The 111,189-nt window shown below is 71.5% G+C and carries 102 protein-coding genes, 4 tRNA genes and 3 pseudogenes (2 of these 109 running past the window's edge); 50 read left to right on the top strand and 59 right to left on the bottom strand.

Annotated features, from left to right (window positions below):
• The 3 genes from ACIGO6_RS01265 to ACIGO6_RS01255 form a co-directional block, all read left to right on the top strand.
• Positions 1-637, top strand: the 3' portion of a protein-coding gene (locus tag ACIGO6_RS01265; protein ID WP_399869787.1) for a helix-turn-helix domain-containing protein. It extends 557 nt beyond the left edge of the window; 637 of the gene's 1,194 nt are visible here — the last part of the coding sequence; the start codon falls outside the window, past its left edge; the stop codon is at positions 635-637.
• Positions 638-788: 151 nt separating this feature from the next.
• Entirely contained in the window at positions 789-1,391 is a 603-nt protein-coding gene (gene orn, locus ACIGO6_RS01260) for an oligoribonuclease (protein ID WP_399869785.1), read from the top strand.
• 89 nt (positions 1,392-1,480) lie between these two features.
• A tRNA-His gene (locus ACIGO6_RS01255) sits at positions 1,481-1,553 on the top strand.
• Positions 1,554-1,636: 83 nt separating this feature from the next.
• Here ACIGO6_RS01255 and ACIGO6_RS01250 read toward each other — a convergent pair.
• Genes ACIGO6_RS01250 through ACIGO6_RS01240 form a run of 3 tightly spaced genes read right to left on the bottom strand, consistent with a single transcriptional unit; the run spans position 1,637 to position 4,490 of the window.
• The gene (locus ACIGO6_RS01250; RefSeq protein WP_399869783.1) at positions 1,637-2,671 is read right to left on the bottom strand and encodes a FecCD family ABC transporter permease; all 1,035 of its coding nucleotides are present in this window, start codon (positions 2,669-2,671) and stop codon (positions 1,637-1,639) included.
• Positions 2,668-3,717, bottom strand: a complete 1,050-nt coding sequence (locus tag ACIGO6_RS01245) for an iron chelate uptake ABC transporter family permease subunit (protein WP_399869781.1) — start codon at positions 3,715-3,717, stop codon at positions 2,668-2,670. The genes ACIGO6_RS01250 and ACIGO6_RS01245 overlap by 4 nt, the downstream gene beginning before the upstream one ends.
• Positions 3,718-3,743: 26 nt before the next feature.
• Entirely contained in the window at positions 3,744-4,490 is a 747-nt protein-coding gene (locus ACIGO6_RS01240; protein WP_399869779.1) for a helix-turn-helix domain-containing protein, read from the bottom strand.
• Positions 4,491-4,628: 138 nt separating this feature from the next.
• Here ACIGO6_RS01240 and ACIGO6_RS01235 point away from each other — a divergent pair, with 138 nt between their 5' ends.
• Positions 4,629-5,624, top strand: coding sequence for an ABC transporter substrate-binding protein (locus tag ACIGO6_RS01235; RefSeq protein ID WP_399869777.1), 996 nt, complete (start codon positions 4,629-4,631; stop codon positions 5,622-5,624).
• Positions 5,624-7,384 (top strand): siderophore-interacting protein, encoded by a 1,761-nt coding sequence (locus ACIGO6_RS01230; RefSeq protein ID WP_399869775.1) that lies wholly within the window; start codon positions 5,624-5,626, stop codon positions 7,382-7,384. Before ACIGO6_RS01235 ends, ACIGO6_RS01230 begins: the two co-directional genes overlap by 1 nt.
• 225 nt (positions 7,385-7,609) lie before the next feature.
• On the opposite strand, the gene ACIGO6_RS01225 is transcribed toward ACIGO6_RS01230, so the two are convergent.
• The 5 genes from ACIGO6_RS01225 to ACIGO6_RS01205 all read right to left on the bottom strand — a co-directional run bounded on the left by ACIGO6_RS01225 (position 7,610) and on the right by ACIGO6_RS01205 (position 13,858).
• The gene (locus ACIGO6_RS01225; protein ID WP_399869773.1) at positions 7,610-8,659 is read right to left on the bottom strand and encodes a LacI family DNA-binding transcriptional regulator; all 1,050 of its coding nucleotides are present in this window, start codon (positions 8,657-8,659) and stop codon (positions 7,610-7,612) included.
• A 148-nt stretch (positions 8,660-8,807) separates the two neighbouring features.
• Positions 8,808-10,265 (bottom strand): GH1 family beta-glucosidase, encoded by a 1,458-nt coding sequence (locus ACIGO6_RS01220; RefSeq protein ID WP_399869771.1) that lies wholly within the window; start codon positions 10,263-10,265, stop codon positions 8,808-8,810.
• Between the two features lie 139 nt (positions 10,266-10,404).
• On the bottom strand, positions 10,405-11,325 hold the full coding sequence (locus ACIGO6_RS01215) for a carbohydrate ABC transporter permease (protein WP_399869769.1): 921 nt from the start codon (positions 11,323-11,325) through the stop codon (positions 10,405-10,407).
• A gap of 14 nt (positions 11,326-11,339) precedes the next feature.
• A complete protein-coding gene (locus tag ACIGO6_RS01210; RefSeq protein WP_399869768.1) occupies positions 11,340-12,332 on the bottom strand; it encodes a carbohydrate ABC transporter permease in 993 nt (330 codons plus the stop codon).
• Between the two features lie 206 nt (positions 12,333-12,538).
• The gene (locus ACIGO6_RS01205; protein ID WP_399869766.1) at positions 12,539-13,858 is read right to left on the bottom strand and encodes an ABC transporter substrate-binding protein; all 1,320 of its coding nucleotides are present in this window, start codon (positions 13,856-13,858) and stop codon (positions 12,539-12,541) included.
• Between the two features lie 493 nt (positions 13,859-14,351).
• On the opposite strand from ACIGO6_RS01205, the gene ACIGO6_RS01200 reads away from it, so the two are divergent.
• Complete coding sequence (locus ACIGO6_RS01200) at positions 14,352-15,395, top strand: LacI family DNA-binding transcriptional regulator (RefSeq protein WP_399869765.1); 1,044 nt, start codon at positions 14,352-14,354, stop codon at positions 15,393-15,395.
• Positions 15,396-15,573: 178 nt separating this feature from the next.
• Positions 15,574-17,001: a GH1 family beta-glucosidase gene (locus tag ACIGO6_RS01195; protein WP_399869763.1), complete on the top strand. Its 1,428-nt coding sequence runs from the start codon at positions 15,574-15,576 to the stop codon at positions 16,999-17,001.
• Between the two features lie 60 nt (positions 17,002-17,061).
• On the opposite strand, the gene ACIGO6_RS01190 is transcribed toward ACIGO6_RS01195, so the two are convergent.
• Positions 17,062-18,462 carry a sensor histidine kinase gene (locus ACIGO6_RS01190; RefSeq protein WP_399869761.1) on the bottom strand — a complete coding sequence of 467 codons (1,401 nt, stop codon included), beginning with the start codon at positions 18,460-18,462 and terminating at the stop codon, positions 17,062-17,064.
• On the bottom strand, positions 18,459-19,178 hold the full coding sequence (locus ACIGO6_RS01185) for a response regulator transcription factor (RefSeq protein ID WP_399869760.1): 720 nt from the start codon (positions 19,176-19,178) through the stop codon (positions 18,459-18,461). The genes ACIGO6_RS01190 and ACIGO6_RS01185 overlap by 4 nt, the downstream gene beginning before the upstream one ends.
• Before the next feature lie 141 nt (positions 19,179-19,319).
• On the opposite strand from ACIGO6_RS01185, the gene ACIGO6_RS01180 reads away from it, so the two are divergent.
• On the top strand, positions 19,320-19,886 hold the full coding sequence (locus ACIGO6_RS01180) for a hypothetical protein (protein ID WP_399869759.1): 567 nt from the start codon (positions 19,320-19,322) through the stop codon (positions 19,884-19,886).
• 22 nt (positions 19,887-19,908) lie between these two features.
• Here the strand turns inward: ACIGO6_RS01180 and ACIGO6_RS01175 are convergent, their stop codons facing one another.
• Both ACIGO6_RS01175 and ACIGO6_RS01170 read right to left on the bottom strand, forming a co-directional pair.
• Positions 19,909-20,778, bottom strand: coding sequence for a spermidine synthase (locus ACIGO6_RS01175; RefSeq protein WP_399869758.1), 870 nt, complete (start codon positions 20,776-20,778; stop codon positions 19,909-19,911).
• A 48-nt stretch (positions 20,779-20,826) separates the two neighbouring features.
• Positions 20,827-21,225 (bottom strand): hypothetical protein, encoded by a 399-nt coding sequence (locus tag ACIGO6_RS01170; RefSeq protein ID WP_399869756.1) that lies wholly within the window; start codon positions 21,223-21,225, stop codon positions 20,827-20,829.
• A 282-nt stretch (positions 21,226-21,507) separates the two neighbouring features.
• Between ACIGO6_RS01170 and ACIGO6_RS01165 the strand changes: the two genes are divergently transcribed.
• On the top strand, positions 21,508-22,956 hold the full coding sequence (locus ACIGO6_RS01165) for a hypothetical protein (protein ID WP_399869754.1): 1,449 nt from the start codon (positions 21,508-21,510) through the stop codon (positions 22,954-22,956).
• A 114-nt stretch (positions 22,957-23,070) separates the two neighbouring features.
• On the opposite strand, the gene ACIGO6_RS01160 is transcribed toward ACIGO6_RS01165, so the two are convergent.
• Complete coding sequence (locus ACIGO6_RS01160) at positions 23,071-23,667, bottom strand: histidine phosphatase family protein (protein ID WP_399869753.1); 597 nt, start codon at positions 23,665-23,667, stop codon at positions 23,071-23,073.
• A gap of 195 nt (positions 23,668-23,862) precedes the next feature.
• Between ACIGO6_RS01160 and ACIGO6_RS01155 the strand changes: the two genes are divergently transcribed.
• From ACIGO6_RS01155 to ACIGO6_RS01135, 5 genes are all read left to right on the top strand, one after another.
• Positions 23,863-24,819, top strand: a complete 957-nt coding sequence (locus ACIGO6_RS01155) for a phosphatase PAP2 family protein (RefSeq protein ID WP_399869751.1) — start codon at positions 23,863-23,865, stop codon at positions 24,817-24,819.
• Entirely contained in the window at positions 24,713-25,999 is a 1,287-nt protein-coding gene (locus ACIGO6_RS01150; protein WP_399869749.1) for a hypothetical protein, read from the top strand. The genes ACIGO6_RS01155 and ACIGO6_RS01150 overlap by 107 nt, the downstream gene beginning before the upstream one ends.
• On the top strand, positions 25,990-27,588 hold the full coding sequence (locus tag ACIGO6_RS01145; RefSeq protein WP_399869747.1) for a hypothetical protein: 1,599 nt from the start codon (positions 25,990-25,992) through the stop codon (positions 27,586-27,588). The genes ACIGO6_RS01150 and ACIGO6_RS01145 overlap by 10 nt, the downstream gene beginning before the upstream one ends.
• The gene (locus tag ACIGO6_RS01140) at positions 27,585-28,946 is read left to right on the top strand and encodes an AAA domain-containing protein (protein WP_399869745.1); all 1,362 of its coding nucleotides are present in this window, start codon (positions 27,585-27,587) and stop codon (positions 28,944-28,946) included. The genes ACIGO6_RS01145 and ACIGO6_RS01140 overlap by 4 nt, the downstream gene beginning before the upstream one ends.
• A 79-nt stretch (positions 28,947-29,025) precedes the next feature.
• Positions 29,026-29,574: a MarR family winged helix-turn-helix transcriptional regulator gene (locus ACIGO6_RS01135; protein WP_399869743.1), complete on the top strand. Its 549-nt coding sequence runs from the start codon at positions 29,026-29,028 to the stop codon at positions 29,572-29,574.
• On the opposite strand, the gene ACIGO6_RS01130 is transcribed toward ACIGO6_RS01135, so the two are convergent.
• Genes ACIGO6_RS01130 through ACIGO6_RS01080 form a run of 11 tightly spaced genes read right to left on the bottom strand, consistent with a single transcriptional unit; the run spans position 29,553 to position 39,640 of the window.
• Positions 29,553-30,581 carry a Rieske 2Fe-2S domain-containing protein gene (locus ACIGO6_RS01130; protein ID WP_399869742.1) on the bottom strand — a complete coding sequence of 343 codons (1,029 nt, stop codon included), beginning with the start codon at positions 30,579-30,581 and terminating at the stop codon, positions 29,553-29,555. The genes ACIGO6_RS01135 and ACIGO6_RS01130 overlap by 22 nt on opposite strands.
• A gap of 1 nt (position 30,582) precedes the next feature.
• The gene (locus ACIGO6_RS01125) at positions 30,583-30,810 is read right to left on the bottom strand and encodes a recombinase-like helix-turn-helix domain-containing protein (RefSeq protein WP_399869740.1); all 228 of its coding nucleotides are present in this window, start codon (positions 30,808-30,810) and stop codon (positions 30,583-30,585) included.
• Positions 30,811-30,828: 18 nt separating this feature from the next.
• Entirely contained in the window at positions 30,829-31,779 is a 951-nt protein-coding gene (locus ACIGO6_RS01120; RefSeq protein ID WP_399869738.1) for a PDR/VanB family oxidoreductase, read from the bottom strand.
• Positions 31,780-31,793: 14 nt separating this feature from the next.
• Positions 31,794-33,425 carry a thiamine pyrophosphate-binding protein gene (locus ACIGO6_RS01115; RefSeq protein WP_399869736.1) on the bottom strand — a complete coding sequence of 544 codons (1,632 nt, stop codon included), beginning with the start codon at positions 33,423-33,425 and terminating at the stop codon, positions 31,794-31,796.
• 9 nt (positions 33,426-33,434) lie between these two features.
• Positions 33,435-34,226, bottom strand: a complete 792-nt coding sequence (locus ACIGO6_RS01110; RefSeq protein ID WP_399869734.1) for an SDR family oxidoreductase — start codon at positions 34,224-34,226, stop codon at positions 33,435-33,437.
• Between the two features lie 43 nt (positions 34,227-34,269).
• Positions 34,270-35,022 carry an SDR family oxidoreductase gene (locus ACIGO6_RS01105; protein WP_399869733.1) on the bottom strand — a complete coding sequence of 251 codons (753 nt, stop codon included), beginning with the start codon at positions 35,020-35,022 and terminating at the stop codon, positions 34,270-34,272.
• A complete protein-coding gene (locus tag ACIGO6_RS01100; RefSeq protein ID WP_399869731.1) occupies positions 35,015-35,536 on the bottom strand; it encodes a cupin domain-containing protein in 522 nt (173 codons plus the stop codon). The genes ACIGO6_RS01105 and ACIGO6_RS01100 overlap by 8 nt, the downstream gene beginning before the upstream one ends.
• Before the next feature lie 5 nt (positions 35,537-35,541).
• Complete coding sequence (locus ACIGO6_RS01095; protein ID WP_399869729.1) at positions 35,542-36,345, bottom strand: alpha/beta fold hydrolase; 804 nt, start codon at positions 36,343-36,345, stop codon at positions 35,542-35,544.
• Positions 36,342-37,154 carry an aspartate dehydrogenase domain-containing protein gene (locus tag ACIGO6_RS01090; RefSeq protein ID WP_399869728.1) on the bottom strand — a complete coding sequence of 271 codons (813 nt, stop codon included), beginning with the start codon at positions 37,152-37,154 and terminating at the stop codon, positions 36,342-36,344. The genes ACIGO6_RS01095 and ACIGO6_RS01090 overlap by 4 nt, the downstream gene beginning before the upstream one ends.
• The gene (locus tag ACIGO6_RS01085) at positions 37,151-38,128 is read right to left on the bottom strand and encodes a VOC family protein (RefSeq protein WP_399869726.1); all 978 of its coding nucleotides are present in this window, start codon (positions 38,126-38,128) and stop codon (positions 37,151-37,153) included. The genes ACIGO6_RS01090 and ACIGO6_RS01085 overlap by 4 nt, the downstream gene beginning before the upstream one ends.
• A gap of 24 nt (positions 38,129-38,152) precedes the next feature.
• Complete coding sequence (locus tag ACIGO6_RS01080; protein WP_399869724.1) at positions 38,153-39,640, bottom strand: aldehyde dehydrogenase family protein; 1,488 nt, start codon at positions 39,638-39,640, stop codon at positions 38,153-38,155.
• Between the two features lie 344 nt (positions 39,641-39,984).
• Between ACIGO6_RS01080 and ACIGO6_RS01075 the strand changes: the two genes are divergently transcribed.
• Complete coding sequence (locus ACIGO6_RS01075; protein ID WP_399869722.1) at positions 39,985-41,385, top strand: MFS transporter; 1,401 nt, start codon at positions 39,985-39,987, stop codon at positions 41,383-41,385.
• Positions 41,386-41,496: 111 nt separating this feature from the next.
• On the opposite strand, the gene ACIGO6_RS01070 is transcribed toward ACIGO6_RS01075, so the two are convergent.
• The gene (locus ACIGO6_RS01070; protein WP_399869720.1) at positions 41,497-42,471 is read right to left on the bottom strand and encodes a helix-turn-helix transcriptional regulator; all 975 of its coding nucleotides are present in this window, start codon (positions 42,469-42,471) and stop codon (positions 41,497-41,499) included.
• A 114-nt stretch (positions 42,472-42,585) separates the two neighbouring features.
• Between ACIGO6_RS01070 and ACIGO6_RS01065 the strand changes: the two genes are divergently transcribed.
• Entirely contained in the window at positions 42,586-42,951 is a 366-nt protein-coding gene (locus ACIGO6_RS01065) for a VOC family protein (protein ID WP_399869718.1), read from the top strand.
• A gap of 148 nt (positions 42,952-43,099) precedes the next feature.
• Positions 43,100-44,215, top strand: coding sequence for an LLM class flavin-dependent oxidoreductase (locus ACIGO6_RS01060; RefSeq protein ID WP_399869716.1), 1,116 nt, complete (start codon positions 43,100-43,102; stop codon positions 44,213-44,215).
• On the opposite strand, the gene ACIGO6_RS01055 is transcribed toward ACIGO6_RS01060, so the two are convergent.
• A complete protein-coding gene (locus ACIGO6_RS01055) occupies positions 44,191-46,083 on the bottom strand; it encodes a putative bifunctional diguanylate cyclase/phosphodiesterase (RefSeq protein WP_399869714.1) in 1,893 nt (630 codons plus the stop codon). The two genes, ACIGO6_RS01060 and ACIGO6_RS01055, sit on opposite strands and share 25 nt — an antisense overlap.
• Before the next feature lie 284 nt (positions 46,084-46,367).
• On the opposite strand from ACIGO6_RS01055, the gene ACIGO6_RS01050 reads away from it, so the two are divergent.
• Positions 46,368-47,678 carry a M6 family metalloprotease domain-containing protein gene (locus ACIGO6_RS01050; protein ID WP_399869713.1) on the top strand — a complete coding sequence of 437 codons (1,311 nt, stop codon included), beginning with the start codon at positions 46,368-46,370 and terminating at the stop codon, positions 47,676-47,678.
• 135 nt (positions 47,679-47,813) lie between these two features.
• Here ACIGO6_RS01050 and ACIGO6_RS01045 read toward each other — a convergent pair.
• The 5 genes from ACIGO6_RS01045 to ACIGO6_RS01025 form a co-directional block, all read right to left on the bottom strand.
• Positions 47,814-47,887: transfer RNA gene (locus tag ACIGO6_RS01045), tRNA-Lys, on the bottom strand.
• Complete coding sequence (locus tag ACIGO6_RS01040; RefSeq protein WP_399869711.1) at positions 47,878-48,486, bottom strand: bifunctional DNA primase/polymerase; 609 nt, start codon at positions 48,484-48,486, stop codon at positions 47,878-47,880. Before ACIGO6_RS01040 ends, ACIGO6_RS01045 begins: the two co-directional genes overlap by 10 nt.
• Positions 48,487-48,597: 111 nt before the next feature.
• The gene (locus ACIGO6_RS01035; RefSeq protein ID WP_399869709.1) at positions 48,598-48,948 is read right to left on the bottom strand and encodes a hypothetical protein; all 351 of its coding nucleotides are present in this window, start codon (positions 48,946-48,948) and stop codon (positions 48,598-48,600) included.
• A gap of 144 nt (positions 48,949-49,092) precedes the next feature.
• Positions 49,093-49,824: a decarboxylase gene (locus ACIGO6_RS01030; protein WP_399869708.1), complete on the bottom strand. Its 732-nt coding sequence runs from the start codon at positions 49,822-49,824 to the stop codon at positions 49,093-49,095.
• Positions 49,821-50,657, bottom strand: a complete 837-nt coding sequence (locus ACIGO6_RS01025; protein WP_399869707.1) for a decarboxylase — start codon at positions 50,655-50,657, stop codon at positions 49,821-49,823. The genes ACIGO6_RS01030 and ACIGO6_RS01025 overlap by 4 nt, the downstream gene beginning before the upstream one ends.
• A 189-nt stretch (positions 50,658-50,846) precedes the next feature.
• Here ACIGO6_RS01025 and ACIGO6_RS01020 point away from each other — a divergent pair, with 189 nt between their 5' ends.
• Together ACIGO6_RS01020 and ACIGO6_RS01015 are read left to right on the top strand one after the other, a co-directional pair.
• On the top strand, positions 50,847-51,794 hold the full coding sequence (locus ACIGO6_RS01020) for a D-2-hydroxyacid dehydrogenase (RefSeq protein ID WP_399869705.1): 948 nt from the start codon (positions 50,847-50,849) through the stop codon (positions 51,792-51,794).
• A 23-nt stretch (positions 51,795-51,817) separates the two neighbouring features.
• Positions 51,818-53,227, top strand: coding sequence for an amidase (locus tag ACIGO6_RS01015; protein ID WP_399869704.1), 1,410 nt, complete (start codon positions 51,818-51,820; stop codon positions 53,225-53,227).
• Here ACIGO6_RS01015 and ACIGO6_RS01010 read toward each other — a convergent pair.
• Positions 53,208-53,702, bottom strand: coding sequence for a DUF3830 family protein (locus ACIGO6_RS01010; RefSeq protein ID WP_399869702.1), 495 nt, complete (start codon positions 53,700-53,702; stop codon positions 53,208-53,210). The two genes, ACIGO6_RS01015 and ACIGO6_RS01010, sit on opposite strands and share 20 nt — an antisense overlap.
• Positions 53,703-53,809: 107 nt before the next feature.
• Here ACIGO6_RS01010 and ehuB point away from each other — a divergent pair, with 107 nt between their 5' ends.
• The 6 genes from ehuB to ACIGO6_RS00980 all read left to right on the top strand — a co-directional run bounded on the left by ehuB (position 53,810) and on the right by ACIGO6_RS00980 (position 58,025).
• Positions 53,810-54,739, top strand: coding sequence for an ectoine/hydroxyectoine ABC transporter substrate-binding protein EhuB (gene ehuB / locus ACIGO6_RS01005; protein ID WP_399869700.1), 930 nt, complete (start codon positions 53,810-53,812; stop codon positions 54,737-54,739).
• Positions 54,736-55,449, top strand: coding sequence for an ectoine/hydroxyectoine ABC transporter permease subunit EhuC (gene ehuC / locus ACIGO6_RS01000; protein ID WP_399869699.1), 714 nt, complete (start codon positions 54,736-54,738; stop codon positions 55,447-55,449). Before ehuB ends, ehuC begins: the two co-directional genes overlap by 4 nt.
• The gene (ehuD, locus tag ACIGO6_RS00995; protein WP_399869697.1) at positions 55,449-56,099 is read left to right on the top strand and encodes an ectoine/hydroxyectoine ABC transporter permease subunit EhuD; all 651 of its coding nucleotides are present in this window, start codon (positions 55,449-55,451) and stop codon (positions 56,097-56,099) included. Before ehuC ends, ehuD begins: the two co-directional genes overlap by 1 nt.
• Positions 56,089-56,874, top strand: coding sequence for an ectoine/hydroxyectoine ABC transporter ATP-binding protein EhuA (gene ehuA, locus ACIGO6_RS00990; RefSeq protein ID WP_399869695.1), 786 nt, complete (start codon positions 56,089-56,091; stop codon positions 56,872-56,874). Before ehuD ends, ehuA begins: the two co-directional genes overlap by 11 nt.
• Before the next feature lie 220 nt (positions 56,875-57,094).
• Positions 57,095-57,871, top strand: coding sequence for an IclR family transcriptional regulator (locus ACIGO6_RS00985; RefSeq protein WP_399869693.1), 777 nt, complete (start codon positions 57,095-57,097; stop codon positions 57,869-57,871).
• A gap of 80 nt (positions 57,872-57,951) precedes the next feature.
• Positions 57,952-58,025: transfer RNA gene (locus tag ACIGO6_RS00980), tRNA-Lys, on the top strand.
• Positions 58,026-58,100: 75 nt separating this feature from the next.
• Here the strand turns inward: ACIGO6_RS00980 and ACIGO6_RS00975 are convergent.
• The 3 genes from ACIGO6_RS00975 to ACIGO6_RS00965 all read right to left on the bottom strand — a co-directional run bounded on the left by ACIGO6_RS00975 (position 58,101) and on the right by ACIGO6_RS00965 (position 61,451).
• Positions 58,101-58,706, bottom strand: coding sequence for a lytic polysaccharide monooxygenase (locus tag ACIGO6_RS00975; RefSeq protein WP_399869691.1), 606 nt, complete (start codon positions 58,704-58,706; stop codon positions 58,101-58,103).
• Between the two features lie 142 nt (positions 58,707-58,848).
• Positions 58,849-59,994 (bottom strand): SPFH domain-containing protein, encoded by a 1,146-nt coding sequence (locus ACIGO6_RS00970; protein WP_399869689.1) that lies wholly within the window; start codon positions 59,992-59,994, stop codon positions 58,849-58,851.
• Positions 59,995-60,071: 77 nt separating this feature from the next.
• Entirely contained in the window at positions 60,072-61,451 is a 1,380-nt protein-coding gene (locus ACIGO6_RS00965; RefSeq protein ID WP_399869687.1) for a peptidoglycan-binding protein, read from the bottom strand.
• A 231-nt stretch (positions 61,452-61,682) separates the two neighbouring features.
• On the opposite strand from ACIGO6_RS00965, the gene ACIGO6_RS00960 reads away from it, so the two are divergent.
• The 3 genes from ACIGO6_RS00960 to ACIGO6_RS00950 all read left to right on the top strand — a co-directional run bounded on the left by ACIGO6_RS00960 (position 61,683) and on the right by ACIGO6_RS00950 (position 65,945).
• Positions 61,683-61,756: transfer RNA gene (locus ACIGO6_RS00960), tRNA-Lys, on the top strand.
• Positions 61,757-62,037: 281 nt separating this feature from the next.
• Positions 62,038-64,011 carry a glycosyltransferase family 2 protein gene (locus ACIGO6_RS00955; protein ID WP_399869686.1) on the top strand — a complete coding sequence of 658 codons (1,974 nt, stop codon included), beginning with the start codon at positions 62,038-62,040 and terminating at the stop codon, positions 64,009-64,011.
• A complete protein-coding gene (locus ACIGO6_RS00950) occupies positions 64,008-65,945 on the top strand; it encodes a galactose oxidase-like domain-containing protein (protein WP_399869684.1) in 1,938 nt (645 codons plus the stop codon). The genes ACIGO6_RS00955 and ACIGO6_RS00950 overlap by 4 nt, the downstream gene beginning before the upstream one ends.
• A 97-nt stretch (positions 65,946-66,042) precedes the next feature.
• Here the strand turns inward: ACIGO6_RS00950 and ACIGO6_RS00945 are convergent, their stop codons facing one another.
• Positions 66,043-67,074 carry a glycoside hydrolase family 6 protein gene (locus ACIGO6_RS00945; protein ID WP_399869682.1) on the bottom strand — a complete coding sequence of 344 codons (1,032 nt, stop codon included), beginning with the start codon at positions 67,072-67,074 and terminating at the stop codon, positions 66,043-66,045.
• 334 nt (positions 67,075-67,408) lie between these two features.
• Here ACIGO6_RS00945 and ACIGO6_RS00940 point away from each other — a divergent pair.
• Positions 67,409-67,516, top strand: a pseudogene (locus tag ACIGO6_RS00940) (hydroxyacid dehydrogenase); the annotation flags it as partial.
• Between the two features lie 9 nt (positions 67,517-67,525).
• Here ACIGO6_RS00940 and ACIGO6_RS00935 read toward each other — a convergent pair.
• The 4 genes and pseudogenes from ACIGO6_RS00935 to ACIGO6_RS00920 all read right to left on the bottom strand — a co-directional run.
• Positions 67,526-68,227, bottom strand: coding sequence for a class F sortase (locus ACIGO6_RS00935; protein WP_399869680.1), 702 nt, complete (start codon positions 68,225-68,227; stop codon positions 67,526-67,528).
• Positions 68,228-68,229: 2 nt separating this feature from the next.
• Positions 68,230-68,784, bottom strand: coding sequence for a hypothetical protein (locus ACIGO6_RS00930; RefSeq protein ID WP_399869678.1), 555 nt, complete (start codon positions 68,782-68,784; stop codon positions 68,230-68,232).
• 103 nt (positions 68,785-68,887) lie between these two features.
• On the bottom strand, positions 68,888-69,667 hold the full coding sequence (locus ACIGO6_RS00925; RefSeq protein WP_399869676.1) for an HAD-IIA family hydrolase: 780 nt from the start codon (positions 69,665-69,667) through the stop codon (positions 68,888-68,890).
• Between the two features lie 254 nt (positions 69,668-69,921).
• Positions 69,922-70,325, bottom strand: a pseudogene (locus tag ACIGO6_RS00920) (extracellular solute-binding protein); the annotation flags it as partial.
• Between the two features lie 252 nt (positions 70,326-70,577).
• On the opposite strand from ACIGO6_RS00920, the gene ACIGO6_RS00915 reads away from it, so the two are divergent.
• Positions 70,578-71,798, top strand: a complete 1,221-nt coding sequence (locus ACIGO6_RS00915; RefSeq protein WP_399869675.1) for an RNA-guided endonuclease InsQ/TnpB family protein — start codon at positions 70,578-70,580, stop codon at positions 71,796-71,798.
• Between the two features lie 173 nt (positions 71,799-71,971).
• Here the strand turns inward: ACIGO6_RS00915 and ACIGO6_RS00910 are convergent, their stop codons facing one another.
• Positions 71,972-73,171 (bottom strand): ROK family protein, encoded by a 1,200-nt coding sequence (locus ACIGO6_RS00910; RefSeq protein WP_399871543.1) that lies wholly within the window; start codon positions 73,169-73,171, stop codon positions 71,972-71,974.
• A 279-nt stretch (positions 73,172-73,450) separates the two neighbouring features.
• A pseudogene (locus ACIGO6_RS00905) lies at positions 73,451-73,591 on the bottom strand (ROK family transcriptional regulator); the annotation flags it as partial.
• A 137-nt stretch (positions 73,592-73,728) separates the two neighbouring features.
• On the opposite strand from ACIGO6_RS00905, the gene ACIGO6_RS00900 reads away from it, so the two are divergent.
• The 5 genes from ACIGO6_RS00900 to ACIGO6_RS00880 all read left to right on the top strand — a co-directional run bounded on the left by ACIGO6_RS00900 (position 73,729) and on the right by ACIGO6_RS00880 (position 77,263).
• Positions 73,729-74,811: a Gfo/Idh/MocA family oxidoreductase gene (locus tag ACIGO6_RS00900; protein WP_399869674.1), complete on the top strand. Its 1,083-nt coding sequence runs from the start codon at positions 73,729-73,731 to the stop codon at positions 74,809-74,811.
• Positions 74,808-75,293 (top strand): heme-degrading domain-containing protein, encoded by a 486-nt coding sequence (locus tag ACIGO6_RS00895; RefSeq protein WP_399869672.1) that lies wholly within the window; start codon positions 74,808-74,810, stop codon positions 75,291-75,293. Before ACIGO6_RS00900 ends, ACIGO6_RS00895 begins: the two co-directional genes overlap by 4 nt.
• A 108-nt stretch (positions 75,294-75,401) precedes the next feature.
• Entirely contained in the window at positions 75,402-76,304 is a 903-nt protein-coding gene (locus tag ACIGO6_RS00890; RefSeq protein WP_399869670.1) for an LLM class F420-dependent oxidoreductase, read from the top strand.
• Between the two features lie 163 nt (positions 76,305-76,467).
• On the top strand, positions 76,468-76,677 hold the full coding sequence (locus ACIGO6_RS00885; protein WP_399869668.1) for a hypothetical protein: 210 nt from the start codon (positions 76,468-76,470) through the stop codon (positions 76,675-76,677).
• A gap of 28 nt (positions 76,678-76,705) precedes the next feature.
• Positions 76,706-77,263, top strand: coding sequence for a hypothetical protein (locus ACIGO6_RS00880; protein WP_399869667.1), 558 nt, complete (start codon positions 76,706-76,708; stop codon positions 77,261-77,263).
• A 72-nt stretch (positions 77,264-77,335) separates the two neighbouring features.
• Here the strand turns inward: ACIGO6_RS00880 and ACIGO6_RS00875 are convergent, their stop codons facing one another.
• The 3 genes from ACIGO6_RS00875 to ACIGO6_RS00865 form a co-directional block, all read right to left on the bottom strand.
• Positions 77,336-78,193, bottom strand: a complete 858-nt coding sequence (locus tag ACIGO6_RS00875) for a fumarylacetoacetate hydrolase family protein (RefSeq protein WP_399869666.1) — start codon at positions 78,191-78,193, stop codon at positions 77,336-77,338.
• Between the two features lie 162 nt (positions 78,194-78,355).
• Positions 78,356-79,069, bottom strand: a complete 714-nt coding sequence (locus ACIGO6_RS00870; protein ID WP_399869664.1) for a YidC/Oxa1 family membrane protein insertase — start codon at positions 79,067-79,069, stop codon at positions 78,356-78,358.
• 104 nt (positions 79,070-79,173) lie between these two features.
• Positions 79,174-79,485, bottom strand: coding sequence for a DUF6412 domain-containing protein (locus ACIGO6_RS00865; protein ID WP_399869662.1), 312 nt, complete (start codon positions 79,483-79,485; stop codon positions 79,174-79,176).
• 173 nt (positions 79,486-79,658) lie between these two features.
• On the opposite strand from ACIGO6_RS00865, the gene ACIGO6_RS00860 reads away from it, so the two are divergent.
• Positions 79,659-80,702 carry an SEC-C domain-containing protein gene (locus ACIGO6_RS00860; protein ID WP_399869660.1) on the top strand — a complete coding sequence of 348 codons (1,044 nt, stop codon included), beginning with the start codon at positions 79,659-79,661 and terminating at the stop codon, positions 80,700-80,702.
• A 70-nt stretch (positions 80,703-80,772) separates the two neighbouring features.
• Entirely contained in the window at positions 80,773-81,228 is a 456-nt protein-coding gene (locus ACIGO6_RS00855) for an SRPBCC domain-containing protein (RefSeq protein WP_399869658.1), read from the top strand.
• Between the two features lie 77 nt (positions 81,229-81,305).
• On the opposite strand, the gene ACIGO6_RS00850 is transcribed toward ACIGO6_RS00855, so the two are convergent.
• Both ACIGO6_RS00850 and ACIGO6_RS00845 read right to left on the bottom strand, forming a co-directional pair.
• A complete protein-coding gene (locus tag ACIGO6_RS00850; RefSeq protein WP_399869656.1) occupies positions 81,306-81,677 on the bottom strand; it encodes a MerR family transcriptional regulator in 372 nt (123 codons plus the stop codon).
• Positions 81,678-81,702: 25 nt separating this feature from the next.
• Positions 81,703-82,638: an aldo/keto reductase gene (locus tag ACIGO6_RS00845; protein WP_399869655.1), complete on the bottom strand. Its 936-nt coding sequence runs from the start codon at positions 82,636-82,638 to the stop codon at positions 81,703-81,705.
• A gap of 250 nt (positions 82,639-82,888) precedes the next feature.
• Between ACIGO6_RS00845 and ACIGO6_RS00840 the strand changes: the two genes are divergently transcribed.
• From ACIGO6_RS00840 to ACIGO6_RS00830, 3 genes are all read left to right on the top strand, one after another.
• Positions 82,889-83,272, top strand: a complete 384-nt coding sequence (locus tag ACIGO6_RS00840) for a very short patch repair endonuclease (RefSeq protein ID WP_399871540.1) — start codon at positions 82,889-82,891, stop codon at positions 83,270-83,272.
• A gap of 65 nt (positions 83,273-83,337) precedes the next feature.
• Positions 83,338-84,309, top strand: coding sequence for a DNA cytosine methyltransferase (locus tag ACIGO6_RS00835; RefSeq protein WP_399869653.1), 972 nt, complete (start codon positions 83,338-83,340; stop codon positions 84,307-84,309).
• Positions 84,310-84,390: 81 nt separating this feature from the next.
• Entirely contained in the window at positions 84,391-85,614 is a 1,224-nt protein-coding gene (locus tag ACIGO6_RS00830) for a DNA cytosine methyltransferase (protein WP_399869651.1), read from the top strand.
• 26 nt (positions 85,615-85,640) lie between these two features.
• Here the strand turns inward: ACIGO6_RS00830 and ACIGO6_RS00825 are convergent, their stop codons facing one another.
• Genes ACIGO6_RS00825 through ACIGO6_RS00815 form a run of 3 tightly spaced genes read right to left on the bottom strand, consistent with a single transcriptional unit; the run spans position 85,641 to position 89,637 of the window.
• On the bottom strand, positions 85,641-86,522 hold the full coding sequence (locus ACIGO6_RS00825; protein WP_399869650.1) for a DUF6339 family protein: 882 nt from the start codon (positions 86,520-86,522) through the stop codon (positions 85,641-85,643).
• Positions 86,519-87,511, bottom strand: coding sequence for a hypothetical protein (locus ACIGO6_RS00820; protein ID WP_399869649.1), 993 nt, complete (start codon positions 87,509-87,511; stop codon positions 86,519-86,521). The genes ACIGO6_RS00825 and ACIGO6_RS00820 overlap by 4 nt, the downstream gene beginning before the upstream one ends.
• On the bottom strand, positions 87,508-89,637 hold the full coding sequence (locus ACIGO6_RS00815; RefSeq protein WP_399871539.1) for a helix-turn-helix transcriptional regulator: 2,130 nt from the start codon (positions 89,635-89,637) through the stop codon (positions 87,508-87,510). The genes ACIGO6_RS00820 and ACIGO6_RS00815 overlap by 4 nt, the downstream gene beginning before the upstream one ends.
• A 556-nt stretch (positions 89,638-90,193) precedes the next feature.
• Here ACIGO6_RS00815 and ACIGO6_RS00810 point away from each other — a divergent pair.
• From ACIGO6_RS00810 to drmB, 4 genes are read left to right on the top strand one after another with little or no spacing between them, the layout of a single operon-like run.
• Positions 90,194-94,957: a DEAD/DEAH box helicase gene (locus ACIGO6_RS00810; RefSeq protein ID WP_399869647.1), complete on the top strand. Its 4,764-nt coding sequence runs from the start codon at positions 90,194-90,196 to the stop codon at positions 94,955-94,957.
• Entirely contained in the window at positions 94,954-96,867 is a 1,914-nt protein-coding gene (locus tag ACIGO6_RS00805; RefSeq protein WP_399869645.1) for a UvrD-helicase domain-containing protein, read from the top strand. The genes ACIGO6_RS00810 and ACIGO6_RS00805 overlap by 4 nt, the downstream gene beginning before the upstream one ends.
• Positions 96,864-100,112: a helicase-related protein gene (locus tag ACIGO6_RS00800; protein WP_399869644.1), complete on the top strand. Its 3,249-nt coding sequence runs from the start codon at positions 96,864-96,866 to the stop codon at positions 100,110-100,112. Before ACIGO6_RS00805 ends, ACIGO6_RS00800 begins: the two co-directional genes overlap by 4 nt.
• Positions 100,109-101,974 (top strand): DrmB family protein, encoded by a 1,866-nt coding sequence (gene drmB / locus ACIGO6_RS00795; protein WP_399869643.1) that lies wholly within the window; start codon positions 100,109-100,111, stop codon positions 101,972-101,974. Before ACIGO6_RS00800 ends, drmB begins: the two co-directional genes overlap by 4 nt.
• A 6-nt stretch (positions 101,975-101,980) precedes the next feature.
• Here the strand turns inward: drmB and ACIGO6_RS00790 are convergent, their stop codons facing one another.
• Positions 101,981-102,622, bottom strand: coding sequence for an ATP-binding protein (locus ACIGO6_RS00790; RefSeq protein WP_399869641.1), 642 nt, complete (start codon positions 102,620-102,622; stop codon positions 101,981-101,983).
• Positions 102,623-102,842: 220 nt separating this feature from the next.
• Between ACIGO6_RS00790 and ACIGO6_RS00785 the strand changes: the two genes are divergently transcribed.
• The 4 genes from ACIGO6_RS00785 to ACIGO6_RS00770 all read left to right on the top strand — a co-directional run bounded on the left by ACIGO6_RS00785 (position 102,843) and on the right by ACIGO6_RS00770 (position 104,573).
• Entirely contained in the window at positions 102,843-103,691 is an 849-nt protein-coding gene (locus ACIGO6_RS00785; RefSeq protein ID WP_399869639.1) for a helix-turn-helix domain-containing protein, read from the top strand.
• Positions 103,688-103,906: a DUF397 domain-containing protein gene (locus tag ACIGO6_RS00780; protein WP_399869637.1), complete on the top strand. Its 219-nt coding sequence runs from the start codon at positions 103,688-103,690 to the stop codon at positions 103,904-103,906. The genes ACIGO6_RS00785 and ACIGO6_RS00780 overlap by 4 nt, the downstream gene beginning before the upstream one ends.
• A 204-nt stretch (positions 103,907-104,110) precedes the next feature.
• Entirely contained in the window at positions 104,111-104,293 is a 183-nt protein-coding gene (locus ACIGO6_RS00775; RefSeq protein WP_399869635.1) for a hypothetical protein, read from the top strand.
• Between the two features lie 94 nt (positions 104,294-104,387).
• Positions 104,388-104,573, top strand: a complete 186-nt coding sequence (locus tag ACIGO6_RS00770) for a hypothetical protein (RefSeq protein WP_399869634.1) — start codon at positions 104,388-104,390, stop codon at positions 104,571-104,573.
• Positions 104,574-104,626: 53 nt separating this feature from the next.
• Here the strand turns inward: ACIGO6_RS00770 and ACIGO6_RS00765 are convergent, their stop codons facing one another.
• From ACIGO6_RS00765 to ACIGO6_RS00735, 7 genes are all read right to left on the bottom strand, one after another.
• A complete protein-coding gene (locus tag ACIGO6_RS00765; protein ID WP_399869632.1) occupies positions 104,627-104,929 on the bottom strand; it encodes a hypothetical protein in 303 nt (100 codons plus the stop codon).
• A 30-nt stretch (positions 104,930-104,959) separates the two neighbouring features.
• A complete protein-coding gene (locus tag ACIGO6_RS00760) occupies positions 104,960-105,112 on the bottom strand; it encodes a hypothetical protein (RefSeq protein ID WP_399869630.1) in 153 nt (50 codons plus the stop codon).
• 480 nt (positions 105,113-105,592) lie between these two features.
• Positions 105,593-106,195, bottom strand: coding sequence for a hypothetical protein (locus ACIGO6_RS00755; protein WP_399869628.1), 603 nt, complete (start codon positions 106,193-106,195; stop codon positions 105,593-105,595).
• Between the two features lie 435 nt (positions 106,196-106,630).
• Positions 106,631-107,128 (bottom strand): hypothetical protein, encoded by a 498-nt coding sequence (locus tag ACIGO6_RS00750; protein WP_399869626.1) that lies wholly within the window; start codon positions 107,126-107,128, stop codon positions 106,631-106,633.
• A gap of 553 nt (positions 107,129-107,681) precedes the next feature.
• The gene (locus ACIGO6_RS00745) at positions 107,682-108,032 is read right to left on the bottom strand and encodes a hypothetical protein (protein ID WP_399869625.1); all 351 of its coding nucleotides are present in this window, start codon (positions 108,030-108,032) and stop codon (positions 107,682-107,684) included.
• Positions 108,033-108,290: 258 nt separating this feature from the next.
• Positions 108,291-109,337: a peptidoglycan-binding protein gene (locus ACIGO6_RS00740; RefSeq protein ID WP_399869623.1), complete on the bottom strand. Its 1,047-nt coding sequence runs from the start codon at positions 109,335-109,337 to the stop codon at positions 108,291-108,293.
• Positions 109,338-109,766: 429 nt separating this feature from the next.
• The gene (locus tag ACIGO6_RS00735) at positions 109,767-110,588 is read right to left on the bottom strand and encodes an SAM-dependent methyltransferase (RefSeq protein ID WP_399869621.1); all 822 of its coding nucleotides are present in this window, start codon (positions 110,586-110,588) and stop codon (positions 109,767-109,769) included.
• A 98-nt stretch (positions 110,589-110,686) separates the two neighbouring features.
• On the opposite strand from ACIGO6_RS00735, the gene ACIGO6_RS00730 reads away from it, so the two are divergent.
• Entirely contained in the window at positions 110,687-110,893 is a 207-nt protein-coding gene (locus tag ACIGO6_RS00730) for an HAD hydrolase-like protein (protein ID WP_399869619.1), read from the top strand.
• A 199-nt stretch (positions 110,894-111,092) separates the two neighbouring features.
• Here the strand turns inward: ACIGO6_RS00730 and ACIGO6_RS00725 are convergent, their stop codons facing one another.
• Positions 111,093-111,189: the final stretch of an SDR family NAD(P)-dependent oxidoreductase gene (locus ACIGO6_RS00725; RefSeq protein WP_399869617.1), read on the bottom strand. 875 nt of this gene lie beyond the right edge of the window; 97 of the gene's 972 nt are visible here — the last part of the coding sequence; the start codon falls outside the window, past its right edge; its stop codon occupies positions 111,093-111,095.

Below are 111,189 nucleotides of genomic sequence, written 5' to 3'. Positions count from 1 at the left end.
GTGCCTGCACATCGTGCGCACGGACCACGGCAACGAGGCGGCCGGTGCGCTGGCCCGCCGCCTGGTGGTCCCGCCGCGCCGCTCGGGCGGCCAGGAGCGCTATCTCGACCGGTCTTTACCGGAGGAGATCGGCGCCGACCCGCTCGCCGAGGTCGTCGCCTGGGCGCTGGAGCACCTCCACGAGCAGTTCGACGTGGAGACGCTGGCGGCTCGCGCGTACATGAGCCGGCGTACCTTCGACCGCCGTTTCCGGTCGCTGACCGGTAGCGCGCCGCTGCAGTGGCTGATCACGCAGCGGGTGCTCCAGGCGCAGCGTCTGCTGGAGACGTCCGACTACTCGGTGGACGAGGTGGCGGGCCGCTGCGGCTTCCGCTCGCCGGTGGCCCTGCGCGGTCACTTCCGCCGCCAGCTCGGTTCCTCGCCGGCCGCCTACCGGGCGGCCTACCGGGCCCGCCGCCCCCAGGGCGAGCGTCCGGTGGACCCGGAGGCCGGGCTCGCGGGAGCCACCCGGGCTCCGGCCCCGCCCGAGGCCGCCGCACCGCCGGCGGAGAGCGCGGTCCCGTTCCAGACCCGCCGCACGGCGGCCCCGATGCCGGCGACGGCCGGAAGCCTGCCGGGGCAGCGCAGCGCGCCGTGAACCTGTGAACGCCGGACGGGCAGCTCAGCCCGTCCGGCGTTCGAGGACGAGGCCGTCCGGGCCGAAGCGGGGCCCGGGGGCGGCAGCCCCCGTGACGCCCGCACCGACGCCGGGGGACCATACGGGGGACGCCAGCCGTAGGGTGGGCCACATGAACGATCGCATGGTGTGGATCGACTGCGAGATGACCGGCCTCTCGCTGTCCGACGACGCGCTCATCGAGGTTGCCGCCCTCGTCACCGACTCCGAGCTGAACGTACTCGGCGCGGGCGTCGACATCGTCATCCGTCCGCCGGAGCATGCCCTGGAGACGATGCCGGAGGTGGTGCGTCAGATGCACACCGCGTCCGGCCTGCTCGCGGAGCTCGAAGGCGGCACGACGCTGGCGGACGCCGAGGCGCAGGTCCTGGCGTATGTGCGGGAGCACGTGAAGGAGCCGGGCAAGGCCCCGCTGTGCGGCAACTCGGTCGGCACCGACCGCGGCTTCCTGGCGCGGGACATGCCGGCGCTGGAGGACTACCTCCACTACCGGATCGTCGACGTCTCCTCGATCAAGGAGCTGGCTCGCCGCTGGTACCCGCGGGCGTACTTCAACAGTCCCGAGAAGAACGGCAACCACCGCGCGCTCGCCGACATCCGCGAGTCCATCGCCGAGCTGCGCTACTACCGGGAGGCCGTCTTCGTCCCGCAGCCGGGCCCCGACTCCGACACCGCGAAGACGATCGCCGCGAAGCACGTCCTGCCCGCCGGATAAAGGCGGGCGCGAGCACCCCTTCGGACCCTGTACACTTTTTCTCAGCCGGTCGGGGAACCCCGCCAAGCGGGATTCGACAGCCGGCCTTGGTGGGTGTAGCTCAGCTGGTAGAGCACCTGGTTGTGGTCCAGGATGCCGCGGGTTCAAGTCCCGTCACTCACCCTGATCCGTCAGCCGGTGGCCTCGCGAGAGGCCACCGGCTGACGGCGTTCCAGGGGCCGTACGGGCCGCCCGCCCCGCTCCCCCTAGAACCCGCGCCGACTCTCCCGCGCCAGCAGCACCAGCAGGTACGCGCCGCCGACGCACACGGTGACCGCGCCGGTGGGCAGCAGTACGCCGGGGATCGCGTGCTGGGCGGCGATGTCGGCGCCGAGCAGCAGGATCGCGCCGACGAGCGCCGAACCGGCGAGGTCGACGGAGGTTCCGTGCCCGGTGAGGCGGCGGGCGATCTGCGGGGCCGCCAGCGCGACGAACACGATCGGGCCCGCCGCGGCGGTCACCGCGGCCGTCGCGACCACGCCGAGGACGACCAGCAGCAGCTTCGTACGCTCGACCGGTACCCCGAGCATGGCCGCCGTGTCGTCGCCCAGTTCGAGCCGCCGCATCCGGCGCTGCGCCACCGGGGCCACCACCGCGACCCCTGCGAGCGCGACGGCGGCCATCGCGACGGCCGGCCAGTCCACGGCGCTCAGCGAGCCGGCCCCCCACACGGCGGCCTGCAGCGCGGTGTCGACGTCGACCTTCACCAGGAACCAGGTGTTGACCGAGGAGAGCAGCGCGCCGACCGCGATGCCCACGATGATCAGCCGGAAGCCCTGCACACCCCGCCGGAACGCGAGCAGGTACACGGCGAAGGCGGTAATCAGTCCCCCGGCGAGGGCGCCCGCCGCGAGCGCCGAGTAGCCGGTCGCCCCGGCCAGCAGGGTGAGGACGACGCCGGTGTAGGAGCCGGTGGTGAAGCCGATGACGTCGGGGCTGCCGAGCGGATTGCGGGTCAGGGACTGGAAGATCGCGCCGCCCACGGCGAGGGCGGCGCCGAACAGGACGGCGGCGACGATGCGCGGCGCCCGCCACTCCAGGACGACCGTGCGGACGCTGTTGCCGGCCGTGCCCGTCAGGACGGCGGTGAGGTCGCCGAGGGTCAGGGAGTAGCTGCCGAGGGTGAAGGCCCACAGGGCCAGCGCGATCAGCACCGCCCACAGCAGGGCGCACACCACGAGGGCGCGGCGCGTCACCCGCACGCTCAGGGGACCCGTCCTGAGGACGAACACCCCGCTCACAGCGCCCTCGCCCGGCTCGAACGCACCAGCAGGATCAGGACGGGCGCGCCGATGAGCGGCATCATCACGCCGACCGGCAGCTCGGCGGGGGTCACGATCAGCCGGCCCAGGACGTCGGCGACCAGCACGATCGCCGGGGCGAGGACGGCGCAGTAGGCGAGGATCCAGCGCCAGTCGGGCCCGGTGAGGCGGCGCACGGCGTGCGGGACCATGAGGCCGACGAAGATCAGTGGGCCCGCCGCGGCCGTCGCCGCTCCGCACAGCAGGGTCACCGCGATGACCACCCCGAACCGGGTCGCGCCGACCCGCAGTCCGACGGCGCGGGCCGCGTCGTCGCCGAGGGCGATCGCGTTGAGGGGGCGCGCGCAGCAGGCGGCGGCCAGCAGGCCGGCCAGGACGAAGGGCGCGACCGCGGCGGCGGTGCCCACCGGGCGGTCGGTGACGGTGCCCGCTTCCCAGAACCTCATGCGCTCGAAGGTGTCCTTGTCGATCAGTGCGAGGGTCTGGGAGATGCCGGACAGCACGGCCGTGAAGGCGACCCCGACGAGGGTGAGCCGCAGCGGCGAGGGCCCGCCCCGTCCACCGCTCGCGGCGAGGTAGACCACCGCCGAACCGGCGATCGCCCCGGCGAACGCGAAGGGCAGGTACTGCTCGATGCGGGTGACGCCGAAGACGGCCACGGCCACGGTGACGGCGAAGCCCGCGCCGGCGTTGACGCCGAGGACCCCCGGGTCGGCGAGCGGGTTGCGGGTGAGCGCCTGGATGAGCGCGCCCGCCACGCCCAGGGACACGCCGACGAGGATGCCGAGCAGGGTGCGGTCGACGCGGGCTCCGCTGACCGTGGCGTGGGACGCGGAGCCGTCGGGCGCGGTGAGGGCCTGCCACACCACGTCCAGGGGGAGCATCGCCGAGCCGATCGCGACGCTGAGCACCACCGCGACGAGGAGTACGCCGACGGCGGCGCCGAGGCCGAGGAGCCGGCGCGTCCTGGGGCGCGACGACCCGGCCGGCGGGGGCGCGGTCGTCGTCGCGAGCGCCTGTGCCATCCAACCTCCGTACCCGTACCGACGCCTCAGCGGCCGCCGAGCGCACCCACCGCGTCCGCCGTGAGCGCGCTCACCGGCAGCCCGGACTCGCGGCTCAGCGCGCGCAGCAGTCCGGCCCGGGTCGCGTAGCCCGCCGCCCTGGCCGCCGCCGTCAGTTCGCCCCCGCCGAGGAGGTGTTCGACGGCGGCGTTCATCCTGGCCCGGTTCCGCCAGCGTGTGAAGGGCAGTCCGGTCTCGTCGAGGAAGACGCGCTGCACCTGACGGGGGCTCATCCGGTGCTGTGCGGCGAGCCGCTCGAGCGTCGCGGAAGGGGCGCGCAGGGCCTCGCGGGCGAGGGCGCGCACCGCGGGATGAGTGGGCAGCACGACCGGGAAGTACTGCCGGGAGATGCCCCGCAGCACGCGGCCGAGCGCCCGGCGGAAGGGCTGGACCTCCTCCGACGTGCCCGGTGCCGCGCCGAGCGTGGTGGTCATGACCTCGACGATCGCGGGCACCACCCCGAGCGGCTGAACACGGCGTCGGGGCAGGTCATCGGGGGTGAGGGTGGGGCCAAGGGCCATGCCGCCGTCCTCGATCCGCAGCGCGTGCGGGACGCGGGGCGCGAGCCAGACGGACTCCTGGCGCCCGAGCCGCCACTCCTCGCCGTCGGCGAGCAGACAGGCGGTTCCGGTGACGACGTGGATGAGGTGGGGCTCGTCGTGCTGGTGCGTGTCGTGACCGATGAATCGGATGGCGTTCTCGGCGACCACGGTGCCGAGGGATGTCACCGGCAAGCGAGCCTCCCGTACCTGCGATGTGTCGTGTCCGTCACCGGCGATGTCGCACGCGGATCGACGCCTGGAAACCTGCGAGGTTAGCCTCACCTTACCAACAGCTCGAATCGTCGAGCCTGCCCAGTCACGTGAGGTCCCATGCTTGCTCCTGCCCGTCTGCTCGCCGTCGCGCTCGTCGCCGCGCTGGCCCTCACGGGCTGCGCGGCCTCCGACGACTCCTCCGGTTCCGCCGGGGGCGGGGACAAGGCGTCCGCGAAGTCCCGTACGGTCACGACCGACTACGGCGAGGTGAAGGTGCCCACCGAGCCGAAGCGGGTGGTCGTGCTGAACCACGCGCTCGCCGGCTACCTCTACGACCTCGACGTGCCGGTGACCGCCACGATCCCCGAGGACGCCGACGGCAAGGGCGAGTTCTCCCCGTACTGGGCCAAGGAGGCGAAGGAGGACGGTACGACGTTCCTGCCGTGGAGCGTCGACGGCTTCGACCTGGAGGCGATCCTCGAGCTCGAGCCCGACCTCATCGTGGGCGGCGGCATCGGCTTCCCGCTGTTCCAGGCCGAGAAGGTCTACAAGGACCTCTCGGACATCGCGCCGACGGTGCTGGTCGGCAAGAAGCTCGGTGACTGGCGCAGCCAGTTCTCCTTCCTCGCCGAGGACGTGTTCGGCAAGGCCGACGTCTACGACCAGCACGTGGCCGCCTACGACAAGCGGATCGCCGAGGTGAAGTCGGCGATCACTCCCCCGCCCGGCCCGGTGTCCTTCCTGGCCTTCACCGGGGACGGCACGGCGTACGGGCTGGTGGAGAGCGTGGGCCTGCCGGTGGAGTTCAAGAAGGTCGGCATCGAGCCGGCGCCGGTCTTCGCCCAGGGCGGCTTCAAGGTGTACGGCTCGGGCGGCGACATGTTCGAGCTGTCGACCGAGAAGGCCGGCCAGACCATCACCCAGCCGTCCGTGTTCGTGATGGGCTTCAACGCCGACACGACCGATGTCGCCACGCTCAAGAAGAACCCCGTCTACGGCGCGCTGCCCGCCTTCAGGTCGAACCACGCCTACGACCTGCCGTACTGGGTGCTGCGTGGCGACTACGACGAGTCGATGGCCCTGCTCGACGTCATCGAGAAGCAGTTCTCCTGATGGCGGCCCAGCGTGCGTTCACGACGCACCCCCTCGTTCTGCGCCGGGTCACGGTGCGCCGCGTCCACGAGGTGACCCCGCGGATGCGGCGCGTCGTCCTCGGCGGCGACCAGCTCGCGCCGTTCACCCGGGACGGGATCGAGCATCCCGCCTTCGCCGCGCCCGGGTTCGACGACCACGTCAAGGTGATCCTGGCCGCGGACGGGGACGTCCACGCGGCGCTCCCCGCCCAGTTGCCGCACGGCATCGAGTGGACACCGGCCGAGCACCGGCTGACCCGGGACTACACGCCCCGGCGGGTGGACGTCGGGGCCGGCGAGTTCGACCTCGACTTCGTGGTGCACGGCGACGGGCCGGCGGCGGCCTGGGCGGCGTCGGCGCGGGAGGGCGACGAGCTGTGGTTCGTCGGCCCCAAGTCGTCGCTGCGGCTGCCGGACGGGCTCGACTGGATCTTCCTCATCGGGGACGAGACCGCGCTGCCCGCGATCGGCCGCTTCCTCGACGAACGTCCCCTCGACGCCCCGGCGCACGTCCTGGTGACGGTCCCGGACGACTCCGCGCGCCAGGACCTGGCCCTGCGGGACGGCGACACGGTCACCTGGGTGGTCGCGGAGCCCGGTGACGCGGCGGCGCTGGAGGCCGCCGTGCGGGCGCTGCCGGCTCCGGCGGGCGAGGGGTACGCCTGGGCGGCGGCGGAGAGCCGGGCGCTGCTGCCGGTACGCCGGTATCTGCAGCGTGAGCGGAAGCTGCCCAAGGACCGCCTGAACATCACGGGGTACTGGCACCGCGAGGAGACCGCCGCGGCGGAAGCGGAGGACACGCGTGCCGAGGAGCACGCGCCCGTTCCGTCGCCGCTGCCGTGGCTGGTCGTGCGGGCCGCGGTGCAGCTCGGCGTCGTCGACGCGGTCGCCGAAGCGCCGGGCATCACGCTCGGGGCGCTGGCGTCCCGCGTGGGCGTGTCCGCGACGGGGATCGGCGTACTGCTTCCGCTGCTGGCCGCGCACGGGGTGGTCGTCGGCGACGAGGGCGGTCTGCGGCTCGGCGCCGCGGGTGAGGAACTGCTCGACGACCACGAGCGCGAGGAGTACGCCGGCCCGGAGGGCGAGTTGCTGCTCGCCCTCGCGCAGTTGGCGCCCGCGCTGCGGGACGGGGCGTCACCCTGGCGGCTCGCCTCGGGCGCCACGCTGCACGACACGGTGACCCACGACGCGGAGCGCTACGGCGAACTGGTCGAGGAGTGCGAGCAGTTGGCCTTCCTGCTGGGCGGTCTGACGGCCGACCCGCTCTGGGAGGGCGTCGAGACCTGCCTGCTGACCGGGCCGGGCAGCGCGTCCGTCGTCGCCGCGCTCGACGACGCGGGGCGCCGGTCCCGGCTGCGGCTGCGCGTCGCCGAGGACGACACGCCCGCCGCGGTCCTGCGCGGATCCGTACCGGCGCCGGAACGGATCGACTGGACGGCGGGCCCCGCCGACGTGGCCGTCGCCGCGAAGGCGCTCGCCCACCGCACCGACGACGAGGCCACGCTGCTGCTCACACGGCTCGCCGCCCAGGTCCCGACGGTGGTTCTGATCGAGGCCTCCCGCCCCGACGGCCTGAGTCCGCACGCGGCCGAGGCGGCCCTGCACGCGTACGCCGCGACCGGCAGCCCGCTCCGGGACTCCGCCGCGCTCGCCACCCTCGCGCGGCGCGCGGGCTGGCGCGTGGACCGGGTGATCCCCCTCGGCTGGGGCACGGAGGCGACGGTCCTGCGGCGCGCGTGAGGCCTGCGCCGTCGGCGTGCGTGAACGGGAACGGATGACCCGGCGGACCGGCGCGCGGGCAGCGCGTCGCCGGGCCCTTCGCTCCTCTCGGCGTCCTGCGACGCCCGCAGCATCGAAGGTGGGGCTGGTCGGCCGGCGGGCGGGACCGACCCGCCGTCCCGGGGCCAACGGCACGCGGGTTCCGCCCCGTCGTGACAGCCCGCTTTCGGCCCCGCGCCCGCCGTGTCAGGACGACGCGCGCTGTACCAGTTCCGTCGGCAGGACCACCTGGTGCCGTTCGCGGGTGCCCGCCGGGCGGCGGTCCGCGATCTCGGTGAGCAGCAGGTCGATCATCGCGCGGCCCATCTCCTCGATGGGCTGCCGCACGCTGGTCAGCGGCGGGTCGAGGTGGCGGGCGATGGCCGAGTCGTCGTAGCCGACCAGCGCCACCTCGTCCGGGATGCGCCGGCCCGCCTCGCGCAGCGCCTGGCGGGCACCGGCCGCGGTCACGTCCGAGGCGGCGAAGACCGCGTCCAGGTCGGGGCAGCGGCGCAGCAGCTCCGTCATCGCGCGCCGGCCGCCCTCCTCGGTGAAGTCCCCCGTCTCGATCAGCTGGTCCACATCGCCGAGCCCCGCGTCGCGCAGGGCGTCGCGGTAGCCGTCGACGCGCCGCTGGGCGCCGTAGACGTCGAGGCGGCCGGTGATGTGGGCTATGCGCCTGCGGCCCCGGGACATCAGGTGCTCGACGGCGGAGCGGGCGCCGCCGTAGTTGTCGGAGTCCACGGAGGCCAGGGTCTCCGCGGCCGAGCGCGGGCCGCTGATCACCGCGGGGATCTCCAGCTCGGCCAGCATGTCGGGCAACGGGTCGTCGGCGTGCACGGAGACCAGCAGGACGCCGTCCACCCGGTGCGCGGCCAGATACTGGGCGAGCCGCTGCCGTTCCCGGTCGCTGCCCGCGAAGATCAGCAGCAGTTGCATCTCGGTGTCGGTGATCTCCGCGCCGACGCCGCGCAGCATGTCCGAGAAGTACGGCTCGGCGAAGAACCGGGTCTCCGGCTCGGGGACGACCAGGGCGATCGCGTCGGTGCGGTTGGCGGCCAGCGCCCGGGCGGCGGTGTTCGGGACGTAGCCGAGTTCCGCGACGGCCGCCTCGACGGCGGCCCGGGTCGCGTCGCTGACCCGGGGCGAGCCGTTGATCACCCGGGAGACCGTGCCGCGGCCGACGCCGGCCCGGGCGGCGACCTCCTCGAGGGTCGGGCGTCTGACGCCCCGGCTCCGCCCACCGTTGACCGCCATGGTCGTCGCCCTTCCCTCGCAGCTGTCCGGCCAGGAATGTAACAGCCCCGGCCGCCCTTGCCCCCTGGTGCCCTTGTCCCCCATCGTCCCTCGCCGGCAGCGGAATTCCTGCCTCCGCGCCGGGGTCGGGACGTGGGGTCGGTGGGCCTCAGCCGTGTTCGCCGGTGGCGGGCAGCGCGTTGTGCCGGATCACGTCGGCGTACCAGTGGGCGCTCGCCTTGGGGATGCGGCGCTGGGTGGAGTAGTCGACGTAGACGGCACCGAAGCGCTTCGAGTAGCCGTAGGACCACTCGAAGTTGTCCAGCAGGGACCACAGGAAGTAGCCGCGTACGTCCGCGCCGTCGGCGACGGCCCGGCGGACGGCGTCCAGGTGGGACCGGAGATAGGCGATGCGCTGCGGGTCCTCGACCCGGCCCTCGGGGGAGACGTAGTCGTCGAAGGCGGCGCCGTTCTCGGTGACCATGAGGGCCAGGCCGGGGTGGGACTTCGCCAGGCCGGTCAGCAGGGTGTGCAGTCCGTCCGCGTCGATGGCCCAGTTCATCGCGGTGAGGTCGTCGTTGGCGAGGTGGAAGGCGACGTCCTCGGAGCCGGTCCACGGGGAGTGGTCGCTCGCGCCGTGGCCGTCGTTGCGGGTGGTGCCGGAGCCGTCGGCGGGCCGGGAGACCACGGTCGGCGAGTAGTAGTTGACGCCGAGCACGTCGATCGGCCGGGAGATCTCGGCCAGGTCGCCGTCCTTCACCAGTTCGTTCCAGTCGACGAGGTGCGCGGTGTCGGCGATCAGGTCCTCGGGGTAGGCGCCGTCGAGGAGGGGGCCGGTGAAGATCCGGTTGCCGACCGCGTCGATGCGGCGGGCCGCCTCGACGTCCTCGGGGGCGTCGGTGAGGGAGCGCACCTGGTGCAGGTTGAGGGTGATGGAGGTCTGGGCGGTCGACGGCAGGGCCGCGCGCAGGGCGCCGACCGCCTTGCCGTGGGCCAGGTTGAGGTGGTGGGCGGCGCGCAGGGTGGCGGCGGGGTCGGTGCGGCCGGGGGCGTGCACGCCGGATCCGTAGCCCAGGAAGGCGCTGCACCACGGTTCGTTGAGGGTGGTCCACACGCCGACGCGGTCGCCGAGGGCGCGGGCCATGATGCCGGCGTACTCGGCGAAGCGGTCGGCGGTGTCGCGGTGCGGCCAGCCGCCGGCGTCCTCCAGTTCCTGGGGCAGGTCCCAGTGGTAGAGGGTGGCGACGGGGGTGATGCCCGCTTCCAGGAGCTCGTCGGTGAGGCGGCGGTAGAAGTCCAGGCCGCGCTCGACGGCGGGGCCGCGGCCGGTGGGCTGGACCCGGGACCAGGAGACGGAGAAGCGGTACGCCTTCAGGCCGAGGTCCTTCATCAGCGCCACGTCGTCGCGGTACCGGTGGTAGTGGTCGGCGGCGATGTCACCGGTGTCGCCGTTGCGGACCTTGCCGGGGGTGTGGCTGAAGGTGTCCCAGATGGAGGGCGTGCGGCCGTCCTCGGCGGCGGCGCCCTCGACCTGGTAGGCGGCGGTGGCGGCGCCCCAGACGAAGCCGGTCGGGAAGGAGGCGGCGGAGGCCGACTGGGCGGGGGTCTCGGGTCGTACGGCGGTCATGGTGAGAACGCTCCCAAATACGTGAGGAAGGGCCGGCCCGTGAGGTCCGGCAGGTGGGGGAAGGCGGGGACGGGCGCCCGGCCCGGCAGGGCCCGCGTGCGAGCAGGCCCCGCCGGGCGGCGGAGAGGGTGCCCCGGGGTCAGCCCTTGACGGCGCCCGCCATGATGCCTCCGACGATCTGCTTGCCGAAGACCACGAAGACCACCAGCAGCGGCAGCGTGCTGATCAGCGCGCCCGCCATGACGATGCTCTGGTCGGGGGTGTAGGAGGCGCTGAGCTGGCCGAGCGCCACCTGGATGGTGGGGTTCTCCTGGCTCAGGGCGAGGAAGGGCCAGAAGAAGTCGTTCCACGCCTGGACGAAGGTGAGCATGCCGAGCACCATCATCGCGGGCCGCGCCGCGGGCAGGACGACGTTCCACACGATGCGGATGTTGCTCGCCCCGTCGACCTTGGCCGCCTCGATGAGTTCGTAGGGCAGGGCCTCGATCAGGTACTGGCGCATGAAGAAGACACCGAAGGCGCCGACCAGGGTCGGGAAGATCACCGACTCCAGTTTTCCGCCCCAGCCGATGTCCGACATCATCATGAACAGCGGCACGACGCTCAGCTGCGGCGGGATGGTGAGCGTGGCGATGACCGCGGTCATCAGCACGTTCCGGCCGCGGAAGCGCATCTTGGCGAAGGCGTAGCCGGCCAGCGTGCAGAAGAACAGCGTGGCCGCGGTGATGCTGCTGGCCACGATCACGCTGTTGACGATGGCCTCGCCCAGGTTGGCCTGTTCCCAGGCCGCTTCGAGGTTGCTGAACAGCCTGCCGCCCGGGATGAGCGGCGGCGGGCTGTCGAGGACCCGCTGCTGGTCGTGCGAGGCGGCGACCAGCGTCCAGTAGAGGGGGAAGAGGGACCCCAGGCCGACGACGATCAGCGCGAGGTAGGTGTACGGGCCGCCCTTGAGCTGCTGGCCGGCGCCGATCCGCAGGCGGCGGCCCTTGCCGGTGGGGCCGGGGAGGGGGCCCGGGGGCGGGCTCGACACGGTCTTGGTGGGCGTACTTGTCGTGGTCATCGTTGTCGCTCCCGTCAGGCCGCGCTCTTGCGCACGAACCGGCTGACGATCCAGTTGATCAGGGCGATGAGCAGCAGCAGGACGAGCATGGCCCACGCCACGGCGGCGGCCGGTCCCAGGTGGCCCAGCTTCCAGCCGTAGTTGTAGAGGTAGATGCTGAGCGTCTCGTACTGGTGCTCGCTGCCTCCGATGGCACCGAGGGTGCCGCCCTGGAGCAGCAGCGGCTCACCGAACAGCTGCATGGAGCCGATGGTCGAGATGACGATGGTGAACAGGATCGTCGGCCGCAGCGAGGGGATGGTCACCTTGCGGAACTGCTGCCAGCGCGACGCGCCGTCGATCGAGGCCGCCTCGTACAGATCGCTCGGCACGGCCTGCATGGCCGCCAGGTAGATCAGCGCGTTGTAGCCGGTCCAGCGCCAGATCACGATGATCGAAATGGCGATCTTGGACGTCCACTCGCCGTTGCCCCAGTCGATGTTGTCGACGCCGACGAAGCTCAGGACCCAGTTGAGGAGGCCGCCGTCGGCGCGGAACACCAGGGCGAAGACGAGGGCCGCGGTCGCCACCGAGGTGGCGTACGGGGTGAGGATCACGGTGCGCCAGAAGGTGCTGGCGCGCAGCTTGTAGTTGAGCAGGTGGGCCAGGCCCAGGGCGACCAGCAGCTGCGGCACGGTCGAGATGACGCCGATGATGAAGGTGTTGGAGACGGACGTCCAGAACTCGGAGTCCTGGAGGATCTTGGCGAAGTTCTCGAAGCCGACCCATTCGGACTGGTCGAGGCTCGTCATCTCCACCCGGTGCAGGGCGATCCAGCCGGTGTAGAGGAGCGGGTAGAGCCCGAAGGCGCCGAAGACGAGGAAGAAGGGGGCGATGTACGCGTACGGCGACGCCTTGTCGTCGAAGCGCCACAGGCGCGAACGCCATGTGCTGCGTCCGGCGGACGCGGCGCCGGAGCCGCCGGCCGGCGGAGTCTTGGCACCCCGTGTGGGGGTTGTCGTTGCCACGGAGGGAGTCCTTCCCTGGGAGGTCGGGCCGGGTGGAGGCGGACGTGCGGACCCGACGTCGCGCAGCAGACCCGCCGCGGACGGCCGGGTCTGCTGCGGACGTCCCCGCGCCTGCGGGCGGGGACCGTCGTTTCCTCAAGGTCCCCGCCGTGCGCACGGTGCGGGCGGTGCGGGGCGGCAGGATGTACCGCCCGCACCGGCGCGGGTCAGCCGATGGCCTTGTCGATCGTCTCGGTGGCGGCCTTCCAGGCGTCGTCGGGGTCGGTGCCGCGCTGCTCCATGTTGTTGATCTGCGTGGAGATCGTGTCCTTGATCACGCCGTCCTTCGGGCCGAGCACGGCCACCGGGATGGTCTTGGCCTCCTCGGCGTAGATCTGGCCGACGGGCGCGTTGTTGAAGTACGGGAGCTTGCCGTTCTTCACGTCGGCGATCTCATAGGCGCCCTGGTTGGACGGGAAGATGCCGACGGCCTTGAACACGGCGGCCTGCTGCTCGGGGGCGGTCAGCCACTTGACCAGCTCGGTGGCCTCCTTGACGTGCTTGCCGCTCTTGGGCACGGCCAGGAAGGAACCGCCCCAGTTGGCCGCGGTCGCACCGGGCGGACGCGCGATGTCCCACTTGCCCTCGAAGTCGGGGCCGGAGTAGTTCGCGATCTGGAGGGCCATCCAGGCCGGGCACACGACCGTGGCCACGCTGCCCTTGCGCAGCGCCGCCTTCCAGGGGTCCTGGAACTGCGCCAGGCCCTGGCTCAGCTTCTTGTCCGCGACCTCGGCGGCCAGGTCCCAGCCCTTCTGCACCGAGGGGCTCTCCTTGTAGATCGCCTCGCCCTCGGCGTCGTAGTACTGGCTCTCGGAGGAGCTGACGACACCGTTGAACATGGCGCTGGCGGAGTCCATGAAGTAGGTCCCGTCGGGGGCCTTCCCCTTGTACTGCTCGCCGAGCTCGATGTAGTCCTCCCAGCCGCCCGCGACCGCCTTGGCGACCTCCTCGCGGTCGGTCGGCAGCCCGGCCTTCTCGAAGAGGTCCCTGCGGTAGCAGAGCGACATCGGGCCGATGTCGGTGCCGGCGCCTATGACCTGGCCGTCCTTGGTGGTGGCCTGCTTGGCCTTCCAGTCCACCCACTGGTTGACGTCGATCGAGCCCTTGAGGTCGACGAACTTGTCCGACTGGGTGTCGACGATCTCCTTGATGCGGGCGACTTCGACGCCGACGACGTCTCCCAGGCCACTGCCCGAGTTCAGCTGCTGAAGGAGCTTCGGGTAGTAGTCCTGCTCGTTGGCGCTGGTCTCCTCCTTCACCTCGATGTTCGGGTGGAGCTCCTGGTACTTCTCGAACAGGCCGGCTTCCTTGTAGCCGAACTGTCCGTAGTCGGCCACCGTGAGGGTGATCTTCCCGTCGGAGTCCGAGGCGTCCGAGTCGCCGTCGCTGCTGCAGCCGGTCAGCAGCAGGGCCGAGGCCGTCAGGACCGACGTGGTCAGGGCCGCTGCTCTGCGGCCACGACCGCCGCCGGTTCGGGTGATGCGCATTCCACTACTCCTTGTTCCAGTGGGAACGGGGACCTCAGGAATCAGACCGCCGGGGTCGACGGTCCGGACCTGCCCTCTCGGTTCGAGCAGCGGCCAGCCCAGGGCAACGCGGTATGCGGTGCGAAGATGCTGGTCAACGGTGTGCCATGCGAGGTGGAGGGAAGGGCCGATAGTGCTTCGGTCCGTGCGGAAGGGAGCCCCGGTCTTCCGTGGGACCGCTCCCACGCGGCTTGCCCCGAAGACTCGTTGCTGCCGGGCCCAGGTGTCAAGACTTGAAAACGGCGTTGTTGCGCAAGCGTGTTCCGCGCGTCACGGGAATGTGTCGCACCGCAGCCCGTGATACGGCCCTCATCTTTCGCTTCGACGTCGAATTACCGCAGGTCACAGCCGAGTTGGCCGCCGGATGCCATCCCGGAGGGGCCCGTACGGAAGGCGGCCGGGGTTTCTGGGCCAGAATGAAACCGGTCCCCCACCGCACGCCGGAAGGTGAACGATGAGCCCTGCCGAACAGCCGCCGACGGCCGCGGAGTTCCGGCGCCCGACCCTGAACGCGGTGGCCGCCCGCGCCGGCGTCGGCCGCGGCACGGTCTCCCGGGTCATCAACGGCTCGCCCAAGGTCAGCGACCGTTCCCGCGCCGCCGTGGAACAGGCGATCGCGGAACTCGGCTACGTCCCCGACCCGGCCGCCCGCTCCCTGGTCACCCGGCGCACCGACTCCGTTGCCCTGGTCGTCCCGGACGCGGAGACCCGGCTGTTCTCGGAGCCGTACTTCTCGGGGATCATCCGGGGCGTGTCCGCCGGGCTCGCGAACGCCGGGATGCGGCTGCTGCTGGTCATGGTGCGCGACGAGAAGGAGTACGCGCGGCTCGCCCCGTACCTGTCCGGGCAGCGGGTGGACGGGGTGCTGATGGTCGCGGTCCACAGTGACGACACGCTGCCCGACCAGCTGGAGGCGCTCGCCATTCCGACCGTGCTGGCCGGCCGGCGCGGCGAACGGGAGCCGCTGGGGCACGTCCGCGCCGACAACCGCGGCGGCGCCGGGAACGCGGTCCGGCATCTACTGACGGGCGGCCGGCGGACCGTCGCCACCATCACCGGGCCACTGGACATGGAGGCCGCCCGGGAACGGCTCGACGGTTACCGCGAGGCGCTGCGGGACGCCGGGTGCGCCGTCGCCGAGGAGCTGATCGCGGACGGCGACTTCACCGAGGAGGGCGGGCGCGCGGCCATGCGGGAGCTGTTGCGCCGGCGCCCCGACCTGGACGCGGTCTTCGCCGGCTCGGACGTGATGGCCTCCGGCGCCGTGCTGGAGCTGCGCGCCGCGGGCCGGCGGGTGCCGGACGACGTGGCCGTCATCGGCTTCGACGACTCGATCGTGGCCCGGCACATCGATCCGCCGCTGACCAGCGTCCGGCAGCCGCTGGAGGAGATGGGCCACACCATGGCGAGGCTCCTCCTGGACGAGATCGCCGACCGCGGCTCGGGCCACCGAGGAGTGGTACTGCCGACGCGACTGGTGGTGCGGGAGTCGGCCTGAGGGGGCCGGCTTGGGGGCGGCGCGACTCGGGGCGGGTGCACGGCGCGACTTGGCGCGGGGGCCTCGGGCACGGGGCCGGGTCGGGGGTGGCTCGGCTCGGCTGAGGCCGTGGGGAGGGGGTTTTGTTGTGGGAGCGCTCCCATGCATAATGAGGCACCCGACCCGTGGGAGCGATTCCATGCCAGAGCCACAGCCCGTCTCCTTCCCTCCCGCGTTCCTGTGGGGCGCCGCCACCTCGGCGTACCAGATCGAGGGCGCGGTGCGGGAGGACGGCCGTACCCCGTCCATCTGGGACACCTTCAGCCATACGCCGGGGAAGATCGCCGGCGGGGACACCGGTGACATCGCCGTCGACCACTACCACCGCTACCGCGACGACGTGGCGCTGATGAAGGACCTCGGCCTCGGCGCCTACCGCTTCTCGATCTCCTGGCCCCGGGTGCAGCCGACCGGCCGCGGCCCCGCCGTCCAGCGCGGCCTGGACTTCTACCGCCGCCTGGTCGACGAGCTGCTGGCCGCCGGGATCAAGCCGGCCGTGACCCTCTACCACTGGGACCTGCCCCAGGAGCTGGAGGACGCGGGCGGCTGGCCCGAGCGGGACACGGCGTACCGGTTCGCCGAGTACGCGCAGATCGTCGGCGAGGCGCTCGGCGACCGGGTGGAGCAGTGGATCACGCTCAACGAGCCGTGGTGCAGCGCCTTCCTGGGGTACGCCTCCGGTGTGCACGCCCCCGGCCGCACCGACCCCGCGGCCGCGCTGCGCGCCGCGCACCACCTCAACCTGGCGCACGGCCTGGGCACGGTGGCCCTGCGTTCGGTGATGCCCGCCCGCAACTCGGTGGCGATCAGCCTCAACACCTCCGTCGTCCGGCCCCTGTCGCAGAGCCCGGAGGACCTGGCGGCGGCCCGGCGCATCGACGACCTGTCCGGCGGAATCTTCCACGGCCCGATCCTCCACGGCGCCTACCCGCAGTCCCTGCTGGAGGCGACGGCGTCGGTCACCGACTGGTCGCACGTCCAGGACGGCGACCTCGGCCTGATCCGCCAGCCGCTGGACGCGATCTGCCTCAACTACTACACGCCCACCGTGGTGTCGGCGGCCGACGCGGGCTCGCCCGCCCCGCGCGCCGACGGCCACGGCGCGAGCGACCACTCCCCGTGGCCGGCCTCGGACGACGTCGCGTTCCACCAGCCGCCGGGCGAGCGCACGGCGATGGGCTGGAGCGTCGACCCGACCGGTCTCCACGAGCTGATCATGCGTTACCACCGGGAGGCTCCCGGCCTGCCGCTGTACATCAGCGAGAACGGCGCAGCCTACGAGGACAAGCCCGGCTCCGACGGCACGGTGCACGACCCCGAGCGGCTGGCCTACCTGGACGGCCACCTCGGGGCGGTCCGCCGGGCCATCGCCGACGGCGCCGATGTCCGCGGCTACTACCTGTGGTCCCTGATGGACAACTTCGAGTGGGCCTACGGCTACGAGAAGCGCTTCGGTGCGGTGTACGTCGACTTCGCCACCCAGGAGCGCACCCCGAAGTCGAGCGCCCTGTGGTACGGGCGGGCGGCCCGCACGGGGACGCTCCCGCCGGTGGACTCGGCCGAGTAGACCACTGCCCGGGGGAACGGGGCGCGGGGCGTGGCATCCGACGGGGGTACCACGCCCCGCTCATCGGGACCGGCTGGAGGTCGCGCCGGGACGGGGGTGCCGTCGGCGGCGTACGGCTCCCCGGTGCCCGCGTCGCGCCGGTGCCGTCCGTCCGTCGAGCTGGATCCAGATCCGGACCTCGGTGCCGCCGAGCACGGAGGAGCCGATGCGCACGTCGCCGCCCGTCGACTCCGCCAGCCGGCGCACGATGTCCAGGCCGAGCCCGGTCGACCCGTCGTTGCCCGAGCCCCGGCCGCGGGCCATCGCCCCCTCGGGGTCGGGTATGCCGGGCCCCGCGTCCGAGACGAGGACGATCACCGCGTCCTCGCCGTTGTGCAGGTCGACCGCGAAGGCCGTGCCCTCGGCGGTGTGCCGGAAGACGTTGCCGAGCAGGGCGTCGAGGGCCGCGGCCAGATCGGCGCGGGCCACGGGTATGCGCACCGGTCGGTCGGCGCCGGCCACCCGCCACTTGCGGCCCTCGTCCTCGGCGAGCGCGGACCAGAACCCCATCCGTTCCCGGACCACTTCGGCCGCGTCGCACCCGGCGCCGGGGCCGGCCGCGGCGGTCTGCGGCTTGGCGTCCCGGGCGGTGCGGATGATCGTGTCGACCTCGCGCTCCAGTTGCTCGACGGCGGCCCGGGTCTGGTCGGCGGCCGGCCCGTCGCCGAGCGAGGCCGCGTTGAGCCGCAGCACGGTGAGCGGGGTGCGCAGACGGTGCGACAGGTCGGCGGCCAGTTCCCTCTCGTTGGCGAGGAGTTGCACGACCTGGTCGGCCATGGAGTTGAACGCGACCGCCGCGAGCCGCAGTTCGCTCGGCCCCTCCTCGGGCACCCGCGCGCCCAGCTTCCCCTCCCCCAACTCGTGCGCCCCCTCGACCAAACGCTGCGCCGGCTGCACCATCCGTACGCCGAGCCGGTCGGCGACCGCGACCGAGCCGACGATCAGGGCGGCACCGACTGCGGCGAGCACCGCCCAGGCCGTGCCGACGCCGTTGGTCACCTCGGACTCGGGCACGTACACCTCGACGACGGCGATCTCACCGGAGCTGAGCGCGACCGGCTGGAGCAGCGTCGAACCGCCGGACACCTCGGTGGTGGAGGCGCGTCCCATCGCACGTACGGCCGCGATGTCCTCGTCGGTGGCACGCTGCCGCCCGAGATCGGTCCCGCGGTCCTGGCCCCCGGACGACGGTATGTGCACGGCCATCCCGGCGTCCGAGCCGGCGGAGGCGACGACGCGCTCCAACTGGTCCCGGTCGGTGGTGATGGACAGCGCGGGGGCGACGGCGGCGGCCTCCCGCTCGGCGCCTGCGAAGGCACGGTCCCGGGCCATCTCGCGGATCACGAGGCCGAGGGGCACGGCGAAGGCGACCACGACCATCGCGGTGACCGCCAGCGACACCTTGACCAGGGCCCACCTCATCGCGGTGGCCCCGCTCCGTCGGACTCCGCGACCGGCGGCTCCAGCTTCACGCCGACGCCGCGCAGGGTGTGCAGATAGCGGGGCCGGGCCGCGGTCTCGCCGAGCTTGCGCCGCAGCCAGGAGAGATGGACGTCGATGGTCTGGTCGTCGCCGTAGGACTGCTGCCAGACCTCGGCCAGCAGTTCCTTGCGGGGGACGACGACTCCCGGCCGGCCGGCCAGGAAGGCGAGCAGGTCGAACTCGCGGCGCGTCAGGTCGAGCCGCACACCGTCCAGTTCGGCCTGGCGGCGCAGGGGGTCGACGGTGAGGCCACCGACCCGGACGACGGTCGACGGCGCCGCCTGAGCGGATCCGCTCCGGGCCCGGCGCAGTACGGCCGCCATCCGGGCCGACAGGTGCTCGACGGAGAACGGCTTGGTGAGGTAGTCGTCCGCGCCCGCGTTGAGCAGTCGGACGATCTCCGACTCGTCGTCCCGGGCGGTGGCGACGATGACCGGTACCTCGGTGATGCCGCGCAGCATCTTCAGCGCCTCGGAGCCGTCCAGGTCGGGCAGGCCGAGGTCGAGGATTACCACGTCGAACCGGACATGGGCGACCTCGCGCAGCGCCTCCAGGGCCGTACCGACGCTGCGCACGGTGTGCGAGGCGTCGGTCAGATGCCGGATGAGCGCCGAGCGTACGAACTGGTCGTCCTCGACGACGAGCACACTTGCCATGGGCGGCACCGTACGCCATGCGGGTGAGCCCGGTGCGGGCCTGTGGACAACTCCGGTTCTGTGCGGATCCGGCTCGCTCCGACGGTGGATCCGACGCCGATGCGGCGACACGGGTGGGACGCGTGGGGCAGTATGGCCGCGATGCGCAGAGGACTCGTACACGTACTCGCCTGGCTGCTCGCCACCGGCGCGGCGGTCACGCTGTCGTGGTGGGGCGTCCACACGGTGATGTCGGGCACGGCCTACGACGCCCCCCGAGCGCTGCCCATCACGGCGGCCGACGCGGACGCGGAGGACGCCGGGGACACCGAGGACGCCGGGGCCGGGGACTCGGATTCGTCGGCGTCGTCCACGAGTCGGCCCTCGCCGCCGGGGAGTCCGTCACCCAGGCCGAGCGGCACCCCGCGCGAGCCGGCTGCCTCCCCGTCGCGGACCGCGCCGACCACCGCCCCCGCGGCTCCGCCGGACACTTCCCCCACCACGTCCGGCCGGGTGCGGAGTTACGACACCGACGGCGGCCGTGCGGTGTTCGACCTCGGTACGTCGTCCGCGTCGCTGGTGTCGGCGACGCCGGGCGCCGGCTGGTCGATGCAGGTGTGGAAGACGGAGTCGTGGATCCGGGTGGAGTTCACCTCGGGCGCGGACAGCGTGTCGGTGTTCTGCACCTGGCACGACGGGCCGCCTCGGGTGGAGATCGGCAGCTACTGAGCCGCCTGCCTCCCTCACCGGGTCACTGGAACACGGAGGCCGGCGGTGCGGGCGAGTCCACCGCCGCCGCGTCCGTCACGGGTACCGCGCCGCCGGTGAAGTCGGTCAGCGCGCGGCCGTGTTCCACGCGCGCGGGGTGCGGGTCGGAGGCCGCACGACGGGTGAGTTCGGCGACCGGCAGCGGGTGGTCGCACGCGACGAGGACCGCGTTGCCGAAGCGCTTGCCGCGCAGCACGGCCGGGTCGGCGACGAGGGCGAGCTCCGGGAAGCGGGCGGCGGCGGTGGCGATCTGGCCGCGCAGATGGACGAGCGGCGGGCCGTCGGCGAGGTTGGCGGCGTAGACCCCGCCGGGCGCGAGTGCGCGCCGGACCTCGTCGAGGAACTCGGTGGACGTCAGATGGGCCGGGGTACGCGCCCCGCTGAACACGTCCGCGACGACCAGGTGCGCCCAGCCGTCGGGCACCTTGGCCAGCCCGGCGCGGGCGTCGGTCGAGCGCACCCGTATCCGCGCCTGGGGATCCAGGGGCAGCTCCCGCCGGACCAGTTGGACGAGGCCGGCGTCCCGCTCGACGACCTGCTGGGTGGAGCGGGGCCGGGTGGCGGCGACGTAGCGCGCGAGGGTGAGGGCGCCGCCGCCGAGGTGCACGGCGTGGACGGGCTTGCCCGGCGGGGCGGCCAGGTCGATGACGTACCCGAGGCGGCGCTGGTACTCGAAGGACAGGTACGCCGGGTCGTCGAGGTCGACGTGCGACTGCGGCGCGCCGTCGATCAACAGGGTCCAGGCCCGCGCCCGCTCCCGGTCGGGGACCAGCTCGGCGCGCCCGCCGTCGACGTCCTCGACGACGGATTCGGCGGCAGCGCGCCCGCGGCGGGCGTTCCTGGACTTTCCCATCGCTCCATTATCGGCGCACCGTGCCGACGCCCGTACCGGCGTACCGGGTCAGCGGCAGCTGTCCGCGGCCTCGATCAGCCGGGCCGCCTCTCCCAGCGCGGCCCGCAACACGACGGGGTCGGTCGCCAGGTCCGCCTCGCCGGGCGGCAGCAGCCAGTCCGAGCCCTGCACCGGCGGCTCGGGGGCCGGAGCGAGGCTCAGCCCCCGGCCGGCCGTCTCCGTGCAGGTGCTCCCCGGCACGTCCCATGCGGCGGCCGTGCCCGGGGGGACGACGAAGCCGAGGGTGTCGCAGCCGTCGTCGTGCATCACGGGGCCCACCGCGTCACCGTCCCCGCGCCTGAGGATGTCGACTGCTTCCAGACCCTGCCGGGTCGGCACGGTGACGACGTCACAGGCGGCACAGGGCGGATCACTGATCCTTGTGGTCTCCATCCCGGCCTCCACCACGGAACTCCTCCTTGGACGAGCGGTTCGGGAGTCGGGGGCCTCCCGGTCCACAGGGTTCAACGCGTCGGACCGTCAACGGCTACGGCACATGTCAGCCGCAAAGGATGGCACTTCATGGCAGATCGTGGATGAGATATCCGGTTTGTAGCCAAACACCGCGTGGCGGCTTCGTCACAGCCGGTACGTTCTTGCTCGCCGGAAACAAGGATGACAGCGGGAGAATCCCCCCAAACTCATCCTGCTTCCGGCATGGTTCGACGGTTCGCACGAGAGGACCCGGCCATGGCGTCGTCAACGGTGACCTCCGCCCAGCCCGACCGGCCCCCGCGGCCGAACCTCGCGTTCCGGCAGCTGCGCGGACAGCGCTCGCCGGCCGAGTTCGCGGCGGCGGTCCGCCGGGCCGCGCGCGAGATCGGCGAGCGGGTCAGCTGTGACGCGCGCTACGTCGGGCGGGTCGAGGCGGGCGAGATCCGCTGCCCCAACTACGCGTACGAACGGGTGTTCCTGCACATGTTCCCCGGCCGCACGCTCACCGACCTGGGGTTCGCGCCCCGTTCGTCGGTACGCGGACGGCGGCCCGGCCCGGCCGAGGACGCGCTCCCCGCGCGCCCCGACCGGCCACCGTGCGCCACGAGTGAGACGCGTGGGGCCGACGAGCCGTATGACACGCAGGACACGCAGAACCCGTACGACACGCACGACAACAACGAGGAGAGCGACGTGCTGCGTCGCGCATTCATGACGAGCGGTGCCACGGTGGCCGCCGCCTCCCTGGGCCCCCTGGGGCTCGCCCTCGACGCCGCGGCGGCCCAGCGCCCCGTGCGCCGGGCCGGGGCGGGCGACGCGGGCGCCCTCGAAGAAGCGGTCCGCCGCATCCGGGTGCTCGACGACCGGCACGGCGCCGACGGCCTCTACCGGCGCGCGGCTGCCCCGCTGCGCGCCGCGTACGCGCTCCTGGACGCCGGCACGTCCCGGCAGGCGACGGCGGACCGGCTCTACTCCGGCGCCGGTGAACTGGCGATCTCCGTGGGCTGGCTGGCGCACGACTCCGGCCGCTTCGACGACGCGCGCTCCCATTACGCCGAGGCCCTCGCCACCGCCCGGATGAACGGGGACGCGGGCCTGGAGGCGCACGCCTTCTGCAACATGGCGTTCCTGGCCCGCGACGCCGGCCGCCCGCGCGAGGCGGTACGGGCGGCCCAGGCCGCGCAGCGTGCCGCCCGCCCGCTGGGCTCGGCCCGGCTGATGTCGCTGCTCGCGCTGCGGGAGGCGGGCGGCTGGGCGGGGCTCGCCGACCGCGTCGGCTGCGAACAGGCGCTGGTCCGCGCCCAGGCCTTCTTCGGGCGGGGCCGCTCGGACGCCGACCCCGAGTGGATGAGCTTCTACGGCGAGGCCGAGATGGAGGGCCTGGAGGCCCAGTGCTGGTCGACCCTGGGCGACTGGCCCCGGGCGGCCCGGCACGCACGGCGGGCCGCCGAACTGCAGGACCCGCACTTCACCAGGAACCTCGCGCTGTACTCCGCGGAACTGGCGGACGACCTGGCCCGCGGCGGGCGCCCCGACGAGGCGGCCGGGGCGGGCATGCGGGTCCTGGACCTGCTCGACGAGGTCCAGTCCTCCCGCGTCCACACGATGCTGTCGGGCACGGCACGGGTCCTGCTGCCGCACCGCCGGGCGTCGGGGGTCTCGGCCTTCCTCGACCGCCACGCCGCGCTGCCGCGGCCGACGTGACATCACACCGCCGCTGCACCCGTGGCCCGGCGTTGCGGGGTGCCGCTGCGCCCACCCGTGCCGCCCCAGCGGCACGACTGCCCGCAGCCACGCCGGCAGGTACGGCAGCAACCGTCAGCCGGCCAGGTGACCCACGTCGTTCCAGCTCTCCAGCGCCGGCTCCCCGTACGCCCACCCCAGCACCGACAGCGACGTCGGATTCAGCCGTATCCGCGCCGCGAAGTCCAGCGGCAGCCCCAGCCACCTCGCCCCGATCGACCGCAGGATGTGCCCGTGGGCGAAGACCAGCACGTCGCGGTCCGCCTCGCGCGCCCACGCGACGACCTCGTCCGCGCGCGCGGTGACGTCCGCCAGGCTCTCCCCCTCCGGGACCCCGTCCCGCCAGATCAGCCAGCCGGGCCGGACGGCCTGGATCTCGGCCGGCGTCATGCCCTCGTACGCCCCGTAGTCCCACTCCATCAGCGTGTCCCAGGTGCGGGCGCGCTCGCCGAACCCGGCGAGTTCGCAGGTCTCGCGCGCGCGGGAGAGCGGGCTGGTGCGGACCTCGACGCCGGGGAGCCCGTCCAGCGGCGCCCCGTGGAGCCGCTCGCCCAGCAGCTTGGCACCGCGCCGGCCCTCCTCCAGGAGCGGGACATCGGTCCTGCCGGTGTGCTTGCCGGACAGTGACCACGCGGTCTGTCCGTGCCGGGCCAGCAGGATGCGCGGTGCCATGAAGGGGCCTTTCCGGGAGAAATGTCGGAGGGACCCCTCCATCATCGCGCACGCCCGGCGCGGGCAACCCGGGGGGCGATCCCGGCGTCTATCAGGGCCGAGGGCGCTCCGTGAAACCGGGCGCAGGGAGGCCGTAGAGTGGCACGCCCGTGTCCGTCGTGGCGCGCGCGAGAACGAAGGGGGAGGGCGATCGGATTGCCGCACACCGAGACACCGGGCACCGAGGCGGCCCCGCAGGCTCGGCTGCGCTGGTGGACCGAGCTGCCGCTCATCGTCCTCGTGTACGCCTGCTACTCGGCGGGCCGGCTCCTCGTCCGGGGCGACGTCTCCGACGCCGTCGACCACGGACTGGCGCTCCTGCGCATCGAGAAGGCGCTCTTCCTCAACGCGGAGCACCCGCTCAACCGCCTCTTCACCCGCGAGCCCTGGATCGGGATACCGGCCGACTTCTGGTACGCGTCGCTGCACTACCTGGTCACCCCCGCGATCCTGATCTGGATCTTCCGCTCGCGCACCGTGCGCTACCGGGCCGCCCGCACCTGGCTGATGACGTCCACGTTCATCGGCCTCATCGGTTTCACGCTGATGCCGACCTGCCCGCCCCGGCTGCTGGACGCGAGCCACGGTTTCGTCGACACGATGGCCCAGTACAGCTCGTACGGCTGGTGGGGCGGCGAGGCCAGCGCCCCGCGCGGCCTGGGCGGGATGACCAACCAGTACGCGGCCATGCCGAGCCTGCACGTGGGCTGGGCGCTGTGGTGCGGAGTGATGCTGTGGCGCTACGGCGGCACGCGCACCGCCAAAGTGGCCGGCGTCGTCTACCCGCTGGTGACCACGATCGTGGTGATGGGCACCGCCAACCACTACTTCCTCGACGCGGTCGCGGGCGCGGCCGTGATGGGCGCGGGGCTGCTGCTGACGCCGTTCGTGCTGCGGAGCGCGGACCGGGTGCGGACCCGGCTCGCGACCCGTACCGCACCGGCCGCACCGGTCCCGGACGGCGCGGGTTCCCCGATTGTCAGTGGTGGATGCCAGACTTCCGCGGGTGAGCGAATTCCACGGCAGCGCGAGGAGCAGCGCTTCGGAGCAGGAGCCGAGCCGGACCCCGCACCCTCGGACGCGGGGGACGAGACTCCGGCACCGACTCGCTGAGCTGCGCGGTCCCGACGTACCGGCCAAGGCGCTGGACGCGCGCGCCCTGGCCGCCCTCGCCGCCAACCCGGGGTGCCGGCGGCGCGCGATCCTCGACGGTGCCGGTGTGGACAAGGCGTCGCTCGCGAGCGCGCTGGGCTCGCCGTCGGTCTTCGGGCAGTCGCAGTTCGCGTTCGTGCGGGGCAATGCCTTCGAGGCGCGGGTCAAGGCGGACGGCGGCGCCGAGCTGCTGCGGCTCGTGCACGAGAAGCTGGACCGGGGCGCCGAGCCGCCCGCCGACGCGCACGTGCCCGACCTGTCCGCGACCGGCCCCGAGGGACGTGCCGCGCGCACGGCGCTGGCCCTGCGGGAGGCCGGCGCCGCAGCCGGGGCCTCTGGCACCTGGACGCTCCTCGACCACCCGATGCTCGCCCTCGACGTCGCCGGCTCCCCCGCCTTCCTCGAGCCGGACGCGGTGGTGGTGCATCCGGACGGCAGCTGGACGGTCGTCGAGATCAAGTCCTTCCCCATGCTGGACGGTGCCGCAGACCCGGCGAAGGTCGGCGCCGCCGCCCGTCAGGCCGCGGTGTACGTGCTGGCCCTGGAGCGGGTCGCGGCCCGGCTGGACCCCGCCCCGCGCGTGCGCCACCGCATCCTCCTGGTCTGCCCCAAGGACTTCTCCAACCTGCCCACCGCGTCCGCCGTCGACGTGCGCAAGCAGCGCGCCGTGACCGCCCGCCAGCTCGCCCGTCTCACCCGCATCGAGGAGATCGCCGACGCGCTTCCCGAGGGCGTCTGCTTCTCCCCCGGGCTGCCGGCCGAGGAGCTGACGGCCGCGGTCGAGGCGGTCCCGGCGACCTACGCGCCCGAGTGCCTGTCCGCCTGCGAGCTGGCCTTCCACTGCCGCGCCCGGTCCCTGGAGGCCGGCGCGGTGACCTCGCTGGGCCGCCCGGTGCGGGCGGAGCTCGGCGGGCTGTCGACGGTGGAGGACGTGCTGGCGGCGGCCCGCGGCGAGGCCGGCGACCCCGACGACCCGGCGGTGGCGGCCCTGCGCAGAGCGGCCGAGCTGCGCGCGGAAGCACTCGCGACGGCGGGTGACAGGCTTGGTGGGACGGCCGGCGCCGGCGTCGGCGGGCTGTCCGGCGCCGGGGTCAGCGGGCCGTCCGGTGCCGGGGTCAGCGGGGTGGCCGGGTGTCGTTGATCACCACGCTCGCCCGGCTGGAAGCCGTACGCGCCGGCCGCGCCCAGCCCGCCGCCACCGTCCGGCACCGGCACCTGTCCGACCGCCCACTGGTCTTCGTACCGCTGATCACCGCAGGCGAGGCGGGCGCCCCGCTCGGCGCCCTGGTCGGCACCGACCGGGACGCGCCGCACCTGCTGGTCGTGCCGCAGCCCCGCGACCGCGACCTGCGTTTCGCCTTCCTGGCCGAGCTGGCCGGCATCGTGCTGCCGCACGTCGAGGCGTACGCCGACAGCGTCGAGGCCGCCGAGCGCACCGAGACCGACCCGGAGACGGGCAAGCGGGTCAAGGTGGAGGTCGACCTGTGCGCGGACGCCGCACAGCTGATCGTGCCGAGCCGCGCGGGCATCGACTTCGTACGGCTGCTGGGCCGCTCCATGCGGTTCCGGCGTACGGCGGAGCAGGACCCTCAGGCGCCGCACCCGGCGCCGCCGAGGGTGCCGCTGCTCGGCCGGTGGCTGACCCACTACGGCGAGCGGGCCCGCGTCCCCGGCTCCTCCCTCCTCCTCGCCATGACCGACCTGCTGGGCCGGCACTGGGCGACCGGGCAGTCCACGCTGGAGGACCAGCACCTGGGGGCGCTGCTGGCGTGGATCGCCCCGGACGACGAGGGACCGACCGGCGCGGAGGCCGCCCGCCGGGCCGAACTCGCGCGCGACTTTGAAGGCCAGCTGCTGTGCCCGCCCGCGGGCCCGGCGACCGACCCGGCCTTCGACAACAAGCTGCTCGCCCCCGCCATCGAGCGCTACGACCGGGCCCGCACCGCGCTCGCCGCCGCCGAGGACGGCCTGGAGGCCGACGACCGGCTCGGCGCGCTCACCGCCGCCGAGCGGGAGATCCGCGCCCTGGTCGAGAGCCGTACCCGGCCCACCTGGGACGCGGTGTGGCGGGGCCTGGACCTGCTGCGGGAGCTGCCCGCCGGGGCACACGTCGAGGACCGGTGGACCCGCGACCGCTGGTCCTTCACCTCCCACCGCGACCGCATCCTGGCCGGCGAGCCCCCGCAGCCGCGCCGGGACGACGCGGTGACCGCGGCCAACAAGCTCGCCACGCGCGAGCGCGAGCAGGCCCGGCTGGAGGCCCAGGAGGCGCTGGACGATCCGCTGGTGATGGCCGGGCGGCGGCTGTCCGGGGAAGCGTTCGCGGGCGAGGTCACCGACGTGGTCATGGCGTACAGCGAGAGCAAGCGGCCCAGTCCGCGCCCGCTGGTCACGGTCCGCACGGACGACCGTCCGCACCTGGGCGAGCGGGTGAAGGTGTACCGGTCGCTGGGCGGCAAGCCGCAGTCGGCCGAGTACGTCGGGCAGGAGGACGAGGGCGTCCTCGTCCTGCGCATCGTCGACAAGATGGGCCGCGGCAAGGAGCCCGAGGCCGGGTCGGTGCCCGAGAAGGGCGACCGGGTCTGCTTCACCCTCTTCGAGCACGAGCAGCGGGGCGGCGCGAAGCTGCCCGACCCGGAGCAGACCCCGTGGACGCACGGCGGCCCGCCCGGCGAGACGGCCGCCGTGCCGGAGGCCGCCGACGCCCAGAGCGAGGAGGACGTGCTGTGACCGCCGCCACCCCCACGGCCCCCGTGGCCCCGGTCTTCGACCCGGGCGCCGAGGCCGCCCGCGCCACCGCGGCGATCCTCCACGACACCCTGCACGGCGCCGAGCGCGGAGTCGTCGTCGACTCCCCGCCCGGCGCCGGCAAGTCCACCCTCGTCGTCCGGGCGGCGTTGGAGCTGGCCGAGGCGGGCCGCCCGCTGATGGTGGTCGCGCAGACCAACGCCCAGGTCGACGACCTGGTGCTCCGCCTCGCCGAGAAGAACCCCGACCTGCCGGTGGGCCGCCTGCACAGCAGTGACGCCGACCCGTACGACAAGGCGCTGGACGACCTGGCGAACGTACGCAAGTCGGCGAAGGCCGCCGACCTCGCCGGGCAGGCCGTCGTCCTGTCGACCGCCGCGAAGTGGGCGCACGTCAAGGTGGACGAGCCGTGGCGGCACGCGATCGTCGACGAGGCGTACCAGATGCGCTCGGACTCGCTGCTGGCGGTCGCCGGACTCTTCGAGCGTGCGCTGTTCGTGGGCGACCCGGGTCAGCTGGACCCGTTCGCGACGGTGGGCAGCGAGCAGTGGGCGGGTCTGTCGTACGACCCGTCGGCGTCCGCCGTCACCACCCTCCTCGCCCACAACCCCGCCCTGCCCCAGCACCGGTTGCCGGTGTCCTGGCGCCTGCCGGCGTCGGCGGCCCGCCTGGTCTCCGACGCCTTCTACCCGTACACGCCGTTCCGCAGCGGTACGGATCACGGCGACCGGAGCCTGTCCTTCGCGGCGGCGTCGGACGGCTCGGGTCCCGACCGGGTGATCGACGAGGCCGCCCGCTCGGGCTGGGGCCTGCTGGAGCTGCCCGCGCGGCACACCCCGCGCACCGACCCGGAGGCGGTGCGGGCGGTGGCGGCGGTGGTCCGACGGCTCCTCGACCGGGAGGGTGCGGCGGTGTCCGAGCGCTCACCCGGCCCCGTCCCGCTGACCGCCGACCGCATCGCCGTCGGCACCGCGCACCGGGACCAGGCGGCGGCGGTACGGGCGGCCCTGGCCGACCTGGGGGTGACCGAGGTGACGGTCGACACGGCCAACCGCCTCCAGGGCCGCGAATACGACGTCACGGTCGTCCTGCACCCCCTCTCCGGCCGCCCCGACGCCACCGCCTTCCACCTGGAGACGGGCCGCCTGTGCGTCCTGACCTCCCGGCACCGGCACGCGTGCATCGTGGTCTGCCGGGAGGGAGTGGGCGACCTCCTCGACGACTACCCGTCCACGGAACCGGTCCAGCTGGGAACGCTGGTGAAGTTCCCGGACGGCTGGGAAGCGAACCACGCCGTGCTGGCACACCTCGGGGAACACCGGGTGGCCTGGCGGCCCTGATACCGCCGGTCCGGCGCCTGGGTGTCGATTTTCTTAGGGCTAAGATTTCCACACCGAACACATGCCGCGAGGGGATGACATGGCTCAGGGCAGGGCGGCGAAGCGGCCGGACGCCGTGGCGGGGATCGTCGAGGACTGGGCGCGGGAACGGCCCGAGCTGGACACCTCTCCGCTGGAGGTGCTCGCCCGGCTGCACCGGTCGTATCTGCAGTACCAGTCGCGGATGACCTCGCGGCTCGACGAGCACGGCCTGTCCGTCGCCGGGTTCGACGTGCTCACGGCGCTGCGCCGGGCCGGCGCCCCGTACCGGCTGACCGCCGGGCAGCTCGCGGACTCCGGGCTGATCTCCTCGGCCGGGGTGACCCTGCGTCTCGACCGGCTGGAGAAGGACGGCCTGCTGGTGCGCGAGCGCGACGCCGCTGACCGGCGCGTGGTGTACTCGCGGCTCACCGAGGCGGGGCTGGCGAAGGTGGACGAGGTGTTCGCCGAGCACCTGGAGAACGAACGCCGGATGCTCGGCGGGATTTCGCCCGCCGAGCGTCGTCAACTGGGCCGTCTGCTGTCGAAGCTGGAGCGTTCCATCGTGGACTCCGACGACATCCCGACTCAGCGCGCCGAGACCGGCTGAGCCTTCGACTGCCGCCCTGCCTGGGCCTGGTAGAGGCGGCGCAGGCGGACCACGCCCAGGTCGTGCTGGTAGAGGTTCTCCCGCTGGTCGGCGTCCGCGGGCATGCTCTCCAGGATGACGCGGTCCTGCTCCAGGACCTCCCAGTGGCGGGCCTCGATCAGGGTCTTGTACAGGAACCGCCAGGTGTCGCGCTGCCAGTCGCTCACCTTGCGGTAGCGCCAGAAGAAGACGCCGGTGCGGCCCGCGTCGACGGGGCAGGCCATGCCGACGATGCCGAAGGGGCCCCCGGGGCCGGCCGACGGCGGGTAGGGGATGGAGAGGTCCACCCAGTCGACGCCGGTGTGGCACAGCTCGACCCAGTCGAAGTTGACGCCCCGCTGGTCGGTCTTCTCGAAGAAGTAGCCGCGCTCGGTCTCCCGGATGCGGAACTTGGCGGTCGTGTCACCGGCGAACATGGTGTGCGACTCGGAGTGCAGGAACGCGCCGTGCATCGGGTCGAGCAGGTTCTCCATGGCGAACCGCCACGGCACGTCCCACTCGGCGTAGCAGAGGAACGCGGAGATCTCGTCGTCGTCCAGCGGTTCGGGGAGGGTCAGCTCCACCGGCTCCGGGTGCTCCTCGTCGCCGAAGTAGGCGAGGATCGCGCCGCCGACCTCGCGGACGGGCAGCGAGGTGACGAGGGGCTTGCCCTCCAGGTTGCAGCCGGGCAGGCCGGGTACGGACGTGACCGTGCCGGCGCCGTCGACCTCGACGCCGTGGTACCAGCAGGCGACCCGGTCGCCCAGGTGTTTGCCGAGGGACAGGGGCGCCCCGCGGTGCGGGCAGCGGTCGGCGAGCATGGAGAGGCCGCCGTCGGACTTGCGGAAGAGCAGCCAGTTCTCGCCGAGGGCGGTCACCCTGCGCATGCCGCCGCGCTCGACGAAGTGGGACGGCACGACGGGGTGCCACTGGTTGCGCAGGCCGTGGGCGTAGATGTGGTCGGCGGTGTCGCGGGTCGAGAGGGTCATGTCAGGCTCCCAGGCGGTGCATCTCGGCGCGGAAGGACTCCTCGGTCCAGGGCTCGCCCGTGGGCGTGCGCAGCTGGCGGGAGTTGAGGCCGTCGACCACGTCGGACAGTTCGTGACCGTCCTTGGTGAAGATGTCCTCGAGGGTGCGCGCGAGCTTGGTCTCGTACGGGGTGGGCTCGTGGTCGCGGGTCTGGTGGGGTTCCAGGCAGGGCCAGGTGGTCTCGGGCATGACGTTCTCCGTGGGTGGTCAGAGGTTCAGGACGAGGCGGTCCGAGGCGCAGCGCGAGACGCAGATCATCATCGTCTCGCCGGTGGCCCGTTCGGCGTCGCTGAGCAGGAAGTCGCGGTGGTCGGGGGTGCCGGCCAGCACGCGGGTCTCGCAGGAGCCGCAGATGCCGTCGCGGCAGGAGGAGGCGACGTTCAGCCCCGCGTTCTCGGCGGCCTCCAGGATGGAGGTGCCGGGGCCGACGTTCAGGGTCACGCCCGACGTGCGGCACTCGACCTCGAAGGCACTGTCGTCGCCGTCGTCGCGTGCCACGGCCGGGGCGGCGAAGCGCTCGGTGCGCAGCCGCCCTTCCGGCGCCGCCTCCTCGACGGCCTTGAGCAGCGGCTCGGGTCCGCAGCAGTACACCAGCGCGTCGGGCGGAAGGTCCGCGAGGGCGCCCGCCACGTCGATGTGCCCCTGCTCGTCCTGCGGTACGAGGCTCACCTCGCCGCCGCCGAGCGCGGCGAGCTCGCCGCCGAACGCCATCGAGGCACGCGTACGGCCTCCGTGCACCAGCCGGTACGGGATGCCGTCCCGTTCGGCGCGGCGGGCCATCGCCAGGATCGGCGTGATGCCGATGCCGCCGGCGATGAAGAGGTAGGAGGCGGCCGGTTCGAGGGCGAAGTGGTTGCGCGGCCCGGCCACCCGCACAGTCTGGCCGGGCCGCACCTTGGTGTGCACGTGGCGCGAACCGCCTCGTGACGCCGGCTCGTTGAGGATGCCGAGCCGGTACACACCCGTCTCCTCCGGGTCGCCGCACAGGCTGTACTGGCGGACGTGGCCGCCCACGTGCAGGTCCAGGTGGGCGCCCGGTGTCCAGGCGGGCAGGGGCTTGCCGTCCGGGTGGACCAGTTCGACGGAGAGGACTCCGTCCGCCTCCCAGGTCGTGCGGTGGACGAGGAGGTCCAGTTCCTGCTCTTCGGTGGCGCTCATGTCGGCGGGCCTCCCTACCGGGTGGGGATCTTGACGGGCGGGGTGAACGGGTTCTTCATCGGGCCGAGCGCGGCCAGGTCGACCTCGACGAGGGTCGGCCCGTCGGAGGCGACGGCCGCGTCGATCACCTTCGCGGCCTCGCTCGCGTCGCCGATCCGTGCGTACGTGAGCGCGCAGGCGGCGGCGAGTTGTGCGAAGTCCGGGGTGAACAGGTCGACGCCGGAGCGGCGTTCGGTGTAGGTCGCCTGCATGTTGCGCAGCACGCCGTACCCGCCGTCGTTGAAGACGATCAGCGTCAGGCGGGGCCGTTCCTGGGCGAGGGTGAGCAGTTCACCGAGGTGGACGGCGAGTCCGCCGTCCCCGGCGATGACGACGGTCGGCTCGTCGGGGCGGGCGAGGGCGGCTCCGATGCCCATGGCGAGGCCCTGGCCGATGCCGCCGCCGCGGGGGAAGACATTGGCCCGCGGGTCGTGGAGGGGCAGGAGGCGGTTGCCCCAGGCGGACGAGGGGATGGTGACGTCCCGGGCGACGACGGCGCCGCGCGGCAGGGCCGCGGTGAGGGCGTCGCAGATCGCGGCCTGCGGGCCGATGCCGTCGTGCAGCGCGGCCCGCACCTGCTCGCGCACCCGCCGGACCCGGTCCGTCCACTCCGCGTCGGCCCGTACGGCGGCCTCGGTGAGCCTCGGCAGGACCGCCCCCGCGTCGCCGTGGAGGGCGTGCCGGGCCGGGTACACGCGGCCGAGGGCGGCGGCGTCGACGTCGATCTGGATGTGCGCCTCGGGGAGGCGGAGCCCGTAGTCGGCGGTCTCGTTGGAGCGGAAGTGGGTGCCGACGGTGACCAGCACGTCGGCGTCCGCGAGGAGGGCGCGGGCGGCGGGCGTGGTGGCGAAGTTTCCGACGACCTGGTCGTGGTCCTCGGGGACGGAGCCCCGGCCGGAGTTGGAGGTGAGCAGCCCGGCGCCGGTCGCCTCCAGCAGGGCGAGGAGCCGGCCGCGGGCGGTGTTCGCGCCGCCGCCGGCCCAGATCAGCGGGCGTCGGGCGGAGGCGAGCAGGTCGCGGGCGCCGGCCAGCGCGGAGGCGTCCGGCACCGGAACCTCGACGGCGGGTGCGCTCTCCCCGTCGTCCTCCTGGGCCGCGTACTGGAGGTCGATCGGCCACTCCACGCTCGCGGGCCCGCCCGGCGCGGCGAGCGCGGCGGCGGACGCCTCGCGCAGGACGCGGCCGGCGTCCCGCTCGGACGTGACGGTCGCGGCGTACGTGGAGACCGCGGCGAGCATGCCGAGCTGGTCCTTGGTCTCGTGGATGAAACCGCGCCCGCTGCCCAGGTACGCCGACTCGACCTGGCCGGTGATGTGCAGCACCGCCGTCCCCGACGACAGCGCCTCGATCAGGGACCCGGCCGCGTTGCCCGCGCCGGTGCCGGTCGACGTGAGCGCGCAGCCGATCGTGCCGCGGGCCCGGCCGTAGGCGTCGGCGGCGTTGACGGCGCTCGCCTCGTGCCGCACCGGCACGAACCGCAGGTCGGGGTCGGCCTCGACGGCTTCCACCAGCGGCAGGTTGTGCACGGACACGATGCCGAACACGGTGTCGACGCCGAGGGACTTGAGGTGGGCGGCCAGGAGTCCGCCGCCGTGGTCGTAACGCATGCGTACTCCTCAGAGGATGCCGCGGCCGACTCCGCCGCAGACGTCGATGCTGGTTCCGGTGATGTAGGAGGCGCGGGGCGAGAGCAGGGAGACGATCGCGTAGGCGACCTCCTCGGCTCGGCCGAGCCGCCCGAGCGCGATGCCCCGGTCGGCGGCGATCTCCGCCTGCCAGTCCTCGTACGTCAGCCCGCTGTCCGCCGCGGCGTGGCGGCGGGTCCACTGGCCGGTGTCGACCAGGCCGAGGCAGACGGAGTTGACGCGGATGCCCTCGGGGGCGAGCTCGCGGGCCAGGGAGGTGGAGAGGTTGAGGATGCCGGCGCGGGCGGCACTCGTGGTGATCAGCCGGGTCTCGGGCTGCTTGGCGAGGACGGCGTTGACGTTGACGATCGCGGCGGCGTCGGAGGCGCGGAGGTGATCGCGGGCTGCGGCGAGCGGGTTCAGTACCCCCGTGAACTTCAGTTCCAGCTCGTCGCGCCAGTCGTCCTCGGTCGTCTCGTCGAGGGACTTCATCCGCGACTGGCCCGCGTTGTTGACGAGCCCGTCGAGACGTCCGCCGAGGTGGGCGGCGGCGCGCTCGGTGAAGTCCCGTACGGCGTCGGCGTCCCGGACGTCGCAAACTCCCGTGTACAGCCGGTCCGTACCGGCGCCGAGACCGGCCGCGGCCTTGGCGAGCCGGTCGGCGTCGCGCCCGCAGGTCGCGACCCGGGCGCCTTCCGCGAGCAGGGCGCGGACCGTGGCCAGGCCGATACCGGAGCTGCCGCCGGTGACCAGGACGGTGCGGTCGGCGAGGCCGAGATCCATGGGTACTCCTTGCAGACAGTCGTACTGAGGGGGCTGAGGGGGTTCAGTGCATGGTGAAGCCGCCGTTGACGGCGACCACCTGCCCGGTCAGGTAGCGGGACTCCTCACCCAGCAGGTAGGAGACGAGTCCCACCAGGTCGTCGGGGCGCTGCGGCCGGGAGACCGCGCGGTTCGCGGCGTACAGGGCGTGCCGCTCGGCCGGTACGGTCTGGGTCGCCTCGACCTCCGTCAGGCCCGGCGCCACCGCGTTGACGGTGATGCCCCGCTCCCCCAGCTCGCGGGCCATCGCCCGGGTGAGGGCGATGACGGCGCCCTTGGAGGCGATGTAGTGGGCGAGGCGCGGGGAGCCGTAGAGGGCCGCGTCGGAGGCGATGTTGACGATGCGTCCGGGGTCGGACATCAGGGGCAGCAGGTGCTTGGCGACGAGCCAGGGGCCGCGCGCGTTGACGGTCATCAGCCGGTCCCAGGTCTCGACGTCGATGTCCTGGAACTCCTTGCCGCCCACCCCGTTGGCGAGCGCCGCGTTGTTGACCAGCCCGTACACGGGGCCGCCGGGTGCGACGCGGGCGGCCAGCGCCTCGACGGAGGCCGGGTCGGCGACGTCCAGCGGGACGAACTCCGCCGCGCCGCCCGCCTCGCGGATCTCCGTCGCCGTACGGGAGCCCCACTCCTCGTTCAGCTCGGCGACCACGACGCGGTACCCGTCCGCCGCCGCCCGGCGGGCCATGGCCTCCCCCAGGCCACGGCCCGCGCCGGTCACGACGACCGTACGGCGCCCGGTGGCCGGGTCAGTCACGGGTGACGCCGTACAGCGGGGAGTACTCGGGGTACGTCGGCACCTGCGGCTTCCGGGTGCCGATGATCACGCAGAACAGCGCGTCCGTGTCGCCCTCGTTCTTCAGCGAACGGGTCACGCCGGCCGGCACCACGATCATGTCGCGGTAGCCGAGGGTGCGGTACTCGGTCTCGTCGGGGCCGCGGTGGATGCCGACGCGGACCTCGCCCTCCAGGACGAAGAAGGCCTCCTCGACGTCGTGGTGGGTGTGGGCGGGGCCCTCGGCGCCGGGCGGCAGCAGCATGTTGGAGAAGGTGAAGCCGCCGGAGGGGAGGATCCGGCCGTCGTTCTCGTGGTTGCCGGTCGCGCCGGAACCGACGTAGCGGATCTGCGCCCGCTTGTACTGCGGGCCCGCCTTCTCCTGGAAGGACAGGGTGCCCCAGTCCGGCTCGCGAGAGGCCTGGGAGGCGATCAGGGAGTCGGTGTACTTGGCGAGGTCCCCGCCGTTGTCGTACTCGGTGGTGGTCAGCGGCATGGTGATCAGCCCTTCATGGTGCGGGTGTTGGTGACGATGTGGAGGTGGGAGAGCAGCCAGGCGTTGAAGTGCTCGGGCTGCTCCTGGTTGGCCAGGTGACCGGCGTCCTTGACGATCACGTAGGCGGTCTTGTGCAGACCGCCGGCCAGGACCTGTGAGGCTTCGGGGCCGGTGACCCGGTCCTTCTCCCCGCACAGGACGAGGGTGGGCGCGGTGACGCGGGCGAGTTCGCCGCGCAGGTCGGTGCGGGCCATCGACTCGGCCGCCGACGCGTAGCCGGGCGGCCGGACCGAGTCGGCCATGGTGTCGACGACCCGCCGCACCAGCTCGGGCGGCGCGTCCTCGGACAGCAGCCGGGGGCCGCGCTGCTCCGCGAAGGCGCGCGGGCCGAGGTGCTCCAGTTCCGGGACCCGGGCGCGCATCGCGGCGGCCTTCTCGGGGCTGGTGCCGGAGCCGGGTGTGGAGTCGGCGACGGTGAGGGAGGCGACGAGGTCCGGGTGCCGGGTGGCGAGCCGCAGCGCGATCACGCCGCCCCAGGAGACGCCGACGACGTGGGCCTCGGTGCCGCGCGCCCGGACGACCTCGGCCGCGGTGTCGGCGTAGTCGTCGAGGGTCATCTCCTGCTCGGGGTCGGCCGACCTGGCGTATCCGGGGGCGTCCCAGGCGACCGTCCGGTGGTGGGCGGCCAGTGCCTCGGTCTGCGGGGCGAAGGCGGCGGACGAGGAGCCGATGCCGTGCAGGCACAGCACCAGCGGCCCGTCGTGCCCGCTCTCCTCCAGGTGCAGCCCGGCGAGGTCGTACGCGGTCACAGGATCTGCCCCCGGCGTCCGGCCAGGGCCGCGAGCGAGCGCAGCACGGCGTACGGGACGACCCTGCTGGTGGCCGGGTTGGCGGCGTCGGGGACGTGGCGGACCTCGAAGCGGTACGAGCCCTGCGGCCCGCTCGCCTCGATGACGTGGGAGGTGTGCGAGGCCGCCGGGTCGGCGACGACGCGGACCCGTACGGCGTCGAGGTCGCCGACCGCGAGCGCCACCGAGGCGGCGACGTTCGTCGACTTGGGGAACTTGACCGGTACGTCGCGTGCGGTGCCGGACATGACCTCGACGGGCGTGGTCGTGGACCGCAGCCGGGCGAGGGTCTCCTCGTCCATCCAGGGCTGTTCCAGGGTGGACGGCAGCTTGGTGGTGGTCAGCGTGACCTCGCCCAGCGGTCCCATGGCGCGTACGGCCTGGAGCAGGTCGAGGCCGCCGACCGCGCCGCCGGTGAAGTACACCCGGCCGGGCCCGGCGGCGAGGAGCCGCTTCGACAGGTCCTCGTCGGTCAGTGCTCCGGTGGACGCCACGAGCAGGTCGGTGCCGGAGGCGAGGATCGCCTCGCCCCATTCCCGTACGACGCCCTGTCCCGCGGCCTCGACGATCAGGTCGCAGGAGGCGAGGGCCTGCTCCACGGTGAGCTGCGGGGCGGGGACGGCGTCGCCGAGCGGGCGGTTGTCGACGATGCCTGCCAGCTCGGCCCCGGGGACCTCGCCCGCGGCGAGCGCGCCGCCGACGGTCCGGCCGATGGCGCCCCAGCCGATGAGGCCGACCCTGCGGGTGCGGGCGTTCACGGCGCTGCTCATGCCGCTGCTCCTTCCGGGCCGGTGACGGCGTCCACGGGCGGGGCGACGGGACTGCCGTCGGGCGTGCCCGTCATGTGGGCGCGGATCCGCCGCGACGGCGGGCCGGCCGTTCCCCACAGGTCGGAGAGCTCGGGGGTGCGCCGCCACACCTTGCAGATCCAGGTGTCCTCGACGACCTGGGCGACCTCGGTGGTGTACTCGCACACCAGGCCGGTCGGGTCGGTGAAGTAGGAGAAGGTGTTGTTGCCGGGGCCGTGCCGGCCGGGGCCCCACTCGGGGGTGATCCCGTGGTGCCGGAGCCGGCCGAGGCCGCGCATGAAGTGGTCGATCGAGGTCATCTCGTAGGCCACGTGGTTGAGGGAGACCCACGGCGCCTGGTTGAAGGCGATGCAGTGGTGGTCGGTGCCGCAGCGCAGGAACGCCATCTGGTGCTCGGACCAGTCGGAGACGCGCATGCCGAGGACGTCCCGGTAGAAGGCGACGGAGGCGTCGATGTCGGGGGTGTTGAGGACGGCGTGGGTGACGCCCACCGGCAGGGCCGCGTCCCGGCTGCGCTCGGTGACCGCCCAGGTTTCGGCGGACAGTTCGACGAGCCGTCCGTCGAGGTCGTGGAAGCGCAGCCCGTAGCCGCCGCCGACCTGGTCGAGGGGGCCGGGTTCGGTGACGAGCGTGATGCCGCGGGCCCGGAGCCGGCGGGCGGCCTCGTCGACCTCGGCGGGGGTGCCGAGCGCGAAGACGAGGCGGCCCAGGCCGATCCTCTCGGAGCGGGTCAGGTGCAGGGCGTGGTGCTCCCCGCCGGAGCCGCGCAGCCAGCTCGCGCTGTGTTCGGCCTCGACGACCTGGAGGCCCCAGACCTCCTCGTAGAAGTCGACGGCGTCGGCGAAGTTCGGGGTGAGCAGCTCGACCGAGCGCAGGGCGCGCAGCCGGCCGATCGGGGGGTGGGTCACGGCGGAACCGGTCGGGGGGTGGGTCATGGCGGAATCTCCCAGGGGGTCGGGTCAGTTGGCCCAGGGCAGGGGCGTGGTGTCGGTGCCCCAGTACAGGGACTTCTGCCGCTGGTAGGCGCGGATCAGGTCGCGGCCCTTCTCGATGCCGAGCCCGGAGTCCTTCATCCCGCCGAAGGGCGTGGAGATGGAGAACTGCTTGTAGGTGTTGATCCAGACGGTCCCGGCCTCGATCCGCCGCCCGAGCCGCCAGGCGGCCCGCGCGTCGCGGGTCCAGATGCCGCAGGCGAGCCCGTAGACGGAGTCGTTGGCCTGGGCGACGAGTTCGTCCTCGTCGTCGTAGGGCAGCGCGACGAGGACGGGGCCGAAGATCTCCTCCTGGCAGACGCGGGCCGAGTTGGGCAGGGAGTCGATGACGGTCGGCAGGTAGTAGGCCCCCCTCGCGTACGGCTCGCCCTCGGGCGCGGACCCTCCGCACAGCACCCGGCCGCCCTCTTCGCGGGCGAGGTCGACGGCCGCGGCGACGGCGTCGCGGTGGGCGTGGTGGACGAGCGGCGCGACCTGCGTGTCGGGGGACGTGCCCGGTCCGACGCGCAGCCCCCGGACCCGCTCGACGAGTGCGCCGACGAAGGAGTCGTAGCGCGAGGCGTGGACGAACAGCCGCGAACCGGCGATGCAGGACTGCCCGCTGGAGGAGAAGATCCCGTACATCACGCCCGCGAGGGCCTGTTCCGTGTCGGCGTCCTCGCGCACGATCGTCGGTGACTTGCCGCCCAGTTCGAGCGAGGCGGGGACGAGTTTGTCGGCGGCGGCGCGGGCGATGGCACGCCCGGTGGTGGTGCCGCCCGTGAAGCCGATCCGTCCGACCAGCGGGTGCCGCACGATCGCGTCGCCCACGATGCGGCCCTTGCCCGGCAGGACGGCGAGCAGTGCGGTCGGCAACCGCTCCTCGGTGAGGACCCGGTGGACGAGGCGCCCGAAGGCGAGGGAGACCAGCGGGGTCCACTCGGCGGGCTTGAGCAGGACCGCGTTGCCGCCGCCCAGTGCGGGGGCGACCTTCTGGGCGTCGGAGGCGATCGGCGAGTTCCAGGGGTTGATCGCGCCGACGACGCCGATCGGTTCGTACGTGCTCATCGTGACGTACGGGCCGCGCGAGGGCGTGAGCGCGTCCTCGGCCGTCTCCAGTGCGGCGGCCGTGTACCGGAAGGTGCCGGCGGCGCTGAGGGCGAGGGCGCGGGTCTCGCCGAGGGTCTTGCCGGTGTCGCGGGTCTGGAGGGCGGACAGCGCGTCGGCGTGCTCCTCGATCAGGTCGCCGATCCGGTACAGAACGCGGGCCCGCCGGTGCGGCGGGAGGTCCCGCCACTCGGGTGCGGCGGCTGCCGCCGCGGCGGCCCGCGCGGCCTCGTCCACGTCCTCCGCCGAGGCGGCGTGGAGGGTGGTGATGAGACTGCCGTCGGCGGGATCCACGGTGCGGATCGGCAGCCCGCCGCCGCGCCGCCAGCGCCCCGCGATGAGGATCTCGTCGGCTGGGATGCGCGGCATGGGGGCCTCCGGGAGGGGACGGTGCGGGAACTCGCGGACACGGCGGGGGCGTTGCCCGAACCGCTGTGTCTAGGCGCTAGAAATCTAAGGGCTTAACTAATTTGGCCGCAAGGGACCGGGCGCGATGAATTTTTTACGACGTCAGGAGTAAGGCTTGCCTAACCTCGGCGGGCTACCGGTAGAACTTAAGCCCTGAGACATTCAGCGCCTACATAAGCGGGGTCGGCGGCACCGTCCGCCCGGCCCGCTCCCGTCTCGTCCTCGCCGCACCTCTCCAGCCCTCATCGCCGCCCGGCACGCGGCTGCTCCGCCGTGCCGTGCGCCCCGAACCGGAGACCACACCCATGACGATCGACGCAGCCCGCGCCACCCCGGGCCGACAGGACGACTCGGCCGCGGTAGCGGCCTCCATCGGAGCCCGCTTCGAACGCCTGCCGCTGTGCCGCTGGCAGGTGATGGTCCGGCTCGTCGTCGGCGCCGTCACCTTCTTCGAGGCGTTCGACCAACTCCTGATCGCCTACGCGCTCCCCGACCTGCGCGACGAGTGGCACCTCGGCACGACGCAGGTCACCGCCCTGATGACCGTCGGCTCGATCGGCATGCTGATCGGCGCGCTGGCCTCGGGCAGGCTCGCGGACCGGATCGGCCGGGTGAAGGTCATCGCCGGCTGCATCGCGCTGTCCGGCGTCTGCAACCTGGCCCTGACCCTGTGCACCTCCCCCGAGCCGTTCATGGCGATCCGCTTCGTGCAGGGCATGGCCATCGGCGGCGAGGTGCCGATCGCGGCCACCTTCATCGCCGAAATCACCCGCGCCCACCAGCGCGGCCGCTTCGTCCTCCTGTACGAACTGGTCTTCCCGGCCGGTCTGACCGCGGGCGCCCTCCTCGCCGCCTGGCTGGTGCCGGTGCTCGGCTGGCGCTGGGTGTTCGGCCTGGCGGCCGTCCCCGGCCTGCTCTGCTTCGCCCTCGCCCGCTGGGTACCGGAGTCACCCCGATGGCTCGCCGACCACGGCAGGCACGACGAGGCCCTCGCGACGATGGCGTCGATCGAGGAGAAGGTCGAGCGGATCACCGGCGCCCCCCTGCCCGACCCCGCCCCGGCGCGACCCGCCCCGCCCGCGCCGCACAAGAGCGGCCTGCGCGAACTGCTGACCGGCAGGTACGGCAAACGCACGCTCGTCATCGGCCTGCTGTGGTTCACCGGCTACTTCGCGAACTACGGCATCACGTCCTGGCTGCCGACCATCTACGAGGACCACTTCGACCTCGAGCTGTCCACGGCGCTCCTCTACTCGACGGTGACGAGCTGCGCGGGTCTGGCCGGCTGTCTGATCGTCGCCCTCACCGTCGACCGGGTCGGCCGCCGCAACACGGTGATCTGGTGCATGGCGGCGGCCGCGCTCTGCCTGCTGCTCCTCGGCCTGGCGGGCGGCGACTCGGCGACGGGCGTCCTCGCCTGGACCTCCCTGGCCGCGGTCTTCCTCTTCGGCTCCAACATCTGCCTCTACCTCTACACGCCGGAGCTGTTCCCCACCCGGATCAGGGCCCTGGGCTCCAGCGTGGGCGGCGCGATGAACCGCCTGGGCGTCATCCTCGGCCCGATCGTGGTGGGCGCCATCTACGCGGGCGGCGCCATCGGCACGGTGTTCGTGACCCTGGCTGCCGTCGCCCTCGCGGGCTCGCTGTCGGCGGCGGTCGGGGCGGAGGAGACGAGCGGCCGGACGCTGGAGGACGTGGCGCCGTAGGAGCGCCGCGAGTCGGGCGGGTGGGGAGTCCCGACACGGCGAGGACAGAGTGGGGGAATCCGTCCTCGGGGGCTCATGTGAGCGGTGGGTGAACAGATTCGTCCGCGGTGTTCACGGCGTCGAGTGGTGGGTGTGAGCGATCCGGGCCGCGAGCCGCTGGATCAGCCGGCGGGCCGGCTCCGGGTCGACGACCTCGATGTGGTCGCTGAACTGGAGCAGTTGCCGCACTCCGTCCAGGTGGCCGTACGCCACGGTGATCTCGACCCGCCCGTCGTCGTCCCGCCGGTCGCTCACCGTCCGCATCCGGGTCCCCAGGATGCGGCGGGCCAGGTCGATGCTCCCTGCGTCGACACGCGCCGTCACGACGACGTGCTGTCTGCTCTCCAACTCGTCGCCCAAGTCCCGCGCCGTACCCACGAGGTCGGCGCCGGGCCGGAGCCGCCGGCCGGCGTCCAGCACCGTCCAGTCCCTCAGGCGGGTGAGGGCGAACATGCGCGGACGCCCGTCACGATCACCCACGAGGTACCACCGTCCGGCCCGCTCCACCAGCCCGTAGGGATCGACCACGAAGTCCTCGGCGGCCGCCGCGCCGCTGCGCCGGTAGCCGATCCGCAACCGCCTCCCCGTGCGCAGGTCCCGCACCAGCGCCGCGACGTCGGGCAGGGGTGCCGCCTCCCCGAACCAGGGCCGGTTGTCGATGGCGATCACGTCCGCCAGCGACAGCGGCAGGTCCTCCCGGGCCGGCGGAGGCGACCGGCGCGGCGTCAGCTTGCGCAGCGCCGACCGGGCGGCCGCCTCCCCGCCGACGCGACGGGCACGCTCGGGATCGAGCCCGACGGCCCGCAGCAGGTCCGCCTCGCCGGTCGTCAGCTTCGACAGGTCCGCCTGATCACCGGGCAGCAGGCTGATGCCGCCGTACTTGCCCCGCTCGGTGAAGACGGGAATGCCCGCGTCGACCAGCGCCCGCACATCGCGGAGCACCGTCCGCGTCGAGACCCCCAGCTCCCCGGCCAGCGCTTCGGCGGTGGTCCGCGGCTGCGCCTGCAGCGCCGCGAGAACCTCGATCAGACGCTGCGGCCGCCCCATGCGACGCCTTCCTCACTCGAACAGGCCAGTTGAACAGGACAGTCCCTGTCATGTTCCCACGCGAGGCTGACACCGACGGCCGGAACCGTCCGGCCCGAAAGGAGCCGGCCACCCGTGTCCGCACCCAACCTCTTCCTCGTCTACGTCACCGACGCCGAGCGCTCGACCGCCTTCTACTCGAACCTGTTCGACATGAAGCCGATCATGGTCACCCCGCGCTACATCCCGTTCGAGGTCGCACCCGGAGTGGTGTTCGCCCTCTGGAGCGGCCAGACGGACCGGCTCGGCCCGCAGACGCCGCGCACCTCGGAGATCGGCCTGATGCTCCCGGGCCCCGCCTCCGCCGTCGACGACCTCCACACCGCGTGGACCGCCAAGGGCGCCACCGTGGTCGAACCGCCGCACGACGAGGTCTTCGGCCGCACCTTCGTCGTCGCGGACCCGGACGGCAACCTGATCCGGGTGGCACCGGTCGACTAGCCGCGCGCGCCGGGGACGCAGGCCGTGGGCCTGCGTCCCCGGCGTCCGGCCGACCGCCTCCCTCGAGGCCCCGCCGGGGAATAACCGGAGGCTCCCTCCTGTTACGTCGCGCAGCGACCCGTACGTCAATCACAGGAGGCACCCCGCCATGGCCCCAGACGCCGCAGGCACAAGCGCCGCAGAGGAGATCCGGGGCACCGCCCACGGCACCGCACCCGTCCCGCTCTCCGTGCTGGACCTGGTGACCGTCGGCGCCGGTCGGACCGCCACCGACGCGCTGCGGACCAGCGTGGACATCGCCCGCCTCGCGGAGCGGCGCGGCTTCCACCGGTACTGGGTCGCCGAGCACCACTCGATGCCCGGCGTCGCCTCCTCCTCGCCCGCGGTGATCCTGGCCCACCTGGCCGCCCACACCGACCGCATCCGGCTCGGCTCGGGCGGCGTGATGCTGCCGAACCACGCGCCGCTCGTGATCGCGGAGCAGTTCGGGACGCTGGAGGCCATGGCCCCCGGCCGCGTCGACCTCGGCCTCGGCCGCGCCCCCGGCACCGACGGGGCGACGGCCGCCGCCCTGCGCCGCACCGAGCGCCTCAACGAGGGCGCCGACGACTTCCCGCAGCAGCTCGCCGAGCTGATCCGGTTCCTGGACGACGACTTCCCCGACGGGCACCCGTACCGCCGTATCCACGCCGTGCCCGGCCCCGTGCAGGCCACCTCGCCCGGGGGCGTGCAGTCGGCCCACCGGCCGCCGGTGTGGCTGCTCGGCTCCTCCGGCTTCAGCGCCCGGCTGGCCGGCACCCTCGGCCTGCCCTTCGCCTTCGCGCACCACTTCTCCGCGCAGAACACGATCCCCGCGCTGGACCTGTACCGGGAGTCCTTCCGCCCGTCCGCCGTGCTGGACGCGCCGTACGCCCTCATCGGCGTCTCCGCGCTCGCGACCGACGACGAGAAGGAGGCCCGCCGGCAGGTGCTGGCCGCCGCGCTGAACATGGTGCGGCTGCGCACCGGGCGCCCCGGGCTCGTGCCGACGCCCGAGGAGGCGGAGGCGTACGACTTCAGCCCGATGGAACAGGAGTTCGTCCAGTCCTGGAACTCCAACGTCATCCACGGCACCGCCGACGAGGTCCGCTCCGGCCTCGACGACCTCCAGAAGCGCACCGGCGCCGACGAGCTGATGCTCACCGCCAACGCCCACGGCGGCGACGTACGCCTGCGCTCCTACGAGCTGATCGCCGACGCCTACGGCTTGCCGGCCCCGGCCTGAACGCCGGCCGCCCCGGGCCCGGCGGAGCCCAGCAGCGCGGAGATGCGGTCCGGGGCCACCGGTCGGGAGTACAGCCAGCCCTGACCGGTGTCGCAGCCGATGCGGCGCAGGCGGGTCGCCTGGTCGGAGGTCTCCACGCACTCGGCGGTGACCGTCAGACCGAGCCGGTGGGCGAGCTGGACCATCGCCTCGACGATGACCTCGTCGGCCGGGCTCGCGACGGCGGCCCCGCCCCCGCCGCCGGGGGCCCCGCCGTCCGGGACGGCGTCGTACTGGAACCCCCGCACGAACGCGCCGTCCAGCTTCAGCACCGACACCGGCAGCCGGCTCAGGTAGGCGAGGTTCGAGTAGCCCGTGCCGAAGTCGTCGATGGCGATGTGGACGCCCATGTCGCTGAGCGCCTGGAGGGCCTGGAGCGGGCGGCCCGCCGAGCCCATCACCGCCGACTCCGTCAGCTCCAGCTGGAGCAGGTGCGGGGCGAGGCCCGTCTCCTCCAGGGTCGCCGCCACGTCGGCCACCAGGTCCGAGTCCCAGACCTGGCGGACCGCCACGTTGACGCTGACGAAGATCGGCGGGTCGTCCGGGTGGGCCAGCTGCCAGCGGCGGGCCTGCTCGCAGGCCGTGCGCAGGATCCAGCGGCCGAGCGGAACGATCGAACCGTCCTCCTCCGCCAGTGCGATGAACCGATTCGGCGCTAGTACGCCGAACTGAGGATGGTTCCAGCGGATGAGCGCCTCGACGCCCCGCACCCGGCCGTCCTCCATGCTCACCAGCGGCTGGTACTCCAGGGCGAACTCGCCGCGCTCGATGGCGGGGCGCAGCGTGGCGGCGAGGGCCTGGCGGGTCATGCGGTTCGCGTTGCGCTCGGGGTCGAAGAGCGTCCAGCGGGCCCTGCCGTCGGCCTTCGCCCAGTACAGGGTCGTGTCGGCGGCCTGCATCAGGGCGGTGGGCGTGGTGCCGGCGGTGTGGCGTTCGACGACGCCGACGGAGGCGGTGACCGAGAGGCGGCGGTCGCAGAGCTCGAAGGGTGCCTGGAGGGCCGTGAGGACCGATTCGGCGAGGTCGGCGAGCTGGTCGGTGCCCGTGGAGTCCTCCACCAGCAGGGCGAACTCGTCGCCGCCGAGCCGGGCCACCAGCGGGGCGCCGGAGCGGGCCTGGGCGGCCTCCTCCGCGCACCGGGTGAGGCGCTCGGCGACGGCGGCCAGCAGCCGGTCGCCGATGCGGTGGCCCAGGGTGTCGTTGACGGCCTTGAAGCCGTCCAGGTCCAGGTAGCACAGGCCGATCCGGCCGGTGCCGCCGTGCTCGTACGACTCCGCCTCCAGCGCGGCGGTCAGCCGCTCGAAGAACAGGGCGCGGTTGGGCAGCCGGGTCACCGGGTCGTGCATCTGGAGGTGGCGCAGCCGGGCCTGGAGCTCGCGCCGGGCGCTGATGTCGGCCACCGACAGGAGCAGGCCCGGCCCGTCCCCGGAGTCGGCCAGGGGCTCGATCGTCACCTGCGCCCACAGCGAGTGCCCGTCGGCCCCCTTCAGACGCCGGGTGCAGCGCAGTCGGCGCCGGTGACCCCGCAGGACCTCGCGGTAGGCGTGCCAGGTGCCGGCGTCGGAGGCCAGGTCGACGAGGTCGGCCGCCGCGGTGCCGGCCAACGCGGCCGGGTCGGTGCCGAGCAGGGTGCCCAGCGTGTCGTTGGCGCTGACGACCAGGCCCTCGGCGTCGACGACGGCCATGGCGAGGGGGGCGGCCGTGAACGCCGAGCGGTAGGTCGAGGGTCCCGTACACGTCGTACGAGGAGCCAGGTCGTTGTCACTCTCCGTGACAGTCGGTCGGTCGAGGCCTGCCACGGGCGCCGGCCCTTCGGAGGTTCCGTTCACCGCTCGCTCCCGCAGTGCCTCGATCTCTGTTCGTGCTCTGTTCGTGCAGGAAAGTGTGCCGATCATAGAGGCTGGCAAGAGGCCCTTCCAGCCGCCGTCCCGCGTTCGGGACCCGACACCCCCTCCGGCAGATCGTTTCTGCTCACACCTGGACGGGTTCTTCAGGCCCCCGACCAGTTGTGACGTTCCGTGAATGACCCGGGGATGTCGGCGGAGAGGCCCTTGGCGGAACTTCGCGCGACTCACCCATCCGGTGCAGGCGAACAGGGCGCAGTACGACAAACATGCACAAGCTGGGTGCGGCGTCCCGTCAACCGCACCCGGAGGTCCCTGTGCCCCGCCGGCTCCCCCTGAGGCGACTGCGCAGTACGGCGGCGGTGTGCACCACGATGTCGGCGCTCGCCGCGACCTCCCTGATCACCGCCCCCTCGGTCGCCGAGCCCTTCTCCCCGGAGCCCTGTGCCCTGCGACGCGCCGCGGTGCACCACTCCGAGGGTCTGGACACCTGGAACGCCGCCTATCCGCGGCCCACCCGCCCCCTGGACGCGGTGATGGTCTTCCTCGCGTTCCCCGACTCCCAGCCGCTGACCGGGCCGGACGAGCTGGCCGCCGACCACTTCCCGGCCACCACGCGCTTCTTCCAGCGCGCCTCCTACGGCAGGTTCACGATCCACCCGCACCCGCTGCCCGACTGGATCACCATGCCGCGCCCGTCCACGGCGTACGCCATACAGCGCGACTGGGGCCCCGAGCACCGGGCCGCCTATCTGCGCGACGCGCTCGCCACCACCGACCGGCACGTCGACTTCTCGCGCTACGACGTCGTCTACTTCGTCGCCGACCCGGACGCGCCCGGCGTGGACTCCGACGCCACGAAGGTCGTCAACCTGGACACACCGATGCGCGCCGACGGCACCGACATCCGGCGGGTCGTCACGGTCTTCGAGAACCATCCGCCCGACCGCCTGGTCCTGGCCCACGAGACCGGCCACGTCTTCGACCTGCCCGACCTGTACCACCGGCCCGAGGACGGCAAGGGCGACTGGGACACCCACGTCGGTGACTGGGACCTGATGGGCAGCCAGTTCGGACTGGCCCCGGATCTGTTCGGCTGGCACAAGTGGAAGCTGGGCTGGCTGGACCCCCGGCAGGTGGCGTGCGTCCGGGGCAGCGGGCCGACGCGGCTGACCCTGGAGCCGCTGGGAGCGGGGCCGGGGGTGGTGGTGACGGGCGCCGCGGGGGCGCCGTCCTTCGGGCTCGGGCGCGGTACGAAACTGGCGGTGGTGCGCACCGGCGGGGACACCGTGCTCGCCTTCGAGGCGCGGGGCCCGGTCGGCAACGACGCCGCCGCCTGCCGGCCGGGGGTGCTGGTCTACCGGGTGCACAGCGGGGCCGCCTCGGGGGGCGGCCCCGTCGAGGTGATCGACGCCCACCCGGACACCGAGGCCTGCTGGGACGACTCGGTCTACCCTCCGCTCGCCGACGCCCCGGTGGCCCTCGGCGAGAGCTTCACCGTGCCGGGCGAGGGCGTACGGGTGGAGGTGGAGGGACGAACGGTGTCGGGCGCGTGGACGGTGCAGGTCACACCGGGGTGAGCCGAGGGAGCCCAGGGCGCGGTGACCGGGGGGTGCGGGTGGCGAAGCCCCCGCCACGCGCGGCGCAGCCGCGCAGAAACAACGATGGCGAGGCCGGTTCGCGCTTTCCGCGAACATGCCTCGCCATCGACAACGTGCGCCGCCAGGGACTCGAACCCCGGACCCGCTGATTAAGAGTCAGCTGCTCTAACCAACTGAGCTAGCGGCGCCTGCTGACGTCGTAGACCTTAGCACTCTGGTCGGGGGGAGGAAAAATCGAAATACGGACGGCAGCACGGGCGGCTCGTACGGCGGCCCAGAGCAGGATTTCCGGGCCCGGCAGCCACGGCCTGCGCGTGTCCGGGGCCACCAGCCAGCGCGAACCGGAACCGGCGGACGCACCCGCGGGGGCCGGTACGGTCACCGCGTCCCCCGCGCCGTGGCACAGCAGCGGCGGCACCGCACCCGTACGGCCGCCCGCCCGGCCCCGCGCGCTCCACTCCTCCCACTCCAGCAGCGACGGCAGTCGCTGGGCCGTGCCCGGCGCGGCGAACAGCAGCATCCGGCCCCGGAACTCCGCCACGGGACCCGACCCCGGGCCCTCGTCCCACATCCGGTCCAGCATCCGGCGTCCGAAGATCGCGGGCACGCTCACCACGTCGAAGGCGATGCCGCAGGGCAGGACGACCGGGGCCTCGGGCCGCTCCTCCCAGAGGGCGAGCGTGCTGCGCGGGTGGGTGGCCGCCGAGGCCAGCCAGGCGGCGCCGTCCGCGGTGACGTCCGCGACGCCGGGGGTGACGTGGAGGGGGGCGTGGTGTGCGCTGCTCATGTCCCCAGGTCTACCGGGTGTGAGCGAGCGGCTCCGCCCGGTTGCGGGAAACCGGGACAGGGGCGAGGAGAAGGGAGTATCTTGCCCAGCCGCCTGGCATATGCGGGCGAGCTACTCGGTCTCGCCGCCTCCGCGCATCAGGTCCCGGCCGAACTCCACCATCTTCTTGGCGTAGTCCTCGGTCCACTCGGCCCGTCGGCCGATGTCCGCGGCCGTCAGCCGGTCGAACCTGCGCGGATCGGCCAGCTGGGCCGCCGCCATCGCCTGGAACTCCATCGCCCGGTCCGCCGCCGCGCGGAAGGCCTGCGTCAGCTCGGTCGCGCGGTCCAGCAGGGTCCGGGGGTCGTCGATCGATTCGAGGTCGAAGAAGTGCTCCGGGTCGGCGGCCGCCTCCGCCGGCTCGAAGAGCAGGGGCGCGGGGCGTAGCCGCGGCTGGTTCCGACGCGGCGTGGGCTCCGCCATGTCTTCTCCTCCTCGTACGTCACGAACGACCCCCCGGTGGAGTGGGCCACCGTCCATTGTCTCGCGCCCACGCAAGAGGCCCCGCTCCCCGCCGTACGTACGTTCGCTCGACCGTGTGCCGCCGTGGCTCCGTGGCTCCGTGGCTCAGACCTGGACCAGCGGCTCCCGGGTGAACAGCGCCCCGAGCTCCGGCGCGTTCACCCGCCGGTCGGCCAGCCTGAGGGCCTCCCAGACGGTGACCTGGTTCGCGGTGAGGACCGGTTTGCCGAGCTCCTTCTCCAGCACCGGGATGTGGGCGGCCGTGTGCAGGGCCGTGTCCGGGAGGAGGACCGCCTCCGCGTCCGGGCGGTCGGCGGAGCGGGCCAGGGCCAGGACCTCGGTCTCGGTCCAGGTGCCGACCTCCGCCGCCGTGATGATGCCGGAGCTGACGACGGCGACCGTCTCGATGCCGGCGGCGCTCAGGAAGTCAGCGAAGAGCCGGGCCACGTCGTCCGGGTACGTCGCGCCGATCGCCACCCGCCGCACGCCGATCTCCCGCGCCGCGTGCACGAAGGCGAAGGAGGTGGAGGAGGCGGGCAGGCCCGCCGTCCGGGCCAGGCCCCGCACCTGCTCCTGGGCGCCCTCCCAGCCGTGCACGAAGCTGCCGCTGGTGCAGGCCCACACCACGGCGTCGGCGCCGGCGAGCCGCAGCTCCGCGGTGCCCGCCGCGAGCCGCTGCGGCGAGCCCATCTCGCGCAGCGCGTCCACCCGGTGCGCGTCCTCGCCGATGTCCGTGTGCACCAGGTCGACCCGGATGTCGCTGCCCAGGAGCTGCTCGATGCGTGGGTAGTCGTCCTCGCCGGAGTGGCCCGGGTACAGGAATCCCAGTGCTGTCATGTCCACCCTTCCTGCTGCGGTTCGTTGCCGGGAACTTCCGGAGCTTCCGGCAGTACGGGGCCGGCCGTACCCGGCACCGCGGGGCCGGTGCGCGCCGACGGGTCGGTCAGCGCCTGGTACGGCCCCACGGCACGGGTACCCAGTCGGCGCAGCGCCGCCCACATCGTCACTTGGTTGGCCGAGATCACCGGCATCCGCAGCTCGGCCTCCAGCTGCGGGATGACGTCGTAGGTGGGGAGGTTCGTGCAGGAGATGAACAGGGCGTCCGCGGTCCCAGGGCGCGGTACCGCCTGCCGCGCCATCTCCGCCAGGTCGCGGTAGGGGACCTTCCAGATGTGGCGGGTCAGCCCCATGAAGGCGCAGCCGGTGACCGTGACGCCGGCTTCGGCGATGTACTCCTCCAGCGCCCGGGTCACCGACACGGTGTACGGCGTCACCAGCGCGACCCGGCGTACGCCCAGTTCGGCCAGCGCGTCCAGCAACGCGCCGGAGGTGGTCACGGACGGGACCGCGCCCGCCCAGGTCATCGCCTGGCACATGGCGCGCTCGCCGGCGATGCCGCCGACGAAGCTGCCCGACGTGCAGGCGTAGGCGACGACCTCGGGCGCGATGGCGGTCAGGGTGCGCACCGCCTCGCCGAGCGTCTCGTGTTCGCTGACCAGCCGGGCGAGGTCCAGACTGACCTCGACGGGCACGTACGGGGTCCGTGTCATGTGCAGCGAGACCTCGTCGGGCACCCAGCGCCACAGCTCGCGGTCGAGTGCGAAGTCGAACGGGGCGACGACGCCGACCCCGCGCTGCGGAGCCGGTCCGCCGAGAAAGGAGATGTCCATGGCCACGCACCGACCTCACGCTGGGAGAGGGGAGGACAACGCACCGTACGCACGGCCGTGTTGACGAAGGTAGGTTCCGGTGCGAGCGTGGTCAATCCGCCCGCGTCACTCCCAGGTCAACAGCCGGTTAACTCCACCGTCAACCACCCGAAGCGCCCCCGCGCGCACGCCCCGGAGACACGCCTGCCGATGAGTACGCCCACCCTCCTCGTCCTGGACGCCGAGCCGCTCCCCCGTCTCGGCCGGCTGACCGGCCGGGCGCGGATCGAGCACGCCGACGAGACGACCCTCGCCGAGCGGCTGCCGTACGCCGATGTGCTGCTGGTGTGGGACTTCACCTCGCACGCGGTGCGCCGGGCGTGGCCCGGTGACGGCCCGCGCCCGCGCTGGGTGCACACGGCGAGCGCGGGCGTGGACCATCTGATGTGCCCGGAACTGGCCTCGTCGGACACGGTGGTGACCAACGCGCGCGGCGTCTTCGACCAGCCGATCGCCGAGTACGTCGCCGCGCTCGTCCTGGCGATGGCCAAGGACCTGCCGACGACGCTTCGGTTGCAGGGCGAGCGGACCTGGCGCCACCGCGAGACGCTGCGGGTGGCCGGAACCCGCGCCTGCGTGGTCGGCTCCGGGCCGATCGGGCGGGCGATCGCGCAGACGCTCAAGGCGCTCGGCATCACGACCGCGCTCGTCGGCCGCACCCCCCGCACCGGTGTCCACGGGCCCGGCGAGCTGGACCGGCTGCTGGCCCGCGCCGACTGGGTGGTCGCCGCGGCGCCGCTCACCGACGACACGCGCGGCATGTTCGACGCCCGGCGGTTCGGGGTGATGCAGCCCTCCGCCCGGTTCGTGAACGTGGGGCGCGGACAGCTGGTCGTCGAGGGCGACCTCGCCGAGGCGCTGACCAGGCGCTGGATCGCGGGTGCCGCCCTGGACGTGTTCAGCGGCGAGCCCCTGGCGCCCGACAGCCCGCTGTGGCGGGTCCCGGACCTGATCGTCTCGCCGCACATGAGCGGGGACACGGTCGGCTGGCGGGACGAACTGGGAGCGCAGTTCGTGGAGTTGTTCGAGAGCTGGGCGGCGGGCCGGCCGCTGGCGAACGTGGTCGACAAGAAGCGCGGATACGTGCCCGGACACTGACGTTCCAGGAAGCGGGAGGGTGCATGACCGACCTCACCGAGCTGACGGCGGTACAGCTCGTCGACGGTTACCGCAAGGGCGAGTTCAGCCCCGTGGAGGTGACCCGCGCCGTGCTGGAGCGGGCCGAGCGGATCCAGCCACGGGTGAACGCGTTCGTCCGGCTGACCGGCGAGGAGGCGCTGGAGCAGGCCCGGCGGGCGCAGGAGCGGTGGCGGCGCGGGGAGCCCTGCGGGCGGCTGGACGGGGTGCCGGTCACGGTGAAGGACATCCTGCTGATGCGCGGCCACCCGACCCTGCGGGGCTCCCGTGCCGTCTCGCCGGACGGGCCCTGGGGCGAGGACGCGCCCTCCGTCGCCCGGCTGCGTGAGCACGGCGCCGTGTTCATCGGCAAGACGACGACGCCGGAGTACGGCTGGAAGGGCGTGACCGACTCCCCGCTGAGCGGCATCACCCGCAACCCGCACGACCCCTCCCGTACCGCCGGCGGTTCCAGCGGGGGCGCGGCGGCGGCCGTCGCGCTCGGGGCCGGGCCGCTGGCGCTCGGCACGGACGGCGGCGGAAGCGTGCGGATCCCGGCGTCCTTCTGCGGGATCTTCGGCCTGAAACCGACGTACGGCAGGGTGCCGCTCTACCCGGCGAGCGCGTTCGGCACGCTGGCGCACGTCGGTCCGATGACCCGGGACGCGGCGGACGCGGCGCTGATGCTGGACGTCGTCGGCACGCCCGACGCCCGGGACTGGTCGGCGCTGGGGCCCGCGCCCGGGTCGTACTCCGAGGCCCTGACCGGCGGGGTGCGGGGGCTGCGGGTGGCGTACTCGCCGTCGCTGGGCGGTCAGGTGGCGGTGCGTCCGGCGGTGGCGACGGCGGTCCGGCGGGCGGTGGAGCGGTTGGCGGAGCTGGGGGCGTACGTGACGGAGGCCGACCCGGACTTCGCGGATCCGGTGGACGCCTTCCACACACTGTGGTTCAGCGGGGCGGCGCGCGTGGTGCAGCATCTCGCGGCGGGGCAGCGCGAGCTCCTCGACCCGGGGCTGCGGGAGATCGTGGGGGCCGGCGCCCGGTACTCGGCGCTGGAGTACCTGGCCGCGGTGGACGTGCGGATGGAGCTGGGCCGCCGGATGGGCCGCTTCCACGAGACGTACGACCTGCTCGTGACGCCGACGCTGCCGGTCACGGCGTTCGAGGCGGGGGTCGAGGTGCCGAAGGGCTCGGGGCACCGGCGGTGGACGGGGTGGACGCCGTTCACCTATCCGTTCAACCTGACCCAGCAGCCGGCGGCGACCGTGCCGGTGGGGGCCGACGGGGACGGGCTGCCGATCGGCCTGCAACTCGTGGCGGCCCGCCACCGGGACGACCTGGTCCTACGGGCCGCGCACGCGCTGTACGAGGCGGGCGCCGCGCCCACCTCCGCCCCTACGCCCGCCGGAAGCTGAGCGTCTCCCCCGCCGCCCCCGTGCGCCACAGGTCGTTGCAGGCCTCGGCCATCGCGTCGAGGCCCTCGACGACCTGGCCCCAGACGGTGCCGGGCACCCAGCCGACGTCTCCGTTGAGGAGCAGGTTGTTGCGCTCGTAGAACAGGGCCAGGTCGACGAGCGTCGTGCCGGCGCGGACCTCGCGGTCGTAGCCGTACGCCTTCGTGCCCAACTCCGCGCCGGCGAAGGCGAAATAGCACAGGTCGCCCGGAATGGGAGTCACGGTCGGATTCTCCAGGGGCGGTTCGGATGCCGCGAAAGGCGGAAAAAGGGCGTAGATCTCATTGCGGGCGTATTTGGCGTGGTATACGTCGCCGCCCAGGGGAAGCGCGTCCCAGACCGCCGCGCAGGTGATCGGGGCCCGGTCGTCGAGCAGTTGGGCCGTGCACGTGATTCCGCGGGTGACCAGCGAGACTTCGATGTAGCGATCAGCCATGCCCTCCATGGCAGTGCCCGGCGCCGTCCCGGTCAAGGGTGCCGGGCCGTCATATCGGACTGAAAAAGATCGGCATACGTTGCCCGGCATCGGGTAGCTGCGCGCCCATGGCTCCACCACACAGAACCCCTCCAAGGGGCATATCCGACCGAAGGACCAGGACAGCCGGGCCCACCCGCCGGTCGCTGCTCGCGGGGGTCGCGGCGCTCGGCGCACTGGGGGCCGCCGGCTGCTCGCGGGTGGCCACCGCGTCCGACGTGGAAGGCGGTGACCTCCTCGACCGCCTGCGGGCCCAGGGCGTGGCCCGGCTCGGCATCGCGGGTGAGATCCCCTTCGGCTACATCGACAAGGACGGTGAGCTGACCGGCGAGGCGCCGGAGCTGGCGAAGGTCATCTTCAAGCGGCTCGGTGTGGACCGGGTGCAGCCGGTGCCGACGGAGTTCGGCTCCCTCATCCCGGGCCTGGCGTCGCAGCAGTTCGACGTCGTGGCGGCCGGCATGTACATCAACCCCGACCGCTGCCAGCAGGTCATCTTCTCCGACCCCGACTACCAGATGCTCGACGCGTACATCGTGCGCAAGGGCAACCCGCTCGGGCTGCACAACTACCGGGACGTCGTCGAGAAGAAGGCGAAGTTCGCCACCGGCACCGGCTACGCCGAGATCGCCTACGCGGTGGAGCACGGGTACAAGGAGGACGACATCCTGATCGTCCCCGACCAGGTGGCCGGTCTCAACGCCGTCGAGTCCGGGCGCGTGGACGTCTTCGCGGGTACGGCGCTGACCGTCCGTGAGGTGGTCAAGAAGTCCGGCAAGGCCGAGGCGACCGAGGCCTTCGCCCCGCTCGTCGACGGCAAGCCGCACGTCGACGGCGGCGGTTTCGCCTTCCGGCCGACCGAGACCAACCTGCGGGACGCCTTCAACGTCGAGCTGCAGAAGCTCAAGAAGAGCGGCGAACTGCTGCGCATCCTCAAGCCCTTCGGTTTCACCGAGAACGAGATGACCGATCTGACCGCGAAGGAGCTCTGCGGCGGATGACCTCGGGACTGTGGGAACTCGTACTCCAGGGTGTCTGGGTCACGGTCCAGCTGCTCTTCTTCAGCTCGCTGCTGGCGGCCGCCGTCTCCTTCGTGGTCGGCGTCGCGCGCACCCACCGGCTGTGGATCGTCCGCTTCCTGGCGGGCTTCTACACCGAGGTGTTCCGCGGGACCTCGGCGCTGGTGATGATCTTCTGGGTGTTCTTCGTGCTGCCGCCGGCCTTCGGCTGGCAGCTGGTGCCGATGTGGGCGGGCACGCTGGCGCTGGGCCTGACCTACGGGGCGTACGGCTCCGAGATCGTGCGCGGCGCGCTCGCCGCGGTCGACCCGGCGCAGAAGGAGGGCGGCATCGCCCTCAGCTTCACGCCCTGGCAGCGGATGCGGCTGATCCTGCTGCCGCAGGCGGTGCCGGAGATGATCCCGCCCTTCTCCAACCTGCTGATCGAGCTGCTCAAGGGCACCGCCCTGGTGTCGATCATGGGTATGGGCGACCTGGCGTTCAGCGGCAACCTGGTGCGCCTGGCGCTGCAGGAGAGCGCGGAGATCTACACGTACATCCTGCTCATCTACTTCGTGATCGCGTTCCTGCTCACGCGGGTGATGCGCGGTCTGGAGAAGAAGCTGAAGGCGGGCGTCGGGAAGGCACCCGTACGCAAGCCCGACACCGAACTGAAGCGCCCTGAGGCGACCAACGTGGGGGGTGCCGTCTGATGAAGTGGGACTGGAGCGCGGTCTCCGACTTCATGCCGCACTTCTGGGACGGTCTGCTGGTCACCCTGCAGATCCTGGTCCTGGGGTCGCTGGTCTCCTTCGCCCTGGGTCTGGTGTGGGCGCTGCTGATGCGGGTGCCGAGCCGCTTCGTGACCTGGCCGGTCGGGGTGGTCACCGAGTTCATCCGGAACACCCCGCTGCTGGTGCAGCTGTTCTTCCTCTTCTACGTGCTGCCCGAGTGGGGCGTGACCGCCTCGGCGCTCACCACCGGCGTGATCGCCATCGGCCTGCACTACTCGACGTACACGATGCAGGTCTACCGGGCCGGCATCGAGGCGGTGCCGGTCGGCCAGTGGGAGGCCGCGACGGCGCTGAACCTGCCGATGGGGCGGACCTGGACGGCCGTGATCCTGCCGCAGGCGATCCGCCGGGTGGTGCCCGCCCTCGGCAACTACGTGATCTCCATGCTGAAGGACACGCCACTGCTGATGGCGATCACGGTGCTGGAGATGCTCGGCGAGGCGCGGCTGTTCTCGCAGCAGAACTTCCAGTTCACCGAGCCCCTGACGGTGATCGGCGTGGCCTTCATCGTCATCTCCTACCTGGCCTCCCTTGCCCTGCGAGCCCTGGAGCGACGCCTTGCCCACTGACACTCTCCCCAACCCCGAGAAGAGCCCCGAGCGCAGTTCCGGCGAGCTGATCCGCCTGGAGCAGGTCACCAAGCGGTTCGGGGACAACACCGTCCTCGACCACCTGGACTTCGCCGTCGACGCCGGCAAGCACGTCACCCTGATCGGCCCCTCCGGATCGGGCAAGACGACGATCCTGCGGCTGCTGATGACGCTCCTCAAGCCCGACGAGGGCACGATCACCGTGGACGGGCAGAAGCTCTTCCCGGCGACCGAGAAGGAGCGGCGCGAGGCCCGCAAGCAGATCGGGATGGTGTTCCAGCAGTTCAACCTGTTCCCGAACATGAGCGTCCTGCGCAACATCACCGAGGCGCCGGTCACGGTGCTCGGCATGCCCAAGGACGAGGCGGTGGAGCGGGCCAAGGGGCTGCTCGACATGGTGGGCCTGGCCGACAAGTGCGACGCCCGCCCCGCCCAGCTCTCCGGCGGTCAGCAGCAGCGCGTGGCGATCGCCCGGGCGCTGGCGATGCGGCCGAAGGTGCTCCTGCTCGACGAGGTGACCTCGGCGCTGGACCCGGAGCTGGTCGCGGGCGTCCTCGACCTGCTGCGGGACATCGCCCGCACCACGGACATCACGATGCTCTGTGTGACCCACGAGATGAACTTCGCCCGGGACATCTCGGACCAGGTCCTGATGTTCGACTCGGGTCGGGTCATCGAGGCCGGGCCGCCGGAGAAGATCTTCAGCGAGCCGGAGCACGACCGGACGCGGGAGTTCCTCAGCGCGGTGCTCTGACGACTCCCCGTCGCCGCCCCAACGTCCGAGGTCGGGACGTTGGGGCACGCCACTGTCATATGCCAGCGGGTCAGCGCCGCAGATGAGGGAGCCGAATCTCGCCAACACCCCCTCGCATCCGGCCTCTTGGCGGCTATCGTGAAGGGGATCCGCTGTCCGGATCGGGGGCACAGGCAGGGACAGGGGCAGGGCCTACCAGCGAGCGCAGGGGGAGACCACCGTGGCGCTGCAGCACAAGCCGACCGCGCCGCACCACTCCGCCCGGGGCGCCCTGCGCGTCCTGGAGGCGGTGGCGCGGTACACCACCGGAGTCACCGACACCGAGCTCGCCCGGCAGACCGGCCTGGAGCGGGAGCGCCTGACCACGCTGCTGCGCATGCTGCGCCGCGAGGGCTACGTCGAGCAGACCGCCGACGGGGCGTACGTCACCGGGGACGCCCTGGCCCGCCTGGGCTCGGCCCACGGCGGCGAGCAGGCCCTGCGCGACAAGCTCCAGCGCACCCTGGACCGCCTGCGCGACTCGGTGGGCGCCGCCGTCTACATCAGCCGGTACGTCGACGGCGAGGTCAGCGTCACCCACTGCGCCGACGGGCCGAGCACGCCGAGGGTGAACGAGTGGGTGGACTTCCGCGTCTCGGCGCACGCCACCGCGGTCGGCAAGAGCCTGCTGACCCAGCTGGACCACGCCGGCCGCCGCGATCATCTCGCCCGGCACAAGATGGCCCGGCTGACCTCGCGCACCATCACCAGCGACAAGCTCCTGCTGTCCCGGTTGGAGTCCCAGCCGCCGACCGTGCCCGTCCTCGACCTCCAGGAGTACGCGGTGGGCACGGTCTGCGCGGCCGTCCCGATCACGGCCGGTTCCGCCGTGGGCTGCCTGGCCCTGTCCCTCCCCGTCGAGCACGCCCACCGGCTGCGGCGGGCCGCGGACGAGCTGAACCGGAACGCGACGGGGGTCCTGCTGTCGCTGGCGATCCAGCCCGCACCGCGCGCGTAGCCGGGTGGTCGGAAGCACCCCTCGGAACCGGGTAGTATTTTCTTCGTCGCCGACCGCGGGAAGCGGACGGCGGGAGTCATGCGCCGCTAGCTCAGTTGGTTAGAGCAGCTGACTCTTAATCAGCGGGTCCGGGGTTCGAGTCCCTGGCGGCGCACAGAAGGAGGGGCCCCTCGCTCAGGCGAGGGGCCCCTCCGTTCGTTCCGGAGGCGTTCGTGCAGCACGCGCTCGTTCAGAAGGTCACGTCCGAGCAGGCGTAGAACGCGTTCGCCGTGTCGGCGACCGTCCACACCGCGACGACGACGTGGTGACCGCTCAGCCCGGACGGCAGCGTGCCGGTGTGGGAGAGCGTGGCCGGCGGACGCTGACCGCCGTAGGGCACCGTGAAGAACGGCGTGAGGTTGAGGTCGGAGCGGGCCAGGTTGTGGTTCTGGTTCCAGCCCGGCTTGGTCACGTAGTACTTGAAGTCGGTCGTGGCGTGCCGGGCGGTGAACTGCCAGCGGAAGGTGTAGCTCTGTCCGCCGTTGACCTTGGTGGTCGGCCACGCCTGGCCGTTCGGGGCCTTCGGGCTGTCGAGCGGGGCGAACGGCGTGTTGTTCGCCGAACATATCCGCCCGTCGGCCGGCCCGCCCGCCGGGAAGCCCTTGGGACCCTCGACGCTCTGCGGCTCCCACTGGATGGCGCCACAGCCGCTGACGGTGCCGTTCTGGCAGACCTTCTGCCGGCTGACCGGCAGGTCGGTGTAGCCGTGGCCGGTGGCGCCGCCGGACGAGAGCACGAGGGCTCCGGTGGTCGCCATGCCCACCGCGGCGGCGTACAACTTGGTCCTTGTGCGCATACTGCTGCTCCTGTGACGTGGGGGAGGTTCAGTGAGCCGTGCAGGTCTAGACCAAGTCCTAGATTATTGCCGCGAGTTGAACATGTCCATACCAATCTCGGAACAGGCTCCCCGGCCCGCTCCCCAACCGATCCGGTCCTGCTCAGGTCCCCGTGTCCCCCCGCCCCGCGCAGAACGCCACCGTCAGGTCCTTCACCAGCACCTTGCGCTCGTAGTCGTCGAGCTCGACCAGCCCGCGCATGGTCAGCCGGGTCACCGTGTCCTCCACCGAGTCCACGACCGAGGTGAGCACGCTCGCCCGCTGCGCCGCGTCCAGCGCGGCGATCCGGCGCCGGTGCATCGCGGCGGCGACCTCGGGGGCGTACTCCACCCGGACGGGCCGCACCGAGAAGACCTCCAGGCCGACCGGCGCCGCGTCCGCCGCCACCAGCCGGGTCAGCGTCTCCCCCGCCACGTCCGCCGAGCTGCGGACCGTGCCGAGCGGCTCCACCGGGACCCGGGCCAGCGCCGCCTCGACGCACTCGCGCAGATACGTCTCGTGGTCCTCGATGCCCAGCGTGGCCTTCGCGGTGTCCCGCACCCGCCACACCACCAGCGTCACCGCCCGCAGCGCGACCCCGTTGCCGTCGGCCGCGGGCATCGGCTCACTGCGCCAGTGCCGCAGCCGCACGTCGACCCGGCGGCGCAGCAGCAGCGGGTTGACCCACATCAGGCCGGTGCGCCGGACGGTCCCCCGGTAGCGGCCGAACAGACCGAGCACCCAGGCCTGCCCGGTCCGGCCCCGGGCCAGCCCGCCGAAGCCGAACAGCCCCAGCGCCGCGGCGGCCGCGTACGCCGCCCACTGCGCGGGCCCGAGCCCCGCCCCCGCGTACGCGGGCAGCCCCAGCGACTCGGCGGCGAGCGGCGGGACGACCCCCGCCCACCAGGAGGTGACCGCGCAGCCGGCCGCCCCGCAGACACCGGCGGCCACGCCCGCCACGCCGGACAGCACCCGGGCCGGACGCTCCGCCAGCTCCGGGTCGACCTGCGGCGCCGGGCGCGGTCGCGCCGCGACGGGACGCCGGGTCCGGGGCTGCTCCCCCGTGCCCTCCCGGCGGGCGACGACCGCGGGCCGCAGCGACACCGACGCCGGGTGGGGGTCGTCACGGAACAGCAGGTGGACGGGGATCTCCGTGGTGGCCTCGTTGTGGATGAGCCGGGCGGGCCGGTGGCCGGCCTCCGCTGCCGCCTCGGGCCGGGCGGTGGCCGCCGGCCGGGTGTCCGGGTTCGTGGAAGAGGTCGTACTCATGCGTGCTCCAGCCTCCGCGCCAGATGCGCCATGAACGGGTGGTCACCGCCGGCGGACGCTTCCCGCCGACGGGGCGGTCACGAGAAGAGCCGCCGCCAGGTCTCCGGGCCCGGGTAGCCGTCCGCCGCGCCACCGCGCCAGCCCTGGGCGCGCTGGAAGGCCTCGACGGCCCGCCGGTCCGCCTCGCCCCAGCGCGGACCCGGTCCGGACCTGTAGTACGTGCCGAATCCCTTCGTCGTCAGTCGCTCACCGAGCCGGGTGACATACGGGTTGTCCGCGCCCGGCCGGAACATCGCGCGCCCGGGATAGCCGGGCACGCCGTGCGAGGCCGGGTCCGCGGGTGGGATGTCCTTGCCGCTGCCGTCGGCCAGGAGCCGCCAGGTCGCCGGGCCGGGCAGCCCGTCGGCGTCCCTGCCGCGCCATCCCTGGGCCAGTTGGAAGGCTTGGGTCGCCAGGCGGTCCGCGTCCGACCAGTGGGAGCCGGGCCCGGAGGGGTAGAAGTGCCCGCCGCCGCGGGCGACGAGCATCCGGCCCAGCTCGGTGATGTGCTCGCCGTGCGCGCCCGGCCCGAAGGAGGACGCTCCCGGGTAGGGGATGGTCGAGGCGGCCGGTGCCCCGGCCGCCGTGCCCGTGCTCGGCGCGGTGGTGCTCGGCGTGCTCGTGCTCGGCGTGCTCGTACTGGTGCTCGACGGGCTCGAGCTCGGTGGGCTCGGTGTGCTCGTGCTCTTCTTGAGGCCCTTGTAGCGGTAGGGCAGGTACTTGGAGGAGTTGCTCGAATAGGCGTAGGGCGTGGACTTCTTGCGGGTGCGTGGCGAGGTCTGCTCGTAGGCCGTGTAGGAGGTGTGCGTCTCGTCCTTCCAGCCGCCGAAAATCACCACGTGGGAGCCCTTCCGGGGGTTGGACGCATTGTGGAACAGCAGAATGTCACCGGGCTTGAGTTCCGCCTTGGTGATCCGGTCCGCGAATGTACCGAGGCTCCCCGTCCATTCGTTGGTGGGCAGTTTCCAGGCCATGGACACATAACCCGAGCAGTCCTGCCGGTAACCGTCGGACCAGTACTTGGTCATGCTGTACGGGACCTTCGCGGTGACCCAGGCCTTGGCCCGTTTGACGATCTCCGTACGGGTGATCGCGGCCAGTTCCACCGAGGCCGGTGGGACCACCGGCCGACTACTCGGTCCATGCAGCGGAGCCCTCGGCCCCTGCGGGGTCTCGGGCCCCTCACCTGCGGGAACGTCCGATCCCAGCGGGCCGTGGGCGGCGGCCGGGGCCGCCGCCGCCTGGGACGCGCCGAAGGCGGACGCCGCGGCGGTGGCCACCACCAGGGCGCGATGGCCCGCCGGACGGGCGGATGCCGGGCCGGTCCGGGAGGGCGGCAGGACGCGGCGCCGGTCGCGGCAGCCGGGGCAGTCGCAGTCGCTCGCGGGATCGATTTCCTCGAATACCGGAGTCTCCATGCGATTCCCCTCACACACCAGGTGGACATGTCCGCGGCGGTGCTCGTCGACGGCGCACGCCGCTGCACGGTGATCAGTTTCTCAACTGTCTTCTTCGTGCGCATGTTGACGGTCCGAATGATGTACCCGCCGTCGCACCCGGGCGGCGCACACGGTGCGGGGCACGGGGCGCCGCTCCGGGGGCGGTCCGGAGCACCCTCCGGGGTCGGGTAGAGTTGTGCAGGTCAGCAGGCGCCGCTAGCTCAGTTGGTTAGAGCAGCTGACTCTTAATCAGCGGGTCCGGGGTTCGAGTCCCTGGCGGCGCACAGACGGCCGAAGGCCTCCCGTAGCACACGGGAGGCCTTTGGTGTACCCGGACACCGGCATCTTGCGATCATGATGAACGCCGTAGAACCCTGGTCCGGTTGAGGGGCCGGATGCCGAGGGGGGCATCATGCAACCGGGGGTCACCGTTCCATGTCTATATAGGGTGTGGATGCCGTGGTGACATCTACCCACCACTGTGACGGACGTGACGGTCGAGGGGGACCGGTGCGGACGAAGGAAGCTACGAAACACGCGTGACGCGCGTGTGGGGGGATGACTCATGACGTCGACGCCGACGGGCGCCGGGCAGGACCACGACCCGTCCCAGACCACCCAGCTCAGGGTGCCCGGGCATCGGAACTGGAACACGGGTTCGTTCCGCCGGATAAAGAAGACCCTGCCGCGCTACGACTACGAGCACTACAGCCGGCTCGCGGGCCCCCTCACCCAGCCGGACCCGCACAAGCCGTACAAGGTGCAGTACCGCTCGCTGATCTCGCAGGAGCCGCACCGCATCCGGGTCGCCCTGATGCTGGCCGCGGCCCCGCTGCTGTCGGTGGTGCTGCTGGTCTGGCTGCTCCAGCCGGAGCACTGGACCGAGCGCGACTACCCGGCCTTCGACTGGCTGCCCACGCTCGACATCGTGATGCTCGTCGCGATCGGCCTGATCGAGCTGTTCCGCTGCCTGAACGTGCTGTCGAACGCGCACGCCACGCTCGTCGCCCGCGACCCGGTCCCGGTGGTGCCCGAGACCGGCACCCGGGTGGCGTTCCTCACCTCCTTCGTGCCCGGCAAGGAGCCGCTGGAGATGGTGACGAAGACCCTGGAGGCGGCCGTCAAGATCCGCCACCGCGGTCTGATGCACGTCTGGCTCCTGGACGAGGGCGACGACCCCGAGGTGAAGGCGGTCTGCGAGCGCCTCGGCGTGCGCCACTTCTCCCGCAAGGGCGTCGCGAAGTGGAACATGCCCAAGGGCCCGCACCGCGCCAAGACCAAGCACGGCAACTACAACGCCTGGCTGGACGCGCACGGCGACGACTACGACTTCTTCGCCTCGGTCGACACCGACCACGTGCCGCTGCCCAACTACCTGGAGCGGATGCTCGGCTTCTTCCGCGACCCGGACGTCGGCTTCGTCATCGGCCCGCAGGTCTACGGCAACTACGACAACCCGATCACCAAGGCCGCCGAGTCCCAGCAGTTCCTCTTCCACGCCCTGATCCAGCGCGCGGGCAACCGGTACGGCTCTCCCATGTTCGTGGGCACCTCGAACGCGGTGCGCATCAGCGCGCTCAAGCAGATCGGCGGCCTGTACGACTCGATCACCGAGGACATGGCGACCGGCTTCGAGATCCACCGCCACAAGAACCCGGCCACGGGCCGCAAGTGGCGCTCGGTCTACACCCCGGACGTGCTCGCCGTCGGTGAGGGCCCGAACGCCTGGACGGACTTCTTCACCCAGCAGATGCGCTGGTCGCGAGGGACGTACGAGACGATCCTCAAGCAGTACTGGAAGGGCTGGTACTCACTGCCGCCGAGCAAGCTCTTCAACTACACGATGATGATCATCTTCTACCCGATGTCGGCCCTGAACTGGATCCTGGCGGCGCTCAGCTGTGCGCTGTTCCTGGGCCTGGGCGCCTCGGGTGTGAACATCGACCCGGCGGTCTGGCTGATGCTCTACGGCAACGCCTCCGCGCTCCAGATCGGCCTGTACATCTGGAACCGCCGCCACAACGTCTCGCCGCACGAGCCGGAGGGCTCCGGCGGTGTGGCCGGCATGATCATGTCCGCACTGTCGGCGCCGCTGTACGCGAAGGCGCTCATCGACTCCGTGCTGCGCCGCAAGAGCAAGTTCGTGGTGACCCCGAAGGGCGACTCGGCCAGCCCGGACACCCTGTTCGGGACCTTCCGCTACCACTGGTACTTCATCGTCATCTTCGGTGCCTCGATCGCCGCGGGCTTCGCCTTCGGCCACTCGCACCCCGCGATGATCATCTGGGCGACGTTCGCGCTGCTCATCACCGCGTCGCCGATGTTCGCCTGGCGTCACGAACTGCGGAAGGCGAAGAAGCAACCGCCGGTCGCGGCGGCGGAGCCCGACTCGCGGGCCCCGTCGCAGCAGTCGGCGTCCGAGCAGGCGTACGCGCCGCACGCGCCGCAGCAGAAGCCCGAATGGGCGGCCTCCTCCGACGGGGGCAACGACCAGACCATGCAGATCGCCCTTGGTGGACTTGGGGGACGTAAGGAATGAAAGACCGTGCCGGCCGCCGCCGCGCCCGTCGCTTCGCGATAGGTACGGCGGTGGTAGTCGCGCTGGCCGGAATGAACGGGCCGTGGCTCTACCGCTTCGGAACCGAGAAATACCACCAGTACAAAATCAACAAGCCGGAGTACAAGGCCGCCAACGGCAAGTGGGAGATCATCGAGTTTCCCGAGAAGTACCGGCAGAACACCATCCACGCGGCGCTGCTGCGCACCGGCAAGGTGCTGCTCGTCGCGGGGTCGGGCAACAACCAGGACAACTTCGACGCCAAGCAGTTCGACACCCGGATCTGGGACCCGGTCAAGGGGACCATCAAGAAGGTGCCGACCCCGTCCGACCTGTTCTGCACCGGCCACACCCAGCTCGCCAACGGCAACCTGCTGATCGCGGGCGGTACCAAGCGGTACGAGAAGCTCAAGGGTGACGTCACCAAGGCCGGCGGCCTGATGATCGTCCACAACGAGAACCCGGACAAGCCGATCACCCTGCCGGCGGGCACCAAGTTCACCGGCAAGGCGAACGGCAAGACGTTCATCTCCAAGGACCCGGTGCTGGTGCCCCGCGCCGAGAAGGTCTTCGACAAGGCGACCGGCAAGTTCCTGCGCAACGACCCGGGCCTCGGCCGGATCTACGTCGAGGCGCAGAAGAGCGGCGCCAAGTACGAGACGGGCACGCAGGACAACTACACCGTCCAGGGCCTGTCGGGCGACGACGCACGCAACACGTACGGCATCGCGCAGAAGCTCGCCCTCGACAAGAAGGACTTCCAGGGCATCCGGGACGCCTTCGAGTTCGACCCGGTCGCCGAGAAGTACATCAAGGTCGACCCGATGCACGAGGCCCGCTGGTACCCGACGCTCACCACGCTGAGCGACGGCAAGATCCTCAGCGTCTCCGGCCTCGACGACATCGGCCAGCTGGTCCCGGGCAAGAACGAGATCTACGACCCCGAGACCAAGAAGTGGACCTACACCGACAAGGTCCGCCAGTTCCCGACGTACCCGGCGCTGTTCCTGATGCAGAACGGCAAGATCTTCTACTCGGGAGCGAACGCCGGCTACGGCCCCGACGACGTGGGCCGCGACCCGGGCATCTGGGACGTGGAGACCAACAAGTTCACCAAGGTCCCCGGCATGAGCGACGCGAACATGCTGGAGACCGCCAACACGGTGCTGCTGCCTCCGGCGCAGGACGAGAAGTACATGGTGATCGGTGGTGGCGGGGTCGGCGAGTCCAAGCTGGCCAGCGAGAAGACGCGGATCGCCGACCTCAAGGCCGACGACCCGAAGTTCGTGGACGGGCCGTCACTGGAGAAGGGCACGCGCTATCCGCAGGCCTCGATCCTGCCCGACGACAGCGTGCTGGTGTCCGGCGGCTCGGAGGACTACCGGGGCCGCAGTGACTCCAACATCCTCCAGGCCCGGCTGTACCACCCGGAGACGAACGAGTTCGAGCAGGTCGCGGACCCGCTGGTGGGCCGCAACTACCACTCCGGGTCGATCCTGCTGCCCGACGGGCGCCTGATGTTCTTCGGGTCGGACTCGCTCTACGGCGACAAGGCGAACACCAAGCCCGGCAAGTTCGAGCAGCGCATCGAGATCTACACGCCGCCGTATCTGTACCGGGACTCGCGGCCGGACCTGTCCGGTGGCCCGCAGACCATCGAGCGCGGGGAGTCGGGCACGTTCACCTCGCGGGCGGCGTCCACGATCAAGAAGGTGCGGCTGATCCGGCCGAGCGCCTCCACGCATGTCACCGACGTGGACCAGCGGTCCATCGCGCTGGACTTCAAGGCGGACGGGGACAAGCTGACGGTGACGGTTCCGGAGAGCAAGAACCTTGTTCAGTCGGGGTGGTACATGATGTTCGTGACTGACGGGGAGGGCACGCCTTCCAAGGCGCAGTGGGTGCACGTGCCGTAGCGCTCCCGCGGGTGCGTTGTTGGGCGCGGGAGCGCTGTGGCTGGTCGCGCTCCCGCGGCGGAGCCGCATATGTAACGGCCCCGCGCCCCTGGGTTCTTTACCCTTGCGCCAGCTTCAAGGCGTACTCGGACCACCACTCGCCCGCCTTCGGGCCGCCCTTGCACTCGCCGTCCGACTCCCCGGGGCGCTTGACCCACAGGTAGGCGTCCACGAGGGGGTCGGCCGTCTTCGTGGTCGGGGTTTCGCCGAGGGCTCGGCCCGGAGGGTTGCACCAGCGCTCGCCCGGGTCGCCCTCGGTGTAGGGGCCGTTGCCGTTGCGGCTGGTGTCGATGACGAAGTGCTTGTTGCCGACCTTGGCGGAGAGCTGCTTGCCGTAGGCGATGGAGTCCTCGGTGGTGTAGAAGTTCGAGACGTTGACCGAGAAGCCGTCGGCCTGGTCGATGCCCGCCCACTTCAGCGGCTCGAAGATCTGGTCGGGGTGGCCCCAGCCGGCATTGCCCGCGTCCAGGTAGACCTTGGTGTTCTTCAGGGCCGTGAGCTTGGCGATGGCGCCCTTGAGGAGGTCGTAGCGCTCCTCGTGGAACTCCTCCGGGGTGCAGCCGTCGACCAGGTGGAGCACCGCGTCCGGTTCCAGGATGACCGTGGCGGAGCGGTCGCCGATGCCCTTGGCCACGCCGTCGACGAAGTCGCGGTACGCGTCGCCGTCGGCGGCGCCGCCGCCCGAGTACTGGCCGCAGTCGCGGTGCGGGATGTTGTAGAGGACGAGCAGCGCGGTGCGTCCGGCCTTGTCGGCGGCCTCGGTGAAACCGCGGGCCTGCTCCTCCGGGTTCTCCGGGCTGATCCACTCGCCGGTCGGCTGCTGGGCGATCTTGCGGATCTGTTCGGCCTGGTCCTTCTTGTCGGACTCCTCCAGGGCCGCCAGTTGCTGGGCCGCGTTGCCGTCGGGATTGACCCAGAACGGGTCGGCCTCCTTGGGCTGCTGCGTTATCCCCGCGCCCGCGTTCTTGTCCTTGCCCTTGTCGTCCCCGTCCCCGGACGAGGAGCAGCCCGCGAGCAGCAGCGCCGCCCCCAGCACCGCTGCGGACGTTCGCCTCATGGACAACGTTCCGGCCCCCCTGCTGCCGTACATCCAACCCCCCAGATTGCACTGTTCAAGGCTTCAATCCTGGCATACCTCCCGCGACGCCCACGAGGCCGAGTCCGGCGTTGTCCGACAGCTGTTACAGCGCGGTGCCGGGCCTCCCGGGGGGCGGGCCGGCGGGGAGCGCGCTGATCAGATGCCGAGTTCTGAGTCTGCGGCCGCACTCTCACCCCTTACCGCCGGCGCCTCGACCAGAACCTCGCCGGCCTGGCGGCCACCCAGCTCCGCGTCCCCGGGGGACGATCAGGCGGCTCGTTGCTGGTGGTCGATGTACTGCTTGACGGCGGTCAGGGGTGTTCCGCCGCAGTATCCGGCGAATAACGAGCTGCACCGCATGGCGGCGGCCGCCGCCGACGAGCTGGAGCGCTACGCCGGCGGCCTGCCGTTCGCCCACCCGGTCTCGGCCGAGGAGGCGGAACGTTCCGCCTGAGCGGCCCGGCTAGACACCGGTGCCGGTGCTGGTGCCGGTGCCGGTACCGGTGCCCGTGAGGTAGGCGGAGACGATCACGTTGGCCGTGTAGCTGTTGGTGGCGCGGTCGAAGGTGCCGCCGCAGGTGATCAGGCGGAGTTCGGCGCGTCCGGTGCTGCGCGGCCCGTAGGCCTGCCGGGCGTCGAAGTCGTCGCGGGTGAGGACCTGCACGTCGTCGACGGTGAACTCGGCGACCCGGGCGTCGTCGCGGACCACCCGGATCGTCTCGCCGGGTTCCAGGGTGCTGACCTTGTAGAAGACGGCGGGCCGGGTCTCGGTGTCGACGTGGCCCACCATCAGCGCGGTCCCGGCCGCTCCCGGACTCACGCCGTCCGCGTACCAGCCGACGGTGTCGGGCCGGTCGAAGGGCGGCGGTTCGATCGCGCCCTCGGCGTCGAGGCCGCGGGCCACGACCGGGGCCCGGATGCCGAGTTCGGGGATCTCCAGCCGCTGCGGCGGCGCGTCGCCGAGGGGCGCGTGGGCGGGCGGCAGCGGCAGGTCGGGGGGACGGCCGGCCGCCGCCATGTCGCCGGTGGCCGGCCGGGATATGCCCTCGCGCACGTCGGTGGCCTCGCGGCCCCACAGCCACAGCCCGAGGAGCAGCACCACCCAGGCGATGCCGCTCACCAGGCGGCCGGGGGCGGCGGGGCCTCGCTCGTCCTGTCCGGACATGGTCAGCCCGTCCTGCCGCTCCGGCTGCGGACGCCGCGCAGCGCGACGGCGACGGCAGCGATGCCCGCCAGGACCAGGCCGGTCACGGTGTGCGCCGTACCGGGCGGCTCGGGACGGGCCCCTTCCCGGGATTCGGCGGCGGCCAGTCGCGCCGTGCCGCCGCCGCCCGCGTCGACGGGGGCGACGGGCGAGGCCGGGGCGGCCGGGCCGCGCCGCTCGGCGACGGTGACGGAGCCCTTGCGGGCCTCGTCGCCGCATGTGACCTGCACGGCGTACGCACCGGCCTCGGTGCTGGAGCGGATCCGGCTGGAGCCGACGAGCTCCCCGTCCTTGGCCGTCACGGAGAGCTGGACGTCCGAGACGAACGCGGCCGACCCGGCGACCGCCGTCTTCTCGGTGCAGTCGGCCACGCGGAGCGTGACGTCGCCCCCGGGGACCGGGGAGGACGGCGACACCGAAACCCCGTCCCCGCCCGCTGAGTCCGCCGCGTACGCGACCGGGGTGAGCGCCGCGGCCAACACCGCGCCGGCACAGAGAGTGACCTTCAGTGAGCTCATCGTGCACCTCCAGTTACCTGGAGACTCCCCCTCGGCACCCGCCTCCGCATCCTGCGCGGGGGCGGCATTGCTCCGAACGGGTTACGACGACGGCGTACGGGTTTCAGACCAGCTCGACGAGGTCCGCGATCGAGTCGACCACCTGGGACGGGCGGTACGGGAAGTCCTCGACCTGCTCGGGCCGGGTCAGGCCGGTGAGCACGAGGAAGGTCTGCATCCCGGCCTCCATGCCGGCCAGCACGTCGGTATCCATGCGGTCGCCGATCATCGCGCTGGTCTCGGAGTGGGCGCCGATCGCGTTGAGCCCGGTGCGCATCATCAGCGGGTTGGGCTTGCCCGCGAAGTACGGCTGCTTGCCGGTCGCCTTGGTGATCAGCGCGGCCACCGCACCGGTCGCCGGGAGCGGACCCTCGGTGGAGGGGCCGGTCTCGTCGGGGTTGGTGCAGATGAACCGGGCGCCGGCGTTGATCAGCCGTACCGCCTTCGTCATGGCCTCGAAGGAGTAGGTGCGGGTCTCGCCCAGGACCACGTAGTCGGGGTCGTGGTCGGTGAGGATGTAGCCGATGTCGTGCAGGGCGGTGGTCAGACCGGCCTCGCCGATGACGTACGCCGAGCCGCCGGGCCGCTGGTCCTCCAGGAACTGGGCGGTGGCCAGCGCCGAGGTCCAGATGGACTCGATCGGCACCTCGAGGCCCATGCGGCGCAGCCGGGCGTGCAGGTCGCGCGGGGTGTAGATCGAGTTGTTGGTGAGGACCAGGAAGGGCTTGCCGGACTCGCGGAGCCTCTTGATGAAGGCGTCGGCGCCGGGGATCGGCACGCCCTCGTGGATGAGGACCCCGTCCATGTCGGTGAGCCACGACTCGATGGGCTTGCGTTCTGCCATGTGCGGGATCTCCTGCCTGCGCGGTCCTGCGTGCGCCCCAGCCTAAACAGAGCAGGATCTTGTGGGAACGGGCGTCTCAGTTCCCGGTTCAGTTCCCCGCCCGGCCCCGGCTCAGCCCCCGGCTCAGCTCCCGGTGGCCTCCTTCCAGGCGTCGACGTACGAGGTGAGGTTCTTCTCGATGTCCGCCCAGTCGGGCTTGAAGACCTCGACGCCGTCCATCAGCTTGGTCAGCGCGATGGCGTTGGCGTCGGTGTGACGACGGCGGTCCAGGTGCCGTTCGCGGCCTTGTCGGCGCCGTCGACCTGGTCGACGCCCTTGGGGGCGTACTTCTGCAGCAGTCCCTTGGTGTCGGCCTGCTGGATGAACGGCGGGAGGGTGACGAGGACGTCGGCCTGCGGGTTGCGCTTCTCGCGGGCGGCGCGCTGCACCATCTCGCCGGAGCCGCCCTCGACGTACTCGACCTTGATGCCGGTCTCCTTCTCGAAGTCCTCGAAGACCTGGTCGTACCAGCCGTCGCCGTTCTCGCCCTTGAGGCCGTCGGCGCTGTAGACGGTGACGACGTTCTCGTCGGAGGCGGCGGAGTTGCCGCCCAGGCGGCGAGGGGGAGGGCGGCGAGGGCGCAGAGGGCGGCGAGCGGCTTGCGGGCGTTCTTGGGCATGGCGAGGCAAACTCCTTGCACGGTGATGAGGATTGGCCGGGTGCCGCGACGCGGAGCGTCGCCGTATCCGGTTCCGGGGCGCGTAGCTCCGGTACCGCTGTCGGTATCGCCCGGCGATACGAACGCGTGTGCCTGTGGTCGCTGGTCGGGGTGGTGGCTGGGGGATCGGCGGGTGTGTGTGCGGCTGTCGTACGTATGGTCCTTCGCAGGGTTCGGGACGGCGCAGTGTTCCGGCGGGTGCCGTGAAGGGGGATGGCGCCGGTGGGGGTGGATGCGGGGGTCGGGCATGCCCGGTACACGTACCGGTTGCGGGTGTCGTCTGCTGCCCGCACTGCTCTGGTGGCGGAGTGGGGCCGGTGTCGCTGGGTGTGGAACGAGTGCGTTGCCAAGTCCCGGGCCGTGCACCTGCACAACAAGGCGACCGGGGAGAAGGTCACGTGCGGTCCGGCTCAGCTGGACCGGATGCTGACCGAGGCCCGCGCTTGTACGCCGTGGCTGCGGGAGGGTTCGTCGGTTCCCCAGCAGCAGGTCGTCCGTGACTTCGGCCGCTCCCGTGCCAAGGCGCACCAGGACATCAAAGGTGGTCTTCCTCTGGTGCGTCGGGCCGGGATGCCGAAGTGGAAGACCAGGCGTGAGGCGCTGCCGTCCCTCAACTACACGCGGCGCGGGTTCCGGCTGAAGGACGGCCGGCTGCACCTGGCGGGCGGCATCGTCCTGACGGTGGTGTGGTCGCGGGACCTGCCCGGCGAGCCGTCCTCGGTACGCGTGTACCAGGACAGCCTCGAGCACTGGTACGGCTCGTTCGTCGTCCCCGCCCAGGTCCAGCCCCTGCCGAAGACCGGCCGCGTCCTCGGTGTCGACTGGGGCGTGCGGGAGATCGCGACCACCACGTCCGACGCGCACGACCTGCCGCACCCCGGGCACGGCGGGAAGGCACGGGCGAAGCTGACCCGGTACGACCGGATGATGGCCCGCCGCAGACCGAAGAAGGGCAAGCCCGGATCGAAGGGCTACCGCGAGGCGCGGAAACTGCGGGCGAAGGCGTACAAGAAGGTCGCCAGGCAACGCGCGGACAGTGGCCGCAAGTGGGCCAAGAAGGTCGTCCGCGACCACGACGCCATCGCCGTCGAGGACTTCCGTCCGAAGTTCCTGGCCAAGACCAGCATGGCCCGCAAGGCCGCCGACGCCGCCATCGGCGCCACCAAGCAGGCCCTGATCGAGATGGGCCGCAAACACGGGCGCGACCTGCGCCTCGTCCACCCCGCGCACACCACCATGGACTGCGCGCACTGCGATGCGAGAGCCAAGCACGCACTGCCGCTGGTTGAGCGCACCTACACCTGCACCGCCTGCGGAACCGTCTCCCCACGGGACAAGAACTCCGCACGCGTCATGCTCGTCCGGGCTGGTCTCAACCCGGCTGGTGCCGACGGCACAAGACCTCCTGGAGCGCTGCTCCAGGAGGCTGCCTGAGCCAGGAATCCCCTCCCGTCAGGGAGGGGAGGATTCAATGCGTGCCAGGCGTGCATGGTGTCCACCACGCCGGCTACCGACTGCTGGCCGCCGCCCGTCCAACGCCCAGTGACCCGGCACTTGGCCGCCGACCAACGGCCGACCCGTGCCCCCGCTCCGCCCCGCCGACTGGCTCAGCCCCCGTCCCCGCGCCCGAACAACGGCGCCAGCAGCAGCTGGGCGGCGCCCTCCGCGACCCCGCGGGTCCCGCCGGGCGCGATCCGCACCGGTACGGCGCCGTCGCGGGCGCCCTCGCGCCGGGCGCGGGCGTCGAGGACGGCGCCGACCCCGTGGACGAACGCCTCGGGTGCGGCGGCGACGGTACGGCCGCCGAGCAGGACCAGGTCGATGTCGAGCAGCCCGGCGAGGTTCGCGGCGCCCGCGCCGAGCACGCGGGCCGCCTCCGCGAGGTCGCCGCGGGCGACGGCGTCGAGGCACAGCGCCTCTATGCAGCCGCGGGCACCGCAGGTGCAGGGCGGCCCGTCCAGCTGGATGACCTGGTGCCCGAACTCCCCGGCTCCGGTCCGGGCCCCCCGGTGCACGCCGCCGCCGAAGACGAGGCCGGCACCGAGCCCCGTACCGAGGTGCAGATAGGCGAAGGACCCCTCCGCAGGACCGCCCTCGCCACCGACCGCGAGGCCGAGCGCCGCCGCGTTGGTGTCCTTGTCGACGACGACCGGCACCCCGAGCCGCCGCACCAACGCGTCCCGCAACGGAAACCCGTCCCACTCGGGAAACCCGGTGACCCGGTGCAACACACCCCGCACATGATCGAGCGGCCCGGGAAGAGCAACACCGAGCCCAAGGAGAGCGGGCCCGGCGGACCCGGCGGACGCCGTGGACGCCGTGGGCGCGGCGGGCGCCGTGGACGCCGTGGGCCCGGCGGACGCCGTGGACGCCGTCGGCCCGGCGGGCGCCGTGGGCCCGGCGGGCGCGGAGGCAAGCCCCCCACCGGCCGGACGGGGGTCGCCGCCCGGCGCACCCAGCGAGCCGCCCGCCGGGCGCCGAGTGCCCTCCGGACGCAGGGCGCCCTCCTCCGGATCCGGCCCGCCGTCGCCCAGGCCCAGGGCACCGCCCACGCGGCCCACGGCGCCGTCCTGTGGACGCGGGCCGCCCTCCTCCGGATCCGGCCCGCCATCGCCCGGACCCAGGGCACCGCCCACGCGACCCAGGGCGCCGTCCTGTGAACGCGGGCCACCCTCCGCCCGACCCGGCCCGCCACCACCCGGACCCAGGGCACCGCCCACGCGACCCAGGGCGCCACCCGCCGACCCCGAAGCGCCACCCGACGTACCCGAGGCGCCGCCCGCCGGGCGCAACGCACCCCCCGCCAGCCCTTCCGCCAGCCCCTCCGCCGCCCGTGCCACCGCCTCCACCACGGCCGCAGCACCCGCGCCCAGGTCCAGTGGGGAGCGCCGCTCCCCCACCACCGTCCCGTCGAGATCGACCAGCACCGCCCGCAGCTCGTCCCGGTCCAGGTGGACGCCGAGCGCGTAACCCGCCTCCGGCACCAGCCGCAGTACCGTGCGCGGCTTGCCGCCCGTGGAGGCGCGGCGGCCGGCCTCGGCGGCGAGGCCCTCCTGCCGGAGCCGGGCGGTGATCTTGCTGACCGCCTGCGGGGTGAGCCCGGTCCGCTCGGCGAGTTCCAGCCGGCTGATCCCCTCCGCACCGGCGATGCGCAACAGGTCGAGCACCAGCGCGGTGTTGTGGCTGCGCAGCGCGAGCAGATTGGCACCGCCCACCGCCCCCCGCATGCCGCCACCACTCCTCACGGCCCCCGCGCCCGACCCCGGACCCGAACCCGTACCCCTACCTCCGCCGTTCGTCCTGTTCACACCCCCATTGTCGCCGCCGCTTGCACTTTGGCAACACCGTTGCGAAAGTAGGACGCATGACTGGTACCCCTCCCGGCAACCCCCCGCTGCGCGTCGGCCTCATCGGCTACGGCCTCGCGGGCTCCGTCTTCCACGCCCCGCTGATCGCCGCCACCGAGGGCCTGACCCTGGACACGGTGGTCACCTCGAACCCGGAGCGGCAGCAGCAGGCCCGCGCCGAGTTCCCGGACGTGCGGACGGTCGCGACGCCGGACGAGCTGTTCGACCGGGCCGCCGAGCTGGACCTGATCGTCATCGCGTCCCCGAACAAGACGCACGTACCGCTCGCGACGACGGCCCTGAAGGCCGGTCTGCCGGTCGTCGTGGACAAGCCGATCGCGGGCACCGCGGCCGAGGCCCGCGAGCTGGCGGCGCTGGCCGAGGAGCGCGGTCTGCTCCTCTCCGTCTTCCAGAACCGCCGCTGGGACAACGACTTCCTCACCCTCCGCAAGCTTCTCGCCGAGGACGCGCTGGGCGACGTATGGCGCTTCGAGTCCCGCTTCGAGCGCTGGCGTCCGGCGCCGAAGGGCGGCTGGCGCGAGTCCGGCGACCCGGCAGAGATCGGAGGTCTCCTCTACGACCTCGGCAGCCACGTCGTCGACCAGGCCCTCGTCCTCTTCGGCCCGGCCACGCAGGTCTACGCGGAGTCCGTCGTCCGGCGCGCGGGCGCGGAGGCGGACGACGACACGTTCATCGCGCTCACGCATGCGAACGGCGTCCGCTCCCACCTCTACGTCTCCTCCACCGCCGCCCAGCTCGGCCCCCGCTTCCGCGTCCTCGGCTCGAAGGCCGGCTACGTCAAGCACGGCCTCGACCCGCAGGAGGCGGCGCTGCGCGAGGGCAAGCGACCGGGCCCCGGCTGGGGCGAGGAGGACGAGTCGCTGTGGGGCCGCGTGGGCTCCGGCGAGTCCCCGCAGACCGGCGGCGGACACGTGGAGGCGACCGTCCCGGGCGACTACCCCGCCTACTACGCGGCGGTGGCGAAGGCCCTCCTGGAGGGCGGCCCGAACCCGGTCGACGCCCTGGAGGCGGCCGCCGCCCTGGACGTACTGGAGGCGGCCCGCCGTTCCGCCCGCGACGCCGTGGTGGTGACCCTGTGAGCGCCACCCCCGAGGCCGCCGCCGTCCCGACCGTGGCGGAGCTGGAGGCACAGGAACGCCGCCTGGTCTTCCGCCGGTTCACGCACGACGACGCCTGGGCGCTGGGCTCGCTCCTGGTCGAGCTGGCCCGGGAGCGCCGGGCGCCGGTCGCCGTCGACATCCACCGCGCCGGCCAGCAGCTCTTCCACGCGGCCCTGCCCGGCTCGACCCCGGACAACGACGCGTGGATCGCCCGCAAGCGCCGGGTCGTGGAGCGGTACGGTTCCGCGTCGTACCTGGTCGGCTCCCGTTTCCGGGCCAAGGGCACGACGTTCGAGGAGTCCTCGCGGCTCGACGTCGACACGTACGCGGCGCACGGCGGCTCCTTCCCGATCACCGTGGCGGACGTCGGTGTGATCGGCGCGGTGACCGTCTCCGGGCTGCCCCAGGTGGAGGACCACCGCCTCGTCGTGGAGGCGCTGGAACGCTTCCTGGGCGAGTAGCCCGTACGACACGACCCGGCGCCGCCCGGGAATCACTTCCCGCTCCCTCCGGTTGGCACGCGATGTACGCAGGACGATCGCCACGCCCCACCGGAGGGAACGCAGCCGATGAACCAGCCGAAGAGCGACCAGCCGAAGAGCGACACGAAGGCATCCTTGAAGGCATCGGTCGGCCGGTACGGCATCTGGAGCGCGGGCCTGCGCGCCGAGGACCCGGAGCACGCCGGCGAACGGGCCGAGGCCACCGCCGAGTTGGAGCGGCTCGGGTTCGGCGCCGTCTGGCTCGGCGGCAACAGCGCCGCCCGGCACGCCGCCCCGCTGATCGCGGCGACCTCACGCATCGTCGTCGGCACCAGCATCCAGAGCATCTGGGAGCACGAGGCCGCCAAGGCCGCGGCCGGCTTCGCCGAGCTGGAGGTGTCCCACCCCGGCCGCTTCGTGCTCGGCCTCGGCGTGAGCCACGGCCCGCTGGTGGCGGGGTACAGCCGCCCGTACTCGACGATGGTCGACTACTTGGACCACCTCGACAGGGCGGGAGTACGGCCCGGCCACCGCGTACTGGCCGCGCTCGGCCCGAGGATGCTGGAGCTGTCCCGTGACCGGGCGGCGGGCGCGGTCCCGTACCTCGTCACGCCCGAGCACACCGCACAGGCCCGCGAGACACTCGGCGAGGGTCCGCTGCTGGCCCCCGAGTTCAAGGTCGTCCTGGACTCCGACCCGGCCCGCGCCCGCGCGACCGCCCGCGCCTACCTCGCCCGGTACCTGGAGTTCCCGAACTACACCAAGAACTTCCTCCGCCTCGGCTTCACCGAGGCCGACGTCACCGACGGCGGCAGCGACCGTCTGATCGACGCGGTCTTCGCCTGGGGCGACGACGACACGATCCGCGCCCGCATCGCCGCCTTCCACGACGCCGGCGCCGACCACGTGGCCCTCCAGGTGGTGGAGGACGCCCCGGCGGGCACCCTGCCGAGGGACGGCTGGCGGCGGCTGGCCGCGCTGCTGGGCTGACCGAGCGGGGCCGAATATTCACATCACGTTCAGGAGTTGTTCACTCACTGGTAGTTTCCGCTTGAACAGGCCCGATCGGCGAAGGGGCCATATCGTGATGCGCAGGTCCTGACTCCGTCCCCTGCGGCGCCGTCCGGCACGCATCACGAAAGGTGACAGCGCGATGAATGGTTCCCTTCGCGGGCCCACCCAGAACGCCGGTACGCGTGACTTCGACGCCGACCCGCAGCTGACCCGCTCCGGGCTCGACCACGGCCCGGGGCCCTGCCCCTCGCTGTACGACGCGATACGCAAGATGCGTGCGCACGGGTCGGCGATGGAGGCCATGAAAGCGATGGAAGCCGAAAAGCAGCGCGTGAACGTCGCCCGCTGAGAGCGACCGCAGGCGAGCGGGAGCGTCCGTGACCCAGACGCCGAATGCTTATGACGCCTATCCGGAGGAACCCCCCGGTCGCACCCTGGGCGACAAGTACTTCATGGAGTTCATGAGGCTGGTGCACATCAGCCTGAAGAGCGGATGGTGGGGTGAGTTGCTGAGCGCGACCCTGGGAGGAGCGGGCGGCGCCTGGCTCGGCCACGACGACGACCTGCCGATGGACGAGGCCCTCGGGGTCGCCGTCTCCATGGTGGGCATCATCATCGGGTCGGTGTTCGCGATCCTGGCGATGATCACGCGCGCCTGCGACAACAACTTCCTCAAGAAGGCGAGGAAAGCGCGGATCCTGCCCATCACGAACTACTTGTGGCCGTTCTTCACGGTCATCGCCATGGGCGTTCTCTCGACCGTGCTCCTGCTGGTGGTGGCCGGTGTCTCCGAAGACGCCCCGACGGCGTTCCGCATGACGGTCGCGGGGGCGGCGGGCTTCTGCATCCTCTGGACGCTGGCCGGCCTCCTGCCCGCCATGGGGGCCCTCATCGTCTTCACCCGCCTCATCGAGAAAACCTCGGGCATCGACTGAGAAAGCGCTGCTCGCGACCGTGCCGCGCAACGAGAACCTCGCGCGGCACGGTCGCGACGACCAGGCGAACGATCAGGCGTCCTTCAGCTCCTGCCGCTGCCGGCCGAGCCCCTCGATCTCCAGCTCGACCACGTCCCCGGCCCGCAGATACGGCTTGGGCTCCGCCTGCCCCATCGCCACCCCCGCCGGTGTACCGGTGTTGATGACGTCACCGGGACGCAGCACCATGAACTGGCTGACGTACCGCACGACCTCCCCCACGGAGAAGATCTGCTCCGCGGTCGTCCCGTCCTGCTTGAGCTCCCCGTTCACCCACAGCCGCAGCGACAGCCGCTGCGGGTCGGGAACCTCGTCGGCGGTCACCAGCCACGGGCCCAGCGGGTTGAACGTCTCGCAGTTCTTGCCCTTGTCCCAGGTCCCGCCGCGCTCGATCTGGAACTCCCGCTCGGACACGTCGTGCGCGACCGCGTACCCCGCGACGCACGCCAGCCCTTCCTCCACCGACCCCAGGTAGCGGGCCGTACGCCCGATCACGACCGCCAGCTCCACCTCCCAGTCGGTCTTGACGGAGCCGCGCGGCACGAGGACGGTGTCGTCCGGCCCGACCACCGTGTCCGGCGCCTTGAAGAAGACGACGGGCTCGGCGGGCGGCTCGGCCCCCGTCTCCCGGGCGTGGTCGTGGTAGTTGAGCCCGATGCACACGATCTTGCCGATGCGCGCCACCGGCGGTCCGACGCGCAGCCCCGTGCCGTCCAGGGCGGGCAGCTCACCGGCGTCGGCGGCGGCCCGTACCCGGTCCAGCGCGGCCTGGTCGGCGAGCAGCGCTCCGTCGATGTCCGTCACCACACCCGACAGGTCTCGCAGGGTCCCGTCGGCGTCGAGCAGTGCGGGGCGCTCCGACCCCGCCGTACCGACTCGCAACAGCTTCATGATCCCCAACTCCTCGATCGCGGGCAGCCCGCCCGATGAGGTGCGACCTGGATGCGGCAGTGCGCAACCATCGGAGGACTGGTCGATCGTCCAAGGTCGAGGTCCACTCCGCAATACCCCGTTCACGTACTGGACCGTAGCCACCGGACGTACGGCCGGAACTCAGCGGTAGAGCACGGCCCGCTCGACCGCACTCCACGTCGTGCTGGTGACGACGTACAGCGCGGCGGCCAGCGGCACCACGGCCACGGTGACGAGCGTGAAGAAGGACATGAACGGCATGACCCTGGTGATCGCGCCCAGCCCCGGCACCTGCTGCCCCTCGGCGTCCGGCAGCACCGGCCGGTCGGCCATCGTCCGCTTGGTCAGCCGGTAGCTGAAGGCGGCGACCCCGGCGACGACCGCGAACAGCACGACGTAGACCAGCCCGGCGCCCCCGACCACCCCGCCGTCGCCGAGCGCGTCGGCCCAGCGCCCGCCGAGCGGGGCGGCGAGCAGCCGGTGCGAGAGCAGCGCGTTGGCCTCGCCGCCGATCGAGGAGCTGGAGAAGAGGTGGTAGAGGAGGAAGAACGCCGGGATCTGGCACAGGCTGGGCAGGCAGCCGGACAGCGGCGACACCTTCTCCTCGGCGTGCAGTTCGAGCACGGCCCGCTGGAGCTTCTCGGGGTTCCTGGCGTGCTTGCGGCGCAGTTCGGCGATCCTCGGCTGGAGCTCGGTGCGCGCCTTCTGCCCACGGGCGGCGGCGCGGGACAGCGGGTGGACGAGGAGCCGTACGAGGGCGGTGAACAGGACGATGGCGGCGGCCACCGCCGAGGCGCCGAACAGCGGCTGGAGCAGGTCGGCGAGGCGCTCGACCAGGCTGGCGAAAACGGACATGGTGGGTGAGCCCTCCGGGGGTCTCGTCGTGCCGGGATGCGGTGGGAACAGCGGCATGACGACACGCCCCGCGCGGGGATGTGCCCTGGATGAGGGACGTGCCCCTACGCGGCGGTCGCCGGAAGGGCGTGGCCGGGCGCTCGGGGCCGGCGGCGGCCGGGGGCGTCGGGATCGCGTTGGGGCAGGAAGGCCGTACGCAGGTCCCGGTCCCTGATGGCCGTACGCACCCGGTGGCGCGGCACGGCGGGCGCACAGCGCGCGGCGATGACGGCGCAGACGGCGAGCGCGGAGGCGACCGCGGTGGTCGCGGCGAGCGCGACGGTGGCGGAGAGGCTGCCGACGTCGACGAGCGCGACGGGCAGGAGGACGAGCAGCAGGACGAGAAGAGGACGCAGGACGGTCCGGCCTCGGGTCATCGGCGGCTCCCCCTCTCGCACCCGCGTCGTACACGCGTTTGCCCCAGTTATACAGGAGCTGTACGGCACCCGGTACGGCCACCCGTATCGGCACCGGAGTCGGCCCGCGCGGCCCGCTCCTGTGGCCCACGGGGGCCTCACCTTCGCCACCTCCCGGCAGTACGGTGTCATCCATGCGCCCCGACACGCCCGCCGAAAACGTCGACCACACCGCCGAAGCGGCACGCCTGGAGCGGACCGCCGGCCTCTACCCCGAGGACACCGAGGCCCTGCTCCTGCGCGCCGCGGCCCACCTGGAACTGTCCGGCGACCGCCCGGCCGCGACCAGGCTCTACGACCGCCTGCTCGCCTCCGACACCGGCGCGTCCGGCCTGGAGAACCCGTCCCTGGTCCGCGCCCTCAAGGCGTCGAACCTGTGGGAGTACGGCCACGAGGCGGAGGCCCGGGCGATCATCGACGGCATCCGCGCGTCGTCCCCGCGCGACCCGGCCCCCTGGGTGATCGCGGCCGAGGCCCTGGAGGCCCACGACGAGCTGGAGGCGGCGCACGAGACGTTCACGGAGGGCGCCCGCCTGCTCCTGACGGACGTGCCGGAACCCTCGTACTCGACCCACCCCCTCCTCTACGGCCGCCACCGCGTCCGCAGGATGCTGGGCCTGGCCCACGACGAGTGGGACGCCCTGGCCGACACCCTGCACACCATGCCGGTCTCCCTGGACGAGCTGCACGACCCGAAGCGCGTCTGGTCCCTCGGCTCGGACAACCCGGCGGACCTGGAGGCGGAGATCCTCCGCCTGCGCGCCGAGCTGGGCGCCTACCGCGAGGCCCTGTCCCGCCCCTTCCCGGTCGCCATGCTCCACTGGCCGGCCGACGAACTGACGGAGCTCGTCGAGGCGTACCCGGCTCTCTCCACCGAGTACCCCTCGTACGAGGAGCACCTGGCGGCCATAGAGGCGGCCCTGCGCGAGCTGGCGTCGTCCGGCACCCCGAACCTGGGCGTGGTCCGGGGCACCGTCCCGTCCTACGAGGCCTTCGCGGCGTCGGAGGGCGCGTCACCGGCCGACCCGACGCTGCTGCCGCAGTACGCGACGACACTGGCGGCACGGGGCCGCGCGGTGGCGTGGCCGCCGCAGCGGGGGGCGGCGTGCTGGTGCGGCACGGGGCGTCCGTACGGGGAGTGCCACGGCATCGAAGGAACGCCTCCCACGGACCGATGAGTTTCCGCTCCGCCGGCCGTCTACAGGTGCAACAGCCTCACGAACTCGCCATCCAAGGAGACAGGACGACATGAGCACCGAGCAGACCCCCGCGGCGGAGAACGGCTCCTCCTACACCCTGACCCGCACCCTGGACGCCCCCGCGGCGCGGATCTGGCAGGCCTGGACCACCCCCGACCAGTACGCCCAGTGGGCCCACGCGGTTCCCGGCTCCGTCGAGATGGACGTCCGCCCGGGCGGCGCCTGGAAGTCCACGATGGTCACGCCCGACGGCGGCGAGTTCCCCCTGACCGGCTCCTTCGAGCAGGTCACCGAGAACCGCCTCCTGGTCACCGGCATGGACGTCCCGGGACGCCCCGAGCCCACGCTGATGACCATGGAGCTCACCGAGGAGGGCCCCCGCAACACCCGGATCGTCCTGCGCCAGACCTGCGCGACGACGGAGGAGCGGGACATGGCGGAGCAGGGCAGCAACATGCTGCTGGACAGCCTGACGACGTACCTGGCGGACGAGGCACGGGGCTGAGCTCCTGACCCCGTCCCTCCGTCAGGCGCGGTGAAGCACCGGATCGCCGCGACGCCGCCCTGTGCGAACAGACCCCCTCAGCGGGGCGGAGCGCCACTTACCGGGCTGTAGTAGGCGATCTTCTCGTCGAGAACCTGTATGGCCCGGCCCAACGCTGCCACCCGCTGCTCCAGGGAGGCACGGCGCTCGCGCAGGAAGGCAACGCGCTCGTGCGGAGAGTGCTCGGCACGCAGGATGGCGACGAACTCCCTCAGGTCCGCGATGCCGAGACCGGCCTCGCGGAAGCACGTGACCAGACCGATCCAGAAGATGTCGTCCTCGGTGTACTCCCTGCGCCCGCCGACGGAGCGCCGGATCGGGCCGATGAGCCCTTCCCGCTCGTAGTACCGAAGCGTGTCGATGGACACGCCGGTACGGTCGGCGGCCGCCGCCGGCGTAAGCGTGGTCATGGAACTCCTCCCCTGAGCGCCGCCGCTACCGCGCTTCGGCGAAGCGAGCCAAGTGCTCGTCACCGAGCCGCACATGAGGTGCGGCAAGCGCCTCCTCGATCTGCTCCACCCGGCTCGCGCCGACGATGGGATCGATCCCCTGCCGCATCAGCCAAGCGAGGACGACCTGGTTCCGCGTGGCCGAGAGCTCACCGGCGACGTCGTCCAGGACCGCGAGTACCCGAGTGGTCCCGGGGTGATCATAGGTGGGCGGAAGCGGCTTGTCCGCGCGCACGTACGACCCCCACATCAGCGAGCTGTACGACCACACGGCGAGCCCCTCGGACCGCGCGAGGTCCAGGTCCTCGGCGGTGAGCATGCGGTGGCCGCCCTCCGGGACGGGAGCGAGCGGGCGTGGCTGGATGAGTGAGTGACGCAGTTGCAGGCACGTCCACGGCTCCACGCCCCGCTCCCGCGCGAGCGACCGGGCGCGTTCGACGCGCCAGGCGGCATGGTTCGCCGCCCCGACCCGCAGGGCCACTCCCTTGGCGACCAACTCGCCGAAGGCGCCGACCGTTTCCTCCAGCGGCACGGTGCGGTCCTCCGCGTGGGCCCAGAGCAGATCGACGTGATCGACTCCGAGACGCCCCAGGCTCTCCTCCACCCCGGCGTGGATGGCGCGCTCCGACAGCCCTTCGGCACTCTCCGGCGCGTGCGGGACAAGCGGATTGTGGCGGACCTTCGTCGCGATCCGCACCGTGTCGCGCGCGCCCGGACGGGCCCGGAGCCACGCGCCGATGACGCGCTCACTGGCACCACCGACACCACGGGGGTCGGTCCAGAAGGAGTAGCAGTTCGCGGTGTCGAGCCAGACACCGCCACCGGCGACGAAGGCGTCAAGGATCGCGAAGGCCCGATCAGGATCAACGCGGGTACCGAAGTCCATCGTCCCGAGGACGATCTGGTGATCTGTGGTATCCATGCCGCCCATCCTCAAATCTGGAGCGCGCTCCAGGTCAAGCGATCGCGACGGGCAACGGGAACTCGACCTTCGGGGCCTGGCACCACTCACGACGGGCCCAGGGCCGGACCGCCGTAGGTGCCCATCCGCACCAGATCACCCGGCCGACTCCGCAGGCACTTGATCAAGACCTTGGTCCCCGTGCACCGCTCGCCGGCAGAATGGCAGCGTGCCCCAGGTCGTCCCGTCCTCCGCCGCAGTCTCCGCCCGCATGAGCCGTCAGGGCTCTCGTGACACGGCTCCCGAGGTGGCTGTCCGGCGGCTGCTCCACGCGTCGGGACTGCGATACCGGGTCAACGTACCGGTGCCCGGCATGCCCCGCCGCACCATCGACATCGTCTTCACGAAGGCCAAGGTCGCGATCTTCCTCGACGGCTGCTTCTGGCACGGTTGCCCGCAGCACGCGACGCAGCCGAAGGCCAACGCCGAGTGGTGGCGGAACAAGCTCGACAAGAACATGTCCCGCGACAGCGAGACGACCGAACATCTACGGGCAGAGGGCTGGACCGTCCTTCGCTTCTGGGAGCACGAGGTGCCGGACGACGTGGCGAACACGGTCAGGACGGCCGTCTTCTCGACCAGATCTCAAAGCTGACCGGCGCGGGGTGCAGCAATCTCGGCGTAGCCCTCAGGGCGCCGTGAATTCGTTGGGGGGACGCATTGGAAAGGTTTACTTCGGTCGACGTGTGCTCCGGCGCGGGAGGTCTCGCGCTGGGACTGGAGCAAGCAGGGTTCGATCCCGTCCTGCTCCTGGACAAGAACAAGCAGGCCTGCGAGACCCTTCGACGCAACAGGCCGTCTTGGACCGTCCTCGACGTGGACCTGCTGGACTTCGATCCCGTCGACCACCAGGAGAGCTATGACGTCGATCTCCTGTCGGCCGGCCTGCCACGCGTCAAGTCCTCGGCCACGACGAAGCGGGTGGAAACCGGACAGGAGCTCCGGCTCCTGAAGGCCACCATCTACCTGGCACACGCCATACGGCCTCGCGCTCTGCTGATCGAGAACGTGCCCGACCTCGTGGACGGCGCTGCTTTCGAAGAGGTACGCGACTTCGTCCGGGGCGAGCTGGTGCACCTCGACTACGGCTTTCACTGGTTCATCGTGAACGCCGCTGATTACGGTGTCCCGCAGGACCGGAGGCAGGGAGTACTGGTCGCCCTCGAGGAGCCGTTCGCCGGTCGGTTCCGCGCCCCGGAAGCCACCGTGGACGACCATGTCACGGTGGGCGAAGCCTTGCGTGCGTCGATGTCGGAACGCGGTTGGACCGGGGCCGAGGAATGGGCGCGGCAGGCGAATCGCGTGGCGCCCACCCTCGTGGGCGGCTCGGAGAACCGTGGGGGCGCCGATTTGGGTCCAAGCGGCACGAAGAAGGCGTGGGCCCGCATGGGTGTCAACGCCGCCTCGCTGAGCAACGAGGTGCCTGGACCGGACGGCACCCAGGAGTCGGACAACTCCGGTTCGCCACTGAAGAAGATCACCGTCGAGCAAGCGGCGCTTCTTCAGTCCTTCCCCAAGGACTGGGAGATCACCGGCAAGAAAACCGGTCGATACCGACAGATCGGTCACGCCTCCCCTCCGCCGGTGGGTGAGGCCCTTGGCCGGGCCATCGCCCACGCACTTCGCCACTGACAAAGCACCAGGTCAGGGCGGATCCGCAGGATGACGAGTGCGCATGATACAAGCCCACGGGGCCGGCTACACTTCCACCTCATGACCCGAGCACCACATCCGGACGCGAGCCAGGATGCCCCCGCGATCGTCGACCTCTTCGCAGGGCCGGGCGGACTGGACATCGCCGCAGAGGTGCTCGGAATACCCGCAATCGGTGTGGAATGGGAGAAGTCGACCCGCGCGACTCGTGATGCCGCAGGTCTACGGACCACCAGGGTCGGTGACGTGGCGAAGGTGAACCCACTCGACCCCGAGGTCCGATCGGCCCATGTACTTGCCGGTGGCCCGCCCTGCCAGACCTACTCGGTAGCGGGCAACCGCGAGGGACACAAAGCGCTCGACGAGGTGAGGCATCTGGCCCAGCGCGTCGGTTCCTGCCAGACCGTCGGGGCCCTTGAGAAGGCCTGGGCAGAAGTGGAGCGCAGGGCCGTCGACCTGGAGTGGGCCGACGAGCGCACCGGGCTCGTGCTCCAACCTCTTCGGTGGATCGTCGAGAAGAAGCTCAAGGCCAAGCCCTACGAGGTCGTGGTGCTGGAGCAGGTCCCCACCGTTCTCCCCGTTTGGAAGGAGTACCGCGAGATCCTTCGCCAGCTCGAATATGACGCTGAGTGCGAGATTCTGCACACCGAGGAGTACGGAGTGCCGCAGACGCGTCGTCGCGCGGTTCTGATCGCCCGCTACCGGGGGGACGGCAGGGGGCGAAGCGTCGAGTTTCCGCCGCTCACGCATCAGCGCTATCGCAAGGGGGTGGAGCGCCTCCCCGCGGTGCAGGAACCGTTGGCGCGGACACCCGACCCTCGACAGAGTCCCCTCTTCGACGCCACGCCCTCCCCGTCGGTGAAGCCGTGGGTCTCCATGGGCGACGCGCTCAAGGAGTCGCGTTCCACAGATTTCGTCGTCCGGTCCAACTACGGCTCGGGGGGCGACCCCAAGAAACGAGGGCTCCGTGTCTCCGACGCGCCCTCGGCCACCGTCACCGGCAAGGTGCGCCGCAACACGGTGTTCGACCTCAAGGGCTTCGGCGCGGACGGTGAGCCCGAACTGGGCCCGGAACAGGACCGCTTCACGTTTCGCGAGGCGGGCCTGCTGCAGACGTTTCCGGCCGAGTACCCCTGGCGGGGCACCGATGTCGCGCAGCAGATCGGCAACGCGATCCCGCCACTTCTGGCCGTGCACGTCCTGTGCGCGGCGCTGGGACTGGACGAGGACAGCAAGGAACGAGCCGTCGAGGCGCTGAGGGACTGGCGACCTCCGCAGTCGTAGGGAGGTCGCCCACGGGGCTGTTCGAATCAGTCCTCCTCCGTGTCCTCCTCGCTCTCTCCCTTTCCACGCACGGGTGCGTCAGCGAACATCGCGGCGAAGTGGTCCGTCAGGCGCGCCACCGAATCCTCGGGGGCGGGCTCCTCGGCAGGTCCGACGGGGAGGGGGCGGTGGTGCACTGAGATCCCTTCGTCCCCCTCGTCGATCCATCTCCGCACAGCCCCGGCATCCCGGTCCACGTCCGGGGAGATGACGTCGTACATCAGTGTTGCGGCCGCTGTGTTGACGACCTTGGCCAGAGCGTTCGCATCACGGCCCGTCCGCAGGTCTCCCCGCTGCAGCAGGCGGACCAGCGCCTGCGCGGTTGGCCGGTGGTCGATGACGTCCAACCTCAGCACCGTGTTCAACATGTCCTGGTTACCGCAGGCGATGACGACCGGTTCGTAGTCGGCCCCGTTCCGGAACAGCTCGGCCGACCACCAGAGCCGGGCGAAGGCCTGCTTGTAATGTGGGCCTTTGAAGTACCGAGCGTTGACGGTTCTCGTCTTCTCGGAAAAGTGCCGCCAGACCACGAAGTCGGGAGCCACACCGAGAGCCAGGTAGTTCCACAGTGCGGGATCCGCGGCCTCCGCGCGCGTAAGACGCAGGATCGCATGCAGGCGTGGTGCGAGCCAGGCATCCGCCTGCGTGGGCCTGCCTTCACGGTACTTGTACATCGCGTCGTCGATCAGATCGCGTATCGCGCGAAGTCGGCTCCGAGGGCTCTCGGGCAAGGGCTCGGTGGCCTGATTGAGAGCGATCGCAGGGACGTTGTCCTTCCCGGACAACAACCCGTCCGTGATGAATCGCGCCGCGTTCTCGTCGGCGAGCCGAGCCAGATACTCGGGCAGGTGTTCCGGTCGCTCCGTCATGCCTCGTCCTCACGCTTCAGCTTGTTCAGGCCGCGTACGGTCTCCGAAAGCGCCCTGGGCACCTCAGCTCTTCGCATCGCCGCGTACTGGATACGTGGCTGGAGTTCGGTCCATCCCGTCGCGCCCACACGCCGGCGGTGCACCTCGCGCAGGGCGTCCTCGAGAGACCGGTCGGGCACGACGTCGGGGAGCATCTCCCTGAGCACCTCACCCTGCCAACCGTGCGGAAACAGCGGCGTGCCGTCGTCCTCGATCTCCAGGTCACCGATGGCCGAGTGGAACACGGCGATCCACACGTCGGCGGCCATCTGGGAGACCATCAGCTCGTTGACCAGACCCTCGGGACCGCTGCCCTCGGCCCCGAGGACGTCCGTCATGCCCTCGAAGTCGGTGTTGATGTGCACCGTGGGCAGTACCCCCGACGCGTTCACGATCCACGGAGCGTCGATGAAGGTCCGCAGCCACTGCGGTCCCTTGGCGAACCCGACTTCCTTGATGTCGAAACTCTGCTCCCGGGTCGGAGTGTCGCTCTTCGCATCGACGACCCAGTCGTCGTCCGCTTCCGCGATGATCCGTCCGGGCACCCCATCCACCGTGGCGATCACCTGGACCGTCAGCGTGGCGCGGTCGTAGATGTCCGCACGCAGCACCTGCAGCTCACCGCGCCATTCACATCCGCCCTCCGTCTCGGGACCGAGCGCCGACGTGACCCGGGTGTTGGTCGTCCTGTCCGTCAACACCGCAACCACAAGGACGTCGGACCACGGGCCGGCCGGGTCGGTGGCCTTGGAAGGGATGGTCGCCGAGACGGTCAGAGTGGCGGTCTCCCAGTCCTCGGTCTCCGCCAGACCGAGCGCGACGGCACGCTCGACCACGGAGCGCGCCCGGGAGTCCAGATGCTCGCGGGGCTGCTCCGGCGCCTTGACTCTCGCCGCGTCCACCCGCAGGGAGACCGTTCCGCGAAGGCGAGGGTAGGGGAAAACCTTCATGACTGCGTCTCCCCTTCACCGGTCCGCAGTTCGACGACGAGACCGCTCAGGCTCGTCCTGACGGCATGGGTCGCCGGATCGGTCACGCCGCGGAACGTCGCGGAACGCGCCCTGTCGGAGAACCTCAGAGTGCCGTCCACCACCTGGCAGTTGTCCACTCCCACGAGTTCGGCCCAAGCGATGGTGGGTCGCGGACCGGAGCGCACGTCGAACTTCGCCACCGGTACAAGTCGCCAGGTGTCGCCGCCTGCGGGAATTCTGATCTCGCCGGTCACCTGCCAGGCTCCGCCGTCGATCACCTGCGCGTCCAGCTCCTCCAAAACGGGGAGCGTCGCCGTCGAGAGCCGACGCTTCTTCTTCCCCGCACCCACGGTCAACTTCGGTGCGAGGCGCCCACCTCCCGACTTGGACCTCTTCTTCGGGCGTGCCACAAGCTCCTTGATCGCCGCGTTGGTCTCCCTGGTGAGGGACGCGATCCGCCGGTAGGCCGAAGGCGAGTAGGTGAGCGTCAACTCCTCGGTTCGTCCCCACTTGTTGTGCTCCGGCGGTTCGGCAGCGCGAAGAAACTCCTCGGCTTCGGCCGCGAACGGCGCATGGGGTCCCGCGGCGTCACCAGCCAGCAGGACGGCCTGGAAGGGGTTGACGAACGACGACAGACCGGGGACGACGGCGTCCCGCACAGTCATGCGGTTGCCCCGCATTCCCACGACACGGTTGGGCTTGCCGTCCGCGTCCTCGGCGTCCGTCACCAGGAGCACCGCCCGGTGCTCCCCCGGAGAGGTCCGCCCGCCACCTCGCGCGGGAAGGCTGAGAGGCACGGTGGTCGCGGCGACCTGCCCGGACTCCGTCAGCTTGTCCACGGTCGTACCGTCGAGAAACGCCTTCAGAGCACGTGTACGAGAAGGCTGTACGACCGTGGGGTCCACACGCTCTTCCGGGAGTACCACAACCCCGTTGCGCAGCGTCCGTACGGAGGCCTCCAGCAACGGAAGTTGGTCGCCGCCGCCAGTCATCGCGGCCCAGAAGTTCTTGCCCAGGGCTCGTACGAGCCGGTGGTGCATCCGCTGGATGGTGTCGTCGTCCTCACCTTCGTCCCCGTCGGATGCGGGGCTGTCATCCGCGAGGCTGGCCACGTCGTGAGCCCCAACGATCAGGAACGACGTCCCGGGCTCCCCGCTCTCACGCTTCAGGTGCAGCGCTTCGACGGTCTCCTCGTCCGCCCACCAGGAACGTGCCACGGCAGCACCCTGCGAGTTCGGGTCCGGCCGTCCGAACCAGGCCGGTCCTGCCCAGCGTTGACCATCGACCTGACGCCACGGCAGGTCGAGACGTCCGATGAGACGACGCTCCGTGCGGCCTTCGTGCGGCTCGGACAGGGTTGAATTCATGAGTACGAGACCGAGCCGGCTCGTGGCCCACAGGGTGGCCTTGCCCAGGCCGTAGGAACCGCCGGCCGAGGTGCCGGACTTGTGGCTGTCGAGTTGACGCCTCACCACCGCGGCGAATCGGCCGTCGTCGTAGTCGTCACCGGTCAGGCCCGCGGCGTTGTAGTCGTCCACCCGCAACAACACCAGACGGTCGTGCTCGTACATGTCGCGCAGCCCTGCGCCGACGACTCGGCCGACCTTCTGCTCCTGGGCGGCGGCCACCTCGTAGTGCGGGAAGAGGTCGTCCCACTGGATGGCCTCTCGGAACCTCGCCAGTGTCTCACCGGTGAGCTCGTGCAAGGTGTAACGCACGCGCACCGGACGCCCGTTGTCGGTGATTCGCTCGTCGAGACTGTTCTGACAGGTCTCTCGAGCCAGCACCTCGACGTCGGCGTCGAAGGCGAAGGCGGCGGCGTTGCCCAACTCCCGGCCACCGTCGGCGTGTCCAGGACGGTGGTACCACCCGACAGGGAGGCCGGCCTGAGTGTCAGTGGTGCGGGTGTGCACCGTCGCCAGATCGGTGTTCAAGGCACGAGCGATCCGCTCGATCGTCTCGGGCCGAGGGGCGGCCCGCCCGGTGATCCACGCCGAGACCGCAGCGCGCGTCACGTCCACGGCCAGGGCCAGCTCGGTCTGCGTCATGTCGGCGAGCCTCAACTGCCGCGCCAGCCATGGACCGAAGTCCTCGCCTGCTTCCACGGTCACCTGCTCCCGGATCTTGCTTCACTTGCTCGGACAGTGAAGCCACCCTACCCGCCGTTTGACAGGCCGCTCCATGTCAAACGTGCTTTGACAGAGGCGCACCCACCCGGGGATTAGCCGAGCCCTTCATTCGCACCTTTATCCCCATTTGCCCGTTTCGCCGGACAATGAATTCCCAATCGAACCCCCTTGCGCCCCAACGGAATAGCTCGGTAAGGTCAGTTCAGCGGCCCCACCCGTCTCGGAAGAAACAATTCTTCGACGCTCTGGATAGAAGTGTGCCGTTCAGCCCATGGTTTCCACGACGGCATCACGGTGCCGGATGGAAGGCATAGGCCGCTTTGCACCCAATTCTTTCCCCTCTCCAGTACGACGCGCGGCATGCCGCAAGGGCATTGTCATGTCCCTGAGTCGTGTCGTCATCGGTTTCTTTCAGAACACGCGACGCATCTAGGAACCATCGCCACGACGGCGGCGTCCGTCCAATCACCCGCAGCTGTCACGGCCCCCACGCCGCCTTCCCGCCAGGTCCATCACCTCGGATCGGAGTTCCGTGTCTCCCGAACTGACCCCCGTGCTCAAGACCGTGGTCGAGCAATCCTCCCGTGTCCTCAGGACGTACGCCGTCGACCCCGGCCTCATCCCGGAGCATGCGAACGGAGAAAGGCGGATCACCCAAGGCGGATACGGTGACCGGCAGCTCTTCGAACTCGTCCAGAACGCCGCGGACGAGATCGCCTCCGAGCCCGGCGGCTCCGTGCATGTCGTTCTCACGGACACGCATCTCTACTGCGCCAACGAGGGATCTCCGGTCACTCCGGAAGGGGCCGAGACCATTCTCCGGATGAGCATGTCGCGGAAACGCGGCGGCCAGATCGGACGTTTCGGGGTCGGCGTGAAATCCGTGCTCGTCGTGACCGACGCCCCGCAGTTCTTCAGCCGCACCGGCTCGTTCGGCTTCGATCGTGAGTGGGCCCTCGACCAGATTCGTTCCGTTGCCGAGGTCAGGGCCCGGCTCGGCGAAGAGTTCGAGGCTCCGGTGCTGCGCATGGCCCGGCCCCTGGACAAGGTCGCCGAGTGTGCCGCCGACCCCGTGCTCGACGAACTCCTGGGCTGGGCCACGACCGTCGTCCGGCTTCCGTTGCTCGACGGTGCCGCCGACCGGCTCGGCCAGGACATGCATGGTGGTGGGAAGTCGACCGGCGGCCGGGAGGAGTTCCCTGTCGGGTTCCAGCTCTTCTCCCCGCACGTCGCCAAGGTGATCCTGGAGGACCGACGCCCGCGCCCCGTCGTACGGCGGACGCTCACCGTCGAGCGTGACCGGGAGCTGCACACCGTACGGGAAGAGCGCCCCGGGCGGCATCCCTCGGCCGGCAGGTGGCGGGTGTTCACTCTCAACCACGAGCCGACGGCCGCCGCCCGTTCCAGCGCGGGCGAGCTGCACGACCGTGTCTCCCTGGACATCTCGTGGGCCGTGCACGAGTACGAGAAGGACACCACCACCGGGCTCATGTCCTCTCCCAGGGGCCGGGGCAGGTTCTGGTCGTTCTTCCCGACCAAGTACGAGATGACGCTCAGCGGAATACTCAACGGGGCCTGGAAGACGAACGAGGACCGCCAGAACCTTCTGGACTCCTCCCCGTTCAACCAGGAGATGATCCGGGTTGCCGCCCGGCTGGTGGTCGAGTCGCTGCCCGGACTGGCGCCCGCCGAGGACCCTGCCGCGTACCTTCCGCTGCTGCCCGGACGGGCCCGTGAGTCGGAGACCGTCAGTTGGGCCGACCGCTACCTCACCGAACAGATCTGGGAGGCCACCGCCCACCGCCCGTCGCTGCCGGACCAGGACGGCCGGCTGCAGGTGCCTCGCCATCTGAACATCCATCCGGCGCTCGGCAAGGACAACAAGTCGCTGGTCCGCTGGCTGACCCTCTGGAACTCGTACCCCGGTCGGCCCACGAACTGGCTGCACCCTTCCGTGGAGGCCACGGATCTCCGCGCGGGCAAGGTGGAGCACATCCTGAAGGCGGCCAAGCGCGCGCGTGCCTCGGTACGGGAGTGGTTGGAGGCGCTGGTCGCCGACGGTACGGCCGCGGCGTCCAGCACCGCCGTCCGCATCGTCGCCGACATGGTCCAGTCGTCCTCGCCGTTCGCGGACGAGGCCCGCACGGCGCGAATCGTGCTGACCGAGGAGCACGGCATGGTGGCCCCGGTCGTCGGCAAGGTGTTCCGCCGCACCGACCAGGACGGGCTGCGCGAGGCCCTGGTCTATGTCGACAGCGCCCTGTCCGACGACGATTCACTCGGCAGCGCTCTGACGGTGCTCGGCATCCGCGAAGCCGACGTCCGAGGTCGCTTCATCAGCGTTCTGGAGCAGGGGTTCACCTCGTACGGCCCGCAGGAGTGGACCCGATTCTGGGAACTGTTCCACCAGGCCGGCAGCGGCCACCTGTCGCACGAAGTCGTCCGACGGGTGGCCGACCCGCTGTCGACGCTCCACGTGCGCACCTGCGACGGACACACCCGACCGATGGGGAGCTGCCTGCTGCCCGGTCCGGTCGTGACGCCGGAGTCGGACCCCGGCATCGCCGTCGACACCCGGTTCCACTCGGACGACATGGCGTTCTTCCGCGAGATGGGGTTGCGTGACCGGCCCACGGGGGGACACCGTCCGGAGGACGAGCCCTGGTTCGAGAAGTACCGTGAGGTCGCGCACAAGGAGTACTGCGCCACCCTGCCCGACCAGGCATCCCGGCCGACCCTCGCCCGGATCAAGCTGGAGGGCGCCGCGATCGGCGGCCCGTTGCATCTGTTGCCCGAGCTCTCGGACGAAGCCCGCGCCAACTTCCTGAAGGTGCTGCCCGACGACGCCCTCGTCGACAACTGGACCTTGCAGGTCGGTGCGCAGGTCGGCACCCGGCGCGCCGTCGCCTCGCCCATGCGGTGGATGCTCAAGCGGCACGGCCTCGTCCCGACGTCGCAGGGGATCCGCCCCATCTCCGAAGCGGTCGGCCCTCAGCTCACCGCGTACAGCGACGTACTGCCCGTCGCCGGGATCAGCGCCGACAAGGCGCGCAAGCTTCGCCTCGCCGCAAGCGTCGAGGAGGTACCCGACGCCTTCTGGACCCAGCTCCTGGACAAGCTCCAGCACAGCGAGGACGACGTCTTCGTCGGCAACACGTACGTGCTGCTGACGCGCTTGGACGTGGCCTTCCCGGACGACACACTCACCCGGTGTCGCATAGGCGACGAGTGGGGCACGCGACCGGACGGCGAGATCGCCGTCGCCTCCTCGCAGGAGGAGTACCGGGAGCTGCGGGCCGAGAGGCTGCCCGCCCTGTTGACCGCGTCGGCCGACGACGCCGCACTGCTCGTCAAGCAGTGGGGGATGCTGCCCTACGGGGACGTGATCAGTCGCGAGACCCGTTACGAGACCGCCGGTGAGGCCGTCCCGCTCAAGGAGGCGTACCCCACGCTGCGGCAGATGCGCGGCTCGCAGGTCGATCAGTACACGCTGCAGCGGTGCAAGGTCCTCGAGGAGGTGACGCGCACCCCCAACGGAATGCGGCCCCGCACGCTGAACAGCAGCCTGCAGGGGTCGGTGATCCTGGTGCTCGAGCCCACCACCCGGCTCGAGGCCCTGATGGCCGCCGACCGAGAACTCCGGTGGCGTATGGGAGAGTCCGGTTGCCGTCAGGTTCTGGAGGCCCAGCAGCGGCAGGAGGAGGACCAGAAGGTCAAGAACGCGCTGAAGGCCGTGCGTGAGGCCGACGACGTGGTGGCCAAGCTCCTGCTGCTGCTGGGGGCCGAGACCCTGCGGGACCGCCTGCCGGCCGGCCTGATGGACGGTGAGCGCGCGGAGAACGGCGGAGCCGACCCGGCTGACTACCGCGTCGCGCAGATGGCGTTCAACGCCCACGGAGACAGCGTGCTCCAGGTCCATGCCCGTGACCTGCAGAGCCGTTACCCGAGCCATGCCCCGTCGTCGTTCACGGGCGCGTCCAGCGCGGTGGCCTTCGTGGCCGAGTACGGTTTCCCGGACGCCTTCGCCGGTTTCCGGGCGCCGTCCTTGGACCCGCGGATCGACGTGGAGGGGCCGCGCCATTTCCCGCGGTTGCACGACTACCAGGAGCGGCTGGCCGCGAATGTCTTCGCCCTACTGGACCGGATGGTTCCGCAGCGCGGCATGCTGTCCCTGCCGACCGGTGCCGGCAAGACGCGGGTCACGGCCGAGGCGGTGATCCGCTGGGTGAAGCAGGTCGGCCGCCTCGACGGTCCCATCCTGTGGATCGCCCAGACCGAGGAGCTGTGCGAGCAGGCGGTTCAGAGCTGGAAGTTCGTGTGGGAGAAGGTCGGCGCCGAGACGCCGCTGGCGATCAACCGGCTGTGGTCGACGAACGAGGCGGGACCGGTCACCGACCGACCGCAACTGGTCGTCGCCACGGACGCCAAGCTCCAGCAGCCGAACTGTCTCGCCGCCGACGCGTACGCCTGGCTGCGTGACGCGGCCCTCGTCATCGTCGACGAGGCGCACACCGCCATCACGCCTCGCTACACCGACATCCTGGCGCTCCTGGGCCTGACGGCCTCCCGCACCGAGCGTCACCTCCTCGGGCTCACCGCGACGCCGTTCCGGAACACCAACCAGGACGAGACGCGCCGCCTGATCAACCGCTTCGGCGGCCGGCGTCTGGACCAGGGTGTCTTCGCGGGCGACGACGCATACGCCGAACTGCAGAGCCTCGGCATGCTGGCCCAGGTCGAGCACCGCCTGCTGCAGGGCGGCACGATCACCCTGACCCGTGAGGAAAAGGAGCGCGCCGAGCAGTTGAGCATCCTCTCCAGGGCTGCCGAGCAGCGCCTGGCCGACGACCACGACCGCAACACCCGAATCGTCGCCGAGATCTCGGACATGCCGAAGGACTGGCCGGTGCTCGTCTTCGCCACGTCGGTCGACCACGCCAAGTACCTCGCGGCGAAGCTGCGCGACCTGGACATCACCGCGTCCGCCGTCGACTCCACCACGTCGGCCAACGACCGTCGCCGACGCATCGACGACTTCCGGGCGGGTCGCACCCGGGTGCTCACCAACTACGGCGTCCTCACCCAGGGCTTCGACGCCCCCGCCACCCGAGCCGTCGTCGTCGCCCGCCCGGTCTACAGCCCCAACGTGTACCAGCAGATGATCGGGCGCGGGCTGCGCGGCCCCCTCAACGGCGGCAAGGAGACCTGCCTGATCCTCAACGTCCGCGACAACATCGAGAACTTCGACACCGCCCTCGCGTTCACCCAGTTCGAGCACCTGTGGAGCAGCAAGTGATCGACCCCTACGGCGACAGCCCTCCGCTCACCGAGGAGCAGCGGGCAGTGGTCGACCTCCCCTGGGACACCCGCCTCCTGGTCACGGCAGGGGCGGGCTCCGGCAAGACCCACACAGTCGTACGGCGCCTCGACGCCCTGGTGGGGCACGAGGATCCCGAAGAGGCGTTGGAGGCGGGCGAGGTCCTCGTCCTGAGCTTCTCCCGCGCCGCCGTCCGTGAGCTGCGGGACAGGATCGCCCGTCACGGCGACCGGGCCCGCAGGGTGCGGGTCCAGACCTTCGACTCCTGGGCGTACCAGTTGCTCGTACAGGCCTACCCGGACGAGGAGTGGGCGGCTCGCAGCTTCGACGATCGCATCCGTGCGGCCACCGATGCGATCGAGAAGGGCGCGGTGGAGGCCGGTGAGCTCGGCGCTCCCTCGCATGTGGTGATCGACGAGGCCCAGGACCTGGTGGGAGACCGTCGTGACCTGGTGGAGACGCTGCTCGACCGTTTCCAGCGTTCGTGCGGATTCACCGTGGTCGGCGACTCCGCCCAAGGCATCTACGGCTTTCAGATCGAGGATCCGAAGGAGCGAGCCGGGGAGACGGATCGGTTCTTCGCCTGGCTGCGCATGTCGTACGACGACCTCGTCGAGCGCAGCCTGACGCAGAACTTCCGAGCGCGCAGCCCCGAAGCACGTACCGCACTCGCCCTCGGCCCTCGTCTTCAGAACCTGGCTGTCCCTCCGATCGGCCAGGAGACCTCGGCCGCGTCGCTCCACGCCGAGTTGCGCGACCGGCTCCTCGACCTGCCCGGCCTCGGCGACCTGGCCGACGGGTTCGCTCTGGACTCCCTGAAGGCGTTCCCCGGCACCTGCGCGATTCTCACCCGGGACAACCGTCAGGCCCTCGCCGTCTCGGAGCTCCTGTACGAGCACGGGGTACCACACGCGCTGAAGCGTTCCCTGAGGGACCGCCCCGTTCCTTACTGGGCCGCGGAACTGCTCCGTCGGGCCGAGTCGCTGACGCTCACCGAGTCCCGGTTCCTCGAGCTGCTTGCCGAGATCCCGTTGCCTCCGGGTGTGGATTCCCAGCGCTGCTGGCGCTCCCTGCGGGCCGCCACCAGGCGCAGTGGTCGCGGCCTCGTCGACGTCGCCGCCGTACGGCGGCTGGTGGCCGAGGGGCGGTTCCCCGACGAGCTGGGCGACCCGGAGACGGCTCGGTTGATCGTCTCGACGGTGCACCGGGCCAAGGGCCTGGAGTACGAGCGCGTGCTCCTGCTGTCTCCTCCCTCCGTCGCCGAGTTGCAGAAGGCCCACGAAGAGCTCGACGTGCCGGCCGAGGCGCGGGCTCTCTACGTGGCCATGACGCGAGCTCGCGAGGATCTCTACCACGTGGCCGGCCCGGACACCTCCCGCATACGACGCCATCGGCCCACCGGTCGCTGGTACCTGGGCGGATGGAAGAAGTACGAGCGCTACGGCATCCAGGTCCTGCCGGGCGACATCCACCACGAGGAGCCTCCTGGCTCCCACGACCCGGAAACGTCGGCGTCCGACACGCAGACCTACCTGTTGGAGCACGCACGTCCGGGTGACGCGGTGACCCTGCGGAGGCGGCACACGCTCCCCATGGGACCCGACCAGAGCCCGCCGTACGACCTGGTCCACCGCGATCGGATCGTCGGCGAGGCCTCCGAGCGCCTCCGCAGGGACCTGTACGCGGCGGAAAAGGTCTCGCGCTCGTGGGACGTCGTGTGGCCGGCCGAGATCGTCGGCCTGCGTGTGGACACCCTGGAGACGGTCGCGGGCAGCACGGCGGCGGGGGCCAACGCCGGGCTCGGCGACAACGGGGTGTGGATCGCCCCTCGGATCACCGGAATCGGAAGGTATCGACGCGGCGAACGCGCCGGGGAGGAACAAGGATGACGCACCGGAACAGCCCGCACGCCGAGCACTACCGGGTCCGCGAGGAGCTGGTGGCCCGGTTGCGCCGCGAGCTTCTCGGACCGGACGTCGAGGCGGGCGACGACCCTGTCGAGGTCCTCACCCAGGACGCCCCGATCACCCGATACCCGATCGGTGTTCTGTTCCCGAGGGCCGCCGACCGTGAGGCTCAGCAGGACATGTCGGAGGACGCCGCGGAGGAGGAGGGATTGGACGAGCCGCCGCTCCTCAGCAAGGACAGCCCGGAAGAGACCGACGACCCGGTCCAGCCCCCGGCAGCCGGTGACCGGCGCCCGTCCACCATGGGTCTCACCTTCGCCGTGGCGCCCGAGATCTGCTCCGAGATCGTGATCTCCGCGCGAGCCGCCGTGTACGAGCCCGTGGATGCCGAGGGCCGGCCGGTGTCCGCCCGGCGCGCGGAGGCCAGAACCACGGGCGACCAGCGCGAGCAATGGCGCCGCCGGGAACTGGACCTTCCGGACCAAACCGTCGACGTGACGAACCCCGGGGTTCTCAAGCCCATTCCCGTCCTCGCCGACGGCGTGCAACTCCATGTCCTCGTACGACCGACGGACGTGACCTCGGACACCGTCACCGTCACGGTCACTCTGATCAACACGCACGTCGTGGGTGAGCGCGAGCTCCAGGACGCGTTCGCACTGTTCCAGCCGGGCCTCCGGGTCCGGGCGGCCAACGGGGGTTCCGCCTTCGTCGAACGTCCCCCCGCTCTGACCGCCCCCGACGAGGAGGCGGCCACGAGTCGCCTGCTGTATCGCCATGCCCCCACGTTCGCGGTGGGTCACGGCTGCGCCGCCCACTGGGACTGGACGCCGCCGCCGGTGGGTCTGACCGACATAGAGCGTGCCGGGGTCACGGAGATCCGCTCCGATTTCGTCCCCACGCACGAGGTGCTGCTGACCGACTCCAACCCGGAGATCGACAGCTCGGCGCTCGGCATGCTCGGCCTCTCGACGAACTCGGACGCTGAGGTGCTCGCCGCCTTGCGTGGGCTGGCCCGCGGCTACGAGCAGTGGATCGAGGCCAAGGATTCGGAGGCCACCGCCCTCGCCGGCACCACCCACGAGGAGGCAGCGCACACCCAGCTCGACACCTGTCGCGAGGCCCTCGGCCGAATGCGTGAGGGTATCCGGATTCTCGCGGACGAACCGGAGGTCATGGAGGCCTTCAGACTGGCCAACCGGGCCATGGCGGAGCAGCGTGCGCGCAGTGCCTGGGTGAAGGCAGGTCGTGTGGGCACGCCGGATCTGTCCGTCCAGCGCTGGCGCCCGTTCCAGATCGCGTTCATCCTTCTGTGCCTGTGTGGCATCGACAATCCGAACCATCCCGACCGCAAGATCTCGGACCTGCTGTGGTTCCCCACCGGTGGTGGCAAGACCGAGGCGTACCTCGGTCTGATCGCCTTCACCGCGTTCCTGCGCCGGTTGCGCCGCGGGCCCGACGGCGGGGGCGTCACGGTTCTCATGCGGTACACACTGCGTCTGCTCACCCTTCAGCAGTTCGAGCGCGCTACGATCCTGATCTGCGCCATGGAACAGATGCGCCGGGCCGATCCCGACCGCTTGGGCCACGAGGACATCTCGATCGGCATGTGGGTCGGCAAGTCGGCCACGCCGAACGACCTGAAGACGGCCGCCGGCAAGCTGACGAAGCTGCGCTCCGGGCAGAGCCTGCAAACGGAGAACCCGGTGCAGCTCCACGCCTGCCCCTGGTGCGGCACCGCGCTGGACGCCCACAACTACTCGGTGGACGAGGACGACGTCCGCATGGACGTGCGTTGCCCCGGCCCCGACTGCGCCTTCGCCTCGGGTCTGCCGGTGCACCTGGTCGACGAGACCGTCTACAAGGCCCGACCGACTCTCGTCATCGCCACGGTCGACAAGTTCGCTTCCATGCCGTGGCGCAAGCAGACCGCCGCACTGTTCAACCGGGACCGCCTCGGCGCGGCCACTCCGCCGCCCGAGCTGATCGTCCAGGACGAGCTCCACCTGATCTCCGGCCCGCTGGGCACATTGACCGGGCTGTACGAGACGGCCGTGGACGCCCTCGCCGATCAACCGAAGGTGATCGCCTCCACGGCGACCATCCGTCGCGCAGCCGACCAGGGGCGGAACCTCTTCGACCGGGACGTACGCCAGTTCCCCCCGGCCGGTCTGGACGCCCGGGATTCCTGGTTCGCCGTGGAGACCGCCCGCGAGACCAAGGCCAGCCGCCGCTACGTGGGTCTGCTCGCCCCGGGCACCAGCCAGTCCACCCTTCTCATCCGCACGTACGCGGCCCTGCTCCACCAGGCCATGCGCACCGAGACGAGCGACGAGGTCCGTGACGCCTACTGGACGTTGGTCGGCTACTTCAACAGCCTCCGTCTGCTGTCGGCGGCGGAGCTCCAGGTGAACGACGACGTCGAGGACTATCTGCGGCTCCTCGCCGATCGCGACGGCGCGGAAGTCCGGTCTTCCAGCCGCTACTCCGAGCTGACGAGCCGCGTCGACGCGAGTCTGATTCCCGCCCGGCTCAAGGAGATCGAGAAGCGCTACCCGGACCCCGACGTCCGCGACGTCCTCCTGGCCACCAACATGATCGCCGTCGGCGTCGACGTCGACCGTCTCGGCCTGATGGCGGTGATGGGGCAGCCCCAGACCACGGCCGAGTACATCCAGGCCACCAGCCGTGTGGGCCGCGCCCACCCCGGCCTGGTCACGGTGATGCTCAACTCGGTCCGGCCTCGGGACCGTTCGCACTACGAGAACTTCCTGCACTTCCATTCCGCGCTCTACCGAGAGGTGGAGTCGACATCCGTCACACCGTTCTCCGCCCGGTCGCGCGACCGCGGCCTGCACGCCGTGGTCGTGGCGCTGGCCCGCATCCTCATCCCCGAGGCCCGCGAGAACGACGCAGCCGGCCGGATCGACACGTACGTGGATCGCCTGTACACCGAGATCAAGCCGTTGCTGACGAGCCGGGTCTCGGGCATCTCCCCCGCGGAGTCGGAGGACACCGCCGACGCCTTCGACGAGTTCGTCGAATGGTGGGAGGAGATGGCAAGGGGCCACGGCGGTCTGCTGTACGAGCCCATTCGCGGTAATCACACCCCCTCCCTACTCAAGTCGTACGACGACGAGTCCTCGGACGACGACGCCTGGCGCACCCCGTGGAGTCTGCGCGACGTCGACGCCCAGTCCGCTCTCTTCCTGGAGGCTTCCCGATGACCCCGCCCCGCGAGCGTCGCAGCCGTCGCGCCGATGGCGTCTCGGCCGCACCGCGCCTCGCCCTCCCCCGCCGCGGATCGGTTCGACGATCCCAGATGATCACCACGTACGGGGTCGGCTCGCTGATCGCCGTCGACAACGAGTCGTTCATCGTCTCCGGCATCGACGACGCCCACCGGAGCTGGCCCCTCGACGAGGCGCCGATCATCCATGAGCACCGCCTCGCCCACGTCCTGGGGGTGAGCCACTTCCGACTGCCCCCGGCCTCGGAGGACACGAGCAAGGACGGAGTGCGCGTACGACGGTTCCCGCTGTGGCACTCGTGTCCGAGCTGTCAGTCCCTCCAGCATGTGCGGGGCTTCAACCCGCCCCCGGGCAAGAACGTCTGCACGGACTGCGACGACGAGCCACTCGTGCCGTCCCGCTTCGTCATGGCGTGCGAGGACGGCCACCTCGACGACTTCCCCTTCTGGAAGTGGCTGCACCGCAGGAACCGGGAGGAGGGCGCCTCCGGGCACTGCGGCGGCGAAATGAGCATGCGCTTCTCAGGCCAGAGCGCATCGCTGCGTTCCATCCTCATCTCGTGCACCTGCGGTGTGCCGGAGGTGTCCATGGAGGGTGCTTTCCGTCGCTCTGCGCTGACCGACCTCGGAGTGCGCTGCGAGGGCAGGCGGCCCTGGCTCAAGGACGCCCCCGCCGAGTTCTGCACGCAGACGCCCCGTACGCTCCAGCGCGGTTCCTCGGCGGTCTGGCAGCCCGTACTGAAGTCCGCTCTGTCCATTCCACCGTGGAGCGACGGCCTGGCCGACAGGCTGACAGGACACTGGGAGCGCCTGCGGTCCCTGGGGTCCCGCGAAAAGATCGAGATCCACCTCATGGCAGCCTTCCCGAACGACGGCTCGATCTCGGTCGACGCCGTCATGGCCCTGCTGGAGGCGGAGCAGGCGGAGGACCCGGCCGAGGAGGGTACCGGGGACGCCGGGCCGGCGAACCGCTATCAGGCGCTGCGCCGCCAGGAGTACGAGCGCCTGTGCGCCGGCAACGCCCTGCGGGAGAAGGGGCGCGAGGAACAGTTCATCTGCGAGCCGCCCGTCTCGGACCCCGCCGACCTCGCTCCCTTCGGCGTCGAGAGGCCGATGCTGGTCAAGCGCCTGCGCGAGGTGCGAGCTCTCAAGGCATTCACCCGCATCGCGAACCCCGAGTCGAGTTCCGAGGGTCACGAGGCCTCCCTGTCCCTGATGCCGACCGACTGGCTGCCCGCGATGGAGGTGCGCGGCGAGGGCGTCTTCGTACGTCTCGACGAGCAGCGCCTGGACGACTGGGCCGAGTCCGAGGCGGTGGCCGCCCGTGTCGAGCGCATGCGCACACATCACGACCGCCTGCTGAGAGAACGAGCCACCGACCCTGCGGAAGTCCCTTCCTCGCCCGCGACGCCCCGTATAGTGCTCCTCCACACGCTGGCGCACATACTCATCAACGAGTGGAGCCTGGAGGCCGGCTACCCGGCGGCTGCCCTTCGCGAGCGGCTCTACGCCGACGACACCACGGCCGGTGTGCTGATCTACACGGCCACCAGCGACTCGGCCGGCAGCCTCGGTGGCTTGGTGGCACAGGGCGAGCCGTCCCAACTGGCCGGGACACTGAATTCGGCTCTGCGGCGCGCCGAATGGTGCTCCGCCGACCCCCTGTGCATGGAGTCGGCGGGAGGCGCGGGAAGCGTCAACCTCGCCGCCTGCCATGCATGTGTCCTGCTACCGGAGACCAGCTGCGAGCACAACAACGTCCTACTCGATCGCGCCCTGCTGGTGGGGGCGCCGGAGACACCGTCCCTGGGGTTCTTCACCCCCGCGCTCGTCCCCTGACGCGCGTCACGACCAGGTCCCGGCCGCCTCGGTCTCGAAGCGCGTCTGGGCACGGTCCAGCACCTCGTCCGCATCGCGGCCGTGCGCGCTGAGCCAGTGGAGGAGGTCGGCGATGATGAAGATCGCCGCCTCCTCCCCTTCGGTGGCGCTCACCGCGCCGGATCGACGTGCCCGGTTCTCCGGTCTCACGAATCCATAGAGGCCGAGCATCGCCTCGGCGCGGACCACTCGAGGACCGCCGCCATGGTCCCCCGGCGAGGTCAAACCCGTGGCGAGCTCGCACCAGGTCACCTTCCGGTCGGCACTAAGCAGCACGCCCCACCGGTCGGCGACCGCGTCGACGAGCGCCACACCGCGTCCCGACTCCGCCTGGACGTCCGCGGCGACGAGCGTGGGCAGTGCCCGGGTGTCCGGGTCATGCACCTCGATGCGCAGGAAGGTGCCGTTCATCAGTACGGCCAGTGTGGTCGGAGTCCCGGCTCCGACGTGGGTGATGACATTGGCCACCAGCTCACTCACGCAGAGTTGAGCCTCGTCCACGACACTTCGTAGGCCCCAGGCGTCCAGTCGTGTCCGCACCTTGCGCCGCAGGGCGGCGACCTCCTCTTCCTGGGCGGTGAATTCCACGACGTACGGGGATCGCACCATGCACGCGTTCGGGATCACTTCTGAACCTTTCGTCGCTGCCGGTCCAAACAGACGTCATCGGGGTCGGCGCCCCGCCGGCCCCGCCTCGGCCCTCTGCTCCAGCATGGCCGGCACAAATCCCGCCGTGCAATGTGCACGGAGAGAATCCCACCATCGGGTGATTGGCGTGCGAGGCCCTTGGCACGGAGACTGAACTCCGTTCGACAAGAAGGGGGTTCGGATGGCCGGCTCACCCACGGCACGTCGGCGTCGACTTTCCATCGAGCTGAAGAAGCTCCGGGAGAAGAACGCGTTGACCTGCGCCCAAGTGGGGGCGGCGCTGGATTGGAGCGGTTCCAAGGTCAACCGGATGGAGACCGGCAGTGGGCGGGTCCAACCGTCCGACGTGGACGCCCTGTGCCGTTTCTACGAGACCACTGACGAACTGCGCGAGTTCCTGAAGTCACTGGCCCGGCAGGCCAAGACGCGCAGCTGGTGGCAGGTCCACGGCTCCGGCGTGCCCGAGTGGTTCTCCATCTACATCGGCCTCGAACAGGACGCCTCCACTCTGCGGCAGTACCAGTGCGAGGTCCTGCCCGGTCTCCTGCAGACCGAGCCGTACGCCCGTGAGCTCCACACATGCGGGTCGTACCTGCCGCCCGCCGACATCGACCGTGCCGTACGGGTACGTCTGGAGCGCCAGTCGATGCTCAGTGCGCCCGACGCGCCCGACTGCTGGTTCGTCGTGAGCGAAGGAGCGGTACGCAGGGTGATCGGCGATCGCGCGTTGATGCGCGCGCAGCTGGAGCACGTACTGGACGCCGTCGAGCAGCCGAGTGTGACGCTGCAGGTGCTTCCCTTCGACGCCGGCACATGCCCGACCACGGGGCCCTTCACCATGTTGGGCTTCCCCGACCCGGAGGACCCGGACATCGTGTACAGGGACGGCATCACCGATGCGATGTACTTGGAGGGTGAGCCTCATGTCCGCGAGTACAACCGGGCGTTCGACGAATTGCGAGCTGCTGCCCTGAGTCCGCGGCGGACCATTCAGTTGATCAGGAACGTGGTGAAGGAATGCGCACAGTGAACAACCGCCTCGACGGCGTCGAGCGGCACCTCACATGGTTCAGGTCGTCCTACAGCAACGGCGCGGGGGGCGAATGCGTCGAGGGAGCACGCGACGGCGGCCGGATACTCCTGCGCGATACGAAGCTCGGCGACGAACTCGTCACGGCCGTGGGGGCCTCGGCGTGGCACTCCTTCACCGACGCGATGCGCCGAGGCTGGCCGGAGGCTCCCTGACCGTCGGCGCGGTGCCGGTCGGACCTGCGGCCGGTGGGAGACCTGCACGACGCTCCGCGTAGTACTGGGGAGACCGAGGAGCAGATGATCGTGGGCGCCCAGCATGCCGACACAGCCATTCCCGCACCGTTGCCGTTGAAGACCATCGGCGACTTAAGAGCTGCTCTGCGGTCCAGGCACGGTTTCCCCGGTGACCGAGAGGCCTTGGAAGCCGATCTCCAGCACGCACTGGAAGCGTCGTCGGAGACGGATCTCAGGGCCGTCGCCGCCGTCATCGTCGATTACCGGGGCAGGATCCGCCTGCACCAGGACCCCGACCTCGACATCGCCGTGCAGGAGGGCATCGACCTGGCGGCACGCCTGAAGCAGGAGGCCCAGGACCAGTGAGTGGCGTCATCGCTGCTGTGCGGTGCGCGCGGCCCAGCGGGCTAAGGATCTTGGCGCGGCGCAGGCATTGGAGGCGTTACGGCAGGAGCTGGAAATGGTGCCCCGGCTCGGCGTGCTGCTCGGACCACCGCGCCAGGACGGCACGGAGGTGCGCAAGACGAGGATCGAGCCCGCAGACGATACGCCGGGCCTGGCAGTGGCGTACGTGTACACGCCCACGCCCCCGCCTCCGACGGTCGCCATCACTTCGGTGACCCCGGACGACGGCGTCGCCGAATAGCCCGTGGGCAAACAGGCCGGAGCAGCCTCGCCCGGGGTGGCGTCCAGCACCCATCAGCGCTGGTCGTCGACCTGGTCCTCGTTGCCCCCGTCGATGACGGTCAGGTCGGTGCGCGTCCCCGCGTACGGGTCGGGAGTGCCGGCGGGGACGCCCTGAACTGCCCGACCCTGCGCCGCGCCGTTGCCGTTGCCGTTGCCGTTGCCGTTGCCGTTGAAGAGGAAGTCGGCCCGGATACGCCAGTTGCGTCCCTCGGGGTAGATGAACCCCTGCGCGGCGAGCTGCTTGAGGCTGCGCGAGACGGAGGCCTGCGACATGCCCACCTGCTCGGCGAACTTCACCTGACTCTCGATGAGCACCAGGCCGTGGTCCTTGCGGTTCTGAAGGGCTCACATCTTGTGGAACAGCTTGTACGCGCTGACGCTGAGGTCGGCGTCGGCCAGGGCGTTGTGAGCCGCGTATCCCGTCGTGGTGAAGCCTCTTCCCCGGAACCAGAGACCGTGCGCGGCGGAGACCGAGGGGTGGACGGTGAAGTCGTTCACCTCACCCTGTCCGCCTGTTCACGGTCTCGATCCGGGTCACTCGCCGGGCCGCACGCGCAAAGTACCCCCAAGGGTGAATGAAAGGCGTGCAGCGCTGACTGACCTGTTCCCGCGTTGACGTCTACCGATTCGGCACTGAATGCCCCACTCGATCTATTCAGCTCTGGATGATGCAATTCCACACTGGAACGCACTTCTCGTGTTTCCGCAGGTCAGCAGGGTGTCCGCCATCGCCCGTCTTTATAGGTGAAGGGGCCCCGCCGTACCTCCGCACCTCCAAGGCAGTGGGCGAGCCCCGCGTCCGGCCGCCGGGTCGTCATGGGCCGCTCGCCGTCATCGAAGAGGCGTGGCCGATGGCCGGTCCGGGGCTGAGCGAGGCACACGTGACGGGCGACCGTCCGGCCCTCCCGCCGCCGTGGCGTGCTTTCGGTGGCTCAGGCCCTTGAGGTCCGTGGACGCTCAGGCCGGTTATGCCCAGTGCTACGAAACCGTGGTGATCTTCAGGGACAAATTCGGCGCCCAGGGGGCTTCAACGATCTGAGCGCGAACCAGTCTGCCCTTGTCTGTGATCACACAGATCGAGTTGCCTGCGATGATCCCGGCCTCCTCCACTGCATTCGAGTGCATGAGGACGCCTTCGAGTCCACCCCCGTTCGCGGCAGCCTCACAGGCTTCCTTGCTGAACGGTTGGCGCTTCGAGAGGACGCCGGCGCGGCTGTCTCGCGCCGTCCCGAATTCGACCGGGGAGCAGCCGTACCAGTTCAAATCCGCTGGTGCGGCTGCATCCTCGGCGTCGGGCTCGGTCCTGTCGACTCGGGCGACGAAGGGGTACGAGTCAAAGTCGATGTGGCTGGCGTAGTCGCATGTGCTGTCGCCGTTGAGGCGGAGAGGTAGCGGCTCCCCCGGGAAGGGCTCTGCGGGGTCGATGCTCGACTCGGGGCTCTCCGCATCGACTGAGGGTGACGACTCCGGAGACGATGGGGTGGGAGCGGTGGGCTTCGCGGCGTGAGTAGTGGCCGTGGCCGAGGGCGTTGCGTCTTCCTTCTTGTCGCCGTCGCCAGAAGCGGCGACAAGACCGATCACAGCCGCCAGCACAGCGCAACCGGCTCCGATCAAAGTTGCGCGGGCACTGATGCGGGCCGCTGTGATCGCTGGGTCGACAGGCGGTGCCGCAGGTGGGCGCTGGTCCGGCCTGGGTGGCTCCTCCCCAGGCGACGGCGACGTGTTGGTGTTGTTCGAGTTGTCGGCTGCCATAGGCTCCCCCGATCTACGCGGCGTGATGCACCACGAGATCTACCGCATGCGCCATGAGACCACCAACTTGCTATGGCTCACAGCCACTTGGCGCTCCCAGGCGACCCCTGGCGCCCCGGTTCAACCAGCCGGGTCTCGACTTCGTCGCCGGGAAGGAGAACGTGGCTTCCCTCGAAGGATGAGGAGCGCCGAGGCCGGACTCTCCCGCATGCATCCCACGAGGTCATGGAGGTGACCTCGTGGTCAGGGCACCGTTCCGAGAAGTCACACGCTGCTGTTCTCCTCGCGTCGGCGCCGGCGCCGTTCTCGTCGGCGCTCTGTTCTGCGGGCCCGGGCTCGCTCCCGCCGTTCTTCACGCAAACGACGCTCGCGCTCCTGACGCCTCGCTTCCCTGGCCAGGTCGGTGTTGCGCCGTGCGATCCACGGGACCAAGGCACCGACCGACACAAGGATGAACGCCACGATCCAGTGGCCGACAGTGGTCCCCATGGCCAGCGTGACCGCAGCCCCCGCGAGCGCTCCGGCCGAGTAGCCCAGAGCCGGGCGCCAGTCCCTGCGGTACCGTCCGGCGATCTTGACGAAGATTGCAAGCGGCCAAGGCGCGATCATGAAAGCCGCGAAGTACTTCCCGCCGCCGTCCGGAACACCGCAGCCCCCTTTTGGGTGGGCCTCGCACCCCAAGGTCACCATTCCCGCCAGGCCCCAGCCGAAGTACAGCACCAGCCCTGCCACGAAAGTGGCCCCCGCCCATGTGGCACGCATGTGCGGATCATAGGGAAGGTCACCAACTGCCGCGTGAAGTCCGAGCGATTCAGGTCTGGATGGCGCTATTCGGTGAAGGGGTCCTCCGTACCTCTGCACTTGGAGGCAGTGGGCAGGCCCCCATGTCCGGCCGCCGGGTCGTCGTCGGCCGCTCCCCGTCACCGGGCGAGGCGGCGCGCGATCTCGGGCCACGGCACCGTGAGCGGTGCGAAGTTGCCCCGGTACGCACAACTTGATGACACTGCCCGCTCCGCGCGGTTCATCAGTGATCCGGCCTCAACCGGCGCATCAGTACCCAGCCGCCGAGCAACAGCACCACGCCACCGCCGAGGCTGGAAGCCCCAATGATCGATGAGTTCTGCGGCGTATTCTCGTTGCGCCGTGTCATTTCTTCGTATCCGGCCGATGAGCGCTGCCCCCCGTGGTGACCAGCCCGACGATCAACGCGAACGCCCCGGCGAACCTGTCCCGCTAGCGGAGCGGCCCGGCTCAGGCGGTACGGGGCGGGCCGCGTGGCCCGCCCCGGGAATCAGGCCGAAGCCGTCCGGAGTCGTCAGGCGATGGCCAGGCGCGCCTCCGCCTTGTTCGTCCCGGCGAAGCTGTGCGAGAACTGCTCGCGTACGCCGGAGCTACAGGCCTCGGCGCGCCTGGTCTCGCCGTTGCCGCCCACGATGCGGACCACGGCGCACTTGCCGTCCATGCGGGTGTCCTCGACCCAGCCGGACACCGTGACCGTGCCGCCCGAGCAGCGCAGGGTCCAGCTGGCCTCCGCGCCGTCGATCTTGGGGGACGCGGACGACGGGCAGGTGGCCGCGCTCGCCGGAGCGGCGACACCGAGGGCGAGTCCGCCGGCGAGCAGGACTGCGGACAGGGCGGACGTGATGGTCTTGCGGACGACGGACATGGAGGTACCCCTTCGGAAGAGTCGGAAGAGTGTCGGTGGGAGTGGGACCGGGGCGCGGTCTTCCTTACTGGTCCCGGGTGCCGCCCCCGTCGATGAGGCGGGGGCGGCGAGGTCCGGGAGCGCCGGTCGCCACATCAGCATGGCCGGTGGAATCGGTCGGCGAACGCGATGTGCCAGGCTTTCCCATGTGCATCCATGCGCGCTCATGCACCGCACATCGCGGGGCTGTGACCTGCGGCCATGCGGTGCCTGGAGAGGTCATGCAGGGGGCACGGGCGAGCGGCGCTCGGGGCGTTGGTACTCCGGTGCGCTGACCGGTGGGCGCTGGTTGACGAGCAGGGCCAGCCAGGTCGCCCGGTCCGTCTTCCCGGTCACCCGGAGGCGGTGGGTGCGCTGGAAGTACTTCAGGTCCTCGGCGGTCGCCGCCGTGAACTCGCCCGAGACCGCCGTGGCTCCCAGGCCCACGTTGTTCAGGAGGTCCTGTACGGCCCGTACCGCCGGGCCCGTGGAACCGGGCTCGACCTGCTTCAACAGCTCCGGCCAGGTACGGTTCCCCACCTTGCCGTCGGCCGGGAGATGGTGCTTCTGCTGGAAGTCCATGACCGCTTCGTGGGTCGCCTCGCCGAACAGGCCGTCGGCCCGCAGGTCGTAGCCGTGCGCCTTCAGCAGGTTCTGCAAGGCGCGGCCCCACGAGTACTCGTCCACGGTCTCCTTCTTCATGTACAGCAGCGGCCACTTCTCCCGCTCCTTGTCCACGGCTCCGCCGCCCGCCGCGGCCCGTGCCTTGACCTCGGTGGCTGCCTGGCCGGTGGGGGTGGGCCGCTCGTCGACGTACAGCCCGGCAGCGAAGGACAGGGCGGCCGTGATCGCGAGCGCCAGGAAGGCACGGGCCCGGCGGAGCCGGGGGCCGCGGTCGGTCGGGGCGCTGGTGGTGCCGGTGGTGGCGCCGGAGGTGGCGGAGGCGCGGGGGGCGGCCGTGAGGTCCGGGTCGGCCGGGCGTTGCCGGCTGTTGTTCTCCTCCAGGGCGGCCCTGCTCAGCGACCTCGCCGGCTCCAGTTCCGTCGCCGGCGCCCGCAGGTGGGTGTGCAGGGCTTCCACGATCCTCAAGGGCGCGGTGGAGGTGTGTTTCGGGTTCAGGTAGCGCGAGAGTGTCGTCTGGTCGATGCCGAGGCGCGCGGCCAGCGCCTGCTGTGTGGGACGCCTGCCGTCGGTCGAGCCACCCGCCTCCTCCCACCAGCGCCGGAGCAGTCGCGCCAGCTGTTCCCCCGGTTGTTCCGGGTGCCGGCTCTCTCGCTCGTGCGTCATGGGTGCGCGTACCTCCCGGTCGTCGAACGAACAGGCGGGCATCCGCGTCGCGCTGCATGACGGCATAGCGGCATAGCGGCATAGCAGCAGGTCATGAGCCTGCATGACGGCAAGCATGGGTTGCCTTGGCCTGTGGAGACGCCGATCGTAGCGACGTTGGTCGGGCACGCCGGACCTCCCGCTCCCGGCACCGCCCACATCCCGTGGCGGTCGGCGAAACGTTCATGACCCCGCAGGAAAGCGGCGCTCACTTCGTCAACGGGTCGCCCCGGGACGGCTATGGAAGAGGTCTGCGTTCATCCGAAGGAGTGGCCGGGGGGCAGAGCGGTCCGGCACTGGGTGTTCACCCTTGAGGCAGGACGCCCAGCATGGTTCAGTTCTCAGCGGGGTCGTCGAGGCCGCCGCCCTCCGGAGCCACGCCCGCCCGCCTCACGGCTTGCGTCCCACCCCGCAGTAGGCGTCCACCGTCGTTTCCGCCCGCTCACCAGGCTCCGGGCGCCATGCCGTCACCTGGACCACACCCGGTTCGACCAGCTCCAGGCCCTCGAAGAAGCCGGCGATCTCCTCGACCTCGCGGACGTAGTACGGCGTCGCCCCGCTGGCGTTGTACGCCTTCGAGGCGGCGATCATGCCCTCGCTGGTGGCGGTGCTGTCGCTGATCACCAGGTGGCTGCCGGACGGGAGGCCGGCCATGAGGCGGCCCACCAGGTCACGGGCCTGGGCGTAGTCGGCGACGTGGCCGAGGGTGTTGAGGATGATCAGGGCGATCGGCCGGGAGAGGTCGAGGGTGCCGGCGGCGGCTTCGAGGACGGCCTCGGGGTCGTAGAGGTCGGCGTCCAGGTAGGTGGTCTTGCCCTCGGGGGCGCTGGTGAGCAAGGCGTTGGCGTGCGCCAGGACGATCGGGTCGTTGTCGACGTAGACGATCCGGGCGTCGGGAGCGGCGCGCTGGGCCACTTCGTGGGTGTTGTCGGCGGTGGGCAGGCCCGTGCCGATGTCCAGGAACTGGCGGATGCCCGCGTCCGCGACCAGGTGGCGGACGGCGCGGCCCAGGAAGAGGCGGCTGCTCAGCGCCACGTCCACGAGGCTGGGGAAGATCTCCTTGATCTGCTCCCCGATCTCCCGGTCGACCTCGTAGTTGTCCTTGCCGCCGACGAAGTAGTTCCAGAACCGGGCCGAGTGGGGCCTGCTGGTGTCGATCCGGGCGCGTATCTCCGCGCTCTCGGCGGTCTGGGACAGGGAGGAGTCTGACACGGCGGAAGCTCCTGACGCTTGGCCTGGACGATCAGGCACTCAATCTAGCGGCGCAGGCACCCGCGTTGCAGGGAGAACGCACCTGCCCGGCAACAGGGGTGTCCGTCCCTTACGTCGGCGACCGCTGCGACAACGACATCCGGCCGGCCCGCGAAGCGGGGATGCACACCGCGCTCGTGCGTCGAGTGCCTGGGGCCACCATCCAGTGGAACAACGCCGAGGCCAGGGAGCTGCCGACCTTCCGGATCCAGAGTCTCGCCGAACTCGTCGACGAGATCGCCCGGTGCAACGACTCAGCGCGCTGACCGTCGTCGACCAGTCGTACCGGCGGCCGTCCAGCTCGCGGACGCAGCGCTCGTTCCGATGCGGGGTGAGCACGCGACGGATCTCGCGAACCCGGCCCATGCCGGTCGTGCACCGTGAGGGCCAGTTGGTAGGGCCTGCCCGGCGTACGCGCAGGCTTCCCCGGGTTCAGCCCGAGCGCGGCATATGCAGAGCGCGGGTTCATCGACTGATCGGCGTGGCGCCGGTCGCGGCGAGAGACAGGGACCAGAGCCGGGCCGCCTCGTCGGGGTCGATGGCGTATGCGCGGACGCCGCCG

Origin of the sequence: Streptomyces sp. NPDC053750 (genome assembly GCF_044544295.1) — a bacterium.
Taxonomy (GTDB): domain Bacteria; phylum Actinomycetota; class Actinomycetes; order Streptomycetales; family Streptomycetaceae; genus Streptomyces.
Note: the sequence above shows the minus strand (reverse complement) of the source record. Positions and strands in the feature narration are given on the sequence as shown.

Bases quoted from the DNA above. Each gene is read 5' to 3' on its own strand.
- orn (WP_399869785.1), top strand. From the start codon at position 789: ATGAACGATCGCATGGTGTGGATCGACTGCGAGATGACCGGCCTCTCG.
- ACIGO6_RS01245 (WP_399869781.1), bottom strand. From the start codon at position 3,717: ATGGCACAGGCGCTCGCGACGACGACCGCGCCCCCGCCGGCCGGGTCG.
- ACIGO6_RS01235 (WP_399869777.1), top strand. From the start codon at position 4,629: ATGCTTGCTCCTGCCCGTCTGCTCGCCGTCGCGCTCGTCGCCGCGCTG.
- ACIGO6_RS01230 (WP_399869775.1), top strand. From the start codon at position 5,624: ATGGCGGCCCAGCGTGCGTTCACGACGCACCCCCTCGTTCTGCGCCGG.
- ACIGO6_RS01225 (WP_399869773.1), bottom strand. From the start codon at position 8,659: ATGGCGGTCAACGGTGGGCGGAGCCGGGGCGTCAGACGCCCGACCCTC.
- ACIGO6_RS01220 (WP_399869771.1), bottom strand. From the start codon at position 10,265: ATGACCGCCGTACGACCCGAGACCCCCGCCCAGTCGGCCTCCGCCGCC.
- ACIGO6_RS01215 (WP_399869769.1), bottom strand. From the start codon at position 11,325: ATGACCACGACAAGTACGCCCACCAAGACCGTGTCGAGCCCGCCCCCG.
- ACIGO6_RS01205 (WP_399869766.1), bottom strand. From the start codon at position 13,858: ATGCGCATCACCCGAACCGGCGGCGGTCGTGGCCGCAGAGCAGCGGCC.
- ACIGO6_RS01200 (WP_399869765.1), top strand. From the start codon at position 14,352: ATGAGCCCTGCCGAACAGCCGCCGACGGCCGCGGAGTTCCGGCGCCCG.
- ACIGO6_RS01195 (WP_399869763.1), top strand. From the start codon at position 15,574: ATGCCAGAGCCACAGCCCGTCTCCTTCCCTCCCGCGTTCCTGTGGGGC.
- ACIGO6_RS01190 (WP_399869761.1), bottom strand. From the start codon at position 18,462: ATGAGGTGGGCCCTGGTCAAGGTGTCGCTGGCGGTCACCGCGATGGTC.
- ACIGO6_RS01185 (WP_399869760.1), bottom strand. From the start codon at position 19,178: ATGGCAAGTGTGCTCGTCGTCGAGGACGACCAGTTCGTACGCTCGGCG.
- ACIGO6_RS01180 (WP_399869759.1), top strand. From the start codon at position 19,320: ATGCGCAGAGGACTCGTACACGTACTCGCCTGGCTGCTCGCCACCGGC.
- ACIGO6_RS01175 (WP_399869758.1), bottom strand. From the start codon at position 20,778: ATGGGAAAGTCCAGGAACGCCCGCCGCGGGCGCGCTGCCGCCGAATCC.
- ACIGO6_RS01165 (WP_399869754.1), top strand. From the start codon at position 21,508: ATGGCGTCGTCAACGGTGACCTCCGCCCAGCCCGACCGGCCCCCGCGG.
- ACIGO6_RS01160 (WP_399869753.1), bottom strand. From the start codon at position 23,667: ATGGCACCGCGCATCCTGCTGGCCCGGCACGGACAGACCGCGTGGTCA.
- ACIGO6_RS01135 (WP_399869743.1), top strand. From the start codon at position 29,026: ATGGCTCAGGGCAGGGCGGCGAAGCGGCCGGACGCCGTGGCGGGGATC.
- ACIGO6_RS01130 (WP_399869742.1), bottom strand. From the start codon at position 30,581: ATGACCCTCTCGACCCGCGACACCGCCGACCACATCTACGCCCACGGC.
- ACIGO6_RS01125 (WP_399869740.1), bottom strand. From the start codon at position 30,810: ATGCCCGAGACCACCTGGCCCTGCCTGGAACCCCACCAGACCCGCGAC.
- ACIGO6_RS01120 (WP_399869738.1), bottom strand. From the start codon at position 31,779: ATGAGCGCCACCGAAGAGCAGGAACTGGACCTCCTCGTCCACCGCACG.
- ACIGO6_RS01115 (WP_399869736.1), bottom strand. From the start codon at position 33,425: ATGCGTTACGACCACGGCGGCGGACTCCTGGCCGCCCACCTCAAGTCC.
- ACIGO6_RS01110 (WP_399869734.1), bottom strand. From the start codon at position 34,226: ATGGATCTCGGCCTCGCCGACCGCACCGTCCTGGTCACCGGCGGCAGC.
- ACIGO6_RS01100 (WP_399869731.1), bottom strand. From the start codon at position 35,536: ATGCCGCTGACCACCACCGAGTACGACAACGGCGGGGACCTCGCCAAG.
- ACIGO6_RS01090 (WP_399869728.1), bottom strand. From the start codon at position 37,154: ATGAGCAGCGCCGTGAACGCCCGCACCCGCAGGGTCGGCCTCATCGGC.
- ACIGO6_RS01085 (WP_399869726.1), bottom strand. From the start codon at position 38,128: ATGACCCACCCCCCGACCGGTTCCGCCGTGACCCACCCCCCGATCGGC.
- ACIGO6_RS01080 (WP_399869724.1), bottom strand. From the start codon at position 39,640: ATGCCGCGCATCCCAGCCGACGAGATCCTCATCGCGGGGCGCTGGCGG.
- ACIGO6_RS01075 (WP_399869722.1), top strand. From the start codon at position 39,985: ATGACGATCGACGCAGCCCGCGCCACCCCGGGCCGACAGGACGACTCG.
- ACIGO6_RS01070 (WP_399869720.1), bottom strand. From the start codon at position 42,471: ATGGGGCGGCCGCAGCGTCTGATCGAGGTTCTCGCGGCGCTGCAGGCG.
- ACIGO6_RS01060 (WP_399869716.1), top strand. From the start codon at position 43,100: ATGGCCCCAGACGCCGCAGGCACAAGCGCCGCAGAGGAGATCCGGGGC.
- ACIGO6_RS01050 (WP_399869713.1), top strand. From the start codon at position 46,368: ATGCACAAGCTGGGTGCGGCGTCCCGTCAACCGCACCCGGAGGTCCCT.
- ACIGO6_RS01040 (WP_399869711.1), bottom strand. From the start codon at position 48,486: ATGAGCAGCGCACACCACGCCCCCCTCCACGTCACCCCCGGCGTCGCG.
- ACIGO6_RS01035 (WP_399869709.1), bottom strand. From the start codon at position 48,948: ATGGCGGAGCCCACGCCGCGTCGGAACCAGCCGCGGCTACGCCCCGCG.
- ACIGO6_RS01030 (WP_399869708.1), bottom strand. From the start codon at position 49,824: ATGACAGCACTGGGATTCCTGTACCCGGGCCACTCCGGCGAGGACGAC.
- ACIGO6_RS01025 (WP_399869707.1), bottom strand. From the start codon at position 50,657: ATGGACATCTCCTTTCTCGGCGGACCGGCTCCGCAGCGCGGGGTCGGC.
- ACIGO6_RS01020 (WP_399869705.1), top strand. From the start codon at position 50,847: ATGAGTACGCCCACCCTCCTCGTCCTGGACGCCGAGCCGCTCCCCCGT.
- ACIGO6_RS01015 (WP_399869704.1), top strand. From the start codon at position 51,818: ATGACCGACCTCACCGAGCTGACGGCGGTACAGCTCGTCGACGGTTAC.
- ACIGO6_RS01010 (WP_399869702.1), bottom strand. From the start codon at position 53,702: ATGGCTGATCGCTACATCGAAGTCTCGCTGGTCACCCGCGGAATCACG.
- ehuB (WP_399869700.1), top strand. From the start codon at position 53,810: ATGGCTCCACCACACAGAACCCCTCCAAGGGGCATATCCGACCGAAGG.
- ehuC (WP_399869699.1), top strand. From the start codon at position 54,736: ATGACCTCGGGACTGTGGGAACTCGTACTCCAGGGTGTCTGGGTCACG.
- ehuD (WP_399869697.1), top strand. From the start codon at position 55,449: ATGAAGTGGGACTGGAGCGCGGTCTCCGACTTCATGCCGCACTTCTGG.
- ACIGO6_RS00975 (WP_399869691.1), bottom strand. From the start codon at position 58,706: ATGCGCACAAGGACCAAGTTGTACGCCGCCGCGGTGGGCATGGCGACC.
- ACIGO6_RS00970 (WP_399869689.1), bottom strand. From the start codon at position 59,994: ATGAGTACGACCTCTTCCACGAACCCGGACACCCGGCCGGCGGCCACC.
- ACIGO6_RS00965 (WP_399869687.1), bottom strand. From the start codon at position 61,451: ATGGAGACTCCGGTATTCGAGGAAATCGATCCCGCGAGCGACTGCGAC.
- ACIGO6_RS00955 (WP_399869686.1), top strand. From the start codon at position 62,038: ATGACGTCGACGCCGACGGGCGCCGGGCAGGACCACGACCCGTCCCAG.
- ACIGO6_RS00950 (WP_399869684.1), top strand. From the start codon at position 64,008: ATGAAAGACCGTGCCGGCCGCCGCCGCGCCCGTCGCTTCGCGATAGGT.
- ACIGO6_RS00945 (WP_399869682.1), bottom strand. From the start codon at position 67,074: ATGTACGGCAGCAGGGGGGCCGGAACGTTGTCCATGAGGCGAACGTCC.
- ACIGO6_RS00935 (WP_399869680.1), bottom strand. From the start codon at position 68,227: ATGTCCGGACAGGACGAGCGAGGCCCCGCCGCCCCCGGCCGCCTGGTG.
- ACIGO6_RS00930 (WP_399869678.1), bottom strand. From the start codon at position 68,784: ATGAGCTCACTGAAGGTCACTCTCTGTGCCGGCGCGGTGTTGGCCGCG.
- ACIGO6_RS00925 (WP_399869676.1), bottom strand. From the start codon at position 69,667: ATGGCAGAACGCAAGCCCATCGAGTCGTGGCTCACCGACATGGACGGG.
- ACIGO6_RS00915 (WP_399869675.1), top strand. From the start codon at position 70,578: ATGGCGCCGGTGGGGGTGGATGCGGGGGTCGGGCATGCCCGGTACACG.
- ACIGO6_RS00900 (WP_399869674.1), top strand. From the start codon at position 73,729: ATGACTGGTACCCCTCCCGGCAACCCCCCGCTGCGCGTCGGCCTCATC.
- ACIGO6_RS00890 (WP_399869670.1), top strand. From the start codon at position 75,402: ATGAACCAGCCGAAGAGCGACCAGCCGAAGAGCGACACGAAGGCATCC.
- ACIGO6_RS00885 (WP_399869668.1), top strand. From the start codon at position 76,468: ATGAATGGTTCCCTTCGCGGGCCCACCCAGAACGCCGGTACGCGTGAC.
- ACIGO6_RS00875 (WP_399869666.1), bottom strand. From the start codon at position 78,193: ATGAAGCTGTTGCGAGTCGGTACGGCGGGGTCGGAGCGCCCCGCACTG.
- ACIGO6_RS00870 (WP_399869664.1), bottom strand. From the start codon at position 79,069: ATGTCCGTTTTCGCCAGCCTGGTCGAGCGCCTCGCCGACCTGCTCCAG.
- ACIGO6_RS00865 (WP_399869662.1), bottom strand. From the start codon at position 79,485: ATGACCCGAGGCCGGACCGTCCTGCGTCCTCTTCTCGTCCTGCTGCTC.
- ACIGO6_RS00860 (WP_399869660.1), top strand. From the start codon at position 79,659: ATGCGCCCCGACACGCCCGCCGAAAACGTCGACCACACCGCCGAAGCG.
- ACIGO6_RS00855 (WP_399869658.1), top strand. From the start codon at position 80,773: ATGAGCACCGAGCAGACCCCCGCGGCGGAGAACGGCTCCTCCTACACC.
- ACIGO6_RS00850 (WP_399869656.1), bottom strand. From the start codon at position 81,677: ATGACCACGCTTACGCCGGCGGCGGCCGCCGACCGTACCGGCGTGTCC.
- ACIGO6_RS00845 (WP_399869655.1), bottom strand. From the start codon at position 82,638: ATGGATACCACAGATCACCAGATCGTCCTCGGGACGATGGACTTCGGT.
- ACIGO6_RS00840 (WP_399871540.1), top strand. From the start codon at position 82,889: ATGAGCCGTCAGGGCTCTCGTGACACGGCTCCCGAGGTGGCTGTCCGG.
- ACIGO6_RS00830 (WP_399869651.1), top strand. From the start codon at position 84,391: ATGACCCGAGCACCACATCCGGACGCGAGCCAGGATGCCCCCGCGATC.
- ACIGO6_RS00825 (WP_399869650.1), bottom strand. From the start codon at position 86,522: ATGACGGAGCGACCGGAACACCTGCCCGAGTATCTGGCTCGGCTCGCC.
- ACIGO6_RS00820 (WP_399869649.1), bottom strand. From the start codon at position 87,511: ATGAAGGTTTTCCCCTACCCTCGCCTTCGCGGAACGGTCTCCCTGCGG.
- ACIGO6_RS00800 (WP_399869644.1), top strand. From the start codon at position 96,864: ATGACGCACCGGAACAGCCCGCACGCCGAGCACTACCGGGTCCGCGAG.
- drmB (WP_399869643.1), top strand. From the start codon at position 100,109: ATGACCCCGCCCCGCGAGCGTCGCAGCCGTCGCGCCGATGGCGTCTCG.
- ACIGO6_RS00790 (WP_399869641.1), bottom strand. From the start codon at position 102,622: ATGGTGCGATCCCCGTACGTCGTGGAATTCACCGCCCAGGAAGAGGAG.
- ACIGO6_RS00785 (WP_399869639.1), top strand. From the start codon at position 102,843: ATGGCCGGCTCACCCACGGCACGTCGGCGTCGACTTTCCATCGAGCTG.
- ACIGO6_RS00770 (WP_399869634.1), top strand. From the start codon at position 104,388: ATGGTGCCCCGGCTCGGCGTGCTGCTCGGACCACCGCGCCAGGACGGC.
- ACIGO6_RS00750 (WP_399869626.1), bottom strand. From the start codon at position 107,128: ATGCGTGCCACATGGGCGGGGGCCACTTTCGTGGCAGGGCTGGTGCTG.
- ACIGO6_RS00745 (WP_399869625.1), bottom strand. From the start codon at position 108,032: ATGTCCGTCGTCCGCAAGACCATCACGTCCGCCCTGTCCGCAGTCCTG.
- ACIGO6_RS00740 (WP_399869623.1), bottom strand. From the start codon at position 109,337: ATGACGCACGAGCGAGAGAGCCGGCACCCGGAACAACCGGGGGAACAG.